The organism is Nostoc sp., assembly GCF_036916735.1.
Taxonomy (GTDB): Bacteria; Cyanobacteriota; Cyanobacteriia; order Cyanobacteriales; family Nostocaceae; genus Nostoc.
This window is the reverse complement of sequence record NZ_JBALFV010000058.1, coordinates 1-97,492: the sequence shown is the minus strand read 5'-3', so window position 1 is coordinate 97,492 and position 97,492 is coordinate 1. Positions and strand designations below refer to the sequence as shown.

At 41.5% G+C, this 97,492-nt stretch carries 72 protein-coding genes, 3 pseudogenes and 1 CRISPR repeat array; of the genes and pseudogenes, 37 read left to right on the top strand and 38 right to left on the bottom strand.

Translation table 11 applies throughout. From position 1 onward, the window contains the following. From V7L20_RS14745 to V7L20_RS14725, 5 genes are all read right to left on the bottom strand, one after another. Window positions 1–3,983 (bottom strand): nSTAND1 domain-containing NTPase (locus tag V7L20_RS14745; protein ID WP_334744798.1); only part of this gene is annotated, 3,983 nt, incomplete at its 3' end. A gap of 99 nt (window positions 3,984–4,082) precedes the next feature. Continuing rightward, the gene (locus V7L20_RS14740) at window positions 4,083–4,247 is read right to left on the bottom strand and encodes a hypothetical protein (protein WP_334744797.1); all 165 of its coding nucleotides are present in this window, start codon (window positions 4,245–4,247) and stop codon (window positions 4,083–4,085) included. A 196-nt stretch (window positions 4,248–4,443) separates the two neighbouring features. Next, entirely contained in the window at window positions 4,444–5,754 is a 1,311-nt protein-coding gene (locus tag V7L20_RS14735; protein WP_334744796.1) for a P-loop NTPase fold protein, read from the bottom strand. A gap of 202 nt (window positions 5,755–5,956) precedes the next feature. Then, a complete protein-coding gene (locus V7L20_RS14730) occupies window positions 5,957–7,312 on the bottom strand; it encodes a (Fe-S)-binding protein (protein ID WP_334744795.1) in 1,356 nt (451 codons plus the stop codon). Between the two features lie 55 nt (window positions 7,313–7,367). Further along, a complete protein-coding gene (locus V7L20_RS14725; protein WP_334744794.1) occupies window positions 7,368–8,750 on the bottom strand; it encodes an FAD-binding oxidoreductase in 1,383 nt (460 codons plus the stop codon). A gap of 222 nt (window positions 8,751–8,972) precedes the next feature. Between V7L20_RS14725 and msrB the strand changes: the two genes are divergently transcribed. Continuing rightward, the gene (gene msrB, locus V7L20_RS14720) at window positions 8,973–9,467 is read left to right on the top strand and encodes a peptide-methionine (R)-S-oxide reductase MsrB (RefSeq protein ID WP_334744793.1); all 495 of its coding nucleotides are present in this window, start codon (window positions 8,973–8,975) and stop codon (window positions 9,465–9,467) included. 663 nt (window positions 9,468–10,130) lie between these two features. On the opposite strand, the gene mreD is transcribed toward msrB, so the two are convergent. The 3 genes from mreD to V7L20_RS14705 all read right to left on the bottom strand — a co-directional run bounded on the left by mreD (window position 10,131) and on the right by V7L20_RS14705 (window position 12,680). Further along, window positions 10,131–10,748, bottom strand: a complete 618-nt coding sequence (mreD, locus tag V7L20_RS14715) for a rod shape-determining protein MreD (RefSeq protein ID WP_334744792.1) — start codon at window positions 10,746–10,748, stop codon at window positions 10,131–10,133. Between the two features lie 4 nt (window positions 10,749–10,752). Then, entirely contained in the window at window positions 10,753–11,583 is an 831-nt protein-coding gene (mreC, locus tag V7L20_RS14710; protein WP_334744791.1) for a rod shape-determining protein MreC, read from the bottom strand. 89 nt (window positions 11,584–11,672) lie between these two features. After that, window positions 11,673–12,680, bottom strand: a complete 1,008-nt coding sequence (locus V7L20_RS14705; protein ID WP_334744799.1) for a rod shape-determining protein — start codon at window positions 12,678–12,680, stop codon at window positions 11,673–11,675. 361 nt (window positions 12,681–13,041) lie between these two features. Here V7L20_RS14705 and V7L20_RS14700 point away from each other — a divergent pair, with 361 nt between their 5' ends. Further along, window positions 13,042–13,401: a single-stranded DNA-binding protein gene (locus V7L20_RS14700; RefSeq protein WP_334744790.1), complete on the top strand. Its 360-nt coding sequence runs from the start codon at window positions 13,042–13,044 to the stop codon at window positions 13,399–13,401. 121 nt (window positions 13,402–13,522) lie between these two features. Here V7L20_RS14700 and V7L20_RS14695 read toward each other — a convergent pair whose 3' ends face one another. Beyond that, window positions 13,523–14,263, bottom strand: coding sequence for an SIMPL domain-containing protein (locus V7L20_RS14695; protein ID WP_334744789.1), 741 nt, complete (start codon window positions 14,261–14,263; stop codon window positions 13,523–13,525). Window positions 14,264–14,720: 457 nt separating this feature from the next. On the opposite strand from V7L20_RS14695, the gene V7L20_RS14690 reads away from it, so the two are divergent. From V7L20_RS14690 to murI, 4 genes are all read left to right on the top strand, one after another. Further along, a complete protein-coding gene (locus V7L20_RS14690) occupies window positions 14,721–16,199 on the top strand; it encodes a cation:proton antiporter (RefSeq protein WP_334744788.1) in 1,479 nt (492 codons plus the stop codon). Window positions 16,200–17,097: 898 nt separating this feature from the next. Beyond that, the gene (locus V7L20_RS14685; protein ID WP_334744787.1) at window positions 17,098–18,975 is read left to right on the top strand and encodes an N-acetylmuramoyl-L-alanine amidase; all 1,878 of its coding nucleotides are present in this window, start codon (window positions 17,098–17,100) and stop codon (window positions 18,973–18,975) included. Window positions 18,976–19,570: 595 nt separating this feature from the next. Next, a complete protein-coding gene (locus V7L20_RS14680) occupies window positions 19,571–21,469 on the top strand; it encodes an N-acetylmuramoyl-L-alanine amidase (protein ID WP_334744786.1) in 1,899 nt (632 codons plus the stop codon). A 466-nt stretch (window positions 21,470–21,935) separates the two neighbouring features. Then, the gene (murI, locus tag V7L20_RS14675; protein ID WP_334744785.1) at window positions 21,936–22,799 is read left to right on the top strand and encodes a glutamate racemase; all 864 of its coding nucleotides are present in this window, start codon (window positions 21,936–21,938) and stop codon (window positions 22,797–22,799) included. Between the two features lie 87 nt (window positions 22,800–22,886). Here the strand turns inward: murI and V7L20_RS14670 are convergent, their stop codons facing one another. Continuing rightward, window positions 22,887–23,039 carry a hypothetical protein gene (locus V7L20_RS14670; RefSeq protein WP_334744801.1) on the bottom strand — a complete coding sequence of 51 codons (153 nt, stop codon included), beginning with the start codon at window positions 23,037–23,039 and terminating at the stop codon, window positions 22,887–22,889. 1,110 nt (window positions 23,040–24,149) lie between these two features. Here V7L20_RS14670 and sds point away from each other — a divergent pair. Beyond that, complete coding sequence (sds, locus tag V7L20_RS14665; protein WP_334744784.1) at window positions 24,150–25,121, top strand: solanesyl diphosphate synthase; 972 nt, start codon at window positions 24,150–24,152, stop codon at window positions 25,119–25,121. A gap of 303 nt (window positions 25,122–25,424) precedes the next feature. Here the strand turns inward: sds and V7L20_RS14660 are convergent, their stop codons facing one another. After that, window positions 25,425–25,898: a hypothetical protein gene (locus V7L20_RS14660; RefSeq protein ID WP_334744783.1), complete on the bottom strand. Its 474-nt coding sequence runs from the start codon at window positions 25,896–25,898 to the stop codon at window positions 25,425–25,427. A 204-nt stretch (window positions 25,899–26,102) separates the two neighbouring features. Between V7L20_RS14660 and hetZ the strand changes: the two genes are divergently transcribed. The 4 genes from hetZ (at window position 26,103) to V7L20_RS14640 (ending at window position 30,275) form a co-directional block, all read left to right on the top strand. After that, the gene (hetZ, locus tag V7L20_RS14655; protein WP_334744782.1) at window positions 26,103–27,308 is read left to right on the top strand and encodes a heterocyst differentiation protein HetZ; all 1,206 of its coding nucleotides are present in this window, start codon (window positions 26,103–26,105) and stop codon (window positions 27,306–27,308) included. After that, window positions 27,301–28,275 (top strand): PatU, encoded by a 975-nt coding sequence (locus V7L20_RS14650; RefSeq protein WP_334744781.1) that lies wholly within the window; start codon window positions 27,301–27,303, stop codon window positions 28,273–28,275. Before hetZ ends, V7L20_RS14650 begins: the two co-directional genes overlap by 8 nt. Window positions 28,276–28,750: 475 nt before the next feature. Next, entirely contained in the window at window positions 28,751–28,972 is a 222-nt protein-coding gene (locus V7L20_RS14645; protein WP_334744780.1) for a hypothetical protein, read from the top strand. Between the two features lie 199 nt (window positions 28,973–29,171). Continuing rightward, window positions 29,172–30,275: a tetratricopeptide repeat protein gene (locus V7L20_RS14640; protein ID WP_334744779.1), complete on the top strand. Its 1,104-nt coding sequence runs from the start codon at window positions 29,172–29,174 to the stop codon at window positions 30,273–30,275. Window positions 30,276–30,500: 225 nt separating this feature from the next. On the opposite strand, the gene V7L20_RS14635 is transcribed toward V7L20_RS14640, so the two are convergent. Beyond that, window positions 30,501–31,136: a phosphoribosyltransferase gene (locus tag V7L20_RS14635; RefSeq protein ID WP_334744778.1), complete on the bottom strand. Its 636-nt coding sequence runs from the start codon at window positions 31,134–31,136 to the stop codon at window positions 30,501–30,503. A 186-nt stretch (window positions 31,137–31,322) separates the two neighbouring features. On the opposite strand from V7L20_RS14635, the gene V7L20_RS14630 reads away from it, so the two are divergent. From V7L20_RS14630 to V7L20_RS14620, 3 genes are all read left to right on the top strand, one after another. Next, the gene (locus V7L20_RS14630; RefSeq protein WP_334744777.1) at window positions 31,323–32,003 is read left to right on the top strand and encodes a uracil-DNA glycosylase; all 681 of its coding nucleotides are present in this window, start codon (window positions 31,323–31,325) and stop codon (window positions 32,001–32,003) included. Between the two features lie 186 nt (window positions 32,004–32,189). Beyond that, the gene (locus V7L20_RS14625) at window positions 32,190–32,324 is read left to right on the top strand and encodes a hypothetical protein (RefSeq protein WP_334744776.1); all 135 of its coding nucleotides are present in this window, start codon (window positions 32,190–32,192) and stop codon (window positions 32,322–32,324) included. 238 nt (window positions 32,325–32,562) lie between these two features. Next, window positions 32,563–35,478: a helicase-related protein gene (locus V7L20_RS14620; protein WP_334744775.1), complete on the top strand. Its 2,916-nt coding sequence runs from the start codon at window positions 32,563–32,565 to the stop codon at window positions 35,476–35,478. Between the two features lie 273 nt (window positions 35,479–35,751). Here V7L20_RS14620 and V7L20_RS14615 read toward each other — a convergent pair whose 3' ends face one another. Together V7L20_RS14615 and V7L20_RS14610 are read right to left on the bottom strand one after the other, a co-directional pair. Then, on the bottom strand, window positions 35,752–38,058 hold the full coding sequence (locus tag V7L20_RS14615; protein WP_334744774.1) for a DUF3488 and transglutaminase-like domain-containing protein: 2,307 nt from the start codon (window positions 38,056–38,058) through the stop codon (window positions 35,752–35,754). A gap of 308 nt (window positions 38,059–38,366) precedes the next feature. Next, the gene (locus V7L20_RS14610; protein ID WP_334744773.1) at window positions 38,367–39,086 is read right to left on the bottom strand and encodes a response regulator transcription factor; all 720 of its coding nucleotides are present in this window, start codon (window positions 39,084–39,086) and stop codon (window positions 38,367–38,369) included. A gap of 1,476 nt (window positions 39,087–40,562) precedes the next feature. Between V7L20_RS14610 and V7L20_RS14605 the strand changes: the two are divergent. Next, window positions 40,563–41,012: pseudogene (locus tag V7L20_RS14605) on the top strand (rhodanese-like domain-containing protein); the annotation flags it as partial. 542 nt (window positions 41,013–41,554) lie between these two features. On the opposite strand, the gene V7L20_RS14600 reads toward V7L20_RS14605, so the two are convergent. From V7L20_RS14600 to trpB, 4 genes are all read right to left on the bottom strand, one after another. Next, window positions 41,555–42,184, bottom strand: coding sequence for a ribonuclease H-like domain-containing protein (locus V7L20_RS14600; RefSeq protein WP_334744772.1), 630 nt, complete (start codon window positions 42,182–42,184; stop codon window positions 41,555–41,557). Window positions 42,185–42,273: 89 nt separating this feature from the next. Next, entirely contained in the window at window positions 42,274–42,822 is a 549-nt protein-coding gene (locus tag V7L20_RS14595; RefSeq protein WP_334744771.1) for a CAP domain-containing protein, read from the bottom strand. Between the two features lie 349 nt (window positions 42,823–43,171). Then, on the bottom strand, window positions 43,172–44,167 hold the full coding sequence (locus tag V7L20_RS14590; protein WP_334744770.1) for a CAP domain-containing protein: 996 nt from the start codon (window positions 44,165–44,167) through the stop codon (window positions 43,172–43,174). Between the two features lie 922 nt (window positions 44,168–45,089). Further along, entirely contained in the window at window positions 45,090–46,325 is a 1,236-nt protein-coding gene (trpB, locus tag V7L20_RS14585) for a tryptophan synthase subunit beta (protein ID WP_334744769.1), read from the bottom strand. 374 nt (window positions 46,326–46,699) lie between these two features. Here trpB and V7L20_RS14580 point away from each other — a divergent pair, with 374 nt between their 5' ends. Both V7L20_RS14580 and V7L20_RS14575 read left to right on the top strand, forming a co-directional pair. After that, window positions 46,700–47,047: a translation initiation factor gene (locus tag V7L20_RS14580; RefSeq protein WP_334744768.1), complete on the top strand. Its 348-nt coding sequence runs from the start codon at window positions 46,700–46,702 to the stop codon at window positions 47,045–47,047. A 141-nt stretch (window positions 47,048–47,188) separates the two neighbouring features. Beyond that, entirely contained in the window at window positions 47,189–47,347 is a 159-nt protein-coding gene (locus tag V7L20_RS14575) for a YqaE/Pmp3 family membrane protein (protein WP_099065790.1), read from the top strand. Window positions 47,348–47,534: 187 nt separating this feature from the next. Here the strand turns inward: V7L20_RS14575 and V7L20_RS14570 are convergent, their stop codons facing one another. From V7L20_RS14570 to lpdA, 4 genes are all read right to left on the bottom strand, one after another. Further along, entirely contained in the window at window positions 47,535–48,203 is a 669-nt protein-coding gene (locus tag V7L20_RS14570; RefSeq protein WP_334744767.1) for a carbonic anhydrase, read from the bottom strand. 754 nt (window positions 48,204–48,957) lie between these two features. After that, a complete protein-coding gene (locus V7L20_RS14565) occupies window positions 48,958–49,209 on the bottom strand; it encodes a DUF5340 domain-containing protein (RefSeq protein WP_100903113.1) in 252 nt (83 codons plus the stop codon). Between the two features lie 246 nt (window positions 49,210–49,455). Beyond that, window positions 49,456–50,346, bottom strand: a complete 891-nt coding sequence (gene trpC / locus V7L20_RS14560) for an indole-3-glycerol phosphate synthase TrpC (protein WP_334744766.1) — start codon at window positions 50,344–50,346, stop codon at window positions 49,456–49,458. A gap of 90 nt (window positions 50,347–50,436) precedes the next feature. Then, the gene (gene lpdA, locus V7L20_RS14555; RefSeq protein WP_334744765.1) at window positions 50,437–51,861 is read right to left on the bottom strand and encodes a dihydrolipoyl dehydrogenase; all 1,425 of its coding nucleotides are present in this window, start codon (window positions 51,859–51,861) and stop codon (window positions 50,437–50,439) included. Between the two features lie 472 nt (window positions 51,862–52,333). On the opposite strand from lpdA, the gene V7L20_RS14550 reads away from it, so the two are divergent. From V7L20_RS14550 to V7L20_RS14535, 4 genes are all read left to right on the top strand, one after another. After that, complete coding sequence (locus V7L20_RS14550; protein WP_334744764.1) at window positions 52,334–54,109, top strand: SWIM zinc finger family protein; 1,776 nt, start codon at window positions 52,334–52,336, stop codon at window positions 54,107–54,109. Between the two features lie 683 nt (window positions 54,110–54,792). Further along, window positions 54,793–56,562: a ShlB/FhaC/HecB family hemolysin secretion/activation protein gene (locus V7L20_RS14545; protein WP_442943547.1), complete on the top strand. Its 1,770-nt coding sequence runs from the start codon at window positions 54,793–54,795 to the stop codon at window positions 56,560–56,562. A gap of 812 nt (window positions 56,563–57,374) precedes the next feature. Next, on the top strand, window positions 57,375–60,008 hold the full coding sequence (locus V7L20_RS14540) for an EAL domain-containing protein (RefSeq protein ID WP_334744762.1): 2,634 nt from the start codon (window positions 57,375–57,377) through the stop codon (window positions 60,006–60,008). Between the two features lie 160 nt (window positions 60,009–60,168). After that, a complete protein-coding gene (locus V7L20_RS14535) occupies window positions 60,169–60,318 on the top strand; it encodes a hypothetical protein (RefSeq protein ID WP_334744761.1) in 150 nt (49 codons plus the stop codon). A gap of 96 nt (window positions 60,319–60,414) precedes the next feature. On the opposite strand, the gene V7L20_RS14530 is transcribed toward V7L20_RS14535, so the two are convergent. Beyond that, a complete protein-coding gene (locus tag V7L20_RS14530; protein ID WP_334744760.1) occupies window positions 60,415–61,383 on the bottom strand; it encodes a glycosyltransferase in 969 nt (322 codons plus the stop codon). Window positions 61,384–61,695: 312 nt separating this feature from the next. Beyond that, window positions 61,696–63,036 (bottom strand): carboxyl-terminal processing protease CtpB, encoded by a 1,341-nt coding sequence (gene ctpB / locus V7L20_RS14525; RefSeq protein WP_334744759.1) that lies wholly within the window; start codon window positions 63,034–63,036, stop codon window positions 61,696–61,698. Window positions 63,037–63,345: 309 nt separating this feature from the next. Here ctpB and V7L20_RS14520 point away from each other — a divergent pair, with 309 nt between their 5' ends. Continuing rightward, a complete protein-coding gene (locus V7L20_RS14520; RefSeq protein ID WP_334744758.1) occupies window positions 63,346–64,044 on the top strand; it encodes a YdcF family protein in 699 nt (232 codons plus the stop codon). A gap of 284 nt (window positions 64,045–64,328) precedes the next feature. Here V7L20_RS14520 and V7L20_RS14515 read toward each other — a convergent pair whose 3' ends face one another. Further along, on the bottom strand, window positions 64,329–64,595 hold the full coding sequence (locus V7L20_RS14515) for a Precorrin-3B methylase (protein ID WP_334744757.1): 267 nt from the start codon (window positions 64,593–64,595) through the stop codon (window positions 64,329–64,331). A gap of 266 nt (window positions 64,596–64,861) precedes the next feature. Here V7L20_RS14515 and V7L20_RS14510 point away from each other — a divergent pair, with 266 nt between their 5' ends. From V7L20_RS14510 to V7L20_RS14500, 3 genes are all read left to right on the top strand, one after another. Further along, on the top strand, window positions 64,862–65,203 hold the full coding sequence (locus V7L20_RS14510) for a hypothetical protein (protein WP_334744756.1): 342 nt from the start codon (window positions 64,862–64,864) through the stop codon (window positions 65,201–65,203). Window positions 65,204–65,517: 314 nt separating this feature from the next. Then, on the top strand, window positions 65,518–65,697 hold the full coding sequence (locus V7L20_RS14505) for a chlorophyll a/b-binding protein (protein WP_012407782.1): 180 nt from the start codon (window positions 65,518–65,520) through the stop codon (window positions 65,695–65,697). A gap of 263 nt (window positions 65,698–65,960) precedes the next feature. After that, window positions 65,961–66,284, top strand: a complete 324-nt coding sequence (locus V7L20_RS14500) for a hypothetical protein (protein ID WP_334744755.1) — start codon at window positions 65,961–65,963, stop codon at window positions 66,282–66,284. A 303-nt stretch (window positions 66,285–66,587) separates the two neighbouring features. Continuing rightward, window positions 66,588–66,914: a CRISPR direct-repeat array (repeat unit 37 nt; unit sequence ATTGCAATCACATAAAATCCCTATTAGGGATTGAAAC). A 57-nt stretch (window positions 66,915–66,971) separates the two neighbouring features. Here V7L20_RS14500 and V7L20_RS14495 read toward each other — a convergent pair. After that, on the bottom strand, window positions 66,972–67,178 hold the full coding sequence (locus V7L20_RS14495) for a hypothetical protein (RefSeq protein WP_334744754.1): 207 nt from the start codon (window positions 67,176–67,178) through the stop codon (window positions 66,972–66,974). Window positions 67,179–67,855: 677 nt separating this feature from the next. Between V7L20_RS14495 and V7L20_RS14490 the strand changes: the two genes are divergently transcribed. The 3 genes and pseudogenes from V7L20_RS14490 to V7L20_RS14480 form a co-directional block, all read left to right on the top strand. Next, the gene (locus tag V7L20_RS14490) at window positions 67,856–69,205 is read left to right on the top strand and encodes a hypothetical protein (RefSeq protein ID WP_334744753.1); all 1,350 of its coding nucleotides are present in this window, start codon (window positions 67,856–67,858) and stop codon (window positions 69,203–69,205) included. 314 nt (window positions 69,206–69,519) lie between these two features. Further along, the gene (locus V7L20_RS14485) at window positions 69,520–71,259 is read left to right on the top strand and encodes an RluA family pseudouridine synthase (RefSeq protein ID WP_334744752.1); all 1,740 of its coding nucleotides are present in this window, start codon (window positions 69,520–69,522) and stop codon (window positions 71,257–71,259) included. A 15-nt stretch (window positions 71,260–71,274) separates the two neighbouring features. After that, window positions 71,275–71,484: pseudogene (locus V7L20_RS14480) on the top strand (DUF4915 domain-containing protein); the annotation flags it as partial. Here V7L20_RS14480 and V7L20_RS14475 read toward each other — a convergent pair. Further along, window positions 71,418–71,594 carry a hypothetical protein gene (locus V7L20_RS14475; RefSeq protein ID WP_334744751.1) on the bottom strand — a complete coding sequence of 59 codons (177 nt, stop codon included), beginning with the start codon at window positions 71,592–71,594 and terminating at the stop codon, window positions 71,418–71,420. The pseudogene V7L20_RS14480 and the gene V7L20_RS14475 overlap by 67 nt on opposite strands. Window positions 71,595–72,309: 715 nt before the next feature. Here V7L20_RS14475 and V7L20_RS14470 point away from each other — a divergent pair. Both V7L20_RS14470 and V7L20_RS14465 read left to right on the top strand, forming a co-directional pair. Further along, window positions 72,310–75,753: an FG-GAP-like repeat-containing protein gene (locus V7L20_RS14470; RefSeq protein WP_334744750.1), complete on the top strand. Its 3,444-nt coding sequence runs from the start codon at window positions 72,310–72,312 to the stop codon at window positions 75,751–75,753. A gap of 60 nt (window positions 75,754–75,813) precedes the next feature. After that, window positions 75,814–75,966: pseudogene (locus V7L20_RS14465) on the top strand (IS4 family transposase); the annotation flags it as partial. Window positions 75,967–75,981: 15 nt separating this feature from the next. Here V7L20_RS14465 and V7L20_RS14460 read toward each other — a convergent pair. Beyond that, window positions 75,982–77,481 carry a multicopper oxidase family protein gene (locus V7L20_RS14460; protein WP_334744749.1) on the bottom strand — a complete coding sequence of 500 codons (1,500 nt, stop codon included), beginning with the start codon at window positions 77,479–77,481 and terminating at the stop codon, window positions 75,982–75,984. 1,110 nt (window positions 77,482–78,591) lie between these two features. Between V7L20_RS14460 and V7L20_RS14455 the strand changes: the two genes are divergently transcribed. The 5 genes from V7L20_RS14455 (at window position 78,592) to V7L20_RS14435 (ending at window position 83,223) form a co-directional block, all read left to right on the top strand. Beyond that, the gene (locus V7L20_RS14455; protein ID WP_334744748.1) at window positions 78,592–80,409 is read left to right on the top strand and encodes a di-heme oxidoredictase family protein; all 1,818 of its coding nucleotides are present in this window, start codon (window positions 78,592–78,594) and stop codon (window positions 80,407–80,409) included. Next, on the top strand, window positions 80,410–80,943 hold the full coding sequence (locus V7L20_RS14450; RefSeq protein ID WP_334744747.1) for a hypothetical protein: 534 nt from the start codon (window positions 80,410–80,412) through the stop codon (window positions 80,941–80,943). Window positions 80,944–81,548: 605 nt separating this feature from the next. After that, a complete protein-coding gene (locus V7L20_RS14445) occupies window positions 81,549–81,758 on the top strand; it encodes an RRXRR domain-containing protein (protein WP_334744746.1) in 210 nt (69 codons plus the stop codon). Window positions 81,759–82,217: 459 nt separating this feature from the next. Continuing rightward, window positions 82,218–82,478, top strand: coding sequence for a hypothetical protein (locus tag V7L20_RS14440; RefSeq protein ID WP_334744745.1), 261 nt, complete (start codon window positions 82,218–82,220; stop codon window positions 82,476–82,478). Beyond that, window positions 82,465–83,223: a class II aldolase/adducin family protein gene (locus V7L20_RS14435; RefSeq protein WP_334744744.1), complete on the top strand. Its 759-nt coding sequence runs from the start codon at window positions 82,465–82,467 to the stop codon at window positions 83,221–83,223. Before V7L20_RS14440 ends, V7L20_RS14435 begins: the two co-directional genes overlap by 14 nt. Window positions 83,224–83,473: 250 nt before the next feature. Here V7L20_RS14435 and V7L20_RS14430 read toward each other — a convergent pair whose 3' ends face one another. Then, the gene (locus V7L20_RS14430) at window positions 83,474–84,970 is read right to left on the bottom strand and encodes a glycosyl hydrolase family 57 (protein WP_334744743.1); all 1,497 of its coding nucleotides are present in this window, start codon (window positions 84,968–84,970) and stop codon (window positions 83,474–83,476) included. A gap of 580 nt (window positions 84,971–85,550) precedes the next feature. Here V7L20_RS14430 and V7L20_RS14425 point away from each other — a divergent pair. Next, entirely contained in the window at window positions 85,551–86,675 is a 1,125-nt protein-coding gene (locus tag V7L20_RS14425) for a ScyD/ScyE family protein (protein WP_334744742.1), read from the top strand. Between the two features lie 146 nt (window positions 86,676–86,821). Here the strand turns inward: V7L20_RS14425 and V7L20_RS14420 are convergent, their stop codons facing one another. The 8 genes from V7L20_RS14420 to V7L20_RS14385 form a co-directional block, all read right to left on the bottom strand. Continuing rightward, window positions 86,822–87,643, bottom strand: a complete 822-nt coding sequence (locus tag V7L20_RS14420; RefSeq protein ID WP_334744741.1) for an SDR family NAD(P)-dependent oxidoreductase — start codon at window positions 87,641–87,643, stop codon at window positions 86,822–86,824. A gap of 1,190 nt (window positions 87,644–88,833) precedes the next feature. Then, on the bottom strand, window positions 88,834–90,978 hold the full coding sequence (locus tag V7L20_RS14415) for a peptidase domain-containing ABC transporter (protein WP_334744740.1): 2,145 nt from the start codon (window positions 90,976–90,978) through the stop codon (window positions 88,834–88,836). A gap of 224 nt (window positions 90,979–91,202) precedes the next feature. Beyond that, the gene (locus V7L20_RS14410; protein ID WP_334744739.1) at window positions 91,203–91,475 is read right to left on the bottom strand and encodes a hypothetical protein; all 273 of its coding nucleotides are present in this window, start codon (window positions 91,473–91,475) and stop codon (window positions 91,203–91,205) included. A gap of 650 nt (window positions 91,476–92,125) precedes the next feature. After that, window positions 92,126–92,371, bottom strand: coding sequence for a hypothetical protein (locus V7L20_RS14405; RefSeq protein WP_334744738.1), 246 nt, complete (start codon window positions 92,369–92,371; stop codon window positions 92,126–92,128). A gap of 67 nt (window positions 92,372–92,438) precedes the next feature. Next, window positions 92,439–92,681, bottom strand: coding sequence for a hypothetical protein (locus tag V7L20_RS14400; RefSeq protein WP_334744737.1), 243 nt, complete (start codon window positions 92,679–92,681; stop codon window positions 92,439–92,441). A 66-nt stretch (window positions 92,682–92,747) separates the two neighbouring features. Further along, the gene (locus V7L20_RS14395) at window positions 92,748–92,981 is read right to left on the bottom strand and encodes a hypothetical protein (protein WP_334744736.1); all 234 of its coding nucleotides are present in this window, start codon (window positions 92,979–92,981) and stop codon (window positions 92,748–92,750) included. 67 nt (window positions 92,982–93,048) lie between these two features. Then, a complete protein-coding gene (locus V7L20_RS14390; protein ID WP_334744735.1) occupies window positions 93,049–93,297 on the bottom strand; it encodes a hypothetical protein in 249 nt (82 codons plus the stop codon). Window positions 93,298–93,364: 67 nt separating this feature from the next. Beyond that, window positions 93,365–93,595: a hypothetical protein gene (locus V7L20_RS14385; protein WP_334744734.1), complete on the bottom strand. Its 231-nt coding sequence runs from the start codon at window positions 93,593–93,595 to the stop codon at window positions 93,365–93,367. A 954-nt stretch (window positions 93,596–94,549) separates the two neighbouring features. On the opposite strand from V7L20_RS14385, the gene V7L20_RS14380 reads away from it, so the two are divergent. Further along, on the top strand, window positions 94,550–95,884 hold the full coding sequence (locus tag V7L20_RS14380; protein WP_334744733.1) for an HlyD family efflux transporter periplasmic adaptor subunit: 1,335 nt from the start codon (window positions 94,550–94,552) through the stop codon (window positions 95,882–95,884). Between the two features lie 102 nt (window positions 95,885–95,986). On the opposite strand, the gene V7L20_RS14375 is transcribed toward V7L20_RS14380, so the two are convergent. After that, window positions 95,987–96,655 carry a hypothetical protein gene (locus tag V7L20_RS14375; protein WP_334744732.1) on the bottom strand — a complete coding sequence of 223 codons (669 nt, stop codon included), beginning with the start codon at window positions 96,653–96,655 and terminating at the stop codon, window positions 95,987–95,989. Window positions 96,656–97,492: the final 837 nt, after the last annotated feature.

Genomic DNA, 97,492 nt, shown 5'->3' with positions numbered 1-97,492 from the left:
CCGTCCGGGCTGAAACTTACACCCCTGACACTGCCTTGATGCCCTTTGAATTTGGTAAGCAGTTGCCCATTAAGCGTCCACAACCGCGCTGTGTTATCAGCTGATGCCGTGGCGATGGTTTTGCCGTCCGGGCTGAAACTTACACCCCTGACACTGCCTTGATGCCCTTTGAATTTGGTAAGCAGTCGCCTGTTTAGCGTCCACAACCGCGCTGTGTTATCAGCTGATGCCGTGGCGATGGTTTTGCCGTCCGGGCTGAAACTCACACCTCTAACATAGCCTTGATGCCCTTTGAATTTAGTGAGCAGTCGCCCGTTGAGCGTCCACAACCGCGCTGTGTTATCAGCTGATGCCGTGGCGATGGTTTTGCCGTCCGGGCTGAAACTTACACTTAAGACACTGCCTTGATGCCCTATGAATTCGGTGAGCAGTTGCCCGTTGAGCGTCCACAACCGCGCTGTGTTGTCAGCTGATGCCGTGACGATGGTTTTACTGTCCGGGCTGAAACTCACACCCCCTACATAGCTTTGATGCCCTTTGAATTTGGTGAGCAGTTGCCCGTTAAGCGTCCACAACCGCGCTGTGTTGTCATCTGATGCCGTGGCGATGGTTTTGCCGTCTGGGCTGAAACTTACACTTAAGACACTGCCTTGATGCCCTTTAAATTTGGTGAGCAGTTGCCCGTTGAACGTCCACAACTGCGCTGTGTTGTCATCTGATGCCGTGGCGATGGTTTTGCCGTCCGGGCTGAAATTTACACCCCTGACACTGCCTTGATGCCCTTTGAATTCGGTGAGCAGTTGCCCATTGAACGTCCACAACCGCGCTGTGTTGTCATCTGATGCCGTGGCGATGGTTTTGCCGTCCGGGCTGAAACTTACACCCCTGACACTGCCTTGATGCCCTTTGAATTTGGTAAGCAGTTGCCCATTAAGCGTCCACAACCGCGCTGTGTTGTCATCTGATGCCGTGGCGATGGTTTTGCCGTCCGGGCTGAAATTAACACTTAAGACACTGCCTTGATGCCCTTCGAATCGGTTAAGTTCTTTGATTTTATCGAGAATAGTATCCAAAGCAAAAATAGGGCTGATAGCTGGATATTTTTCTAAAGGGCGACCATCTTTTACGAAAGTTTTTAACTCTTTTCCACTCTGCATTGCCGCGACCAATGATTCTAACTCGGCATACTCAAACTGTTTTAAGGCATTAACACTTGCCCGTTCTAATTCGGTTCCCTTTTGTGATTCTTTTTGTGCTGTCTGTGCTATCCGTGTATCTTTATATGCTTTTGTAAGTGCTGCTTGTGCTTGACTCAAAATAGTTTGAGCCTGTTTAGCTTTAAATTCTGCTTCTTGTTGTTGTCTATTTGCCTGTTGTACTTTCTCTTCAGCAATTTTAACTTGTTTGTTAGCTGTTTGGATTTTTTCCTCTGCTCGCAAGCGTTGTTCTCGCTCTCTTGCTAGTTCTGCTAATATTTCATTGCCTTGTTGTTGACGAATGAACGCCACGAGATAATCATGCACCAGTTGATAACGGTCAGCTGGCGATTCTGGTAACAGCAATACTAACCTTGATGCCACAAAAATTTCTAACACCAAATCTAGTTTATCGGTTTCTACTGCCAAATCTGCGACTAACTCAGCACGAGTTTTCAGGGGACGAGTACCATTTTCATCTGTAAGTAAATATAAAACCAGTCGAGCAACTTGTTCATTCTCCGCACCACAATCTTGGATGACTTCTTCTAAAAACCGCTCAACTAGTTTTTCTTTTGTACCAAACTGACGATAACTATCTAAACTTGTAATTTTCTCAGTTTGCAATTGCGTCCCCACAATTTGTAGCTCAATCGGGCGTACTTCTCCCAAATAACCTGCTAAATCCCGGACTAATTCATCAATTAATGCAGGCTCTAGGTAAAAATGAGAGCGTTCTGTTAAACTCTGCACTACAGCCATAGCATCGGCTGGCAAAAAGTTACCTAAGTAATAGCGAATATTTTTATCGAGAATATTATTATTAATTGCAGTCAAATTAAACAGACGGTCTAACTCTAACAAATAATGTAAATAATCTTCACGCAAAGATAGAATTACTTTGACAAAAGGAATATCTAGACAAACTCGCAAAAACTCATAAAATTCTCGTCGTTGACGTTGGTCAGTATAAACAAAGAAAAACTCTTCAAACTGGTCAAAGATTAAAACCGTCAACAAATTCCGGTCAGCATTTCTCCGTAATTGTTCCAAAATAGCTGCTGAAGAATTAAGATTCACAGATAATTGATTACCTCTGACTTCCTCAAAAGCCTTAGCCAAACTCTGCCCCAACATTCCCACCCAATCTGTATAAACTCGCAACAAAAGGGGTAAAGCATCTCGCTCACCAATTGCTTGCTGTTGCAATGCCGGGATTAATCCACCTTGTAAAATTGAACTTTTACCTACTCCTGATTGACCATGAATTACAGTCAATTTATGCTCAGTCCCGCCAATTCTTTCTCGCAACCGCTTCACATCTTGTCCTCGTCCAGAAGCAGCAATTTCTTGAGCAATAGTTTCAGGGTTTTCTACTTGCAACTGTGCAGAATTAATTGCCTGTAGCCGTGGGTTGAGATAAGATGCACCAACAAAAGCGCGGAAGCCATACTGCTGTTCAATTTGTAGTTGTTCTTGTTTAATATTAAAAGCTTTAAGATATTCGCCTTGTTCAAAGTAGAGTGAGCGCAACCTTTCTAATATGGATATATATAATTGTGGGTTGTACTGATGATTACTTTCATTTTTCGCAACTTCTAAATTAGTAATTGCTGCTTTAAATTCACCTAAACCCTGTTGTGATTTGGCTAAAATAAACCGATACAAACCAAATTCATTTAATTGAAAATTATGTATATCAGCTAATATTTGCAATGCTTGCTCTGCAAATTGATGAGCTTCATCCCAGCGAGACTGTTCTAAAGCTACTTCTGCCAAAAAACCATAATTTTGAGCCAACTGCACCGGCGTGCCATAATTTTGATGTAGCGGCAGAGCTTTTACTACAAGGCTTTGCAACTCTGACCATACTTGTAAATGTCGCAGCACTTCACCCAGTTTAGTAATATGTTTTGCAACTAAATGTGAAAGTTGTGCTTGTTCAAAAATTTCAATAGCTTGCTCAAAGTAATTTCTAGACTCTTGCCAATAGCGTTGATTTTCTGTTTGATTTTTTTCAGATTGGCGATTATAAGCCGAAGCAATATTAACGAGTAATATACCTTGTCGTTCTAAATAATTACTTTGTCGCCACAACTCTAAACTTTGTTGATAATGTGCTAAAGCAGAATCTATCTGGTCATGTATATAATCGTTTAAACCAAGCAAATACTCTAAACTTGCTTGAAGTGCTGCTTCTAATACTTCTCCTCGACTTTGCAAATCTTGACGGGCGGTTTCTAGTTCCCGGCACATTTGGGGATTAGGCGTGATATTACCAGCAAAGATTTCGTCACTTTTTTGCTGAAGGTAGTTGATTAACTCATCAGTAGGGTTTTCAAATTCAATGATAGTTGCCCAATTTTCTAAATCAGTTGCTAATCGAATAAATTTTTGCAGAACTGAATCATTAACCCACAACAATATCGGAAAACGGAAGTTTTTTCTAAACTCCTCCCGTACTTGGTTAGCTGAAGTCAGAACTGTATCAATATCTTTAACCGACTCCAAACCAAAAATCATCAACGCAGGTGGCTTTTGATTTAAAAGTTGTTCGTGTATATTTGTGTAAAGCGTTTTGACCGATGTAGGTAAGGTAATTTCGCAGATTTGTACAGGAGTTAATTGTCGCAGGCGTTCTACCATGCGCTGACATAAATCAGCATAGTTACAGCGCAGCAAAATCAGCGAAAATTCTCCTTGAGAAAGGGTAATTGTTCGCACCAGAGTTTGCAATGAATGCTCATTGTCAAAGGCTAAATTTTCTGGCTCTTGCTGATTACTCATAACATATAGCAATCCGGTTTGATTCCTGAATTTACTTGCGTGTACACCATAGCTTATTAAAGGGGAGGGAATAGATATTCTAGTTTCCCCTTTATAATGTTATTTCGGCGTTCGCATTTGTTGATTCGGCGTTCGCATTTGTTGATTCGGCGTTCGCATTTGTTGATTCGGCGTTCGCATTTGTTGATTCGGCGTTCGCATTTGTTGATTTGGCGTTCGCATTTGTTGATTTGGCGTTCGCATTTGTTGATTTAGCGTACGCATTTATAGAACGGATAGAAAAGCCCAAAAAGCCTGCTAGATATAAATTTGCTTAACTGGGCAGACACAAGCGATCGCTAAGGCTAAAACCTTTAAAAATTATAGCTTGGCTCTTTTGTGGATAAGGTTTTTCCAACTTGTGTGTACACTGTAGCCCCTGTGGTATGCTCCCGTGCCTACACAGCGATTGATTATTTTTTTAATTGGAAGTCCCTAACCTAAATTCTTGGGCTTCAGCCAAAATCGGATTGACATCAAACCAAGAACCATCTTCATTCCGGTATTCAAATACAAACATACTGCGGAGCAAAAGTTCGTATCTTTCATGACCTCTCAAGTTTTTCTCTTGCGCCACCTTACGCAGTAATTCCCATTCATCGGGCGTAATTGCCAAAGTTAGCTCATTACGGCGTTGTTTAATCACTCTATTTACGCACTCTTGTGACAAAGGTGGGTCTTCTTGCTGAAGACAACGAAATAATAACATTAACAAGTTACGCAAATGACCGCCGCTAACTAAGCACAGCCTTTCTAAACTATCAGGACTATCAAAAACTTCACTAATCAAATGCTGGCTTTGTTCCCAACTGACACCAGGAAAAGCTCTCGCCATCACCATTTGTCGCAGCAGTGTAATTCCTTGTGAAAATTGCGAACCATCTTGTAGTTGCACAGGAACCATCGGCAAAACCTTGGGGTCTGCGCCAAAGCGATTTGTTAACCTTCCTAAAGCGTTGGAAAAAATCAACACTAAGGGAATAGTATAAACAACATGACAATTTAGCTGGTTTAATTGTTCACCGCGTTCAACAAAGAGATATTCTGGCTGGTAATGACCGGAAGGTTTCAAAGAATTATCCACTCTGTCGAGATTATCTATAATTACCACTAGTCCTTGTTTACCTTGCTGCTTAAGTTTTTCTCTAGCAGGCTTGAGCAATTCTTTGTTAATTGATTCTAAAATGCCATTGGTACGCGGTTCTAAATATTGCCGTAACTGTCCACGGAGTTTAGGACTATCTTTAGTTTTGGCAGTAATTTTGGCAATACCTACAGATAACTCTCCCCCAAGTTCTATCGGCGTTTGCAAAAATTCACCAAGTTCAGTAAACAGAGTTTGAAAGTATCCTGGTTTGAGGTTAATTTTTATTGCTTCTAGGCTTTGACTAACCTCACGAGCTACTGCCAGTAATATATCTGTAACATCAATATCAGCCATATCCAGGCTTTGGCTAGACTCGAAATAAACCGCATGAAATCCCTGCTGTTCTAACTCTGCCTTTAGCCGCAGTAATTCAGTAGACTTGCCACAGCCAATATGTCCGGTAAATAATTGACAGGTAGGTTCTTCAGGTGAAAGGCGGGTGATAGTTCGCCCTAATTCTTCAATAATCTTGGCACCACGCACTTTAGAGAAATCAATATAATACTGTCTATCCTCCGGTTTGCTCACAACCAGAGTCTTACTGGGATTGCAAGCTTGAAAAAACCTGACTAAATCTAGTTTCATCACAAATCACCCAAAATTAGGCTGACACTCTTGCCCATTTCAGTGATTATACAGACGAGAAAGCGGCTATTTCGGAAAAAGCTTTTTCAAAACAGCTGATTAAAAACTTCCAATTAAAAAAATATCTAACTTTTCTTGTGGGGTGGACATCTTGTCCGCCCTTATTTACTGGCGGGCGAGACGCCCACCCCACAATAAATGTCTACAATTTCAACTTTTCACCCCGAATCGAATAATCTAACAACTCCATCGGGTGAATAACTGAAATAGTCTTACCTTGCAAGTGCAAATACTTCGTAATTTGCAAAGTACACCCCGGATTAGCAGAAGCAATTAACTCAGCACCAGTATTCAACAAATTCTGCACTTTTTGCCGACCCAATTCTTCAGAAACTTCCGGTTGCAACATATTATAAACCCCAGCACTGCCACAACATAAAGCTGCATCTATTGGTTCTCTCAACTTCACCCCTGGAATTTGCCGCAACACCTGACGCGGTTGCACGCTAATCTTTTGTCCATGCAATAAATGACAAGCATCTTGATAAACTAAATTTAAAGGTTTATTAGTCAACGGTGAAAGTTTTGCTGTTAACCCAACAGTTGCCAAAAACTCTTGAGCATCTTTAACTTTAGCGGCAAAATCCTTCGCCTTTTCCCGATATTCTGGGTCATCTTCTAAAATATGACCGTATTCTTTCAAAGTATGACCGCAACCAGCAGCATTAATAATCACGAAATCTACATCTGTTTTGGCAAAACTATCAATCATCTGCCTTGCTAAAGCTTTCGCCTGTTCTGTTTGTCCTTGATGTTCGGGAAGCGCTGCACAACAACCTTGAGATTTCGGAATCACAACTTCACAACCATTCGCCGTTAAAACCCGCACGGTTGCTTCATTCACAGGAGAGAAAAACAGCCGTTGCACGCAACCCAAAATCACCCCGACTCGGTAGCGCTTCTCACCTTTAGCGCGAATAATGGTAGGCAAATTATCTTGAAAAGATTTGAGAGTAATTTCTGGCAGAATAGATTCCATTGCTGCCAAACGGGGCGATATTTTATTGAGTAAACCCGTAGCCCGAAATAATTTAGCAAATCCCAACTTTTGATAAACCAACAAGGGAACTAATAAAACCCGTAAAAGGTTAGGATAAGGAAACAAAGAAAATATCAGTTGACGAAATAACTTGTCTGGCAAACTGCGAGGATAATTTCGTTCAACTTGATGACGAGTTGCAGAAATTAACTTGTCATACTGCACCCCAGAAGGACAAGTACTCACACAAGCAAGACAGCCCAAACAAGAATCAAAATGTTCTACAGTTGCCGTATTTAGAGCAATGTCACCCTGATTAATTGCATCCATTAAATAGACGCGTCCTCTAGGAGAATCCATCTCCTTACCCAGCACCCGATAACTCGGACAAGTCGAGAGACAAAATCCACAATGTACACAACTATCAATTAACTTTGGGTCAGGCGGATGATTCTCATCAAACCCCTTCAAATTCTTTAAACTAGCCGTATTATTAACAGAATTTTCTGAAACTTGCATATTTCTTTTCCCCTCTCTATCTCAGCGTCCTCAGTGTCTCTGCGGTTGGTTAAAACTAAATCCCACCCACAAACCTACCAGGACTTAAAATATTCTTACTATCAAACTGTTCCTTAATACGACGCATCAACGGCAAAGCATTCCCCGTATAACCCCAAACATCTATTTGTTCTTTAACCGCCACTGGTGCTTCCAGAATTGTTAAAAAACCTCTACTCGCTTGAGTGCGTAGGCGCAGCCCGCCGTGGGCATCGCCTCCGGCGCAGCCTAGCTCATCGCGTACTTTCAAAACTTTATTTTTATCCTCTAATTGTAACAAACCCAAACCACTACTTATATGAATTAAACCCAACTCCACCTGAGTCAAAATCTCCACAGCAGCAGTAGGTAACACTCCTATTTTGCAAATGATTACAGATTCTGTGTCAGAAAAATGGATTCGTTCTTGTAATCTCTGCCATAGATTAGCCTCATCACCATCGGCAAAAATTGCCCCATCTAAACCTAACTTTTGCCCTACTTCCAAAATTCGGTTTGACTGTTCCTTAACACTCTCACTAATACTTTGAAAGCGGGCAATTAATCCCAGTCCTTCACCCAAACCTAAACTAGACACCAACTTAGTTGATAGCAAATCAGCCTGAACAGGTGTTAACGCCGAACCTCGAAGGATATCAGCCGCTTGAGATACAGCCTCTGCACTACCCGTTAGTACTACCGTCCCCGATGCCTCTGGTAGCGGATATATGCGGAAAGTTAGTTGACTAATAAAGCCTAATGTGCCGTAAGACCCAGTAAGCAATTTCATCAAGTCATATCCAGCAACATTTTTAACTACTCTTCCCCCAGCTTTAGCGATTTGTCCATCGGCACGCACAAAAGTAATACCTAGTAGCTGGTCGCGCACACTACCATAACGTTGCCGCAGAGAACCTGTATCACCTGTGGCAACAATACCACCAATGGTTGCTGACTCTGGTGCTGTGGGGTCAAGAGCGAGAAATTGCCGCGATTTTATCAAAAGTGCTTGCAAATCAGAGAACTTCATCCCAGCTTCTACTGTGACAGTCAAATCCCCAACAGCATGTTCAATCAGTTGGTTCATGCGTTCTGTACTAACTACAATATCAACGCCCTTAGCTAAACCGCCCCAGCTAAGTTTACTGCAACTACCACAGGGAAGAACACGCCAGTTGTTAGTGTGAGCTGTAGCAATAACTGTAGCTAACTGTTGTTGAGTGCGAGGATAGACGATACAACTAGGAGAATTTCCAGAAGCGTAAAGGTCTTGCAGCTTCTGATTAGAGATTGCCTGTTGAATACGTTTTTGCTGACTTAGTTCGATATTTTCCCAAAGACAAACAGCATTTTCGCCGACGATAGATGCAAAATCAGAAGCGCACACGCCTTGCGGCTTGTCGTTAGACATCGCTTTCATTTAGTTTATTTTTTTACGCCCTACATTTAATTTACTGGCTAACCTGACCAAAAAAGCGCATTACCGTTAATGTACGGTGGGTTTATTTTGTTATTTCTTAGCTAATTTTAATCAGTTTATCAGGTGTAATTCAGGGCGATCGCTGATTATAGTCATTAATGTAGGGAATTCCGTACTGGAGTTGATTGTCCAGTTAACCTCAAAATAGAAAATAATAGATATATGGACAAACGGTATTTTTTACAGGCTAGTGCAGTAATAGTCGGCACAGCATTGTTATCAAAGTATATCAATTGGGAGTCAGAAGCGATGACAACTTCTAATAGTGAATTTGAAATCACCAAACCTGAAGAAGAGTGGCAGACGATTTTAACGCCAGAACAGTTTAATGTATTGCGTAAACACGGGACTGAACGCCCTTACACCAGCCCATTGGATAAGGAATACGACAATGGGACTTATTATTGTGCTGCGTGTAAACAGCCACTGTTTACCTCTGATACCAAATTTAACAGTGGTACTGGCTGGCCTAGCTTCTTTAAGCCGATTGAAGGTGCGATCGCTACTACTGAAGATCGGTCGTTGTTTATGACCAGAACCGAAGTACATTGTAGTCGTTGTGGTAGCCATCTGGGTCATGTTTTTGATGACGGCCCTGCACCCACAGGGAAGCGCTATTGCATGAATGGGGTTTCGTTGAAGTTTACTCCTGCCTAATTTAGTTGCGTAGGTGTAGCCCGCACTTCGGCAAAGCTACTTCGACTGCGCCCTTCTCTACGAGAGGCTGCGCCTTAAGCGTAGCTATGCCGCAGGCTTTATGGCTACGCCCTTCTCTACGAGAGGCTGCGCCAACGACTACGCTCAGGACAAGCTCACGACAAGCTCACGACAGGCTCAGTGACCATTGTAGACATTGCAGGCACTAACCTAAATTATGAAATTTTGAGGCTTGACCAAGGGTGAATAAATTTTTGACAATAACTTCTCCTATTCAATCTTAATGGACGAAGTATTGTCAATTTCAATAAATGCAACTCTTGGTCTTCACTAGAGTTATTTACCTAAATCATCCTATTTATTTGGGTCTTTTTTATCCTTTTTATCTTTGGGATATTTTTTAGGTTTTTTAACTTCTTTATTACTTTTTCTTTCCTTCGATATCAGGGTTTTCCAACTAGGTTAATCAGTGAAGGCTTCTATTTTCTGCTGTTAGTAAATCAGGAGATGACTTACCGATATTCTTTTAGGGCAAAAAAGAAAGTATCAAACATAAATACCACTAACTACCATGATCCGGTGTTGTTTGATTATCGGGGTCAATCCAAAATTTAAAATCGTTCGACTGAGCGAGGTCGAAGTCCAAAATTCAAAATCGTTTGACTATTGTTCCAACAACTTTATCCGTTGCCACCAACGATTTAGTGGATAATACACTACAGGTGCCCACAGACTACTAAGAATGGCAGAGGCTAGGGCGACACGCTGGTAATATGTCCAAATATCTGTTACCTTGCGCTCATTCCCCATCAAAGTTAATTGCAACCCAAAAATAGTTTCTGCCAAAACTGCCATTACAAACACAATTACAGCAATCGAAATAAAATCTTCTTCGATAAAACGCTGCTTCTGAAGCAGAGCAGTTAAAATTCCGACTATACCTAAACTAAGGGCATGAGTAGGGTCAGGTGATGTCATTGAATCTTGAAGTAGTCCTAGAACTATCCCTGCCAATGCTCCCGCAAACACTGTGCGCTTCACACTCCAAGCTACCACCCAAATTAATAGCCAGTTAGGGGCAATTCCCAATAGTTCCATACCTGGCAAGCGGGTTGGCAATAATAGTAAACATAAGAGTACAGAACTAGCCGTCACTATCCAACCCAACAACTGACGTACACCGGGATGCCAATGAAAAAGTGGCTGGATTCGGAATTTCGATTTTCGCTGTGATGATTTTGGCTTTTTCTGCCTGCTACCAACAAATGCAGGAATCTTCATTTTTCTATGGATTTTTTTGAAGAATTGACTTAGACTTTTGCGGCACTTGATTTACCGACTTTTGGATTTCCAACTCTTGGTTTTCTAGCTTTGGATAAACAGCCACCCAATCGAGAGAGCGGATTGGCGGAAAAAGCTCGATTTTCGCTACTGAGGCGGGAAGTTTCTTTAAATCCAGCGACTTGATTCGTCCTACTGCCAAACCAGATGGAAATTTCTGACTATAAGTAGATGTGGAAACTAAATCTCCTACCTTAACATTTGGGACTTTTTCATAAAACTCCAGCACAGCTTCTGCTGAAGAATCCCCACGCAAAACGCCTTTAGCTGCTGTGCGGCTAACTGATACACCCACTTGACTTTTAAGATCGCTGATTAGCAACACGCGACTAGTATTGGGAGTTACACTCTCCACTAAACCCACTAATCCGCCTTCTGCCTTGACTATGAAGCCTTCCTGAATCCCTGCATTTGCACCACGATTCAGGGTAACTTGTTGCCACCACTGATCAGCACTACGTCCTACAACCCGCGCTGGAATTGGCCGTGATGCCAACGGCTCTTTTTCCACATAGCCTAATAAATCTTGTAGCTTTGTCTTTTGACTTTCCAAATCTACAATACGGGTTTGCAATTCCAATATCCGAGCATCCCTGAGACGTTCTTCTGGAGTTGGCCCTGACTGCAACATCTCTAACGGACGGGTAATTGCCTGGTATGTCTCAAGTACCAGTGCACCTTGAGTTTGTCGCAATATCCAAGCACTACCAACTACTAAAGCTAACAACCCGATTTGCAACCCTTTATGATCCCACCAACGCCGTATTGTAACCATATATACATTAATATATTTAAATAATTAAGTTCTATTTGAGTTCTATTTATATAAAACCCAAATAGAACTCTAGTTTGATATTTTTCCGACTACATATTGCGAGAGCTTTCAATAACTACTCTTTCCAACTGTTTAAAGTTTTCTAACACACGACCTGTTCCCAGCACAACACAGCAGAGAGGATCGGCGGCAATGTGAGTCACAATCCCCGTTTCATGGCTAATTAAGGTATCTATGCCTTTGAGCAAAGCACCACCACCGGCTAACATAATACCTCTGTCAATAATGTCTGCTGCCAGTTCTGGAGGTGTGCGTTCCAGTGTCCGCTTCACAGCTTCTATAATTACTGATAGCGGTTCCAACATACTTTCACGAATTTCTGGGGCTTTAATTGTTACAGTACGTGGAAGACCAGAAAGTAGGTGTAAGCCCCGGATTTCCATCATAGCGTCATTATCATCATTAGTAGGATAGGCAGAACCCATCCGAATCTTGATGTCTTCGGCAGTTCGCTCACCAATGACTAAGTTATGAACTTTCTTAATATACTGAAGAATCGATTCAGTAAGTTCATCCCCAGCAATGCGTACTGATTCACTAATCACTGTACCCTGAAGACTCAGCACTGCAACTTCTGTTGTACCACCACCAATATCGATGATCATGTTGCCAGTGGGTTCAGCAACCGGTAGTCCGGCACCAATGGCAGCAGCTACAGGTTCATCGATTAAATAAACTTTTCTTGCTCCTGCTTGGTGAGCTGCATCCATCACAGCTCGCCTTTCTACTCCGGTGACACCACTGGGAATACCAATGACAATCCGGGGTAAAATTAAGGATTTACCTTCATTTACACGCTCAATAAAGCTTTTGAGCATCAGCTCGGCTATATCGAAATCAGCGATTACACCATCGCGCAAAGGACGGAGGGCAATCACGTTTCCAGGTGTGCGACCGAGCATTTTTTTGGCTTCTTCTCCTACTGCCAGTGCTACCTTTTCGTTGACATCGATAGCAACTACAGAAGGCTCTTGCAGTACAATACCTTTACCAGATACATAAACGAGGGTGTTAGCAGTACCGAGGTCGATACCCATATCCCATGATGTGCGAAAGTTCCTAAAAATACCCACGCGTCTTTAAGCCCCCTATGTGCGATACTTCTTGACTACAACGGTAGAGTTGATTTGATTATGTTTATATCCTGAGTTGAGTAAACTAGACTATATTTTTATATGATTCTCAGGAATATTTACTATGTCTTACTTCTTTGTTTTTTGATATTTTATGGTTAGCTTAAAATATCCGTGTACTTTTATGTGTTTCTCCTAGTAGTATGTATAATTTTTTAAGTCAACTATATTGTTAACTGTTTAACGGATTATTTTCAAGTGTTTCACAATTCGCTATGATGAAAGTCTAAATTGCTAAGTACGCATGTACTAAAAGGTAACGCAGATGAGTATCAATGTTGTCACCCTCATTGGTCGTGTAGGCGGCGACCCAGAGATTAAGTATTTCGAGTCTGGTAGTGTTAAGTGTAGATTGACACTAGCTGTTAATCGCCGTACTAAAGAAGGCGAACATACTGACTGGTTTAATTTGGAACTATGGGGAAAAACGGCTGAGGTGGCAGGTAATTATGTACGTAAAGGCAGGCAAATTGCAGTTAAAGGTTCCTTAAAGTTTGACACATGGAGCGATCGCCAAACAGGAGCAAACCGATCCTCACCAGTTATCCACGTAGATCAACTGGATTTATTAGGCTCTAAGCGCGATTCAGAAGGGGGCGGAGATTTTTCGCCAGAGAATTTCTAATTGAGCATTGAGCATTGCACATTGGTTATTAGTCCTTTGCCCTCACAAATGACAAAGCGCAAAGTCTGAGCGGAGGTTTCCTCCGCTCAGAACTTTGTAAGAGAGGACTAATGACTAATGACTAATAACTAATTTGCAGTGTCACTGATGCTTCTACTTGCTGCTCACCACCAACGACAGGAGTGGAAGCATCAGCTACTTTGGCAGCTTCAGCTCTTAAAAACATGGGTGGTGGAGGCGCACTGGCATTATTAACTTGAATGCTCACCACTTCTTTAGATTGGAAACCCAAAGCACTGAAAACAGCATTAGCTTGCTGCTGGGCATCTTGGGTGGCTTTTTTTAATGCTTGTTTTTGAGCAGCCGCGATCGCTTCATCATTAGCAACAAAACTAATCCCATTAATTTCTGTTGCACCCGCTTTCACTGCATCATCCAATAATGTACCAGCTTTCTCGGTAGGAATGCGAAAACTTACGGTGTTATTGGCAGCATAGCCTGTAATCCTCTGCACATTATTCGTGTAGCTGTAAACTGGATTAAGTCGGATACCAGTAGTTTGTAATTTTTCAACATTTTGGCTTTTGAGGAACGCAACTACAGCCGATGACCTCCGGGCGGCTTCTTGCTGTACCTCTTGGGCTGTTTTCCCCTGAATCTCTACTCCTAAACTGACTTGGGCCAGGGTTGTAGGTATTGTTTCTACTCCGCGACCACTAACACTAAGGGTTCGCCATAATTTCTCTTTTTCTTGTGCCAATGTTGGCAGTGTAAAAGTTAAGCATAAAAACATTGTTAAAGGCAGTATTTTCCACAAGTTTCCATTGGGAAACTGAAAACCGACTAAAGCGGCTCTAGTCATAAGATTTGCACTCCTCAAAGTATCCACAGATGTTTTTAATAAAGGTATATAGCAATATTCTGGTGGCTGTTAAGAGAGTTAACAGTCACCACAAGTTTTTCACAACTCAAGTGCGATCGCTAGATACGATTTGTATGTTCTTACTTTGACACTGCCATAATCAAAAGTTGAAATGGTTACATTTTTGGAAACTAAAAAAATTACACAGTATTTTCTCAAGCTAGTTTTGAGAGTTTGTAGTACACTTTAGTGCTTAGAAAATAAGGACTGAAGTCCTGACTACAAACTTGCTTACCAATAAATTAAAATCTGTAGTCCCGGTTTGAGAAGTTTTCTGGCGGCGCTTAATTAAGTTGACAAATGACACAAATTAATTTTTGGAAGCTGCAAATAACATTTCCATAGGATGTTTTTCAGAAACGCGTCAAAATCAAAGAGAAGGATTTTCAGAGAACCCATGCATTTGTTAGATCCAATCAACTTCTCTTTTCCTCTGCTGGCTACCGCAACACAAGCCGCAGACAGTTCAATGGTAGTAGCAGCAGTCTTACTAAGCTTAGTAGTCGTTTATCTCGCCAGCAAAGTTGGTGGAGAGTTATCAAACCAAGTGGGTTTACCGCCTGTCTTAGGCGAACTTGTAGGTGGTGTGGTAGTTGGTATTTCTGTTTTCCATCTTTTGGTGTTTCCAGAAGGCGGCACAGACAGTTCTAACTCTTTGATCATGTCCTTCCTTCAAATCACTGCTGGTTTAACGCCTGAAGCGACTCCAGCCGTGTTTGCAGCGCAGTCTGAGGTCATTTCGGTTTTGGCAGAATTGGGTGTGATTATCCTGCTGTTTGAAATCGGCTTGGAATCAAACTTAAAAGATTTAATGGCAGTTGGTATCCAAGCCACCGTCGTTGCAGTAGTGGGAGTAGCAGTACCCTTTGCTGCTGGCACTGTGGGGCTGATGACTTTCTTTGGGATTGCTGCTGTACCTGCAATTTTTGCCGGGGCGGCTTTGACTGCTACTAGTATTGGGATGACTTCCAAAGTGCTGTCAGAGTTGGGGCGACTCAATTCTAAAGAAGGGCAGATTATTTTGGGTGCTGCCGTCATTGACGACGTTTTGGGAATCATCGTTTTAGCGGTAGTTGCCAGCCTAGCTAAAGACGGCGTGGTGGATGTCAGTAAAGTTATTTATTTAATTATCAGCGCCACTGGTTTTATTTTGGGAGCAATTCTACTAGGGAATGTTTTCAATAAGTCCTTTGTAGCGATCGCTGATCAACTCAAAACACGGGGTGGACTGGTGATACCAGCATTCATCTTCGCTTTTGCTATGGCATACCTTGCCGCCGTCATCCACTTAGAAGCAATTTTAGGAGCTTTTGCGGCGGGTTTAGTTCTAGAAGAGACAGATAAGCGCAAAGAACTGCAAAGGCAAGTCTGTCCTATTGCCGATATGTTAGTGCCAATTTTCTTTGTGACTGTTGGGGCAAAAACCGATTTGGGAGTTTTAAACCCAGCAATTCCCGATAATCAAGAAGGTCTAATTATGGCAACTTTCCTGATCACAGTAGCCATTCTCGGTAAAGTAATCACAGGCTTAAGCGTGTTTGGTCAACCGGAAATCAACCGTTTAGCGATCGGTGTGGGGATGATTCCCAGAGGGGAAGTTGGATTAGTGTTTGCTGGTGTCGGCGCAGCCAGTGGCGTTCTCTCGAAACCATTAGGAGCAGCAATTATCATGATGGTTATCTTGACAACCTTTTTAGCTCCTCCTTTGTTACGATTTGTATTTCCAGACCCAAAAACTGTGGATGCAGCCTCAGACCAACTGATTTTGGATGGTTCCTCTGGAACCTCGTTGGTAATTGAACCACCTCAGTCAAGAGTGCCAGCATCAAATGACAGTAGCAATTTGGAAGTAACCCCAGAATCTAGCGATCGCTAATCTTTGGGAATGGGGAACTCGCGGCCCCCCACGTTAGCGAAGCGGGGCGAAGCGGGGCGAAGCCCAGTGGAGATTAGGGGCATGGGGAATGGGAAGAAACTTGTTCAATAACTCTCCCTCATCTTCCTCATCGCCCTCATCCGCAACTTTGCAATGGAAACTTCTCTTCCTAAATTTCCGTCCCGTCTGATTGTAAAATAATCGTCTGTTTATAATTTCTACCAGCATTCGGAATGTTATTTAAGCTGTTGCGCCTACAAGTTGCACTATTTTCATTGTCAAAAAAAGCTGCAAACCTTCTCCCTTGCTCCCTGCAAGAACTGCCCCCCTGCGGTGTCAATGTGCTTGCTTAAATGCTTAACAGCTTATTTCCAGTCTCCCTTGGCTTGTGAGCCTTTATTTGAAAACTTTCCAGGTAATTGGGGAGTAAAACCCATAAATTTTGCTAGATCCTCTCAAAGGAATGGGAATTATCTATTTAGTACATTGATGGCGAAAAACAAAAAACAGTTATCAGTGAACAGTTATCAGTTATTAGTTTTCTAGCTTCCTTGAAAGTCAGAATTTCTACCTCTAAAGGTGAAAAATTTCATATGAGGATTTATACACAATATGAAACCTGGTAACTGATTTAAGCGCGTCTTTAAACCAGCTTAAAAAATCAGAAAAGGCATCAGATGTCAAGTTTAGGTAGTGACAGTGTAATGATTTGCCAATATGTTGAGATGTTGACCAGAAATAAAAAGGTACAGAGTAAGTAAATTTATTTATGGGCTTGGTAAATTTTTGACTTTTGACTTTTGACTTCCCCGTACCCCTGCGGGGAAGCAAGCTACGCGCAGCGTCCTGTAGGGAAGGGGCTGACGGCTCCCATGAACGTGAATTAGGAGAAAGGACTGTGAAATTACACTGGTTACTACCCAGCACTATTGGAACTATATTCATGCTATCGTCGCCGGTAATGGCTGCGAGACTTGAATCTTGGCGCTTTGATGCCAACCAAAACAGGCTGGAAATTAATACTGTAGGAGCAGTTCAACCCCAGGCACAACTAATTTTCAACCCAACTCGGCTGGTAATTGATTTGCCAGGAACTACATTTGGGCGTCCGCAGTTAACCCAACAGGTGGGCAGTGGAATTCGCTCGATCCGGGTTGGGCAGTTTGATGCAGAAACAACCCGTATAGTTATCGAACTGACTCCTGGTTATACTTTAGACCCCAAACGAGTGCAATTTGTTGGTACAACTGGCGATCGCTGGAGAGTGCAATTACCTAGACCAGAAGTTGATAGAGTAGCCTCTTCTCCCAGAAGTGCTTACACTGTTGTTACCCCAGACTCTGAGCCGCAACCTCGTATTTCCAGGGTTGCCACTACTCCAAGAGGGGCGACTCAAATTGAGAACTTACAAGTAACAGGCGATGGGTTGTTTATTCGCACTAATGGTGGTAATCCACCGATTCGGGTAATTCGCAGCCGCGATCGCGCTACCATCTTCATGGATATCTCTAACGCATCTTTATCACCACGTCTGGCGCAACAGAATAATATCCCTGTTAACAGACATGGTGTTAGCCGCGTCGAATTCACCCAACTACAAAGCCAACCTCCTGGCGTTCGCCTGACTTTGCGGGTAGATAAAAATAGCCCCAACTGGCAAGTAACTAATAGTAACAGTGGGGGATTAGTAGTTTTACCTAGTCCCATTGTCAGATTGCCTGGAAATAATAATTCTGACAATCAGTCACAACCACCTTCCTTTCCCACTAGACCATCTGCGGATAACTCGCCAGCAACAATTGAGGCTGTACAACTGGCTGATAATAACAGACAACTGCTAATTAGAGGTGACCAAACTTTATCTGCCACAGGAACCTGGGATAGATCCTTAGGTGTGTTCCGCATCACAATTGCTAATGCCAAGTTAGCTAAGAGAGTTACAGGCCCGACTTTTGCTCCCAATAGCCCCATTCTGCGGGTTCGCCTGCAACCCCAACAATCCAACACAGTTGTTGTTTTAGTTCAACCAGCCCCCGGAGTACAACTTGGGCAACCCCAACAAATCGGCAACCAGCTTTTGGTATCAATACAAGGTTCTCGGCGAATTGTTGCCCTCCCGGGAAGACCCCCCTTTGCTTTACCTGGACTACCACCGCCAAACCGGGGACCATTCCCAGACCCAAACAATCATAATCTCCAACCTCTAATACAACCACAACGCCGAGTTACCAATGGGCGAGTGGTAGTAATTATTGACCCAGGACATGGTGGCAAAGATTCTGGAGCGCTTGGCATTGGGGGGGCACGCGAAAAGGATGTTATCTTGCCTATTGGTAAGAGACTGGCTGAGATTTTGCAGCAACATGGTGTACAAGTAATTATGACTAGGGATTCTGACTATTTTGTTACCCTTCCGGGACGGGTGCAATTAGCAGAACGAGCTAATGCTGATGTGTTTGTTAGCATCCACGCTAATTCAGCAGGTGCAAGTCGTCCCGATGTTAATGGCTTAGAAGTCTATTATTACGATAGCGGTCTGGATCTAGCTCGCATTGTCCGCAGTAGTATTCTTCAAAGTATTAGTACTATCAAAGACAGGGGAGTGCGGCGAGCCAGATTTTATGTACTCAGAAAAAGTTCTATGCCCTCCATTCTTGTGGAAACAGGTTATATGACTGGTCGAGAGGATATGGCTAGGCTGAGAACCTCAGCTTACCAAAATCGAATGGCAGAAGCGATCGCTCGTGGCGTTCTTCAGTATCTCAAGAGAAGATAAGTGATTTAGTCAAAATTATTGAGTAAATACATCTAGTTTTTACCATTTTTATCGAATTTAGTAGTAAACAATTTAAGTATTTTTGCGGCGGGTTCGGACTAGCTTCTTTGTTATTGTCATCTGATGATTTGCAAGCCAAGCAATTTTAGATTTTGGACTTTCCTGCGGAACGCTACGCGTAGCTTGCTTCCACAAAGTGGTACGACTTCGCTCAATCGAACGATTTTGGACTTCGACTTCGCTCAATCGAACGATTTTGGATTAACCCCACCGATAAAGGAATGGGGGTTGAGAATTTTAAATTTTCGATAATGGAATTATTTCACCCCACAAGAGGTGTTAATGTATCAAAGCGTTAGTCCACCATGAACCAAAAATCTAAAAATCTAAAATTAGGAATCTAAAATCTAAAATTGACAGTCAAATAGATATAGGCTCATGGCATGGCAAAATCAAAGGAGCGTGCTATATTTTACGCCATTAGCTGTGTCTTAATAACAGCGCAAAACTCAAGTGTGCGCGGTGACGGTGTGAGGAATTACCAATATGTAGAGATGTTGACGGCTCCCATGAATGTGAATTAGGAGAAAAGACTGTGAAATTACACTGGTTACTATCCAGTACTATTGGAACTATCTTCATGCTGTCGTCGCCGGCAATGGCCGCGAGACTCCAATCTTGGCGTTTTGATACCAACCAAAATCGTCTGGAAATTAATACTTCGGGGGATGTTCAACCCAAAGCACAATTAATTTTTAACCCTACTCGTTTGGTAATTGATTTGCCAGGAACCACATTTGGGCGTCCGCAACTAACCCAACCAGTGGGCGGTGCAATTCGCGCTATCCGTGTTGGGCAGTTTGACGAAGAAACAACGCGCATAGTCGTTGAACTGACTCCTGGTTATACACTTGACCCCAAAGGAGTACAATTTGTTGGCAGAACTGGTGATCGCTGGATGGTACAATTACCCACGCCAGTAGCTGAGAATGTCCCCTCAAATACTGAGGGGCAACAAGAACAAGCTATAGCAACAGAGACTTCACCGAGAACATTTCCACCAGTGTTCTCCCAAAGAAATATTTACAACATGGTGACAGCAAACCCTCTCAATCCCCCTAAAAACGGAATGCTTGCCGCCAGAGTTACTCAAATTGAGAACTTACAAGTCACAGGCGATGGTTTTTTCATTCGCACCAATGGTGGTAATCCTCAGATTCAGCTAAATCGTAGCAACAATCAAAGGGCAGTTAACATCGATATTACTGGCGCTACTTTATCACCAAATCTAGGGCAGCGCGATTTGCCGATTAATCGCTATGGTGTCAGCCGCATTCAGTTCAGCCAACTACAAACAAGCCCATCTGTTGTTCGCATAACTTTACAGGTGGACGAAAATAGTCAAAATTGGCGAGCAACAACTAGCAGTATTGGTGGTTTTGTGGTTCTGCCCAGTCGTGGCGTTGCCCAGTTACCTGGAGATAATAGTCCACGCCCAATACCATCAACTAACACCTCACTTGCTACCATTGAATCTGTACAATTGGCTAATAATGGCACACAACTACTGATTAGAGGCGACCAAGCTTTATCTGCAACAGGAGGCTGGGATAGAACTTCTGGTCTATTCCGCATTACCATCAACAATGCTCGGTTAGCTCCCAGAGTTACAGGCCCGAATTTTAATGCTAACAGCCCTATCCTACGGGTTCGTCTGCAACCACAAGAATCCAATACTGTTGTCGTCTTGGTTCAACCAGCAGCCGGAGTACAAATTGGGGAACTCAATCAGGTTGGCGACCAGCTTTTAGCTTTAGAATTACAACGCTTTGGTAACGTCACACCTCCTACTGATTTACCTCCTTTACCATCGCCAAACCTAAGTCAATTCCCAAACCCCACAGATAATCCCCCTCCTATCTCTCAGCCACAGCCGCACCCCTCCTCAGTTCCCAGAGGGAAATTACTAGTTGTGATTGACCCAGGACATGGTGGAAAAGACTCAGGTGCCCCTGGTCTAGGTGGACTTTTAGAAAAGGACGTAATCCTGCCTATTGGTAAAAGGGTAGCAGCAATTTTAGAGCAAAATGGTGTACAGGCAGTACTCACGCGGGATGCTGACTTTTTTGTAGAACTTCAGGGACGAGTAGAAATTGCCAAGCGAGTTAATGCGACTGCCTTTGTCAGCATTCACGCTAATTCGGTTGATAATCGCCCTGATGTTAATGGGTTAGAAGTATATTATTATGATAGCGGTTATGCTCTGGCTGAAGTAGTTCGCAAAACCATCCTCCAGAACATCAGTACAATCAAAGACCGGGGAACTCGCAAAGCTAGATTTTACGTCCTCAGAAAAAGCTCTATGCCCTCGATTTTAGTAGAAACAGGCTATATGACTGGTCGAGAAGACAATCCCAGATTGGGAACACCAGAGTATCAAAATCAGATGGCAGAAGCGATCGCTCGTGGCATCCTAAAATACTTACAGCGTTAAGTAGATCGGCGTAAATAATTATTCTTGGTATAAGGCAGGGGTCAGGCTTGCCGTGACTTGTACGCTCGCTTGTCCTGAGTTTAGCCCGAGCTTGTCCTGAGCTTGTCCTCTTGGTAGTCGTAAAGCCTGCGGCATAGCTACGCTTAAGGCGCAGCCTCTGGTAGAGTTGGGCGTAGTCGTAAAGCCTGCGGCATAGCTACGCTTAGGGCGCAGCCTCTGGTAGAGTTGGGCGTAGTCGAAGTGGCGTAGCCGAATGGGGGCAGGGAGCAGGAAGAAAAAGAGTTTAAGCTTTATTTACTTTTCTTCACATAGTTTGGTTTTATTGCACCGACCTACTTAACATAGTACAAATTACTATCAAAAGGTGGTATTTAGACTTTTTAGGATCCAGAATTTAGTGGTCAAATTGTAGATTGTCTGCTAAATTCTGTATCTTAAATCCCAAAACCTAAATTAACATTTGCCTGTGTATTCATCTTCGATCTTTGAAGCGAATCTTGACAATTTTTCTGAGCAAGAACCCCAACGTGCCCCAATTGGCATCTTTGACAGTGGTGTGGGCGGACTGACAGTACTACGACAACTATATCGGCAACTCCCCAATGAATCAATTATTTACTTTGGGGATACAGCTAGACTTCCTTACGGAATTCGTTCCCAAGCAGAAATTTTACAATTCACCCGTGAAATTCTTACCTGGCTACAACAGCAGCAGGTAAAAATGGTAATTATGGCTTGTAACACGAGTTCTGCCCTAGCCTTAGAAACCGTGCGTCAGGAATTCAACATCCCCATTTTGGGAGTAATACTACCAGGTGCAAAAGCTGCCGTGCAGCAAGGAAAGCGAATTGGTGTAATTGCCACTCCCGCTACGGCTAAAAGTAATGCTTATAAGCACGCCATCCTCGAAATTGCTCCAGATGTCCAAGTCTGGCAAGTTGGATGTCCAGAGTTTGTGCCACTCGTTGAGCAAAATCGGATTCACGACCCCTACACTGCTGAAGTAGCACGAGCCTATTTAGAGCCTTTACTAAAGCAGGAAATTGACATTTTAGTTCATGGCTGTACCCATTATCCCCACCTTACACCAGTATTGCGATCGCTCCTCCCCTCTCATGTCCAACTGATTGACCCAGCTGTTCATGTCGTAGCAGCTTGTGCCCAAGAGTTAGACTTGCTAGGCTTAAAAAATACCCACCTCCCACTGCCAACTCGCTTCGCCGTTAGCGGTTCTCCTCAACAGTTTTCCCAGTCAGGAGTGCAGTGGCTAGGCTATACCCCAATGGTTGAAGAGGTTTGCTTCACTAATACCGCTATTTCCCAACTCTAATAAAAATAATTAGTCCTTAGTCCTTTAATCAAAACAAATGACCAAAGACTAAGGACGAATAATAAATGATTATTAACTATTGACTAACTATTGACTATTAACTGATATCTCTTGCTTGTGTTTTCCTTCGGTAGATGAAGGGAACCTTGTAGGAACAGTCTTTGTACCCGTTCGCTTTGCCAGTGCTAATAACAGGTAAACTGTGAACAAATATCCAGACGCTAAAATAAAAATCATCATAGGCATACTTCCGTAAATCATTGTTCTACCAGCACCTTTCTAAATGAATATAAAATTCCATAAAATTAGTAAGCTGTCGCGCCTACAAGTTGCACTATTTTCATTGTCAAAAAAAGCTGCAAACCCTTTCCCTTACTTTCTGCTCCCTGCTCCCTGCTCCTTGCCCCCTGCCTCCCTGCGGCCTCAATGTGCTTGCTTAAATGCTTAACAGCTTAGAACCCCAGCCAAGCAAGTGCATTCTTGATGGCTGTAGCTTCATAATGGTAAAACTACCTATAGAGATAAAATTCTCTATAGACTAATAATTTATTGTCTAATGCGATCTCTGGCAGACCATAGATCCCACAGCATCTAGATTGCTAAAAGGCAATCTAAAACTATGATTCTTTGCGGTCTACTTGATCTGCTTTATTTTTGATCACATTGCTGTGAAAGGAGCAATGCTTGCGCTCAACGTGCGCTGAAGACGTGTAGCGGCTTCCCATAGGGATATCGCATAGCTCCAAACCAGGAGTTTCGCGGATCGTAGCAAAAACAAAAGGAATTATTTCCTTACTTTTAAGCTACGACTATTTATTTTAGACCTACATCACCGAGCCAGTAAAATCAACTACTAGGTGAGTTACTTTTCGGGTGTTAATATCTGAAAAATTTAAAATTCCTATATTTTAGCGTAACACAATGACCTGAAATTTTGAGCCGATTCGACTGCTAAATTTCAAATTTTTTCAACAGCCACACGTCAGTCCTGAAGAAATTTAGTCCGACTCGTTCGCCTCCGGAAAAATTATCTTTATTTTGTCAATAGGCAATATTGCTTAATTTATGCAGAAACTCTGGCAAAAAGGTGTACCGGGAAACTAATTGTATAAGTTTAGCTGATATTTGTTTCCATTTATTTATAATTCAGGTTTTAAAGTAACTTAAAACATCAGCTTGCAATAATTAAGCATAATTGCTTATTGACAAATACACTATTAACCTTAAGTATCACCTATAGACTCATGAAAATGGGATTACCTTATGAAAACTTTGCGCTGGCACAGGGTTATCTTAAAATGAGTGTAGGATATGTAAACTTTCGTAACCTAAGTCAGAGTCCGCCCATCCATGACCCCAGCCACCTCCCTGTTTACCCCTGTGGAAGCAGACCTGCGACTACTAGCAGATAACCTAAAACAGCTAGTTGGACATCGCCACCCCATTCTGTTTGCAGCAGCCGAACATTTATTCGGTGCTGGGGGAAAGCGTATCAGGCCAGCAATTGTCCTGCTAATATCGCGGGCAACAATGTTAGAACAAGATATCACGCCGCGTCATCGCCGCCTAGCTGAGATTACAGAAATGATTCACACAGCTAGCTTGGTACATGACGATGTGGTAGATGAATCAGACGTGAGGCGAGGCGTTCCTACCGTTCATAGTTTGTTCGGTAATCGCATTGCCATATTAGCAGGAGATTTTCTTTTTGCCCAATCGTCCTGGTATTTAGCAAATTTGGACAATTTGGAGGTAGTGAAACTGCTCTCAGAAGTCATTATGGATTTGGCTACTGGGGAGATTCAGCAGGGACTTAATCGTTTTGATGCTAGTATCTCTATTGAAACTTACCTTCAAAAGAGTTATTATAAAACAGCTTCGTTAATTGCCAACAGTTCTAAAGCTGCTGGGTTACTCAGTGAAGTTTCGCGAGAAACTGTGGAGCATCTATATAGCTACGGTCGTCATTTTGGTATAGCATTTCAAATTGTTGACGACATTCTAGATTTCACCAGTACAACAGATACTTTGGGTAAACCAGTAGGGTCGGATCTTAAAAGTGGTAATCTGACTGCACCCGTTTTATTTGCTTTAGCCCAAAAACCATCCTTGGAAGTGCTGATTGAGAGAGAGTTTGCCCAAGAGGGGGATTTAGAGCAAGCACTAGCACTAATTCAAGATAGTCAAGGCATAGAACAGGCGCGAGAGTTAGCTGCTCACCATGCGAAGTTAGCAATTGAACATCTTGCAGTTCTCTCACCTTCAGAATCCCACCAGGCGTTGATTAAGATAGCTGAGTATACACTGAGCCGCCTTTATTAAATCAATTACCAGTTAACAGCTACAAAATGGGACTTTAGACCCCAAGCAAAACCTTCCACCTGTTCTTAGGTGGGAAAATTTTGCTTAACTATTAGCTAAAATTTGAAAAATGTTCACTGATAACTGTTTGTTATCTAATTATAGATTAGGTGGAAAATTAAACCGATCACTTGCTTCTTTAAACAACTAGAAGGTTAGTAACTGGCATTAATTTATTTTCATCAAAAACTTTTTCAAACAAATTTGAGATTTAAAATTTTGGATGTGGGATTGTATCTAAAAAATCCCACATCCAAGTTTTTTCTATGCAATATCAGGGGGTATCTGTTTAGGCGATCGCTGTTGTCGTAACTGTTTCTGCATGAGTTTTTCTAGTTCAGTTCGTTGAACTTCAACGGTATGAGTGGTCTTACCCGGCGTCTCCAAAAAAACGATGCTATCTACGGGTTCTAATGCTACCAATTGGAACAAAATATGGGTGACAGGGATAATTTTAGCTAGCATTTGAGGGTCAAGCCCAGCAGGGGAAATTAGAGAGACATCCTGTATGGTAGGAAAAGCGTAAATAACCCGCTTTTCCAATCCTGGATTAGTAAGATTGCTCAATGTAGTTAAAACCCAGCTTGACTCCGAATTTTGGAGAATATAGTACTGGGAGTGACGTAATTTTTGAGCGATCGCTCTAAGGGCAGGAGCAATTGCTGCAATTAGATTTGGTGTCATACCATCGTGGGGTGCATTGTCGATCAGCAATTGAATTTGTGCTTCTAAATCCATAATGACTTGTATACGGCTCCTGGGTAATGGTAATAACATCTATCAAAGTGTGAACAATCCCATCGAAGTTGGGAATAATAAAATCATCCACATTCTTAATGTAGGATTGGTCTGCGTTTAGCTTATACGTAAAATCAAAAAAGCCAACACCCACAGTCGTACAGGTTGTATTTAAATACTTAGGGTCTTTTGAAAACTGAGACTATGAATTCAGCCGTAACCGCAACTATTCCATCTGCAAATATTCTGGGAGAAAATTCTAAAGGCGTGGAGGTGATCTTTCAACTCCTGTCCAGGGAGTTTCAACAATCAACCAAAGCTTCGGAACAGAATTGCCACGATGTAGCAAGACGTATTACCACCGAAGTATATCGGATTTGTCATGAAAGCAAGCGTATCCAGGCTTCTGGGTCTGTAGAAAGCTCGGCGATGACCCTAGCTCGGCATCGGCTACAACAGTGTCTCAGGTACTATCAGTTGGGTTCAAATCGGGGCAGGGTAGAATTACACAGTACTTTGAGTGCAATTATTTATCGATACATTAATCCGCCTCAGAAGCAATTGAGTTATCAAGGGCGACTGACTATAATTGAAGATTTTTTACAAAGTTTTTATCTGGAGGCATTAAACGCTTTCCGGCGAGAAAATCAACTTGCTGCTACTTATCGCCCTCAGACGCTTCTAGAATTGTCCGAGTACATGGCATTTACCGAACGCTACGGCAAGCGACGCATTCCCTTACCAGGCCGTCAGCAGCAGCTAATTATCTTGCGGGCACAAACTTTTTCTCAACAGCAGCCCCCAGAAACCAGCGTAGATATAGAACAAGCTGCAGAAGGCAGCAATAGTGAAGCTGATGGTTGTTGGGAAGAACCAGCAGTGCATCAATTACGCTCCACAATGGCAACGCAAGCCGAACCCGAACCCGAAGAAGATACCTTGCGTTCCGTTGTAGTTACAGAATTAATGAATTATCTCGAAGAACGGCAACAATCTGACTGTGCTGATTACTTTTCCCTCCGCCTCCAAGATTTATCAGCACAAGAAATTGAGTCGATTTTAGGTTTAACCCCTCGTCAGAGAGATTACTTACAGCAGCGCTTCAAGTATCATTTGATTCGGTTTGCTTTATTACACCGTTGGGAATTGGTTCACGAATGGCTGGAAGCTTCTTTGCACACCAATTTGGGCTTAACTCCCCAGCAATGGCAAGTATATACAGCACAGCTGGACAATAAGCAACGGTCTTTACTAGAGTTGAAGCAACAAGGACAAGCCGATGAAAAAATCGCAAAAACTTTAGGGCTGTCAATGGCACAACTTCAAAAACGATGGTTTAAGATTCTTGAGCAAGCTTGGGAAATTCGTAACTCATTAGTGTCCGGATCAGGTGCATCTACTCATGAATAGTGACTCAGAATCCTTACAATCTCAGTATCTCGGTTGGTTATTGATAGATGATGTCAAAAATACCGAGCAATCTGTAGAATGTGAGGAAAATGACGGGGTAAAAAACCTCCACAATAAAGCTACTGCTTCAAAAAGCAGTGAGCCAAAATTGGGAGGAACGCCCCAGACCTTTCAATTGGGAGAAATTCCTACTGTGCAAGATCGTTTCCAAGCTGTCCTTAAGAATCGCTTACAAATCCAAGCCCAAGATCACCCACCTTTATTTCCTTGGGAAACACAATTAATCGAATATCCCGATTGTGTTGATGAGCCATCAATGACGCTCGTTCCTACCTGGGGATGGATGGTACAACAGTCGAAGTTGAACCTGCCGCTTCCCTTGCCAGAAAAAGTTTTCCAGCAATTGCTGGAAAAATGTCAATCAATGGTGACATCTTCAGTACCTCTGGGAGCAAAATTAGTTCAAGTGGTGGAGAACTTTTTTCCCAACGAGTCTCAAGCACTAAACGATATCGCGGGATTGGTGTTAAGAAGCACCTATCGGTCTGTAAGTGCTTTGGATATGCCCAGTATTCAGAGCGATTATTCAGATTTACAACCGCGTCAACAAATGGCTTTGTCGTTGCTGGCAGCTAAACAACTGCTGGAAAATCTGACTCTACCACTTTCAGCAGCTAGTCCAGTAGTAGAAAGAGAATGGCTAACTACTGTTGGTAATTTGAACATTAGAGTAGAGTATCATTCTGTAGGTAAATTTACGAAGTTGCTTGTTCAAGCTGAGTTACCTGTTAAAGGAACTTTGACACTTCGCAAAAGTGGCACTTTAGCAATTGCAACATCTTCGACTCCGGGATACTTAAGTGTAGAGTTAGGCTGTGAGCAACTTAACCCAACTTATACTCTAGAAGTTGAGTTTCCAGAAGTAGACGAACAGCCGCTTTTATTTGTCATTAATCCCACTGTGTAACCTTAATTGCTACCGCTAGTATGTAATGCCGAATATCTTAAGGTAACTATTGCCTAGCTGTTGCCTTAGGGCTTTTTCTGTCTCTAGATACTACTAGCAACAGGGTGCTTACTTATATATAAACGTGATTACAGGTAAGCAGTGGGTATAAACTCACCCTCTACCCCATAATTAATTTTTTGTGGGTACTTGTCAGTATACTGGGTTACTAGCAAAGCCTGAGGAACAAGTTAGTTTCTTGTGTTGTGCTAATTTCGCCTTTATTTGACCAAGCCACCAATTTTTTACAACGAATTTATTCGTTTGTGTTATTTTTTTATACAAAAAATATTGTTTGACAAACTGTAGAGGCGCAGAGAACACAGTTGGTTTGGATAAAGTACATTTTTAAACCTCACCCTCTCTCCTTGGTAAGGAGAGGGAAGTGTTTGCTGTCTTCAAATATGGGGTAAGGTTATAACTATGTTGCACCCAAGTGAGAATCGCTACCCTTAGAGCGAATTTCTACAAGAATAATATTTCGTGGTTTATTGAAAGCGACGGAAAACTCAATTCCCAAGAGTTGGGTGGACGAGGTTGTTCTCCCCGTCGCTTGGACCATAGGCGTAGTGGTGGTACGATTTTCCCCATGCCCCATGCCCAAAAACTCCATGCCACTTGCGGGATGGAGTTTTTCATCAGCTTCACAATTGGTTAGCCAAATCTAAAATCTCTTTATCTGAACAAATCGTGATGTGGTAGGGCAGTCTGTCTGGGTTTGTTGCTGATAATTTCTCAAATCTGGAATACAAAAATTTCGATAAAACTAGGTCATACTGTGCTAGCTAACCTGATGAAAGATACCTTGTGGTTTTGGGAACACTAGATTAAGCACCAGAATTAACGCGATAGGGTTGATGTCTAAAGGTGAATGGAATAACAGATCAAAAAATTCAGTAGTTCCCCTGCAATTACCCATAACATACTTGAAATCAGTGAAGCGTAATACAATTACCCATGAATTTGACTCTGGTTCACAAGCAGAAATACTACCTACACAGGAAAGTAACGACATATCGGAAGCATCCAAGCTACTACGGCAAGGAATTCGACAGCAGCAAGCTGGTGAATTAATAGCGGCTTTGAAGTCCTTACAACAATCCTTGGGACTGTTTCAGTCCGTTGGGGATTTGCAAAAACAGGCACAGGCACTTTCTTTTTTAGGATTGGTAACTTATACAGCTGGAGACTACAAAAGTGCTATCTCTTACTCCGAAAAGTGTTTGTCTTTGGTCAAGAACACCTCAGATTTCGCAATGCAAATGCAAGCACTTTCTAATTTAGGGAATGCATACCGTCACCTAAATGACCATAACAAGGCTATTGAATTTTTAGAAAAGTGTTTAAAAATAACGCAACAGCTACAAGACAAACGTAGTCAAATAGCAGCGCTGAATAATTTAGGATTGGTATATAAAGCTTCGGGCAACTTTACGCAGGCAATTGAGTATCAGCAGCAAAGTCTAAAAATTGTTCGGGAACTCAAAGATAACTGGGGCGAGGAACAGGTACTCAAGAATTTGGGTAATGCTTGGTATGCTTTGGACAATTATCCAAAAGCGATCGCTTATTATGAGCAGTGTGTAGTACTAGCACACTCCTTAAAACATGTTCGCAGTGCTTCTCAGGTGCTAAAGAATCTAGGGAATGCTTGTTATGCCTTAGGTGATTATGCTAAAGCCATCAAGTATTATGAAGAGCGGTTGCAATTAGCTAGAGAAATTCAAGACAAGCGTAGTGAGGAACAGTCTTTAGGTAATTTAGGAGTTACTTGTGAAGCTTTGGGTGACTATAACAGAGCCATTAAATATTATGAAGAACGTTTGCTTTTAGCTAAAAGTATCAAAGATCGGCGCAGTGAAGAAGAAGCTCTTGAACGTCTGAAAACTGCTTGCTATGCCTTAGGTGATTATACCAAAGCTATGCAATACCAGCAAGGAACATCTTCAAATAATTCGTAATACTCGCCTCCGGCGAGAAGCAAGCTACGTAATTCGTAATTCGTAATGACAAAAAGTCCGAAAAATCGTTAGAAAGCAAAAGAGGGAAAGGAATAATTAATAGTTAATAATAATATAAAATTACTTAGATAGGTCAGTTTCTCTCATTATCTTTTGGTGCTGGAGATATTTAAGAACTTCTAATATATCTACTTGGGGGAATTTGCCGTAAAAATTACTTACACTCTAAAAGGGTTCCGGTGTTTGCAAGACAATTGTGCGATCGCCCCACTGTTCTAACCAGGGTAGTAATGTTTGTGGCGCTACTGGAGTACATAGCCAAACTGCTGCTGGAGATAGCGTTTTGAGAGCAGTTGCCGCTACCGCTATTGTCATACCTGTAGCAATGCCATCATCAACTAAGATGAGCGTAGCATCCTCTGGATTCATCTGCAAACAAGCAGGAATTAATAGAGCCTCAAGAGATTTAGTCAGGTTTATCGCTTTATTTAAAGCTACTTCCCGCCACCGCGCATCATTTTTAAGGCGAAATAGCTTTTGATCGGCCCAAAGAACATTTCCAAAACTAGTGACTGCACCAATTGCTAACTCTGGGTTTTCTGGATAGCTAATCTTTTTTGCCACAATAATTGTCAACGGACAATTCAAAAAGCTAATCTTTTTTGCCACAATAATTGTCAACGGACAATTCAAAAGACGTGCTATTGCTGCTACTGGTACACCCTCTCTTGGCAAAGCATAAACAATTGGTACAGGCTTTACCCCAGAATCAATAGTTTGCTGAGTCAAAACATCACTAATCACTCGCGCCAATTCCTCACCTGCATGGGTGCGATCAGCCAAAAGCGGGGTATGTGACATGGTTTGCCCCACCATGTTAGGACGGTACTGCTTTTATAATGATTAAATTTTGTCTCAGATTAACTGATACAATAAGATTTGTATAAATAAATTCAGCAAAAGTCTATTTATTCTGATAAATCTCCAATTAAAGCAGCATTTAACTCAGATAAGACAGATGGTGCTGATGTCAAAATTCTAAGTTTCATGAGCAGCAAAACCCAACTCAGCCTCTTTGACGACTCAACCCTTAACCAACGAGAACTGATTCCCACAGACGCTAAAATTGCGATCGCTCCGGGAACTTATTCTGACATGACGGAGTTGGCACAGCATTGCAATAGCTGCTATCGTTGTCCATTGGCAGACACTCGGACTCATGCTGTTGTCGGACGCGGTAATCTTAAAGCCCCAATTATGGTTATAGGAGAAGCGCCTGGTCAAAATGAAGACGAAACCGGCTTACCATTTGTAGGTAGATCGGGGCAGTTGCTGGATAAAATTTTGGCATCCGTGAAACTGACTACTGAGCATGATGTATATATTGCCAATATCAATAAATGTCGCCCACCAGATAATAGAGTTCCCACTCCAACAGAAGTGGCGGCTTGTTTACCGTACTTACTAGAACAAATTCGCCTGGTTGACCCCAAAATAATCCTGTTAACAGGTGCAACTGCTGTCAAAGGCATCACTGGCGATAAGCGAGGAATTACAAAAATTCGTGGACAGTGGCTAGAGTGGGAAGGGCGTCTATGTATGCCAATTTTTCATCCTTCCTACTTGCTGCGTAACCCTTCTAAAGAAAGAGGTGCGCCGAAATGGTTGATGTGGCAGGATATCCAAGCAGTGCGGGCCAAGTTAGACGAAATTAAAAATAACATCTAATGCTTAATTTCCTCTTTTTAAGGCTTGTGATTACGAACATCTTTTCAATTTCTCGCTTCGTTGCTATCCCGCTTGGGAATAAATTCCAAAGCTAATAGCTAAAGTCCTCTCAAGAGGACTAAATACAAGATTCTAAGCGATGTAGATGACTAGACTCTGTGAAAGAAAAAATTTCAGTCCACTAAATTGCGATCACTATCTTTGATTCATGCCGTTTTAGCAGTGGCTGGATCAATTGCAGTGCTGTTAGTTGGTGTAGGTGTGTTTTACCAAGGTTTGCGTCGTTACTCCTCAGGAAATTTGATGCAGATACGAGGTTGAGTTTAATGTTGGCGACTTTTATACCAAATGCGTTATTCCAGTGCTAGACCGCGAAAATACGATTGGATAAATAGTTAGTCTGCTGGATGTTAGTCCAGGTTGAGGTAGTAGTTTGATCTGCACTTACATAGTAAACAGGACTTACGCAATTGGCATAGCGCAATCGCTAAATCATAGTACACATGTATCAAAAAAACAGATAATAGAAAGGTATTGCTGAAATTAGTAACACTCCCTCATGCCTCGCAAGTCAAAGTCAAAGTTAGCTTTGGTTTTACAGTCTAATCCTGATGGTCAACCTATTGCAGGTGTCGGCTCTGGTGTAGGATTAGAGTTTATTAAAGCCTATTTTCCAGAAGCTGAAAATACAATTCGTATTGCTAGTGCTTACTTTAGCCTGGTTGGATACAAGTTGGGTCGTAAGTATGTGGCATCGGAAGTGCAATTTCAAATCCTAGTGGGTCGGGAAGATGGAAAGCATGTCCGAGCTACTGTCATTGATGAAATTATGGCAGATTTGGGACAGTGTGATACAGATTTGTGGAGAACAGTTTTTGAATTAGTTGAACGCATGAAATCCGGACGCTTCATTATTCGAGATGCCCGCAAAATGCAAGTGCCTTTTCACTGTAAATTTTACATCTGTGATTCAAAGCTAATATGGCATGGTTCATCAAACTACAGTCGTAAAGGACTTTGCCAATCAGCAGAGCAAGTGAGTGTTAGCCACGATTCTGAGCGGATCTGTTTGTTCACAAATTGGTATGATCATGTTGCTCAAAATGCCCAAGATTTACTGGCTGAACTGATCAAAAAGTTAGAAGATTGGCTTAATCTCGCTACCCCATTCGAGGTATATCTCAAAACACTTTTTTTGCTCAATAACTTAGCTGAGTATCCTTTGTCTCTGGACGCCTATTCTCCTGTGTATTATCAGAAGGGTGTGATTGCACGTGCTCTTCGTCAAGCTAATGAGTATGGTGGTGCACTGATAATAGCTGCTACAGGATTGGGTAAAACTGTTATAGGTGCTGAAATCGCTTTGCGTTTGCAACCAATAGGCAGAACCAATCAAGTTATTTTAATTGCTCCTAGTGTAGTACGCAAGAATTGGGAACGGCAGCTTGAGAATCGCAATGTTTACTTCAAGTTTTTCAATATTGATGTGCTGTTTCGCAAGGCTTCTCAGCAATCTCACCATCAAACAGATCAGCTAGAGAGGCAACTTCAACAAGCTAATCATAATACTATCATTATTATTGATGAAGCTCACTTCTATCGGAATGAGCTTCTACGAGAGAAATCTAAGCGTGGTAAGAGTTTAGTATATGAACGTATAGTGCCAGCAATAAAAGCAGGTGCAAAGATATTTCTTCTCACTGCCACAGCCTACGGGACAGATTTCTTAAATCTCAATAGTCTGCTATATCTTCTACCTCATAGGTTTTACAATCCTAATCTATTGGATGAGCAAAGTCCTTGGAAAATTAATAATGCTGAAGAGTTTTCCCGTCTACCAATTGTGACCATTTTGGGATTACCTCATGTCTTAAAAATGGCTCGAAATAGAGGTGATATTGATACAAACGGACGAACTTTCATTCAGTTTGGTGATGAACGACGTTATCTACCAAAAAGCCTCAAGCTTTATTCGTTACGCTATCAGTTATTCTTGCAGCCTGAACTACAATCTGCTTTTGATCGTCGTTGTTTTGATCAAGCTTTTAAGTCTCCACATCAATGGTTCGATGATGATAGAATGGCTCTTCGCGAGAGTGCGATCGATACAGTCTATAACGCTTCACTAACAAGCTGGCTCAGTTCACCTATAGCAATGGCATACAGCATTGAACAAAATCTCGCTACAACAAGCTATTCAGAGCAGTTTGAGGGTGTCTCTCAACTCACTTTAAACCTATGGCAACAGTCTGCTGTTAATGTTCAGAATCAAGATTATTACTCTCTCAACATGCTTGATACACACAATCGCTCTTATAAAACACCGATGCGTATAAGCTTAGAAGAGCGTAGCAATATTCTTATGCCAATATTGGCACAGCTTAGACAGAGCAACTATATAGATGACAAGTTTCTCAAATTGCAGAAAATTATTGAGGATTGCTGCCTGGATACAAGGGGTAAAGTTATCATCTTCGTCAAGAGATATCTTACTGCCCAGTATTTATTAACTCTCTTGCAGAGAACATTTAGCGGAGCGCTTAGCATTGGTTGTACTGTTGAAACTGATGAAGATAATCCGCGATTAAAAACTGGATTACAGCGTTTTGAAGTGCTAAAACAGTTTTCGCCACGCTCTCATAATTATAAAGCCAACCGAGAGTATGACGTGCTAATTTGTACTGATGCAGATGGTGTAGGTGTTGATTTACAAGATGCTGATACAGTTGTTAATTATGATCCACCTGAAGGAGCGGATGAGCTATTTCAAAGGGCAGGTAGAGTGTTGAGAATGACCTCTAACCCAGAACGAGTAGTTCAGTTTTATACACTTGTACCGTTAATCATCGATCAAAGAGACAGCCCCTCTCGTGTACACAACGATATCTGTGAGAGATTTGATCGCATTGCTCATCGCCACAACAAATCAAAACGAATTTTGGGGTCTGGTGTCATCTCAGAAGAAGAGCACTCTGAAATAACGCTTGATAGTGATTTGGATGTGGAGCAACTTACACGAGACAATAAGTTTTTGACAGACATTGGTGGACTTGGTGCTGAGTCCATGCTGTCTCATGTAGCAGTGCTTGAACAATACCGGAGTCGTGCAGAAGAACTGCCAGAATATTTACTCAGTGCAAGGAGCTATTCTAAGCCTCAACGCCGTATCTTTGTCCTGCTTAAACATGAAGGCAAGTATTATCCTATACTTTTCAACTTGTCAAACAAGAAGCTTGAAAAGCAAGATGAACTTGCTATTCTTGACTTGATTGCTTGTATAGAATCAGAACTTTGTGCCGCAATTCAAGCTGCTGAGATTGAGAAGATAGCTAACCAAGCTGCCCGTGCTTGGTGCGATTTTGAGAATATTTCGATAGATCAGGTAAGCAAAATTTGTGGTCTTTATCTCGTACCTATTGACAAGACAGCAGAAATAAATCGGTTGCTAGATGACACTTTTAGTGATGAAGAATAAAACATGAAAATTATGAGGTTAATATATTACAGTTAATTTGGTTAAAACGTAGTTACTCATAGATTAACAAGGTTAACACTGACGTAAGTTCGACGACGAATTAAAAAACAGCTGATGCTAATAAGTATTTGCTGAGTTTACCAATCAAATTATGAAAACGTCTATACTGTCTGCACCAATTGATCTCAGTGTGATCGACGCTCTTGTAAGGTAGAGATAAACGAAAAATATATCTGTTTCATAGAGGTCTGCTACATTACAAATGGCTATAAATCAGTTTGTCCGATCACCAGTCCCCTTTTTCAAACTTTGCCATCTTTCTCGCAGTCGCTTCAAATTAGGAGCATGACCACCATAACGCCAACTAACATACGCTTGACAAATTTCATCTATTACCTCAGCAGTTGCTGGGGCATGATGCTGATATGAGACTCTAGCATACTCTAAAGGTGTTTGTGCTGGATGTTTGCCTAAACCTTTTTGGGTTGTCCATTGCAGCATTTGTTGATAAAGGCTCTCCATTGCTGGCAATTTCTTTAACCATCTTCGGTTGCGCCACTCTCGCCACTGTCGCCAACCCAGCCACCCCAAGAAAGCTGCTGTAGTTGCCAAGATTAAGCCAGTTAATACACCAAACCAACCTTGAGAGAATAAAGCTAAAAACCAAGCGATCGCTCCAATCACCCACTTAAATATTGTCTCAAATACATTATTTAACAAACCTGTCACTGGAGAAGGCAACCATCCCGCAACCCAATACCACAACTGACGCAACACACTAAAAGTCTGAGTATCTTCCACTGATGGAGGTATCAGGGGATGATTGGGAATGGGGTCAAAAGCAAACCAGCCATATTTATGAAAATATACTTCCGTCATCGCATAAGCATCAGTATTACGGACAACATATAACCCTGTAAATGGATTAAATTCTCCTGCACTAAACCCTGCTACCAACCGGGCTGGAATGCCAATGGAACGCAACATTACTGTCAGAACTGTTGAGAAGTGGTCTGGATAGCCGCCTTTATATTTAAATAAAAAAGCTTCTACTAAGTCATCTTTTTCTCCCAAATAAGGCAAATCTAAGGGATTTTGGGGCAGAGAGTAACGTTGCTTTAAATATTGAGCTAAGTAGAGAGCTTTTTCATAAGGTGAATTTAGGCTTTTAGAAGACTTTGTTACCCCTTCTTGACTGTAGTTAGCGAGAATTTCTTCGGTACGTTGTCGAACTTTTTCAGCAATTTCGGGAGGAATTTGCAGATAATGCTGTTTAATATCTCGTGGATATTTAGTAGAAGCTTCACCTAATTTAGTGCGATCGCGGTATGGTACTTCAGAAATTACTGTGTAAGTGAGTCCTTCTGATAATTCCACAGGTGATCGCAATCCATTTTCTTTATCAACTGCAATCATTGGTGTGGGAAAGTAAATCTCTTTGGGATAAGCCATCGCCGGAATTAGGTTAGGCAAATCCGCCACCACTGTATAAGTTTGTACTATCTCTTGAGTTTTACCAGTAATCAGAGGTCGGTTTAAGAAGATTTGGTAAGACCAAGGCGATCGCTTAATGGTTGTAACATCTTCATTACGGGAAACTTCCCATCCCTTACCTGTATAACGGTCAAATCCTAATACTCGCCAAAAACCCTCAGCTTGCGATCGCACCCGCATCACAACTTTAGGTTTCATCTCGCCTCGCAGGTTTTGGTTAATTTGGCTATTAAAACCGTAATAAAAGTTATTATCTACTTTACCTGGTTGACCAGCTTGATTTTGTCCCGTACCAGTGCCTTGATTATCACCTTTACCTTCGCGGACATAACCAGGATTAATGATACTACGTCCGGTGAAATTACCTTTTACTTGAATAGCAGAACTTACAGGAAAATTCCGTAACTGATAGCCAGGAAATCTAGGTAAAACAGCAAAAATTGCCAGTCCCAGACCGATAATTAGGAAAAAATTCAGAATTAAAAATTTAAAATTAAGAGTTGATGAATTTTTTTGATTGAATTTTCCTTTTTCAGTTTTTAATAGCTGCAAACCCAAGCGGGAGCGATAATCTAATACTAAAGTTGGGAGAGCGATCGCTAAAAATAATAGCAACACAGGTGCAAATGCGAAAGTCTGACTTAACGTTCCCGCCACACCCAATAAAATCAGTCCTATAACAATCGAATAGCCTAAATTTTTCCGGCGGGGTGTATCAAAGCTATGCAACACCTGGAGTTGAATTAATAACTCTGCCAAACCCAACCGTGTATCATTCAACTCTCCTACTAATCGGCCAAAGAAAGCACCTAGTGCTGCCAACATTCCGATAGCGATACAAAACTTAACTGCAACATTGGCATCGCGGCGACGATAGTAACTCCAAATCGCACCCAATACACTTAGGGGTAATGCCCAAAAACTGAATGAAGTTTCAGCAGCGATATCCGTCGCCACAATTCCTAAAACAACCAACGCTAGCACCAGTACCCGCAAGGAAATTGAATCTTCCACCTCTATCAAAGGCGATCGCTGCGGATTTACAGGGACACGCCAAAACCGATTCATCTTAGATAAGTTAAGCATTTCGAGTCTAAGTGAAAATTCCCCGGAAACAATACTGAGAACGAAACTGTTCGCCCTACTTTAAAGTATTCCCGTTAGAAGAAGCTTTCTTATCTTGCCTTGATGCATCTATGAAAGTTTAGTGCGTATTTTAAAAGTTAAAATCTAATCCTCTCAGGAGTTTCAAAAACCTGTTATCAACCTTTGCTTCCTTGTACACCAGCAAGTTATACGCTTAATCCTCAGTAAAACTGCTTAAAACAGTAATAATACTAATACTGACTTATCTGAGTCATTCTTTTTATAAACTACTCCTGAAATTAAGAAGCTCAGGAATTAGTATTTTCGTCTGGTACTTCAAACTTGTAACCATAGCCCCGGACAGTTTTAATAAACTCCGGGATGCTGGCATCGACTTCCATCTTCTTACGAAGCTGACCAATATGCACATCAACTACTCGGCCATCTCCCACGTAGTCGCAACCCCAAATTTTTTGGATTAGTTGTGGGCGACTCCAAGCCTGATTAGGATGGCTTGCCAAAAAATGTAAGATATTAAATTCCAGCGCTGTTAAAGCAAGAGGTTTATCGTTAAGTGTTACCTCCCGGCCCTCTGGGTTAATTGCTAACTGCTTAAAAATGATCCGTTGTGTTGGGGAGGGGTTGATGTAGCGTATCCGTCTTAAAAGAGCTTCAACTCTAACTTCAACTTCTGCAAGACTAAACGGTTTAGTCATGAAATCATCAGCACCTGCGCTTAAGATTTTAATTTTATCAGCCTCGTCAGTCCTACTAGTCAGTATCAGCACTAAAACATTAGTACGGCTCTGCATTTCTTGGCAAAGGTTATAACCATTAAGATCCGGCAAATTCCAATCTAGAATCACTAAGGCCGGGTTGAATTGCTCAAACAACGATAAGGCAGTCTTACCATCTGCTGCGGACTCTATTTGATATTTCCGACTTAAAAAACGATAGACCAGATTTCGCACACCGAAGTCATCATCGACAATCAGAATTTTGGGAGTAGTAGCGGGAACCATAACCATAATGCTGCCTGTTGTAGATTGGGCAATTCGCTCTTGCGCCAGTTTTGCTTTACGTGTTTCTGTTATATAGTGTATTCACGCGCGTCTCTGCTGAGTACGATCGCTACTGTAGTACTTGTTTACAATTAATCTTCCATGAAGTTTATCAAAACTTTAGCCATTGTAATGCTAAGAAATTGTATAGGTATTGATTGTATGAAGTTTATATAATTTGGGATTTTTGTTGTAAAGTCGTAAATTTGAATACTTTAAGCCCTTTCAAGGTGAGTTGTAAAATCTCTTTTCTCTTTCTGCGCCCTCAGTGTCTCTGCGATTAAAAAGTCTTTTATTTAACCGCAGAGGCATAAATCAGGAGAGCATCCTAAATGTGTAAAAACATATTTTGTCATTGCGTACTCCTTTGGAGAACCCGCAGAGTATGTAATGAAATGGAGCCAAACCACATACCCTGCGGGAATGCTACGTGAACATTCTGCTTCTCTTACGAGACGTTACCGCATTAAACGAAGCTATGCCGTACCACTTTGTGGAAGCAAGCTACGCGCAGTGTCTCATAGAGAAGGCTTTACGTTTTTGCAATGACAATCTATTATCTTGGGAAATTTGCTTGTATTGGGATGCTTTGCAGAGAAGCCAGTGCGCCCTTGCGGTTCCACGACTTGTTCGCTTTTAGCGTTAAGGCAGGGTAGCAACTGGCGCAACACACAGACAAGAGGTTAAACCAATTCGCAATTCGCACTCTTGCTATGGGACTTCCAGAGAATAAATTAATCAATTTATTTAAATAATATTCTTCTTTCTCCCTCTGCTCCCTGCCCCCGTTCGGCTACGCTACTTTGACTACGCCCCTCGGCTTTGCTCGGGCTGAACTCAGTACAAGTCACGGCAAGCCCGCCCCCCTGCCTACCAGCGATTATTTTTTTAGGAAGTCCCTATGTCCTGCTACGTTCGCAAAGTGTCTCGTAGAGAAGAAAGCAATTACGTTTTATGACGGGGATTTAGATTTAGCCATCAAAACAAGCTGCTTGATAGAAGCTGTTTACTTAAATCCCCAAACTCAGTTAAAGAAGAATTGCAAGAGGACTTTTAAAACATCCTCTAAGAACAAACCAGGAGCTTGCTCTGATATAACTGATTTGATTAGGAAAAGCTATAAGGCGTTATTGTTAGCGATCGCAGATATTGAAAAAGCACGTAACTCCTGTACTAATAACTGAATATTTTAATCTTATTCACAATTTATTTTAATAATTCAATACCACAAATAGAGTTTTAAATCTATTTAATACAATTAATATATAAATAACTTTTAATAATCTAACATGACTAATTTTGCAATGCATTAAATGGTAGAAAATATTTGAATTAGGGACTCTATCTGAAGAGATATTTTTAAGAAATTCAGCCCATAGAAAGAGTAATTAAATATATTTAGTCCGTTAAATTGCTATCAATATCGTCAAGTAAGGGATACTTATGGTTAACAATAATTTAGTCGGCGGCATCATTCCCCCACAGCCACCAATAGAAGCCCAATCTGATGTTCATACATTGAAGTCTCGTCTAGAATGGGGCGAACCAGCTTTTACAATCCTGGATGTGCGCGATCGCAACACCTTCAACGAAGGTCACATTATGGGAGCGATGCCTATGCCAATAGATGAATTGGTACAGCGTGCAGTACCTTCTTTAGATAAAAGCCGTGATATTTACGTTTACGGTGCTAATGAAGAAGAATCTGCCCAAGCCGCGCAACAACTGCGTTCTAATGGATTTGAGCATGTCTCCCAACTCAAAGGTGGTCTTGCTGCATGGAAGGCTATCGGTGGTCCAACAGAAGGCATTGTTGAATCAACAACTCCCCCAGGTGCAGATGACTACAATGTGGTAGATCGCCTAAAAAATCACCAAGAAAATCAGCCAAAGGGAGGCCCTAGCGCGACGGAAACTATTAAAAAGGGAGCCAGTAATCTCAAAGAAAACATTCAAGAGGGAGCCAGTAACCTCAAAGAAAACATTCAAGAGGGAGCCAGTAACCTCAAAGAAGGCATTCAAGAGCAAGCCAGTAATGTAAAACAAGGCATTCAAGAGCAAGCCAGTAATGTCAAACAAGGCATTCAAGAGCAAGCCAGTAATGTCAAACAAGGCATTAGTGAATCTAATACTCCTAAAGGCAATGATGATTCCAATATTGGCTCTTAAGCAAAAAATAACTTAAAAAATTAGCAATAGACCTCTTGCATAAATCAATAATGAGAACCCCACTCTACCTTTGGCTTAGATCAAAGTCTCCCCTTTTTGTTTGCGGGGACAGGTTAGGGGTAGGGTGTTAGTGAATTTTCCAAGAGGTCTAATTTTGATTTCTCATAACCAGAGAAGTTACAATTTAGAAATCAAAATATAGAATATTTTCTCTTGCAATGCTTGTACTCCAGAGCAAAAATTTTTGCAAGAGGTTTATTTTTGGATCAATGTTCAAACAAATCTTTAAACTGTAACAAATCCAAAGAAACTATTGTTGGCAGAAATTCAAAACATTCTTGAGCAATTTTCCAACGTTCCTCTCGTTTGAGCATTTCTGTTAGCTTGTGCTGCACACTAAGTAAGTAGCGTACATCATTGGCAGCATAATTAAGTTGAGCTTCAGATAAATTAGCAGCGTTACCCCAATCAGAACTTTGAGAACTTTTATCAAGTTCTACTTGTTCTAACTCTTGCACCACATCTTTAAGTCCGTGGCGATTTGTGTAAGTACGGGCTAATTTACTAGCAATTTTGGTACAAAAAACAGGTATAACCTGAATCCCCAGATTAGCTCGCAAAGTGGCAAGGTCAAAGCGAGCAAAGTGAAACACTTTTACGACATTCGCCGCTTCCAAGAGTTTTTTTAAGTTTGGCGCATCACTTTGTCCTTTGGCGATGCGGATTGCAGTCACTTTCCCGAATTCGTTGCACAATTGGACAAGACACAACCTATCGCGCTGTGGCAATAATCCCATCGTTTCTGTATCAACTGCGATCGCTGTAGATTCTAAATACTGTGCTAGGGCTGCGTCGCTGAGGTCGCGATCAATCACCTGAAAATCTTGTAATGTCATGAATTGTTCAAAAATAATAGCAGTGTCCAGCAAATATAAGTCTTGTCAGACACTACATTATTATTGTGCAAAATAATCAGAAATTAAATCTACCTAGTGCGAAAAAAAAGCTGTGTAAGGTAGACTTCGCCTTGATTATTAGTAGCAACCCCAATTCCAGTCAGGTTGTAATTTCCTTTAAGGTTCTTTAGATGTCCGGGACTCTTAATCCAACCAGTAACAGCTTCATCCACAGGGTTACTATATCCCCGATTGAAAGCTACATTTTCCGCCGCACTACTGTAGCGAATAGGGATAGCATTAACTCGGCGTTCAAATCCCTGATGGCTAAATGGTATTTTACCTTTAGCCATATTCTGACTATGAATTCTTGCCTGTCGAGTGATATTTGCATTTAGCGTCAACTTTGGCAGTCCTTTAGAAGCCCGATATCGATTAATTTCGTCAAAAACGGATTTTTCTAGCTCCGTAGTCTTAAAAGTAGGAGTCGATATTGCAACCTGACTGGAAAAAAGCGACAACAGCTTATTACGGGTGGATGTATTCGTAGAAGGATTATTTGGTATCGGAACAGTCGTTAACCCACTAGCAAGGACAAGCGCACTTAAAGCGATGCCAAAAGCAGTTTGTCGGAACATGGAGAATTGCGTAATATGTAGAGATATAAGACTTATACTTTACCCTATTGTTCCGACAATATATACCACGATACTATTAAGGATTGATGAATTTTGGCAATCTGGCTACATCCTTGTATAGGAAGTACAAAAAATTGTTTCCAATTGTCAATACTTCAATAGGTCAGCATCGTAAAATCACGGTTATTTTTGCTGATAATTTAAGATTTTTATGAATTACTAAAAAAATAATGTAGTTTCAATGACATTTGTCTATTGAATACTACATTATTCAACATTTAGCAAAAGCTTTACTAGCAGACTGAAGTCTGGGGGAATTTGAGAAAAAACTTAAATATTATCAAATTTATCAGCGAAAGAAAATTTGTGTGAAGTAGATTTCGCCTCTACTGTTACTAGCGACACCAATCCCAGTCTTTTCAAAATTACCTCTGATATTGGCAAGATGTCCTGGACTTTTGAGCCAGCCTTGAACAGCTGTCGTCGCAGGATCGTTATATCCTTGGTTGTAAGCGACATTTTCACCAGCTGAACTGTAGGGAATACCGACTGCTTTGATACGCTCTGAAAATCCCGTATGTCCAAAGGGAACTTTACCATTAGCCATATCCTGACTGTGAATCCTGGCTTGATTATCGATGGCAGAATTACGAGTCAGCTTTTTTAATCCTTGGGAAACTCTGTAGTCATTAATTTTGTTGAAAATTAACTGTTCTAGAGCAGCAATGTCAATCTTAGATGCTGCAAGTTTCAAAGTACTATTTGATACATTTGAAGATGTCGGTGTAAAAGTTGAATTTGTTACAGGAGTTTTTACAGGAGTAAGGAAAATTTGTGTGAAGTAGATTTCGCCTCTACTGTTGCTAGCGACACCAATCCCAGTGTTTTCAAAATTACCTCTGATATTGGCAAGATGTCCTGGACTTTTGAGCCAGCCTTGAACAGCTGTCGTCACAGGGTCACTATATCCATAGTTGGAAGCGACATTTTCACCAGCTGAACTGTAGGGAATACCGACTGCTTTGATACGTTCTGAAAATCCCGTATGTCCAAAGGGAACTTTACCATTAGCCATATCCTGACTGTGAATCCTGGCTTGATTATCAATGGCAGAATTACGAGTCAGCTTTTTCAATCCTTGGGAAACTCTGTAGTCATTAATTTGTTTGAAAACCGCCTCTTCTAAAGCAGCAGTATCAACGCTGGATGCTGCAAGTTTGACAGTACTATTTGATACATTTGAAGATATTGGCGTAAAAGTTGAATTTGTTACAGGAGTAGCGATCGCTGCACTACTGAGAATAATAGTGCCCAAAGCGACACTGTAGATTGTTGTTTTAATCATTTCTGAAACTAACTGAAACTCTAGCTCCAGAAAGCTTAACCAAGCTAGTATCAATCTGACAACTTGATTATAAGTCTAAATACCTCTGCTTATGGCGTTTTTTGTTCAAAAACTACCAGTAAACTTTGAATCTCATCAAATTATGAAAAAATAGTACTGTTTATAAAAAAATTTACTCTACCATTAGTATGATTATTTTATCTAACCTACTTTCCAAATTTTATTTTGTAATACATGAGAATTTTTATACTTAGTTCAAAATGGATTCAAAAATAGTTATGTATTCATAGTGTTTCTCAGTACTAATATTTAGATAAGTTTTATTATTATGAATTATGATTGAATATCAGTATATTATTTAGCAAAGTATTAATACTTAGAAAATTGGAAAATATGGATATAAATACGGCTTGGTTAAGGATAATCGTAGATAAGCTGTCGCGCCTACAAGTTGCACTATTTTCATTGTCAAAAAAAGCTGCAAACCCTCTCCCTTGCTTCCAGCAAGAACTGCCCCCCTGCGACCTCAATGTGCTTGCTTAAATGCTTAACAGCTTAATCGTAGGTTGGGTTGTAGCAAAATCCCCATAGGGGTATGAAGTGAAACCCAACAAACCATCGAAAATGTTGGGTTACCCTGTAGGATCTTGCTACGTTCTGCAAACGCCACTTGCTACCCTACGGGAACGCTAAGAGCGAACAAGTCGGGAAACCACAAGGGGGTAGTGGCTCCCCAACCTACGCAGTTTAGGGTTTTTGGCGCTAACTGAACTGTATTGGGAGATATATTCCTAAAAATGTGCATTTTCAAACTTTGCACAAAATTTTGGACTACCAACTCACGACGAGTTGGTTGCGGTAGCATAGGGTGTTGGAATTGTTGATCCTATTTATTGCTTTTTCCCAATGATTTTACGTATACTTACGCATCATTTAATAATTTGGCAACTGTTTGTACATCCTTATCGCCACGTCCAGAGCAGTTAATTACAATTCGGGGACTGTCGGTTAGTTGGGGACATAGGGTTTCGAGGTAGGCGATCGCATGGGCTGTTTCTAATGCTGGGATAATTCCCTCTAATTTCGACAATCGCTGAAATGCCGCCAAAGCTTCTGCATCCGTCACACTATAGTATTCAGCGCGACCAGTATCTTTCAAATAGCTATGTTCTGGTCCCACACCGGGATAATCTAAACCTGCACTAATTGAGTGTGCCTCAATGATTTGCCCATCCTCATCTTGCAGAAGATAGCTCATTGCTCCGTGTAATACACCAACTCGTCCTTTTGTCAAGGTAGCTGCGTGTTTTTCAGTATTGACACCTTCTCCTGCTGCCTCAATCCCAATGAACCGTATAGAAGGCTCATTTATAAACTCATAAAATAGTCCCATAGCATTGGAACCACCACCTACGCAAGCCAAGAGAATATCAGGCAATACACCCCACTTTTCTATTGCTTGGGCGCGAGTTTCTTGGCCGATTACTGCATGGAAATCACGTACCATCATCGGGTAAGGATGGGGGCCTGCTACCGAACCGAGAATGTAGTGAGTTGTTTCTACATTTGTCACCCAATCGCGGATTGCTTCAGAAGTTGCATCTTTGAGGGTTCCCGTTCCCGCTTCCACCGGACGCACTTCTGCCCCCATCAATCGCATTCTGAACACATTTAAAGCTTGGCGTTCCATATCATGAACGCCCATGTAAATTATGCATTCCAACCCAAAACGAGCGCAAACTGTAGCTGTGGCAACACCGTGTTGTCCAGCACCCGTTTCGGCAATAATCCGTTGCTTACCCATGCGTTTCGCCAGCAATACCTGACCAAGGGCATTATTAATTTTATGAGCGCCAGTATGATTTAAATCCTCGCGTTTTAAGTAAATTTGCGGCCCCGTGCGATCGGGTCGGGCATAATGAGCAGTCAGGCGTTCAGCGAAATATAGTGGTGTGACACGTCCTACATAGTCCCGTAACAACTGTTGTAGTTCTGCTTGAAAGCTAGGGTCATTGCGGTATTGCTGATAAGCTGTTTCTAGTTCAGTAAGAGCAGGCATCAGCGTTTCAGGTACATACTTACCGCCGAAGCGTCCAAAGCGACCTAGTATATCAGGAACCTGAGCAGTTGAGTTTGGAGATAAGGGAGTGGTAGTCACAGGCTGTTTTCAATGACGGGAATGACTTAATTATTATAGAAAGTCTGGGGCATATTCAGGTTATATCTAGAGACTGGAAACTAAATTCTTTATCAATACTCAATGCCCAATACTTCGACTTACCTCGACTTCGCTCAGTACAAGTCGCTTGGCACAAGTCGCGGTTCCTGAGCGTAATCGTAAAGCCTGCGGCATAGCTACGCTTAGGGTGCAGCCTAAGAAGAGAAGGGCAGTACAATTGCCCAATTCGCCATGCTCAATTACTTTGAAACCCTCGCAATGGATTTGTGATGTTAGCCTAGAAATTGATATCCCAGCAGAATGGTTGCGTAGAAGTTTCCACTGCCTTTGAAATTTTCTTAAATATTCATTTTATGTCTTCTTCAAATCCCAAATCTTCTGACAAAAGCTTTGTCTACCGCGAATTTGGCAACGACAACTTTGCCGCCACAGAAAGACCAATTCCAGAACTCCCTGCACAACAACAAAATCTCAAAGTACAAGCTTCCCGCAAAGGACGCAAAGGCAAAACTGTTACAGTGATTAGCGGTTTTCAAGCCAAACCAGAAACCTTGGCTGATTTGGTGAAGCAGTTGAAAACCCAATGCGGTACGGGTGGGACAGTTAAAGATAACGAAATTGAAATTCAGGGCGAACACAAGCAAAAAATTGTCGATATTTTGACCAAACTAGGTTACAAAGCTAAAATTAGCGGTGGCTAATCTTGAGTGCGGTTTACCGCATCTTAACCGTGACCTAGATTAAGAGAGAAAATGTTATGTTTAAAAGGTATAAATATGCTTAAGCAGTGGTGAATAATTTTGCCACCAAGCTGTTTTTTGTGAGATGAATAGGAGGTTTAAATGGATTTAGTTCGGATTTTGTGTGCAATTTTCTTGCCGCCTTTGGGAGTTTTTTTGCAAGTAGGTTTTGGTATAGATTTTTGGATTAATATAGTTTTGACACTTTTTGGTTATATTCCTGGAATTATTCATGCAGTATGGATAATTGCTAAGAAATAATTCTTCATAGGGGTAGGTTTGAGGCTCTGCATATAGTGAGAAATTGAGTCAGAGCCTCAAAGCCTCAATAATTGCATTTTCATGCAGAGTATGGAAACGCCAAAAATAAATTACCTGCAAGGTAACTACCTTAGGTAAAGCTTTAGAATCTAAATATGTGGGCTTTTGTGTGTCGATAAATACCGAATTAACTCTCATTTTTTAACATAGCATAGAGTCTAAACTCTAAAAGCAAGGGGCAGATGTGCAATTGCCATTGCACAGTTGAGACATTCAAATCTTTGATTAACCCACTCCTTATATCTAGTACCCAGCCATGAACCATAGGCGCTTTTCGCTCATAGAGTACCTGACGCATAATGGAAGTTTGGTAAATATTTTTTACTTGCGCTACAACGTTCATTTCTGCCAAACGATTCAAACGTTCTTCTCTTGTTGGCAAGGCATCAATTTCTTCTTGTTTCTGTAAATACAGTTCCCGAATCGGATTTACCCAGTTATCAAGAATTCCGATGGTTTTCCCCTCTAAAGCCGTTTTAATTCCTCCGCAATCGTAATGACCACAAACGATAATGTGTTCTACTTTAAGATGTAAAATTGCGTATTCTAAAACCGCTAAAAAGTTTATATCCGTTAAAGAAACTTGATTAGCAATATTACGATGTACAAATAACTCTCCTGGTTCTGTACGGGTGAACTTTGTTAATGCCAGACGACTATCAGAACATCCTATGTATAGAAAAGGTGGTGTTTGTCCACTAGATAATTCTTGAAAGTAAGTTGGATCTATAGCTAGTTTCTCGGCAACCCAAGCCTGATTATTTCTGAGTATTTCGTGAATACTGTTATATTTCATCTTTCATCAAATTTGAGAGAGAATCTTATAAACATTTTAGCTGATCCACAGTTTCCTATAAATCAATATAAATTTTTTTCTAGCTAAATTTTTATAAAGATGAAATTTCTTTTACGATATTAAGAGAATTCTTGTATAAATTGTAAGTGAGAACTGCTATATGTGTAACTTTATAAAAATAGCTAAATAAAGTAAAATTTTTATCAAACATAATTTAATACCATTTATTTGTGAAGCTGCGCCAAATCTCTTAATTTATTATTTCTTGGCGTACTTGGCGCTCTTGGTAAACCAGCGCTGTAGGCGGGTTTCCCACCGTAAGCGACTGGTGTTAGCGCAGCGTAAAGCCAACTCTTGGAGAGGCTTTTGCTAGCTTGCTTTCACGTTCGTGGAGCGTGCCGTAGGCAAGTGGTACGGCATGGCAACGCTATGAGCGGCGAAGGAACGTCACCCGAAGGGCGGTTCGTTCTTTATTTCTTGCACTATAGACGCATCTTCATACAAAATTGGTATAAGCGTTTAGACTGACTACCAATTCAAAATCCTCATATAGCATTTATAGATACTTTTGCAAAGCAGAGATTCTGTAAGCAGAGTCATTTTAAATCACACCTTAAACTGTGCATTTGAGTCAAGCAAGTGCAGCATAAGTTTTGAATACTGGCTCCTTTAATACACAGAGACATTTTATGATGATGGTAAGCTAAGTTAATAAAGATGCCAAATCTGAGGTTGAGATATTAAGTTATCAGCTTTAATCGGGGGCAACAACTTTGTTATCGTGATGATGATTGATTGACCAACGGTGATCGACAGTCATAGAGGAAAACTCGCAAATTTCTTCTAGGCGTTTTTGCTGCACCGCAGCTTTACGCAGAGTAATAATTAGTTGATTTACCTGATGCCGTAAATCTGGATTATCATTTACAGCTAACATAGTTTGTCTTTCTAAAAGTTGAAGTATAAGTTCGTAGTGAATAGGAGAAGGTAGAGGAATTTGCTCCATGAAGTTAACTTTTGATTTGATATTTGAGATTTTGTATTAATCAGAGTTTGGCTTTTGTAAAGAAATTGTTACATAATCAAGAATTAGTTGCTTATGGCTTTGATTTGATTAACAATGAAGATTTGGCAAAGATATGATGATATTTGATGGCAATGTGCTGCGTGTCCACGCATAGTGTACCCAATTTAGCAACTATTGTATGCAGTTAGTTGCTTTATGCTAAGAGGCGTAAGGGAGGTGTTTATTTCAGAAATTCTTTGGCAATATATGGGCGATCGCAGCGCCGGGATCTGGTTGTTTTACCAAAGATTCTCCAATGAGTACAGCCGATGCACCTGCTGTCAGCACCAAACTTAGATCATCTGGGTTGTGTAATCCTGACTCGCTGACAACAAGGATATTTTTCTCCTGCAATTGGCTACCCCTTGCAGCTAAAAGTTGGCAAGTAGTTTGCAAGTCAACAGAGAAATCTTCCAAATTGCGATTATTGATTCCGATTAAGGAGACTCCATCTAAGGCTAACACACGGTCAAGTTCTGCCAAACTATGGACTTCAACCAAGGTTGCCATTTTCAGATTGTTAGCAATTTTAAGGAAGTATTTCAAATCTTGATCGCTCAAAATAGCTGCAATCAACAAAATAGCATCTGCACCCTGAACCCGCGCCAAGTATATTTGATAAGCATAAATAACAAACTCTTTGCATAGTAGGGGCAAATCTACGGCAGCCCGAACCTTTGCTAAGTTGTCAAAACTACCTTGAAAGAACTTGACATCTGTTAGCACAGAAAGACAACTAGCGCCACCTTGCTGATAAGAAAGGGCGATCGCTACTGGGTCAAAATCTTCTCGTAAAATACCTTTGCTAGGTGAAGCTTTCTTAACTTCGGCAATTAATGCTGGCTTTGTCTTACCTTGACGCAAAGCGGCAACAAAATCACGAGTTGGCGGCACAGTCAGTACCTGCTTCCGTAATTCTTGCAAAGGAATTTTTTCCCGCATTTGGTCATATTCTACTTCTTTCTGCCAGACAATTTCCTCCAAAATATTGTTTGGCGCTGAATCAGGCACGGCAGCCTGATAACGCAATATCGATACATCAATGGCTGGATTAGGTGAACGGCGACGGATTTGCATAATGTGTCATTTGTTATTTGTCATTGGTCATTTGTCATTGGTCATTTGTCCTTGTTTATTGACAAAGGACAAATGACAGAGGATAAATGACTAAATGGCTCGTTTATAAGCTTCGTCCAGCACTTCCGAAAGTGTCGGGTGGGCGTGAACTAGATGTGCTAGATTTTGGACAGATTGACGGTTTGCGATGGCAGCTGAGGCTTCATGAATTAAGTCTGCGGCGTGCAGTCCGAAAATGTGGACGCCTAAGACTTCTCCGGTGTCTTTGCGATATATCACCTTGGCAATCCCATCGGCTTCATTTTCTGCCAATGCTTTGGAATTCCCTTTGTAGTAACTCCGACTTGTAGCGATTTCAAACCCTTCGGTTTGTCCCAAGTCCTTTGCTGCGGTTTCTGTTAAGCCCACATAGCTAACTTCTGGGTGGGTAAACGCTGCTGCGGGGATGCTGCGATAGTCTACTATTCTTTCCCTCCCAACTATGTTTTCTACCGCGATAATGCCTTGAGCAGAAGCCGCATGTGCCAACATTATCTTTCCATTAGCATCGCCAATTGCCCACAAATGCGGCACTACCTCACCAGCTGATAGCACTGCCATGCGATCGTTAACTGGGATAAAATTCCGCCGATCGACTTCCACACCCACAGACTCTAAACCGAGATTTTGCGTCGCTGGGATGCGTCCCGTAGCCACCAAGCAAGCATCTACTTCAATGACATCTACATCTTCTTTGGTTTTGAAATCTGCTAACTCAATCACCACAGGTGAACCGGGAATAACTTTTTTGGCGTATATCCCCACTTTAGTTTCAATATCGCGGGGAGTAATCAGCACCCGTTCAGCAAGTTTGGCAATATCGCGGTCAAATCCTGGCATTAACTGATCTAGGGCTTCAATCAAGGTGATTTCGCAACCTAAAGCTGAGTAAATATCAGAAAATTCTAAGCCGATGTAACCACTGCCAATAATTGCTACCCAGTTTGGTAGCGACTCCAACTTAACGCCTTGATCGCTGGTAAAGACAGTTTTTCCGTCTACTTCAATTCCTGGAGGCACAAAAGGAATTGAACCAGGGGAAAGGATGATGTCTTTGGCTGTGATAATTTTTTCGTCACCGTCTCCGGTAACAGAGACTTTTTGCGCCCCAGCGATTTTTCCCCAACCTCTGATAATATCGACTTTTAGACGTTTCAGGCTGTTGGTTAAGTCGCCTTGAATTTTCGAGACGAGATTGGTAGCATGATTAGCGATCGCTTGGCGATCAAATTCCACGCTACCAATTTGAATTCCCAGTGACTTCAGGTGGTGGGCATTACGTAACTCCCGCACACGTCCAGATGCTGCTAGTAGTGCCTTAGAAGGAATACAGCCCCGATTAACACAGGTTCCTCCTATATCAGCAGCTTCAATAATCGCTGTTTTCAAACCGCAACTTACGGCGTGTAAGGCTGCGCCATGTCCGCCTACACCAGCGCCGATAATTACTAAATCGTAATCAAATCCTTGACTCACGTTAGTTTCCCTGTGTGCTTCGCCTATTTATTCTCAACTTGACCGACAATCAGCGCAACCCTTTTAACAGTTATCAGTTATCAGTTGTCAGTTTCGTCGCTGGGTTTAAGTCCCCAACACACAATTAATTATCAGTGAACACTGGGAACTGAATTGAAATCGCTTACCATCAGCCTGATAACTGTTTCCTGAATTAACGTTTGGGTTGTGCTAACTAAAATTATGATTCATTCACTTCTGGCGAAAAGATGGATGATTTCAGTAATTATAGTCAAATCTAGATACTTATTTTTTTCTACTCCATACCCCATACTTCGGCTACGCTCCTCGGCTTTGCTCGGGCTGAACTCAGTACAAGTGCCCAATTCCTCATCCCCCATGCCCATAACTTTGAATTTCTTTACAGGGCGTTTGCTTAACACCTAAGCTGGATTTAGGATTTATCCAAAAGATTTACGCAGGCGATCGCTCGATGTCCATTCCCCAAATTAGCGAATTTACTATCCGCCGTCATGCCAACGCCAAATCTTTCCAACGGGGCGAGGCATACTATGAGGCTGGTGCTGTCAATACAGTTACCCAACGTGGCGATTTGCTTGAGGCAGATGTTGTAGGCAGTGAAGCTAAACCTTATCATGTCAACCTAAGTTTTGATAGCAGTGGATTAATCTCAGCAAACTGCACCTGTGCCTACAACTTTGACGGGTGGTGCGAACACATTGTAGCGACGATGCTTGTTTGTGCGCGTAACCCAGAAAACATTAAGCAGCGCCCCACCCTAGAACAACTACTTAATCGCCTAGATTATATCCAAACTCAAAGACTGCTGCAAGAGTTGGTAACAGAACACCCACCACTAATTGAGGCGATTGATCGCCATATAGGTTGGATAACTAATCCTGCTACCCAGCAAAAAAACACAAAGCCTGTGCTTCGCATTACTATTGATCCGGCTTTCTTTCGACGACAAGTGCGGCAGATTCTCAAGGATACCGTGCGCTACTTTGAAGAAGGGTGCGAAGAAGACCCAATTGGTGAAGAATTGCTGAGTGTAGTGGAAACTGCGGTAGATTTTAGCGAACGGGGAGAGGGTGAGAATGCGATCACTATTTTAGAAGCGATTACCTCTACCTGTGTGGAAAATTGGGATGATGTTGCAGAATACGGTGCTGAAAATGATGAACTTGTCGGGGAATTAAATAATGCCTGGTGTGAAGCAATTCTCAGTGCTGAACTCACCCCAGAAGAAAAAGTTGATATTCAAATAAATTTAGAAGCTTGGCAAGATGAGTGGAATGTTGATTTTAGCATGATTATGGAGGCTTTACGCCAAGGTTGGGATTATTCACCACTGGTGCAAGTTCTCGAAGGTAATATTACTCAAAGGGGAGCTTGGGAAGAATACGTGCCAGATTATGCGGATGATTTGGCACTAATTCGGCTAAAAATCCTCGAACGTCAGGAACGTTACCAAGAATACCTATATTTAGCAGAAGCGGAAGGACAAACCCAGCAGTATCTGACAATGCTAGGGCGTTTAGGCAGGGTAGAAGAAGCAATTGATGCTGCTCAAACCCAGATGAACTCAATGGAAGAGGCTTTTGCCCTAGCGAAAACACTAAGCTCTCAAAAGGCATTACAGCAAGCACTAAATATAGCCCAGAGTGGATTAGATTTACCGGGTAATTGTCAGTACGAATTGGGGATTTGGACAAGTGATTTGGCTATTGAGTTGGGTAATAGTGAAGCTGCTTTATTAGCAATCAAGGCAGCTTTTCAAGTGAAACCCTCCTTTGTTGACTACCAAAAGATGGCAGAATTGGCTGGAGAAAACTGGGAAAGTGTCAAAACAGACCTGCTGAGAATTATTCATAGTGTTAGTAGTGGGGGAACAGAATCAGCCAAGGTGGATATATTCTTGCATGAGGGGCTAATTGATGATGCAATTGCGATCGCTAGTGAACTCAGTTCTTATAATTCAGAATTGATTCATCGAGTCATGGATGCTGCTATCCCTCACAATCCTAGTTGGGTAATTACTAATGCTCGTCGCCGTGCCGAAAAGATTATGGATGCAGGTAAAGCCGAATACTACTACTATGCTATCGAATGGTTAAAAAAGGCACGTAAAGCCTACTTAGGATCTGGGAAGAAAGGTGATTGGTTAAGCTATCGCCAAAACTTAATGCAAACCCACGCTCGTAAACGTAAATTGATGGGAATGTTTCAGCAAAAAGGTATGGAGTAAAAATTATTGTTTGTAACCATAAATGATATACAAAATGGATTAAAGGGTTTATGTTTGTTTGCTATTGTGAGCTTGGATATCACAGACTCACAGATATATAACTAGATGCCTAAGCCAGGAAGTCACCCTCCTGACTTCCTGGCTTAGGCATCCAAGTAATCGAATGAAATGCTTATAGGTCTGGTTGTATAGCAATGCAACGGAAAAATGTTTCAAATCATGATCTTCCAGTTCTTTACAAGAAAAGCACGCCAGCTAAAGGCGGTAGCTGATGATCTGCCAATCTGACCTATCAATCCATAAGTGGGGTTGAGCGTATCTTCGTTAATTTCGAGAGGTTGTTGGCGGCGGCTGACCTTTTTTTCGGTAGCAGGAGACAATTATTGCTTTTAAGTCTGCAATAACTAGTTTATTTAGCTTTTACAGCAATTTTCATGTATTTGAACCACATCTGTCGTAAGGGCACAGCATTGCTGTGCCCCTACCGTGTGGTCTATTTACCTGAAAATAGCTGTAAATTGATTGAGATTTGCCCAAGATATCAACTTTAGTGACAAAAGATGAAGTAAGATTCACATCTGAAATAGTCTCCGAATAATCCCATAGTTTCTAACCAAAAATAGTCCAGTACGATGATTGATAAATATCCTCAAAATCTTATAGTATCCTGCTTACCACTGAGTATGCTTCTATCACTTTGGAGCATAACTTATAGTCCACTGAAAGCTCAGGCTGTTGATACTACACAATTACCAACTAGTAATTTCATCCTGTCACAACAACTCCCACCACCACAGGATGTCCAACCACAGGATGTGCAACCACCTTTACCTTCGCCAGCTCCCTCACCTGAACTACCACAACCACTCCCCCCGCCAGCAGAACTATTTCCACCCTCTGCCCCAAATCTGACACCAGAGGAACCACTCCCTGGCAATTTTCCTCAAACTATTGTTGTTGAACGGTTTGAAGTTATTGGTAGCACAGTCTTCAGTCGTGAAGAGTTAGCCAAAGCCACTGCTGAATTTACCAAACGACCGATCTCACTGACCCAAGTGTATCAAGCACGTTCTAAAATTACTGATTTATACGTCCAAAATGGTTACATTACTTCTGGTGCTTATATCCCACCTCAAACAATCCAATCTGGTGTTGTAAAAATTCAGGTGGTCGAAGGTAAATTAGAAGATATCCAGGTAACTGGAACTCGGCGGTTGAATCCGAATTATGTCCGCAGCCGACTAGCAATAGCTACATCAGCGCCTCTAAATCGGCAACGTTTACTAGAGGCACTGCAACTTTTGCAAATTAATCCTTTAATTAAAAACGTCTCTGCTGAACTCACCGCAGGATCGCGGACTGGTACGAGTCTTTTAGAAGTCAAGATCAGCGAGGCAAAAACCTTTAGTAGCCCAATAATTCTTGATAATGGGCGATCGCCTAGTGTTGGCAGTTTCCGCCGTGGATTACGATTGAATGAAGCCAATTTACTCGGATTGGGAGATAGTCTGAGTTTAGGATACACCAACACTGATGGTAGCAACTCCTTTGACGCTAGTTACACATTGCCTCTCAATCCCCGCAACGGAACTCTTAGCTTTAACTATGGCACTACGTCGAGTAATGTCATTGAACCTGCTTTCAAAATTTTAGATATCGAATCGGCATCTCGCTACTACGAGTTGACATTCCGTCAGCCTATAGTCCAAACTCCCACACAAGAATTCGCTCTTGGGTTAACAGCTTCTCGACGTGAAAGTGATATCTCGTGGATACTACAGAGACAGAACCCAGCAACTCCTCCCTCTGTACTTTCACCTGGATCTGATGGACAGGGACGCACCAGGGTATCTGCCTTGCGATTTTTTCAAGAATGGACGAATCGTAACAGCCGTGAAGTCATCGCCCTACGCTCTCAATTCAGTTTGGGTCTAGATGTGTTGAATGCCACGGTTAATCAAGATCCTCCTGATAGCCGTTTTTTTGCTTGGCAAGGGCAAGCGCAGTGGGTACGCCTTTTAGCTCCTCAAACTTTACTTTTACTTCGTTTAAATACGCAACTAGCATCCAGAGCACTTTTACCTATAGAGCAAATTGGCTTAGGTGGACAAGATAGCGTTAGGGGTTATCGTCAAGATTATTTGTTGACAGATAATGGCATTTTTGCTTCTGCGGAAGTTCAAGTACCGATTCTGCGCTTACCGCAGATAGATAGTACGTTACAGGTTGTCCCATTTGTGGATTTTGGTGCTGGCTGGAACAGTTATGGTAAAGATAACCCCGACCCCGATCATAATACTTTAGCTGCTGTTGGTCTGGGGTTGCGTTGGTCACAAGGCGATCGCTTCACCGTTCGTCTTGACTGGGGCATTCCTTTAGTATCTGTTAACTCGAATGATAGAACATTACAAGAACAGGGACTGTATTTTAGTTTATTATATAATCCTTTTTAAAATTTAAGGATTCATTCTCCTTCCCTTTCCTTCTCTACCATAGGCTGCGCCAACGGGGGTTCTTGCTCTATTAAAGCAACTGGCGTGCGATTTCAAATGCTCAGATATTTTTCTCAGTGGGATACGCCCAATTAATTTAATTTTTGTCTTGCTCTAATCTATTTCGCAAAAATCATTCCACAAAACAGAAAAATTTGACTGATTAAAAAATAAAAATCAGACCGTTATTTATTTAATTCAGAGTTTCTCCGCCAATCAGAATTAAAATCCGCAAATATACCAAGTGTTTTATTCAGTGTTTAATTTTATTCTGGGTATCCTAAGAAAGACAAGGTCAGATGATATAGACGAAGGAGGAAAGTTTATAACTTATGTATGAATAGAAAAAACAGCTAGAATTTCTACCGCAAAACTGATTCAACAATTAGCCATCTCATTCCAAAGGGTCAATTCTTAAAATAAGAGCTAGTTTGCACCCTCATAGCAATTTTGGAATTATAGACGGTGACAATTTTGATTGAGTAAATTTTCCCATAAGTGTAACCTGAAAGTCTGAAATTATGGCAATACCTTGGTGTTAGTGATATTTTGCCCCGGAAAATCCCCCCAATAAGGTGCAGATAAGCTCTTGAGAAAAGAAGGTTCTTGTTCAATAATTCTTCTCTCAAGAACAGCTTCTATTCCTGAACTGCCCCAAGAGCCTGCCTTAACCAAGAAATTCCTTAACCGAACGGTATTGAAAGGTATTGGAACTTGTGGAAGTAAGATTTTTCAGACTAAGACATAAAAATATGAGAATTTGAGGAACAGCCATGCTAGGAAACGAGCGGGAAAAAATACGCCATCTGTTGGTCATTAAAGACCTGCAAGGCCGGCGAACTGTCCCCTTGCAAGAGACTACTTATTCTCTGGGGCGGCATCCCGCAAACACTATTATCTTGTCTTCGCGGTCAGTATCAATGCAACATGCAATTTTATTGCGAGTAACTGTTCCAGATACTGATCAATATGGCTTTCAGATTATTGATGGTAACTATAAAGGGAAAGGAAGTACTAATGGCTTATTTGTCAATGGTATTAAATGCTTTTCTCATAATCTTAGAAGTGGAGATGTAATTGCCTTTGGCAGTAATCAAGCTCAAGCTAAATATTATGCTATTTCTAACATTTCAGAACAAGCATTTTCTGAATCTTTTGATGTTGAAGACTTATCTGGTTTCCTCTTAGAGCAAGGCAGTCCTGCCAATCCTTTTCAAACCTTAGTTATCGATCCCAACTTTGAACTAGCTAGTGAGTCTGCTCTAGCTCGCCTAGCATCCTTCCCTGAACTCATCCCCAATCCAATCATTGAGATGGATTTGGAGGGAAGAGTCACTTATCTTAATCCAGCCGCAGCTCTCAAGTTTCCCAAACTTAGAGAAATTGGAACAAAACACCCGATTTTAACAGGACTTTTAAGTACAAATAATCTAGAAAAAAATTCTTTTGTGCGGGAGGTGGAAGTAGGTACAGAAGTTTTTGAACAATCCGTTCTCTACCTTCCTGAAAGTGATTTAATTAGAACTTTTATTATTAGGGATATTACAGAGCAAAAACAAGCCACAGCCGAACTACGTCAGCGTGATCGCTTACTACAGGCAGTTGCAGAAGCTACCAATTATTTGCTAGGGGAAATGAATTACGAAACTGGTATTGATCTAGCTCTAGCTGTGTTAGGTGAAGCTGCTAAAGCAGATCGTGTTTATCTCTTTCAGAACCATCCCCATCCTGCTACTGGAGAAACAGCAGTCAGCTTGCAATTTGAATGGACACATCCTTCTATTGAATCTACTTACCAATATTGGCAAAATCAGCCTTATCAAGGTTCTGGATTAGCTCGTTGGTACGCTATTCTTTCTAGCGGCAAGTCGATTAGCGGACTCACCCAACAATTTCCTGTCGCCGAACAAGAATTCCTGATTCGAGATGGCATTCAATCCCTTCTTTTGGTACCTCTTTGCTTGGAGAAAGAGTTCTGGGGTTACCTTGGCTTGGCAGACTGCACTTTTGAGCGTCATTGGTCAAAGCACGAAGAATCTACTCTTTTGACGATGGCGGCCAGTATTATTGGGGCACGGCAGCGTCAGCAAGTAGAAGAAAAGATTCGCTATCAAGCCTTACATGACATGCTGACAGGGTTGCCTAATCGCCTACTATTTTATGAGCTGCTTAATAAAACTCTCCCAAATGCCACTCGCAATGGTGAAAGTTTAGCTGTAATCTTCCTCGACCTAGATCGCTTCAAGGTGATTAATGACACTTTGGGGCACACTCTGGGAGACCAATTGTTACAAAGCGTCGCTCAAAGATTACAAGACTCACTTAGAGGCGGAGACACTATAGCCCGTTGGGGAGGTGATGAGTTCACTATCTTACTCCCGCGAGTCAATGATATTAAAGAGGTAACACTGGTGGCGTATAGAATATTACAAGCATTGCAGGATGCTTTCCATCTCCAAGGGCATGAACTTTATGTGACTGCCAGCCTTGGTATTGCGTTGCTTGATCACAACAGTCCTGACGCCGAAACATTAATCCAGCACGCAGATGCTGCTTTGTACTACGCCAAGGACAAAGGGCGGAATAACTACCAATTCTATAGTGTTTCTCTGAGTGCTAAAAATCCTGAACTCCTGACTTTAGAAAAGAGCTTGCGCTATGCCCTAGAACGCAATGAATTTAAGCTGTACTATCAACCTCGTGTCAATATTACTACAAACGAAATTACTGGTATGGAGGCTCTATTGCGTTGGCAGCACCCAGAGATGGGATTGGTCGCACCCAGTGTTTTTATTCCGCTAGTCGAAGAAAGTGGATTAATTGTTTCTATTGGTGAATGGGTGCTGCGGACAGCCTGTATTCAAAATAAAATCTGGCAAGATGCAGGATTGCCACCCATAACGATCGCTGTTAATCTTTCTCTTAAGCAGTTCCGCCAACCTAAATTGATGGAGACTATAGCTACAGTTTTAGAAGAAACGGGTCTGGAGCCGCACTTTTTAGAATTAGAAATTATGGAAACCACAGCCATTGAGGATTTAGATTTTACCAGAAGGGTGTTAAAGGATCTACAGCAGATGGGTGTTTATCTCTCCATTGATGACTTTGGTACGGGTCATTCTTCGCTCTCGCGTCTACAGCTTTTGCCACTCCACAATCTGAAAATAGATAAATCTTTTATTCAATATTTGACGCAAGATGTCAAAGTAGCTCATATTATCAAGGCGATAGTTACCTTGGGACACAGCTTGGGATTGAAGTTGATAGCCGAAGGGGTAGAAAAAGAAGAGGAACTGGAATTCTTGAAATCTATTAATTGTGAGGATGTACAGGGCTATTTATTCTACCGGCCACTTTCTGTCCAGAAAGCAACAGAAATCCTCGAAAGTAAACGACCAACCCTCTAGTACCACAAGGCGGAAGTCAAAAGTCACGAATTAAAAGTCAAAAGTTTTGTATATCAAACTATTCCCTACAAAACTGACTGCTCATATTCTAGTGCCCTAATAAGCTGATGCGCGTCTAGATTGTGCATTGCAATCGTTAATATTGTCCTTTGAAATACAAATGACTAATACTTCGGCTTACCTCGGTTTACTTCGACTACGCCCTTCTCTTCTTAGGCTGCGCCCTAAGCGTAGCTATGCCGCAGGCTTTACGACTACGCCCTTCGACAAGCTCAGGACAAGCCGCTCACTACAAGTGACAAATGACTAATGACAACCCTCTCCTGAACGAGACGCTCTTGCTAGCTTGCCTCCCCAGAGGGGTACACGAGTAAATATCCAATTTTATTTGCGTAACAGCTTATTGTTACAGTCGCTCAATTATCTTGGCATTTTCTGGCAACTTGGCGTCTCGTTGCCCAGCAGCACGCGCTCTAGCAGTGAATAAACCAATGGGAGTATTTAATAAATCTACAAGTGTAGCTTTACCCGTTATCGTTTTTTTCATATCTCTTGGTATTTCCTTGACTAACCAACGTGCCAAACGATAGCCGCATTCTTTGAGTGTAATATCTCGCATTAAATCTATACCGTGCAGTTCGTGCAGATAGCGATTTGAGCGTCCATAGCGCCGCCATTGACTTCGCAGTTCTTGAAGTGTGGCACGGTGGCGGTGCCCAACGATCGCATTCGGGGCAAATTCCAAACGCCCGATGTTTTGGGCCAAAATCCGCCAGCAAATATCGGCATCGCCACCAGTGGTAAGATAGGGACGAAATAAACCCACTTTTTCTAAGGCAATGCGTCGAATTGCTAAATTAGCGGTTTGACCATAAGGACGAAAGGAATGGTTAAGGGTATGCTTTTGCGACAAAGTTTCTTGACGATCTGCGTGTTGTTCTAGCAAAGTTGTACCTGGTAGTGCCAAAATCTCACCAGCGACAATTACCACCTCTTTGTTGACAAAAGGCTGAATTAATGCGTTTAACCATTGCGGTTGTGGACGGCAATCAGCATCGGTAAAAACGATAATTTCACCTGTAGCGGCGCGAATCCCAGTATTACGAGCAGAGTATGAGCTTTGAATTTGGTTTTCACTCAAGGGGTAAATTGTAATTGGGCAATTTTCGGCAGATGTTTTAAGGATGGTGAGAGTGCGATCGCTACTATTATTGTCCACCAATAAGTACTCTACCCGGTCTTTCGGGTAGGTTTGAGACAACAGACAATTGATTAACTCTGGCAAATCCGCCTCACCGTTATAAATAGGAACAACCACCGACACCCTTGGTAAAAAACTGGTGGCGGTGGTTGCATCAAATGGCTGATGATTCATAAATCTGAAATTTTGGTTTGGGATTACTAACTAGTATTCCCAATCCAAAATCCTAGAAGGGTATATCAAGCAGTTTTCATAACTCCAAAAATCTGGATTTGGGAATACTACTATATAAACACCTGCAAACAAATCGTAAGAATTCAGAAGTCAGAATTCAGGATTCAGAATAGTTAAAGAATCAGAAGAACATTTAATCAATAAATATACTAATTATTCTGGATTATTGATAAATTCTGACCGGAGCAACAAAAACGTCTCCAGCTTTGCTCCTGACTCCTGGGTGTTAAATTCTTACAATAAATCATTCACCTAAAATTTTAGGTTATCGGCGCGGCTCATCGGTCGAGTGGGCTGATTTGCTGGCGGTTGGGCAAAGTTGTGATTTGATAAAATTGCGATCGCGCGGGCATATTGGGGATCACTCTTAGTTCCGATTAAATCTGGATTAGAAGCCAATTGCCGCTCTTGTGCCTCTGTCAAGTCTAGCTTGATATCTGGGGCAATCCCTTTATGGTTAATATCTGTTCCAGCCGGGGTATAGTAATGGGCTATGGTAACTGCCAAGCCAGAACCATCTGCGAGTTCATGAACTGACTGTACTAAGGCTTTACCAAAAGTTTGACCACCTACGACTACCGCCCGCTTATTATCCTTGAGTGCCCCTGTGAGGATTTCGCTAGCACTAGCTGAATTACCATCCACTAAGACCGCCAAAGGACGATTTGTTAAAGCAGTGCGATTAGCTTTAGTTTCTTCAGTGCCGCCTACACGGTCTACTGTCTTGACAATGCCGCCGTCATTATACCACATCCGGGCAATTTCAATGCTTGCCTGTAACAATCCGCCAGGATTTCCTCGCAAATCCAAGACATAAGAATCAACTTTCTTAGTGTTCAAATCGCGGATGGCTCGTTGCATTTGGTCTGCGGCATGAGCACTAAATTCCCGTAAACGGATATAACCAACGCGGCGAGTCCCTTCTTGTCTGAGGGTATAACGTACTGTTGGCACTTCAATACTTGCTCTTGTCAGCTTCAGTTCAAAAGGATTTTGACCCGTCCGTGCCAGCTTTAGCTTGATGGGAGTACCTGCTTTGCCGCGAATTAGTTTGGAAGCATCATCCACTTTCATTTTGAGAGTGGGTTTGCCGTCGATTGCCAAAATTTCATCGCCTGCTTTGATCCCAGCTTTCAGCGCCGGAGAATTTTCTATGGCTTCGACAACAGTGAGGCGCTGAGTTTTTTCATTCACTTCCATCCGAATACCAATACCAGAGACTTCCCCAGATGTTTGACTAGTCAGGGCTTCAAACTGTTTGGGGTCCATGAATCGAGTGTAAGGATCTCCCAACTTCTGTAAAGCTTCACGGATGGCAGCGTAAGCTTCTTCCCGAGAAGAATAGTCTTTACTCAACAGGCTTTGCCTGGTTGCTTGCCAATCTTGTTGATTAAACTTGCCATCAACATATTCATGATTCACCAGTTGCCATACTTGGTCAACTATCACTTTCGGGCTGTCTTGTAGGGCTAGAGCAGCTCGGACACCACGAGTCCAAGCGGTGCCGAACAAAGACATAGTAGCAGTAGTGGCGATCGCTCCACCAATCAAGGCTACTTGGAGCGGCGAGTAACTTTTCGCAGATTGGTTCATGTATATTAGCTGGAATAATTGTGTTATTGACAGTTTAGCAATCAGGCTTTCAAGAGACTTTTAAGTTTTTATACCCCAAACTAAGCTCTACTCCCTTCATCATTTTTATCGTTGAATGATGCCGAAAATACTGCATTCTTAACAACCATTTCTCAGTTTGCTAGCCTTCTTTGGAAGACTATACTAAATATGTGACACTTTGATAAGCGTCATTTTTGTACCTATTCATTACTTTTATTAAGATAGCACTTTGATCGCCCAATTGCAGTACTATTAGACTGCATTAAATTAGCTTTTATTACTTAAGTCATGAAACGTAAATTTACCATCAAATCGTTAGTTTCTATTAAAAAATTTTTTGTTAATCTGTGGCAATCGTTACAAAAACTAACTAGTGGATTGTACTTTGTTTTAGGCGCTTGGCTTATTTTTACCACTATAACCTTAGTTTTTGCTTCTTCGCAGCCAGTAGACGCCTTTTTTGTACTTGGTGGGAGTATTCATCGAGAAACTTATGTAGCCCAACAAGCAAAACAATACCCGCAAACGCCAATTTTAATTTCTCATGGTTCTCCAGACCCCTGTATATGGTTAATTTTTCAGGCAGAATTAGCAGGGTTACAAAACGTTTGGTTAGAAAACTGTGCGAATTCTACCTTTGAAAATTTCTATTATGGTATTCCAATTTTGCGGCGTTGGGGAGTGCATAAAGTCATGTTGATTACCTCGCCAAGCCATTTACCTAGAGCTAAATGGATGGCACAAATTCTCTTGGGCGCTCATGGTATTTGGGTAGAGACAGAGATTGTTGAGGAGTTGGGTGTTCCTGGTAATCGTGAATCTTGGGCTAAAACTGGATTAGATGTAACACGCAGCTTATTTTGGGCGATTTTTAGCCAAGTTATTCAACCGCAATGCTCAAATATAACAAGACTTGCCCAAGTAGATATGAAAGTTTGGAAGAATCGAGGTTTTCATTGTGAACACCAAGTGGGGTTGGAGAGATAACTTAGTCCTAATGTGTTCACATGCGAATTATAGTGCAATACAGTTGAGTTAAGCATTTCTTTTTTCTCTCAGTGCAACTGGCGTGGCACTGAGAGAACTTAAGAGTGAACAAGTCGGCGAACCGTAAGGGCGTACTGGCTTCTCTGCGCCTCTGTGGTAGCCTGCAGCAAGCCGATGCAGCGTCTACGTTAGAAAAATTGACCCTTCGGCTTCTCTACGAGACGCTACGCGAACGCTCAGGGTCAACAGTGAGCGAAGCCGAACTGTTGACTTTGACAAAGATACTATTTTGATTTTCGTGCCGATTTGGGTGGTGTTCGGTGTGCGCCAAAATACTTCTCACTGCGATAGCGCAGCCATACCCGCAACACTTGCGGAATCTGTTCTTTTTGTTCTTTACTCAGTGTATTGTAAAGGGATAATGCGCGATCGCGCTCACCTCTACATGCAGCATTGTTGTGAGCATCCCAATAGCTGCGGGCTACTCGAATCCGCCGACAGACTTCCTTAATTAGTGCTTCTCCTGTGAGTGGAGCGTCCTGCTTTGTCATACTCAGATGCGATAAATTCCTCATGCGATTGATCGTAGCGAATCAGACTTATTCTCACAATTACAACCCAAGCAAGTTAAACCTGTAAATTGATTTCATTAGACTTTAGACACAGACTGCACAAGTAACTTAGCAATTAAATCCTGTAAAAACATAAATTTCTTCATTCCTAAGTATGTTGATTATCCATATTGTTTCGTCTTTAAAAGAGATTGATACTCGGTAGAATAATTTATGTGTATTCATCATCTTAATTGTGGTTGTATGTGCCCGATTGGTGGGGCAGTCACACACGGGGTCATGCAGGTATCGCCATTGAGACATCCGAAGGTTGGCTCTTACATGCAGGCGATGCTTACTTTTACCGACATGAAATCGGCTCTGCTAAACGAGTTTGCCCACCTGGTTTACGTGCCTATCAGTGGTTCATGGAGGTAGACCGCAAGGCTCGACTTTATAATCAAGATAGGTTGCGTGCGTTATCGCTTGACCACAGTAGTGAAGTGCGCCTCTTTTGTAGCCATGATGCCATCGAGTTCAAAACCTTCGCTGACCAAGATAATTCGCAATTGCAGAAAGACAATTTGCGCTCAACAGCTTCCAATTAGCTCAAAAACTCAATGCATCTTAACGGAATTATGCGGTTTTTAAGGTTCTGTTCAAATGCTGAGTGGATTTGAATAAGCATTAAGATCAAGAAACAGCACAATCTTTGCTACAAGCGATGCCTGCGGCGGGCTACGCCTACGCAAAATTTCATAACGCACTTTTACTCTACAAGGTGAATGGAAATCAAAAAATGTTGAGCATATTTTCTTTAGATTTTCTTTATTCACTCAATGTTGCATTTTTTTAAACATCTGTTACATTACTTAACAGACAGTTACAACTGCTACAACACTTGAACATTGGAGTTTTACTTATGACAGGTTTTAAAAATCCTGCGCCTATTGTTTCTGAAGATCCTAATGCTGTGCGTTTTGGCTTCACTCCTCAGAGTGAAAACTGGAACGGTCGTCTTGCAATGATTGGTTTTTTATCTGCGATTTTGATTGAAGCTTTTTCTGGTCAAGGCTTACTCCATTTCTGGGGTATCCTCTAAATTGATGCTAGGGGGTAGCATAGCTGTGCTACCCTTAAGTGTCAGTCCACGCAAGTAATTCGTTTCTAATCTATCGTGGTTGTTGGAATTGGTGTCAGCCCATAGCTGTCAACTTAAGTGTCTCGAAATACATTTTGTTATTTTCCATCAATAAATTTACTTGCTCTATACCTTTTTATTTTTGGTCAAATATTAGATTTTTCCGGTTGAGCCAAAATATAAGTGAATAATTACTTTACATTGAATATGTATAGCTAAAACTCATGGAAATACCCCAACGCGTATCAGTCCGCTACAAAGACGCGTCCTTCAACAGTAATGAAATCCGTTTAAGAACTTTTCGGCTTGGGTTACAAATATGGGAAGAACAAACCAAACCTAGAAAAACAGAGCTTTATCAATTTATATCGTCTTGCTTGAAACAAGTTGACCGCCAAGATCGTTTTATGTTTTCTGTACTGTTCATAGAATTAACAGACCTTATACGTAATTCTTCGCTAGAAAGGGGAACGAAAGAGGTTTTGATTAAAACAGCTTTTAGGGAGTTTGCTTGTGCCATAACAGACTTTGAAGATGTTGCTAAGTAAGGTTAGTCAGCCAACCTCATCAAGTAGGATATTTACTAAGTAAGCAGCTTTTCCATTAGATTATTTTTTCGCTGAATGCGCGGATGGGTAGGTGTTCGGGAAGGAGTGACTACAAAAATAGCTGAATTGCCCTATATGCAAGAACTTGAGAGCGTTAGTATTTCTAAACCATCCGCGCACCTTATGGCGGCTAGTTTTCAGCCATTTGCCTCTAGCCAAATTACAACTCCTCGTGTTATGATTTTTGCATTCGCGCAACCGACCCTTGAAAACCAAATAGAGTAAGGCTTTCAGAAGCTGGCAATTGCAATCACATAAAATCCCTATTAGGGATTGAAACAAGAATCTAAAAAACTCACTGGGATATTTATCCTATTGCAATCACATAAAATCCCTATTAGGGATTGAAACGAACTAGTATTGCACGACTATCTTGGACTGGCTCTATTGCAATCACATAAAATCCCTATTAGGGATTGAAACTGGTCAAACTTCACAACACAACCCGTAATTTCACCATAATTGCAATCAGATAAAATCTTTATTAGGGATTGAAACGAATTATTAATCCTAGATTGGCTTGCAGTGCGTAAATTGCAATCATATAAAATCACTATTAGGGATTGAAACGCGATCGCATTCTATCAACAAAATCAAATCCCCACATTTGAGGTAGGGACTACAGACTTACTCTAAGTACAGCATTTCATTAATTCGTAGCGAAGTAAATTTGGCAATACTCTGCAATACCAATGCATCGGCTGACAATACCAATGCATCGGCTAACAATACCAATGCATTGGCTGACAATACTAATGCATCGGCTAACAACACTAATGCATCGGCTAACAATACCAATGCATCGGCTAACAATACCAATGCGTCCCCTTGCATTAAAAACGCTACGATTTTAGGCAAAGCTGTACTAAGCAGCTATTAATTTAAGGTCAACTAACATACTTTCGGTTGTTGCCATAGGATGAGTTTCAATTCAGAGCAGTAGCAACCCCTGTTAATGATTGTGGGTTCGTAGTCAATGAAAATCTGAATGATTAGTCACTTTTTGGCTTGATTCTGTTATTGGCAGCAATAATGGCAAAAGAAATAAACACAAACTGGGCTAATTTACCAAAAAATTGGGTCTAAAGCCTTACTCTAAAGAATTCAATCGAGTCAAAATTGCCATTTTTGCGATCGCATCAGTGTAAAAGCAGGAAGCAGAAGTTGAAGATTGCGATTGCAAAAATGGGGAAACCACAGTCTAGTGTATAGCTTGCGACACCAAACGAATTAAACGCAACCGTAGCCGCGATTCACTCAAAGGTAACTTAAACCTGCTGTTCCAGGAATTGTGTAAAATAATTCTCCTGACTTATGACTTCCCTGAAAGCGAAATTATGTTGAGCGGAGTCAAACACAGCGTCTTTAAGATTTGTGGCTGACCTATGTTAAAATCCTTGATACAAACGAAGGATTTTGAAACCTAAACTTTTAAACTTTTAGTTACCCTGAATGACTCAAGTATGGTTACACTACCGACATAGTAATCACTGTTGGTGGAATACCGAGCGATGTATAGAAATGCTAAAAGATTGACTGCTATTTTTCTGTTGGTTTTTCTGTTGATTGTTACTATCAATTTTGCAGTAATTGCTCAAGATAGTTCAGATGGGCCTTCTGTAAATTTAGCGCCTCAGCTATGTTCAGTACCTCCTGAACTGGAAACTCAACAAGTCATTGCCAACAATGGTGGTAACCAAGTTAAAATGGGCGATCGCATCAGGATAAAAGTTAAAGGATTATCAGCAGCGACCAGAAAAGCAACGGCTAATGCCACTAATTCATTTGATCCTCGACAATTAGTGTTGTACCTGGATGGCTATGAACTAGAAGATATCCACGGTGAACCAGTCATCGTCAAGGTTCAAGGTAAAGATCAAAAGACAGTTCTTGAGGATGATTGGTTAGCCTTTCGACTTGAACGTACCGACTCATCTCAAGCTGCATGGAATGGGCTTCTTGGTAGCAGATACAGTATTAACGTCATAGCGGGAGTGGGATGTCCGAAAAAACTTGCAATTCCGGTGAGCAATGGTTTCCCACCTCCTCAATTAACAATAGTTCTGTTTTCGTGGCGATTTTGGCTGTGTCTACTTCTACTTGTGGCTGTTGTATTAATGTTCATTAGGTATTGCCGAAACACTCTTCGTAGCTCTGGAATAGAAGGAGTTTACTCTGAAATAGAGGTGATTGGTGGACAGAAAGGGTTGACCACAGAAAAGGTTGATCTTAAAAAGGTTGATCTTAAAAACGAATATCGTCAAAGCCGAATTGCTCAAGTTTTTCTTGGCAGAAAAAAATTGAACAGGAACCCATTTAGTCTATCTATATCTCAACTTGCTTTTTGGACATTTCTAATTTTTGGTGCTTACCTGATTATCTACGGCATAACAGGAGACTATACCAATATTTTGAATCAGCAATCACTAATATTATTGGGAATCAATTCTGTAACTACCGTTGGTATTTCGTTAATTGATGGACAAGGGAATGAAAAGAATAAAAAAGGTAGTCAAAGCGTTTCTCAAGGTTTTTTCTACGATATATTATCGGACATTAATGGAGTTAACTTTCATCGCTTCCAAACATTTATTTGGACAGTTGCTATTGGGCTATTCTTTGTTTGGGAAGTTCTGAAAAATCTGGCAATGCCAGAATTTGATGACACACTTCTTACACTACAAGGAATCAGTGCCGCAACATATCTTGGGCTTAGAGGGCAAGAGCAGCATGGTATGATAAAAGAGCTAGAATCTACATCCAGAGAAGATAATTCATCTGAACAACCGCCATCTGAACAACCGCTTCCATCAGAACAAGCCAATCCACCAAAGAGCGATTCATCGATTCCTGCTCCCTAAATTCTAAACGTTGAATCTTTGGCTACGTACCCGCCCAATCTAGGCGATCGCACTTCCACTCGTACTATCTTGTTATCCCTCTTTTGTTACTACGAGGAGAAAAAATACTGCCTCACTTTTGAACGCTAAACAAAATAATGAATTGTGCAATATTGTGCGCTCACAAGCAAACTTTATCATTTAAACTTACTGCTTGAGAAGAGAGGTAAAAATAGGAGTTTTAGATTATTCTCTACGAAGGTAACAAAAGAGGGATTAGCAAAGACAATAATTTCTATATATCAGGATCAACTAGATTTGTAATCATACTTTGTATGGTAATTCTGTACGCACTTTCAGATTTCATCGACTGCAATTTTGCAATAAGTGGCTCCTCTCCTAGTTATTGGTACGAGGGGCGTTGTCTCCAAAGTGGCGATTGCCTAAAATTACCCCGCACCTCAATATCTGAAGCGATCGCTCACGGACTCATGCAACAACTTGCCAAAAATGACTGTTATTCTCGTGAAGGTAAGATGTATGGAATACTATTAGTTGAACTAGCTAATGGCGAACAAAAGGTACTCAAAGCCTTTTCCGGTCTTTTGAATGGTTGCAGTGTGGTTGAGGGCTGGGTTCCACCAATTCCAGGACGAGACGAAGTTGCTTTAGAGTCAGCCCGCACTTTGGCACAGTTGGACGCGATTAAACAGGAAATCCTTACTTTAAAGCAACTAACCGAACGCCAGCAGTATGAAACCCTCTTTAATGAATTTGAGCAACAATTACAAGCAATGAGCGATCGCCATCGCCATTGCAAACATCAACGACAGGAAAAACGCCAGCAAATCTGCAATACACTTACAAAAGATGCACGCACCATTGCCCTTGAACAACTCGACGAAGAGAGTCGTCAGCAGGGAATTGAGCGGCGACTACTTAAACGCCAGCAAAATGAGTTATTACAGCCCCTCCAGCAGTTAATTGCAGCAACGGATGCGCGAATTAGCGAATTGAAACAACAGCGTAAAGCATTGTCTCGTCAACTCCAAGCTCAGATGCAGGCTACCTACAGCCTGACTAATTTTTCCGGGCGATCGCTATCATTACAGCAATTGATGCCAGGAGGTTCGCCCACTGGCACAGGAGACTGTTGTGCCCCAAAACTGCTTCATTATGCGGCAACACATAATCTCAAACCACTGGCAATGGCAGAATTTTGGTGGGGTGCGTCTTCCGTAAATCAAGATAAAATCCAGGGAAAATTTTATGGAGCATGTGCCGAGCGATGCCAGCCATTGATGGGGTTTTTGCTTTCCGGGTTAAGACCTATTTCAATCCCTAATAGAGATTTTTACATGACAACTCCACTCTTACTAAAGACATTAACACATTTACCTAGACCTAATGTGTTTGAGTCCGATGAATTTCCCACAATCAAGGGAGAGATGCCGATTATTTATGAAGACGAATGGCTGATTGCTGTGAACAAACCTGCTGGATTACTTTCGGTGCCTGGTCGTTATAGCGATCGCCAAGATAGTGTCTTGAGTCGCTTACGTCATCTTTTAGCGGATGGGATGGCGCTTGCATCTGTGCATCGCCTAGATCAGGAAACTTCTGGGATTTTGTTGTTGGCACGCGATCGTCAAACCCATCGGCAAATTAGTCAGCAGTTTCAGCAACGCCAGGTTTACAAGGTTTATGAAGCGATACTTTCCGGTGTTGTGACAGTTGAGCAAGGTAAAATTGACCTGCCATTGTGGGGAGATCCTGAAAATCGTCCTTATCAAAAAGTCGATTGGCAGCACGGTAAACCCAGTTTGACACACTTCCAGGTAATTGCCAGAGAACAAGATTACACCCGTGTAGAGTTTACGCCGCTAACAGGACGCACTCATCAATTAAGGGTTCATGCAGCTGATACGCGAGGACTTGGGGTAACTATTTTAGGCGATCGCCTTTATGGATGCTGTGTAGTTACCAGTCGCTTACATCTGCACGCCAGAGAACTTCGCTTTAAGCATCCGCACTTAGAAAAAACCCTTTATTTACAAGCAATTACACCCTTTTGACGCTACAAAACTTTTTCTGGTTTAAAACTGGACGAAACTTTAGTTAGTAAAAATGCTGACCCCCGATGTGGGTTGACGGTCATAGATATAAAAACTGGAGGAGTTGTTCACTGGTTACGTCTAGAGGGAGAAGTCACCGAACTCTATGACGTGCAGTGTTACCAGTCAAATACCGACATTTGCCCTTGGGAGTTCGCACCTAACAGCATCAAACGCGAACTTTGATAGATGGTAAATGCCAGACTCATCTGCTGGGATTGTAACCAGTCGATGAAATTACGTTCGGTAACAATTTTTATAGGAAGAGAGTTTTTGGGAGTCGGTTGTGCTGTCATCAGAAAAAAGTCATTTTTGACACTGACAATCAACGTCGCTTATAATGCAATACGGTTCAGTTAAGGCTAAAACTCTTTGTCAAAGTCAGTTGTTTTAACGAACCGCAAAGGCGCAGAGAAGCCAGTGCACCCTTGCGGTTCCCCGACTTGAAGCAACTGGCGCGACACAGAGAGAAGAAAAAAATGCTTAACTGAACTGTATTGACTTATAATGTTGGGCGTTTAGTCATTAACTATACATAGCTGAAAATACAGTCAACAGTTTTACTGAAGTTGAGCGAGCATCCTAAATGTGTAAATCACTTAAACTCGCTGCTATTGCTGGCTATATGTTGTCAGGACACCTGATCGTTGTTGCTTGCTGCTGTCAGTATCTGGAAGAGCCGTGACTATATTTCTACTAGGAAAGACGGTGCATTAAAGCTACTTGATTACTAGTAATGCTGATTCTTGGGCAGATACAGCGCTTCCTGCTGTTATGAAGTACAGTTTATCCCCTCCCCGCTACCTTCTGTAACCTTTCACGACTAAGAGCGTACCTCATAATAGCGGGAACTGCTGTATCTATCGGCTCTTAAAAAACACATTTTATAACCCATTACCAGCAATGCTTTCAGAAAATTCCTCAAAATGTGTTTCTTTCATATTTCGCTAGTGGCGATCGCGACGGTCAAAGACGGAAATATAAACAAAAATTGGAGAGTGCTGAAAAACTATGAACAGTACAATAAATCGACCTAAGAAGACAAACTCCCATCAACAAGCTACACCACAAATTGCTCAAAATCTTTCTTTTTCACTCCCCACCCTGGTCTTCATTGACTCAGGAATTGAAGACTATGAGTTACTTGTTGAGGGGATCTTACCAACAGCACAGGCAATTGTCCTGTCTAAGCATAAAGATGGGATAGCCCAGATCAGCGAAGTTTTAAAATCTTGCCCCACCGCCAATATTCAGTTAATTGCTCACGGGAGTCCCGGAGGTTTGCAACTGGGCAGTAAGCAACTGAATTTAGACAACATCCACACTTACCGCCAGCAGCTACAGCAGTGGCAAGCAGCAGAAATTCTGATCTATGGGTGTGAAGTGGCAGCCTATGAAAGAGGAGAAGCTTTCATCGAGAAGCTACACCAATTCACAAGGGCAAATATCGCCGCCTCAGCCAGGAAAATTGGCAATGCCCAACATGGGGGAAGTTGGGAATTAGAAGTCAAAGTAGGGAAAATCGCTGCAAATCTAGCTTTGAAACCAGAAGTCCGAGGAACCTATCCTGGTGTGTTAGTAACCTTTAGCACCGCCACCAACTTCAGCGTCAGCACTCGTCCCATATTAGGAGCAGTGGGGGACTTCAACAAGGACGGCTATCCAGACTTGGCTGTGACAAACTTTGGCAGCAACAACGTCTCAGTGCTGCTCGGTCTAAGTACTGGCAGCTTTGCCACTGCCACCAACTTCAGCGTCGGGACTTATCCCGCATCAGTAGCAGTAGGGGACTTCAACAAGGACGGCTATCAAGACTTAGCTGTGGCAAACGAAGGCAGCAGCAATGTCTCAGTGCTGCTGGGCCTAAGTACTGGCGGCTTTGGCACCGCCACCAACTTCAGCGTTGGGATGGGTCCCTTTTCAGTAGCAGTGGGGGACTTCAACAAGGACGGCTATCCAGACTTGGCTGTGGCAAACTATTTTAGCGCCAACGTCTCAGTGCTGCTGGGTTTAAGTACTGGCGGCTTTGCCACTGCCACCAACTTCAGTGTCGGGACAAATCCCCGGTCAGTAGCAGTGGGGGACTTCAACAAGGACGGCTATCAAGACTTAGCTGTAGCAAACCAGAACAGCAACAACGTCTCAGTCCTGCTGGGTCTAAGTACTGGCGGCTTTGCCACCGCTACCAACTTCAGTGTCGGGACGGGTCCCTTTTCAGTAGCAGTGGAGGACTTGAACAAGGACGGCTATCAAGACTTAGCTGTAGCAAACCAGAACAGTAACAACGTCTCAGTCCTGCTGGGTCTAAGTACTGGCGGCTTTGCCACTGCCACCAACTTCAGTGTCGGGACGAATCCCCGTTCAGTAGCAGTGGGGGACTTCAATAAGGACGGCTATCAAGACTTAGCTGTGGCAAACCATGGCAGCAACAACGTCTCAGTGCTGCTGGGTCTAAGTACTGGCGGCTTTGGCACCGCCACCAACTTCAGCGTCGGGACGAGTCCCTTTTCAGCAACAGTGGGGGACTTCAACGGTGATGGCAAACAAGACTTGGCTGTGGCAAACGAAAGTGACAACAACGTCTCAGTGCTGCTCAATACCACCCCCCCCACAATCACCCTTGCCCCAGGCAGCAACCCCACAAAAGGCGGCCCTGACGGTAACTTTACCGTGACTTTAGACAGTGCCGCCCCAGTTGGCGGGCTAGTCGTCAACTTTAATACCAATGGTAGTACCGCCACCCAAGGTACTGACTACACCCTAGCTGCTGGCACAAATATTACCAATGTCACAGCTAATACCTTCACCATTGCCGCCGGACAGACCAGTGCTGCTTTAACAGTAAAAACTGCACCGAACAATTACACAGTCTCTAACCCGAATGAAACTGTCACACTCAACCTGGCAGCAAGCAATGACTACATTCTGGGTACAAATAACACCACGACGTTGACAGTTGCCAATCATACCGATATTGCCCCAGTGCTAACAGTCCCTGGAAATCAAACTGTCAATGAAAACACTAGCTTAAACTTGACAGGTATTAGCATCAGCGATTTTGATACAGGCACCAGTCCCGTTCAATTAACCCTCAGTGCCACCAATGGTAACCTCACCTTCAATTCCACCACTGGCCTGACCTTGACTAATGGCAGTAACGGGACTAACAACATCGCCTTCACAGGGTCATTGAGCGATTTCAACAATGACTTGAGTACCCTAGTTTATCAAGGTAATAGCTCCTTCAGTGGTAATGATACCATTACCCTTGTTGTCAACGATCTTGGGAACACAGGTACAGGTGGACCGTTAACCAATACCCAAACCATTCCCGTAATTGTTAATCCAATCACACCGACACCGAATCCAATCACACCGACACCGAATCCAATCACACCGACACCGAATCCAATCACGCCGATACCAGCCTCTTTGACAAACATCTCTGATGATGTATTTAATATTAACGGTGACAATGGCTTACAAACAATTCAAATTAGTATCACAAGTAGCAGTTCTAACTTAGTTGATGAATTGGGTGTGTATACTGTTGATGATGCTGCTGGTACAATTGGCGGTATTGCCCCTGGTGCTGCTGGTTACACCCAAGCGGCTTTGGCACGAGGACAGGTGATTCTCTCGGCTCTTGCTAATTTACCCCAAGGGTTCACCAACAGTTCTGTTAATGATTTGCTACAATTCTCATCTAATACTAACCTGAGATTTTATTTAGTCAAAAACAGTACAACGGAGAATGTATTGGCTGGAGTCACTCCAACCACTGATGTCCTATTTTCTGACCCTTCAAACCAAAAGATTACAAGCTTGGGCAATAATGCATTCTCCTTAGCTTGGAAGGATAGTTCTGGTAATAATACAACTGGAAACCCGAATCTGGATGTGAAAATTCAGCTGACAAATAATCCATTACCTCTAGGTACAGATTTGCAAGGTTCCCCACAGGGAGAACTCATTGATTTGCACAACGTTCAACAACAGGTGAACGCCACTTTTGTTGTCAATAGAGAAGCCGCTTATAACAACTATGGCGGCTTCTATCAAGTCATCAATGCCAATGGTGATATTAATGCCAATGGTACAGTTTTACATCCAGGAGACTCAGGTTATCTCCAAGCTGCCGTTGCTCAAAGAATTTTGAGCATTGACCTAACGGTCGATAACCAAGGTCAAGCAACTTACACCAGCACTTTCCAGCCTGGGGCTATCTTTGCACCTTTTCTCATTGCTGATGGGACTCCAGATGCTTTTCTCCATGGCAATTCCAATAACGCGCCTCATGTTTTCACCTCTTTCTTGGGTGCTAATACTGACAAACAAGATCACGTTCGCTTATTAGGAAATAACGTCTTTGCTTTTGAGGATCAACTAGGTGGTGGTGACAAGGATTTCAACGATCTGATTATGCGGATCACCTTCAGTACCCCAGCAACCTAAAAACAGGAGCAACGCGATTTGGTGAGGTCCAAAAAAGCGGAATTTGATATTCCAGACAGTGATGAGTTAAAAATACATCTTCTGGGGCGAAAAACTTATGTCCGTGCCCAAAAACCAGGGGAAGTTGTGCAAGAGGTTTATGGTTGGCTGTTAGGGCATTGGTCAGTAAGAGTGTTAATGTTTCAAGCCGCAACAACTGTTGGGGTTGCACCATTTTAGCGTTAATGTCTATAAAGGTGGAGCTGGAAGTGGCTTGGCTGCAACTGCCAAAGGTGAGCGTCCGCCCTGTCCCACTTCAAACTGATTCATCATATCGTGGTCTTCGTGAACCGCATTGTGGCAGTGTGAGATATATTTACCTGTATTAGGGCCAAACTTACCAATTACTCGTACAGTCTCGTTTTCCCCAACATAGAAGACATCTTTCAACCCACGCTCGTAAGGAAAAGGTAGTTTACCATTACGGTCAAGCATTAGGCAATCAATTAGATGAAGGTGGATAGGATGAAACGCAGCACTTGATGCGTGAGACAATTTCCAGATTTCAACATCGCCTAATTTAGGATTAGCATCAATTCGGGTATTATCCCAGGCTTTGCCATTGATCACCCACAGATTATTAGAACGCTGATATTTAAATTCTCTGGTTCGCACTGCTGAAGATTCTGGGATAGGCTGGATTGTACGTAACCTGGAGGGGATAGAGCTATTATCTGGTTCACGCCGCACAACATCAAAGCGCATAATTTGATTCGTACCGTCATAGTTCTTGTTGTTAGGAAGTCCGAGATTTTGCAGCACTACCTGAGAGCCGACTGGGTATTTAGAAAAATCAATAATAAATTCGTAGCGTTCTGCCATCCCCAACCGGAAATTTTTGACTTTAACTGGTGCGCTCATTAATCCGGCATCAGTGCCAATCATAGTAAAATTATCGCCGTTGCTCAAGGCAAGATTGTAAGAGCGCGAAATCGAACCATTCAAGACTCGGAAACGGTACTTACAAGTACTTACCTCCATACGTGGCCAAGGCGCACCATTGACCAAAATGACATCACCATATTGACTAATTTCACCTTGGGTATTGAAGACTAACTTGCCAGTATTAGTAAACTGCTTATCTTGGATAAACAGTGGTACGTCATATTTATCTTTGGGTAACGGTAATCCTAGCTCAAAGTCATCTTGAACAAGGTACATGCCTGCCAAACCCATATAAACATTACGTGCAGTATTATGAATGCTGTGGTCGTGATACCATAACGTAGCCGCGCGTTTGTTTGGATAGACATAATCTTTGTAGAAACCCGGTGGTGTCAAATCTTCAGCATAGCCATCGTACTGCGGTAACGATGCCATGCCATGCAAGTGAACTGATGTTGGTGTATCGACACTGTTATTGATAAAGCGAATAATTGATTGTCGCCCTTGACGTTGCTTAATTGTGGGGCCAGGAGCAATACCGTTATAACCCCATATCTGCGTTGTTAACCCAGGCAAAATATTAACCTGAGCTTTTTTCATCGTAATCTCGTAGTAATCTGTGGTGGCATTACTCCGCACTGGTTTAAGCACTGGCGGTATGGGAAGTTTGACAGTAAAACGAGTTGGCTGAGGACTACCAGCAGTAACTGCTTGTCCACGAGACAGCAAGCTTATAGGAATCACAAAAGAACCCCCTGTAAGCGCTCCTAGCTTCAGGGCTTCTCGTCTAGTTATTTTTATCACTTTAATTTCTTTATTGGTGTAGTGCGAAATTGTCCTGGATGGCTTTAGCAATCAGGAGATTTAAAAAGTTTGAGATACTAAGATTTACCTACTGTACAAACACATCAGTTTGTGCATTAAGGTAAATAGTTGTCTCAAAATTTTACAAATTATTTTTATTATTTGCATAGCATTTTTTATATAAATGTACATTTCCGTTTGTCTTTTTAATTTACAAATATATTCACAAAAAGTCAACTAATTAGTAATTCAATCGAACCCCAAAAAACTGCAATCGACTTGATTTTTGCTTTATTACTTTTATTTTTACTTTTTCTTAAATTTATAAAAAGCAACACTTGTTTACTGACTTTTTAACTAAATTAGAAAGTTTTTGCACGTTTAGTCTCAATTTTAAAGTGGATTTTTATAAGAAAACTCATCTACAAAATTTAGCCATTCAATCTCTTGATTTAGTACAGCTAATTGCTAAATAAAAGCAGTATAATTTAACATTTTTTCTTTATTTATATAGAACTATTACGTCATCTCTTACTGGATAGGATGCAATACGGTTCAGATAAGCTTTTTTCTTCCTCCCCTGCTCCCCCTGCCTCAACGGATAAATTTCTTAACTGAACCGTATTGGGATAGGATGGCGTTTGCATCTGTGCATTACTTAGATCAAAAAACATCTAGTATTTTATGGTTGGCAACGCGATCGCCAAACCCATCAGCAAATTAGCCAGCTAAAATCATCTCTTTTACCTTAAAGTTTTGTGTAGCAAAGATTACTGTTTTATTCTCTGGTGAGAGTGATTAAAGCTGTTTACGGGCGATCGCCCGTGATCGATGTCAAGAAACAGAAATGTTTCTTAGGAGAACTTAACTTCTTACTCATGCATCATTACCAAAAAGTCTATCCTCTTGTGGGTAGAATTTTTAATTTTAAGATTGTCGTAAATTATATATGTAATTACCCTTAAGGTTTAGCAAAAGCAAGGTCTGAGCATTGGTACCAATAGCTTATTCTTTTTCATGCTTAGTAGCATAGACAGGCTAAAAATTCAAATATGCGATTTGTGATTTTCAGCGTGTCTTACTCAATCTTGAATAAAGCTGAAATACATAATGCGAAGGCTTAAACTGCTGAATGTTTTGTTGATAGTGGGTTTATCACTTAGCATTTCAGTGTTCATTTCTTTTGTTTTCCCACACCAAGTTTTTGGTCAGTTTCGTACTAATATTCCCAACAATGCCACGTTACTTGGACAGCGAAAAGTCGAAGTTAGTTCAGGCTTCGTGGTTGCGCCTCCAAATCAATCCCTTCGTCCAGCAGAACGTCTCCGTCGTGATACCTATGGCGATGTGGGACTTGCTCCTCTGAAAACAACGGCTCAGTTAGCTCGATTGCTCTATCCTTCTGTTCCACAATCAGCTCGCCAGAAACTGGTGGAAGGGGCGTGGTTTTTTACTGCCCCAGAAACGGTTAGAGAAGGCGCAGGATCGCTGACTAACCAAACCCGATGCGCAGGCTGTCACCTGAATAACTTGGAGTCGGTTCCGGGTCTAGGGCTGCTCACGGGTACCTCTAACGTTAGTCGAGCTGGACGGTCAACCCCCACCAACTTCAGTTATACGTCGGGTGACACCAATAAAGGTGGTAGACCAGCTGGTGTTCGCTTAGATCCAGTTGATCCAGACGGTTATGCTAACTTGAATATCGTTAATAAGGCCGACCCAACCTTAGATGCGATCAATAATACCGGGCAAACCGCAGCCTTTACGATTTTTGGAGACTTTTCACCATCGGCTGAAGCTGTCGATCCGACGAAATCTTACGATCCTTTGGATGGTACTAAAAATCCCATCACAGGTAATGCACAGAATTTTGGTGGTTTTGTGCAGCATACACGCCCTCCAATTGCTGAACTTAAAGCTTTCGATAGCAGTATAGATTGCAAACCAGAGGCAATCCCAAGCATCGCCCAAGACCGAAACCTCGGCAGGATAGATCCTACTACAGGGCTGAGTTCAAGTGGATTTCGCCGTGGTGTCGGTGAACGCGCTGGTCCCCCCTATATCGGTCGTGGGCTGATGGAAGCTATTCCAAACCAGGATATTACCAACGCTCCTGATCCCTCTGACACTATAGGCGGCAAATCGTCTTTGAAAACTGGTATATTCCAGTGCAACGGTGATTGTGTCACAGGTAAAGTCAATGTGATTCCTCCCAATGCGCCACCTGACCAACCCAACGCTCTAATCTCTGGGGTAGGGCGTTTTGGCTTACGTGCCAATGGCGCAGAGATACTACAGTTTATTATTGGGGGCTTGCAAGGTGAGCTTGGCATTACTACCTTGGCTAACAATAATGACATCAAAGTTGCTGATCCCAAAATTGCTCCTTACAATAAAAACTGCAAAAATATAATAACCGACCCTGAGTTTCCCCTCAGCACCCCATTCAGTGAGCGCAATTTCTTGCGCTTGACGGCTCCCCCAGAATTTGGCCCCAATCTCTTGGCCGTGCTGAATTCCAAAAATCCCTCTCAACCTCGTTCTGACTACAGTCGTGCAGCCAGTGTTCAACGAGGAGCGCAGCTTTTTGGTATTGATCTCACTGCCTTTGCCAACCGGATGATCCCTGGTCGTATGCCTCGCGGAGGCGATGGTCGTAATCCCAATGCCATCAACCAGAGCGATCGCATGGTGAGTTGTGTGAGCTGCCATACTCCGGTTCAAAGAACTGGTCGGTCACCTGCTGCTGGTGATCCATCCTTGGGTAGTGATGCAGCATCCGTTGTCAACATTCTCAGTTACCGTTGGGCACCAATTTTCTCGGATCTGATTCTGCATAAAGGCCCCATCATTGATGCTGAACGGTTTGCACCAACCCCACGCGATCCAATCCTTGTGAGCCGATCCACGGTTGTCAATAGTAACTGATTGAACTTCAAGACCTACGATCTACCCCGTAACCTCACTGATGATATCTTCTCAAACCAGAAAGCAACTGCCAAGGGTGAAGAGTTCCGTACACCGCCTCTGATGGGAATTGGTAAGGTTGGCCCTCCATTTTTGCATGATGGTAGCGTCTACTTGAGTACCCTCACCCGTGACACAACACCTGCCGGTACTGTGTTTACCAATAGCGAAGTGACCAATGCACCGTTGGTTGTTCGTTCGGTAGACGATGCACTTCGTGCAGCGATTGAGCTACATGACCTGCCTGCACCCGATAACTATAAGACCTCTAAGCTGCCAGGTGGAGGATGTCCTGTTCCTCCGGGTGGCAAAGTCATCAATAAAATCGGCAATGTTGTCAACTATGGCTCATCGCCTAAAGATGTCATTTGTCCACCTTATACCAGTGCTATTTCAAATACTCATCGAAGTGAAGCACGTGAAGTTATCGGTCGTTTCCGTTCTCTGACACCTTCTGATCAACAAGCGATAATTGATTTTTTGAAAGAACTATAGTGGCTTTCTAGTATCTCTAATATCGATTGTTTGGAAATTTTACTACGGGGACGTTCTTAAGAACGTCCCTTCTTTTGATGCAGCTAATCTTGCGATCGCCGCGATCGTGTCATATTCCCCTTACTCCCATTCAGAATTATGAAAATCAACTTGCTTTTTTAATTTGTATGTGATATTTTCTGGCTATAACTTCTTAAACTGTTTTACGACCGACTTACCGTATTTAAAGAAGATAATATCTTAGCTAATAGACTTTCCAATCAAAAATATCTAACTATTGATTATGAAACCATCGCACAAGATTAAATTATTTATTCCTTAAAAATCCTTAATGAGCGTTGAACCAATTTGCAATTTGTAATTCGCACTCTTGCTACGCCCCGCTACGTTCGCAAAGCGTCTCGTAGAGAAGAGAGCAATTACGTTTTGTGACAGGGATTTAGATTTAGGCGTTCAATTAGCGCTACTTGATAGAAGCTCCTACTTAAACCCCCAAACTAGGTTAAAGACAAGAATGCTGGAGTTTATCTCTAGACTTTCATTGTGATATTTTCTTTAACAAAAGGAGAGTCCCTTAATAACTTTATTTGTAAGGAATATAATACATGACTAAAGTATTCATTCTCGATGCCAACCAACAACCATTGTATCCAGTACGCATCAGCCGTGCTAGGCTGCTATTATCACAAGGTAAAGCTACCGTATTTCAGCGATATCCCTTTACTATAATCCTGAAGGAGTCCCTTTCTCATATCAAACTTGAGCAACTTGGCTTCAAAATTCACCCTGGCATTAAAATAATTCGTAATTCCTAATGGGCTACGCTCTAAGCAAAGCTATGCCGCAGGCTTTACGTAATTCTAAATTTGTAACTACGAGTAATTAGTTAATCTTAGTCGCCTCCTAAATTGAGGAATATAGATGACAAACCACACCATCTTAGAACCATTGGCAGAAGACCAATGATTTATTGAGAGCTTAAGAGTCTAGGGAATCCAATGGTTGAAGTGGCTACACCTAACGGAACAATCAATCTTTCTGAGGGAACGAATAAAAAAGAGTTGTGAGTCTTGGGTCAGTCGAACCCCAGGTAGACCAGACGAGAGGATTAATCCTCACAATTTGGGTAGGACAGACCGTAATTGGTCTGAGGTGTTCAGAATACATTTACTCCAGAAGAGAAAATGATTAGACACAGTTACAAAACTAGTAAATCTTGGGTAGCTCTATCGTGAAAGAAATTCCGCCGAAATCTATTCCGCCTTCAAAAGCTCGTGTATAAAGCGGTTCAAGTTGGAGACAAATCACTTCAACCAGGGGATATCTACCGCCTGTTACCCCCAGATGGCGATATCCACGCCGTCAAAACTACATCACAGAGCGCATCTGTATCCATCCATATTTTGCGTAATGATACAGGTTGCATCTTGCATCACCAGTTCATCCCAGAATCTCACAGGGTCAAATTCTTTCGCTCTGGATATTCTAACGCTCCTTGTCAAGAGGAAGAGGAAAAAGAACATGCCCTACGCTAGACCACGACCCCCCATATTCGAGCGAGTTGAAGACGAACGACTACACCGCAAACAACGCTTAGCTGCTGCCTTTCGCCTGTTTGGTAAACTTGGTTTCAGCGAGGAAATCGCAGGTCATATTACAGCTCGTGACCCAGAGTTTACAGATCATGTCTGGGTCAATCCATTAGGAACATACTTCGGTCATATCCGAGTTTCTGACCTGATCTTGGTTAACAGAGAAGGTGAGGTGGTTAAAGGTGATGCTGAAGTGAATCGAGCTACTTTCGCCATCCATTCTCAGATTTATGAAGTTCGACCTGATGTAATTGCTGCGGCTCACGCCCATTCACTTTATGGTAAAGCTTGGTCTAGTTTAGGTCGTCTTCTTGACCCCTTAACTCAAGATTCCTGTGCTTTTTATGAAGACCATGCGCTATTTGATGACTTTACAGGTGTGGTTTTAGAAACTTCTGAAGGTCAGCGATTGGCGCAAGCCTTGGGGCCAAACAAAGCTATAATCCTGCGCAACCACAGCATTTTAACTGTGGGACATACGGTAGATGAAGCTGCCTTTTGGTACATTAACTTAGAGCGATCGTGCCAAGCCCAACTACTAGCAGAAGCTGCGGGTAGACCCACTACTATCAAACACGAGACAGCCCGTTTAACACAAACTCAAGTGGGGTCACATACAAGTGGGTGGTTCGGCTTCCAGCCACTTTACGATAGAATTGTGCGCGAAGAACCTGATTTGCTAAATTAGTGTTGTGTTTTTTGACACTGGGATAATAAGTAAGGTCAACTATAATTCGCTTTTTACCATTCGTAATGGGCTACGTCTTGCTAGGCTAAAGCAATTTTTCACAAAGCCAAGCATATCGATACATAAATAGGGAACAATGCGGTTTTGTGAGATGGATAAGCAGAAAAGACAGGGGAAGAGAAAATTACTCAACAATAACTTTCTTTGTTCCTCTGCCTATAAAGCAATACGTTAGTTTCCAGTCCCCAGTTCAATTTATCTGTAATAAATTTTTGCCACGTTGATAAATTTCCCGCGCATAATCAGTCCAAGCACCTTGTCCCCAATAACGAAAACAACTGGTTTGCAACAAAAGGTTATGTAAAAGAACGTTACGGTAATGAGATTGTCTGGTAACAGGTTCTGTTGAGTCAAATTGCTGTAATGGCTCAAATTTTTGATGGAATAAACTGCTTAGTTGATACATAGGTGATAACACATTTTCATATCCTTTTACCCAACTAATATGATTTGTCCACGAGGCTCCATCCAAATGAAAATTAGAGTTTATTTGCTTTAATTCTTGAATGGTATTCTCTACAGCTTCAGGTTGGCAATTGTCTGGTAAAACTCGCTCCCAAATCTGATGTTGTCCCACTGGCTGACAAGTTGGATAGTCTTCAGGTTTGCATCCAGCAGCTTCGATTAATTCTAAATATTCTGTACCACACATCCCGACTACGCCTGATTTACCTCCACCGTTATTGACCATATCCCACCAAGCTTGTTTAAAAGCGCTAGGAAATTCATTCATCATTACGCCACCATTTTCACCATCTCCAATTTGGCTAACTATTGGTGGTACAAAAACACTGCCAATTTGTTGTTTTGATAAGGTTTTTGCTTCATAATAAGGCTGCATTTGTGCAACTAATTTTGTATCCGAACCTTGGGTTTTAATTAAGGCTGTAATGCTAATTGTTTCGCCTTGAGAATTGCGGGCAATCAAACGATGTGGTAAATGTTTGTGGGTAAGAGATTGACCGCTAATTGTTTCTACAGAATGTTCTTGAACAAGTAACCAGCGATATCCGCATTCTTTCAGGGCTTTCACAAATTCAAAAAGAGCATCAGGGTGATTTGGTAGGTGCATTTCTGGGGGCGAAAATCCTTTAATTCGGGCTAATGCTTCCCAACCAAAAATTGCCGCAAAGTGATGTTGCCATGCGATAATATGCAATTTAATATCTGCTATGGGTGTGGAAGGAATAACTGCATGGCCCCACATTGTACCCAGCCACTCTACATAAGGTTGGTAGGTGCGATCGCAAGTGATGCGTTTGAGATTATCGAGAACATCACCGCGTCCCATTTGCCGCAGTCCCCACAGAAGATTACCTGAGTAATCCAACATCACACGGGGATTGCAACCTTGATTTACAAGTTCGGGGATAAAATCTCCCATGCGGCTGTAACAATATACAAAAGGATCTGCATTGTGATTATCCCCTTCATGAGGATGTTCAAACATATATTGCAGATTGCTGATCAGTGTACCACCATTTCCTGCCGGTATAGTTGGCTGGTGCATGTGTAAGGCGATCGCAAACACAGCATTTACGTCTTCTAAGCGGATGTTTGTTGTTGGTAAAAATACTGGCTGATTATGGTTAACTACAGAGAGAACCTCTGTTTCCCAACCAGATATATTTGGCAAGCCATCAATGATTTCGGGCAAAGGAGTCAGGGTTGTGGGGAAGGAAAGCATTTCTGATTGCTCCGAAACAAGGTATGTCTAATTATGCGATCCCATAGCAATTTCTGATCTACAACTTTATCTATTGATGCAAACTGTGATCGCTTTGTAGTCTTGCAATATCTGTGTAATTCAATAGTTTAGATATCCCACTTATATAAAAAATGTTTGAAACTATACAGCAATTCTATTTAATTTGTTGCTATAGGCATACAAATGTACGCCTTTACAGCCAATTCATTATGTTGCAAAGATTTTTATAAATGGTATGATACGACTCAAATAAGTTTCTAAGTTTGAATCTGTTGTCCTCTTTTAGAGAATTGGTATAAGTCTTAAAAAATTAAAAAATTTTCAAACTTTTTTGATTAGCTAATTTTGCAATAAATAGACTTTTACGGAAAGTTATAACTCAGTCTGTACAAGGATTTTAAAGGTTGGTTATATGTCTTAATTCAACATAAAAATAAGGATTTGGCACAATTGATTATGTTATAAAATTTGCCTAGACTATACACAGTAAATATTATGATTTATCAAGATAAAATTTTATATTCTATCTTTACGCAAATTTAATTTATGGAGATATCTAATGAAACTAAAGCAATTTGGAATTACATTTTTGAGTGTTTGTATTGCTACTTTTTCAGGAATAAAAGCAGCAGAAGCGGCATCATTTTCAGTAATTGCCGACGATCTTAATAGTCCACGGGGTCTAACTTTTGGCCCTGACGGCAGTCTCTATGTCACAGAGGCAGGAACAGGCAAAAGTGGAGCTTGTGTTCCTTCACCGAGCGCCGAAGGTCAATCTTTATGTTATGGCACAACTGGTGCAGTGACAAAAATTGGAAATGGTACACAAGAACGTGTACTTACAGGACTTCTTTCTTTAGCATTACCAGATGGTACTGATACTGCTGGACCTCATGATATCAAATTTGATGCTACTGGCAAACCTTATATTGCAGTTGGGTATGCTTCTAATCCCACATTTCGGGCCAGATTAGGTAACACTGACTTAGGAAAAATCATCACTGCTAATTTCAATACAAATTCCTGGACTAGTGTGGCTGATTTAGCTAATTATGAACTTGTAAATAATCCCGATGGAGGCGATCTAATTAGCAATCCCTTCTCTCTTCTTTTAGATGGAAATAAGATTGTTGCAGTTGATACTGGTGCTAATAAATTACTCAGCGTAAATACTGATGTAAGTAATTTAAAGGCGATCGCTACAATTCCCCGCCAGACATTAACTAATCCAGTTTTTTCCTCTGGTGCATCGTCATCGCCATTTGAAATCCAAGCAGTGCCCACAAATATCGCTAAAGGCCCAGATGGCGCTTATTATATTAGCCAATTAACTGGTTTTCCTTTTCCAGAAGGTAAAGCAAAAATTTACCGAGTTGGTGCTGATGATAAACCAACAGTTTATGCCGATGGCTTTACTCAACTTACTGACTTAGATTTTGATAGTCAGGGTAATTTATATGCTTTGCAATACGATAATCAGTCACTCTGGAAAGGTAATCTAGATGGTTCTGTAATTAAAATAGCCAGGGATGGAACTCGCACAACTATTCTTAATGGCAATGGATTAGAGTCTCCTACTGCTTTGACTATTGGTGCTGATGATGCTATTTACGTGACAAACCGAGGCGATGGCCCAGGACAAGGACAAGTTATCAAAATTGAGAATTCCAAGTCTAGTTCCTGAATCTACTTCTACTTTCAGCTTACTAGCATTTCTTGGCACTGTGAGCCTTACTTTTTTGCACAAGGGTAAAGCCAAAGGACTGAAGGTTTTGGAGAAGTTTGTTCAGAAGTGCTGAGTCAGCGATCGCCTTCGGTGTCTCCCCTTCTCTACGAGACGCTACGCGAAGGGATAAGTTTTTCAATCAGCCGTTGTCTTTTTGGTGCTGGTGGTGTTGCTATTCGTAAAATTAGCTCTAACAACCAAGGGGTAAGGCGTTGACACAACACGGCTAAATGACTTTGCCATCCGACTAAGATTTCTGATGAATCATTCTGCATTCCGGTGACGAGTGCTTTAGCCACTTGCTGGGGAGTCATGGGGATCACCCAGCGAAATAATTTTAAGTCGCGCACCATATCTGTGTCTGTCAGGGAAGGCAGTAATGCAATTACTCGGATATTGTGTTCAGCTAGTTCCTGGCGCAAGGCTTGGGTAAATCCTAAGATGGCAAACTTGGTTGCTGAGTATGTCGCCATCGTTGGTGCAGCTACTTTCCCCATCAGGCTCGATACATTGACAATTGTCCCTTGTCTTTGGCTGGCCATGCGTCGAGCAATCAAACTAGTGAGGTTGTACATTCCTAACAAGTTCACAGAGAGTTCTTCTTGAACTTGGGGCATTTTAGATTGCAAAAATGAGCTTTGATATGCAACTCCTGCACAATTAACCAGCAGGTGAATCTGTCCATAATTGCGCCACAGTTGGGCAACAGCGATATTTACTTCAATTGTCTGCGTCAAATCTAAGGGCACGATCGCAGTTTCAGTTCCCATTGTCTCAATTTCGTTAGCTACCTCGACTAACTTTTGGCGATCACGTGCTATCAATATCATCTGTTTGATGCCTTGTTGCGCTAATTCGAGGGCGATCGCTCGTCCAATTCCACGCGAAGCCCCTGTAATCAGAGCAACTTTACCTTGAATCTCCATTGGTTTTATCCTCCAAAATCTTAGCCTTACCAAACTCTTCTTATTCTTGACCAACACAATCAAGAGCTATTTGCTTGTCAGCACAAGGTAAGACAAATAATTAATTGCAATTGAAATCAAACTGAAACTAAGCCTTTAACAACGAGATATTTCTTGGTTAATCTGCAATCCCTCATAATTGTCTATATGAGGCAGAAATTTATCGTTTTTAACCTGTCAAAGCCTAACAGACTTGGCTGAATCCATATAGCTCATAATTTTACTTCTCCTAGATTCAGAGCGATCATCAGCATCGTTGTCATACACACGTTAGCAATTAAATCAAGCTATTGCAATATTCTTTAATCAGATTTTCTTAATACTTCTTAACGACAGGTATATATATGGAAAATATTTTATTAAATAAGTTTTTATGAATCTCTAAGTATAAATATCTTACTTTCCTGACAATTAAGCCCTGTTTTGAAAAATTGGAGTATCTCAGCCATAGCTAAGAAATAAAAAAAACATATAAATAAAATTTATATATGAAAAAGCCTGGCTTATCTGCTAGCCTGCATAATTTAATCAGTATATTTACGTATATAAGTAAAATCAAGGTTTATAATTTTAATGTTTTAAATAATAGAAGAAAGAGAGTTAAATTATTGTTTTTAATGCAAATTATTACGGTATATTTATATCCAAAAACTTTAATAAAAATAACAACTTGTTCGGCTTTAGCTTTGAGTTCATCAAAGGAATGCTTGAGACTTGCCTGGTGTCTGACAATTCATGCCATGTGGAAAAGCTAACAATTAACCTAACCCCCTTCCCGACCCAATACTGCGTAGGTTTTGAAATATTTGTAGGTTGGGGGTGAGAGTCAAACCTGGAAAGTTCGCCAAATTTAGCTTATACGTTAAGTTGACACTTATGGGCAATGCCCATTGGTGTCAACTTAAGCTAAAAATCGTTTATCTGTTGACTTCCACGCCTGACCAGAAATGAATTTCAAAGGCTTATAGCTAAAGCCCACTCAAGTGGACTGAATTGATTACTTAGTCCACTTGGTGGACTTCAGCAATCAGCCCTGAACTAAAGTTCAAGGCTGGATGTCGGTGAGTGTGACTGGATTTTTAAGCACTGAAGTGCTTACTACCAACTCATCAAGTTTAATCAAACAGACCACTAGTTAAAACTGTAAGTAATTAAGGAGTTAAAAAGTCTAAATGGTTTCCTGGTTGGGCACGCAAATCTTCTACTGTCCCCTGAATTTGCAACTTGCCTTGATTGAGCAAAACAATCCAATCAGCACGGGTAATTACTCTAGGACGGTGGCTAATCAAGATTGTGGTTTTACCTTTGCGGTGGAACAACAGTTTATCTAAAACTTGAGCTTCACTAACTGGATCAAGTCCAGCAGTTGATTCGTCTAAAATCAAGATTGGTGGATCGTTAACAATAGCTCTTGCTAAAGCTAGTCTTTGCCGTTGTCCACCAGAAATATTTGACCCAAATTCACCTAATACAGTTTGATATTTTTCAGGTAGTCTACTAATAAAATCATCTGCCTCAGCAATTTGGCAAGCCTTGACAATTTGATCAAAGGTGAGGTGAGGAGAACCTAAGCGGAAGTTTTCAATAATCGTGCGACTCCAAAAATGAGCGTCTTGAGGAACTAAAGCAACTTGTTGCCGCAAACAATCAAGAGCTAGGTCTTGCATATTATAAATTCCAAACCGAATATTGCCAGAATTAGGTGTATATAATCCGGCTATTAATTTAGCAAGAGAACTTTTTCCACAGCCGGATGTACCAATTAGGGCAACAACTTTACTACCAGGAATTGTCAAGGAAAAATCTTCCAGTAGCTCTAGCCTGCCAGCGTAGTGAAAGTTTAGGTTTTTGCAAATAATATCAGCATCACTAGGAATTTTAGCAAAGGGTTTGGTACTATCGCTGGCAGTTTCAGGTGTGGAATCGATAACTTCTGTTAAGCGTTCTGTGGCAGTTTTGGCACGCGTGAATTCATCTATAAATCCAATCACAGCACCGATTAATGCCAAAAAATTCCCATTCATCCCGTTAAATGCCAGCAGTTGACCGATGCTGAGTTCCTTACTAATAACTAGGGTGCTGCCGAAACCAATTAAACTAACGCTGCCAATAGCATAAACTAACCCAGAAAAGGTACTATTAATAATTCCAATCTGAACTGTGCGAAATGTTATGTTTGAGAGCCGACCAAATCTGTTCTGAAATTCTTCCCAAAATTGAGGAGCAGCAGCAGTACTTTTGAGTGTCAGCGCTCCTTTAAAGCTTTCAACGAGAACACCCTGGTTTTCTGCGTCTAAGACCAACATACTTCTGATTTTTTGTTGAAGTGTAGGCAAGAAAACCACCGTAGATGAACTCATGATAATAGCAACAACGACGGCAACAACGGTAAGTTTCCAGCTATAGAACACCATGAAACCTAAAGAAATCAGCCCTATAAATAATTGGCTAGGCAGACTAATAACTGCTTGAGCAACTAGCTGATTAATTTGTTGAATATCTTGTAATCTGCTAACAATTTCGCCACTGCGACGTGATTCATAGTAAGCCAGAGGCAGCCGCAAGATTGCCCTGCCAAATTCTAGAACTAGCCCTAACTCAAGCCGTTGGGCAAAATTAGCAATCAGGTTAGATTGAACTAATTGCAAACTACTTCCCACCAAATTCATCACTACAACCGCAATAATCACACCAATAAGAAGCTGGGTATCACCTCGAACTAGTACATCATCCGTTAGAATTTGAAGCAGGAAAGGAGACGTTAACGAAAGCAGACCGATAACTATAGCGCAGAGAAAAGCCTCGAATATTATGCCTCCATAAGGCAATGCCCGCCGCGCAAAGCGCCAAAGACCATTGACTTTATCATCGGGTTGAGCATAAAAGCGAACCGAATCTGGCTCTAGTAACAGCATGACTTGATCTGACCAAGCCTCCGTTAATTCATTTCTAGAAACATAACGGATGTTAAAGGCTGGGTCAGCAATTACATATTTTTTGCCTTTCTGACCATACAAAACAACCCAGTGGTAGCCTTTCCAATGAATGATTGCTGGCAGTGGTGCTTGGTTCATTCGGTCTAATATTTCTTTTGATGCCCTGACCGAACGCGCATTGAAACCAAGTGCCTCTGCTCCTCGTCTCAATCCCAACAATGTTGTTCCAAGTTGGCCAGTGCCTACCGCTTCCCGGATGCGATTTAGTGTAAAGTTACGGCGATAATGTTTGGCAACGGAAGCAAGACAAGCAGCTCCACAATCTTCTTCACTATGTTGTGCAACAACTTGGTATTTCATTTCAGACTCCAGTACCCAATAGCATCGTGAAAAAACTTAAAAAAATAGCAGGGTTTCGTCCCTGCGTGGTTAATAATTTTACCAACAGTTTAATTTTACTAAGTAACTGGGCAAAAAGAAATCAAACTATGTTATACAATGTAAAATTTATCAAATTTACTAGTAGTAAGCGGCTCCAACCGCTTACTACAAAACTTTAATTATTCAGGCTCGCTTACTTATCACTACCAATCAAATTCTAATAGAGAGGGTAGGTTTATTCCTAGACTCTTTAATAGTCCTGACACTGAACTTGTTTTTACTTTGATATTTTTCTTTTTCCAAACATTTACAGTTGATTGGACTGTTTGTTTCTTTGCTCCTTTTTTAACATTTGTGACTTTAGTAACTATATTATAAGAATTATAAGAAACCATGTGGTTTTCACCACCACACAGGGTTACTTCTTGATCTTCAGTCAGGGAGATGAACATTGGGAAGATTTGAGTGCTTTTCATAATTCTAACTTAATATCTGAGGCTAATTACAAGTTTTCAACTTGATGGGAAGATGCATTAATTGAAAGATAATGAGAGCTAACACGTACCAAAATCAAAATGGCTATATCTTTATTTGCTATTTTTTGCAAGCTAATAAATTTTGATCAATATTCCTCTTTAATCACTCTCGAATGAGAACAATTAGGGCTAAATGCCAAAAGTCAGATGTAGCTAGGGATTAAATGATTGTATATTGATACAAACCCCGAAACTAAGGCAAATAAACATAACCCTAAATCTAAAATCCTTTTAGATTTTACTCTGTAGAAAGATTAAACATGGATATGAGCAATTTCTGAAATAGCAGCGCTTAGTTCTCTACTTAATTGTTCAAGGTGAGCAGTGTCTTTAGGAAAAGTATTAATTAAGCCTATCAACAATTGCCTAATAGGAACCGTTGATAGACTTTGTTAACTTTGTTCAACAAAAGTATGCGGTAAGAATAAACGTAATGTTAAAATAACTGCGATAAGCGACAAAGCTAGTGTCTTGCCAGAAAGCAAACTACTCTGTTGGAGCAGGTTAGTTTGTTAAGACACTTTACCTGAGTAAAGACGCGGTTAATCGGGTCTTTACGTTTATTCTTTTTATTCGACTAAACCTCAGTTCTACACTGAGATCACGTTCGCAGCTGTTTGGGTCAGATCACCCTTAACGTCACCTTCGTTAACATTAGCGGCGGTTTGTGTAACGTCCAGCTTAATGTTCAGAACAAGATTGGGGAGAGGGGGCTTGGGGGTGGTGGCAGGGGGGGTGGTGGTTGCAGGGGGGGTGGCAGGCTTCTTCTTCTTCCAACCACCAGACAAACTAGCTTCTTCGGTAGCGGTTAATGTAGTGAACAATGTGCTTTGCATAATCTGAGTTTTCCCTTGATTGTTGATGTGTTTGCGTTTATTCTTTCCCTTGGACTAAACCTCAGTTCTACACTGAGATCTGGTTCACAGCTGTTTGGGTCAGGTCACCCTTAACGTCACCAGTGTTAACATTAACGGCGGTTTGTGTAATGTCCAGCTTAACCTTCAGAGTAATAGTACTGGGAGTGGGGGTGGTGGGCTTGGCAGGGGGCTTGGCAGGGGGCTTGGCGGGGGGCTTCTTCTTCCAATGACCACCAGATAAACTAGCTTCTTCGGTAGCGGTTAATGTAGTGAACAATGTGCTTTGCATAATCTGAGTTTTCCCTTGATTGTTGATGTGTTTACGTTTATTCTTTCCCTTCGACTAAACTCAGTTCTACACTTTGATCTGGTTCACAGCTGTTTGGGTCAGGTCACCCTTAACCTTACCAGTGTTAACATTAACGGCGGTTTGTGTAATGATCGCAGCCAAGTTCACAGTAATTGTAGGAGGAGCAGGGGGGGTGGCGGGGGGAGTGGTGGTAGGGGGGGTAGTGGTCTTCTTCTTATGACCACCAGACAAACTAGCTTCTTCGGTAGCGGTTAATGTAGTAAACAATGTGCTTTGCATAATCTGAGTTTTCCCTTGATTGTTGATGTGTTTACGTTTATTCTTTCTATTCGACTAAACTTCAGTTCTACACTTTGATCTGGTTCACAGCTGTTTGGGTCAGATCACCCTTAACGTAACCAGTGTTAACATTAACGGCGGTTTGTGTAATGATCGCAGCCAAGTTCACAGTAATTGTAGGAGGAGCAGGGGGGGTGGCGGGGGGAGTGGTGGCAGGGGGAGTGGTGGCAGGGGGGGTAGTGGTCTTCTTCTTATGACCACCAGACAAACTAGCTTCTTCGGTAGCGGTTAATGTAGTGAACAATGTGCTTTGCATAATCTGAGTTTTCCCTTGATTGTTGATGTGTTTACGTTTATTCTTTTTATTCGACTAAACTTCAGTTCTACACTTTGATCTGGTTCACAGCTGTTTGGGTCAGGTCACCCTTAACGTAACCAGTGTTAACATTAACGGCGATTTGTGTAACGATCGCACCCAAGTTTATAGTAATCTTAGGAGTAGCGGGGGTGGTAGGGGTAGTGGGCTTGGCTGGGGGGGTGGGCTTCTTCTTATGACCACCAGACAAACTAGCTTCTTCGGTAACGGTTAATGTAGTGAATAATGTGCTTGTCATAATCTTGGTTCTCGCTTGATTGTTGAGGTTAAAATCGCGTCACTTCAAAGTAATAAATATAAACATTTAAAGAGTATCTTTAATTACTTTTTCGTTCCGCTAAAAGTATTATACGACTCTTGCTCTAAAGGTCAAGTAACTAATTTTTTAAGAAATATGTATTACACCTCTTTTAAAAAATACTACATAGTTCTTCTTTATACAAATTTAAATAGAAAAAATTTTAATTATTAAACAATCGCACGCGTCAATATTCATATTCATATAAATATCGCGAACTAAAAGATGTATTTTTGGTAAAAATACATAAGTTAGACATATTAAGTATTAATACTGGAAAATAACGCAAATGCAGGGAATTTAAGAATACGGCTAAGTAAATATTAATATTTTTATACATAAACCACTTAAATCAGCTTATAACAAGTAAAGCTGGGATTCTGCATTTTTTAATTAAGTATATTTACGCAAAAAGCTTATTTATTGAATTTTTATATACAAATCTAATTTAAATAAATATAAATTAATTTAATATAAAACAGCGTTAATTTACTTAATTTTTTATAATTGAGAAAAAGTTATAAAAAAGTTTTAGCTATTATATCATTTTCTTTATAAAAAAGTAAAGAAAACATGAACTTTTAAATAGAAATTATAAAGATTTGATGTTCGTAATAAAATGTCTAATTGTTGTTTAAACTTAGCTGTATATAAACCTTGTATTTACATACTAACTATATACAGGTAAGGGACTTATCAGTAATAAAAGCAAAAGCTGTCGCTTTAACCCTGAAAGGCGAAAACGCCAAAATTATGAGATTTTTGGCAAAAATCTTCTTGCAATAGAAAAGAGCTTTTATTTTTTTGTATTTCCCTAAATCTTGATCGTCACGCTAACGCTAGGTAGATTTTTTTGCTAGATTATTTACGGAACCAAAATGTTTTTTAGCATTCATGCTCATTGACCCTCAACCAGACTTTCTCCGCCTAGTCCAAAACGACGAATATCTTCCCTCAGTCAGTATATGGACAAGGTTAGGAGGAATATTTTTAATTGGAAGTGTTGGCGCTGCCTTCAGCCTTGCCAGTGTATTTCAATACAACATAATAGTAAAAGCTGATGCTACTGTCCGCCCAACCGGAGAGATCCGGTTAGTGCAGGCAGCATCTGAAGGAACGGTGACAAGCATCAAAGTGAAAGAAAATCAGGTTGTGAAAAAGGGAGATACGATCGCCCTGATCGACAACTCTCAATTGCAAACTAAAAAAAGCCAACTACTCGGAACTATCGAACAGAATCAGTTACAACGAGCGCAAATTGATGCACAACTAAAAGCGTTAGAAAATCAAATGGCTGCTGAGTCTAATGCAATGAGGCAGGCGATCACATCCGCCAAAGCAGACTTGAGCCGCAACAAAAGAGATTATCAAGATCGGCAAATCACTAGTCTGGCACAAGTAAAAGAATTAGAAGCTGGTGTTGAATTAGCTAGACAGCAACTGAAGGGATATGAGCAACTGGGAAATACAGGGGCGATCGCTGATCTCGAAATTAAAGAAAAAGAACAAGCTTTTAAAGCTGCTACTGCTAGACTCGATAACGCTAAAGCTGCACTCAATCCCAGCAATGCGAATGTGGCGATCGCACAAGAACGTATTTCCCAAGAGTTGACAAAGGGTGAGTCTACTATTGCTCAATTGAACAAAGAGAAAGAAGAACTCATCAGGCGTCAAGTTGAAATCCAAAACCAAATTAGCAGCGCTCAACAAGAACTTAAACAAGTTTTTATGGAACTGCAAAAAACTGTAATTCGTACCTCTGAGGGCGGTACAATTCTCCAACTAGTATTAAGAAATACTGGACAAGTTGTCCGTGTTGGAGATGCGATCACTCAAATTGCTCCCAACGCTGCCCCTTTTGTAATTAAAGCTCGTGTTGCTTCCTCAGATATTAGCAAAGTGCAGGTGTGTAAAGTCGCACAAGTAGCAAAATGTTCACAGGGGCAAGTACAAATGCGGGTTTCTGCTTATCCGTATCCAGATTATGGCATCCTCAAAGGTGCTGTCAGAAGCATTAGTGCCGATGCCATAACATCTCAAGGTAACGGCAACATTCCAATTGCGCCTTACTATGAGGTGACAATTGAGCCAGAGAAACTTTATTTAAAAAGAAGCGATAAATCATATCCTATTAAAGCAGGGATGGAAGTTACAGCTGAAATCATTTCCAAAAAAGAAACTCTACTGACATTTATTCTGAGAAAAGCAAGACTGCTAACGGATGTGTAAATTCCTTGCTGTATTTTACGTCATTGAGAACGACCATAATAATTCAAAATTCACACATTGTTCGCCCAGCGTCTTGTAGACAAGAGAGTTACATAAGGGAATTTAAACCCAGACTGTAACTTTCTTCCTGCAGGGTAACTGAGCAAAGTCAAAGCCATCGAAACTCCCAATCAATAATTGTTTAATTTTATATTCTTCAGCCAAATTGACAAGCATATCTACCAAGGCTGTAAAAAGTTCAAAAATTTTATTAACGCAGGCAGGAGGCAGAGGGCAGTTTTTCTCCTGCCTTGCTCTATAAATGGGATTTACTTGAAAAGTTCGGTGATATAGTTCATAAATTATTTGTCTACAAATAGTTGTTAAAGAGTCGGTGAAATTTAAAAATAAGTTAAAAGCCAAGTATTTAAAATCTTTTAATAACCACATCAAATAATTCTTTTCTTCACAGATTTGTTTGTTAAAAATATATAGCGGTTCTAGTTTACTTGAGATACATCCGTAGAGGCGCGGTACTGCCGTGCCCCTAAACCTTGCGCTATCTTGTACTGTACCTAAACGGTAACCGCTATATTGAATTGGGTTAACTGTTGCTTCTTCTAAACAAACAAATTTGTTAAAATCTCCATATTTAATTACAAAAACTGCAAAATAAGCAGCAAAATATAATCTTTGTATAAAAGCAATGCTTTTATTTATTAAAAACTCAAATAAGGGTAATTGAGCAAATTTAGCTGATTTTTTTTCAATTAATGCAAACACTTTTTTCATGTTGAACTTTCACTTACAATCATTAATTGTTTACTATTGAAGTTCGTCAAGCACTAGTACAGCAGGCGGGGAAATAAATAAGCTATTAAGCATTTAAGCAAGCACATTGAGGCTACAGGGGGTAGTTCTTGCTGGAAGGAAGGGAGAAGGTTTGCAGCTTTTTTTGACAATGAAAATAGTGCAACTTGTAGGCGGGACAGCTTAAACATACCATTTAAAATGGCGTAAGAGCTTGGAATATAATCATGCATGACTTTTGAGAATTAGTTGCTATCCTGCCTTAACCCTAAGAGCTAACAAGTCGGCATCGCCACAGCGCACTGGCTTTTTTTGACTTCCACCTTGTGGTTAAACCGATTTACTTTACGTTAGGCACATAAGGTTTTATGCAGAGTCAGCCAATTGTTTACGAAAGTTCATAAAAAAATCCTGTCTGATAAGTGGACAGTGTAGGTCTGTTGACTTATCAGTTCCGGCTTATAGTTTTATGCACAGCCAGCCAATTCTTTACAAAAGTTTATAAACCGAGTTAAAGTCAGCGTTTTGTGACGAGGATTTAGACCCCAACACAAAACGTAATTGCGTAAAGCCTGCGGCATAGCTGCGCTTAGAGCGAAGCGGGGCGTAGCAAGAGTGCAAATTGGTTTAAACCTCACCCCAACCCTCTTCTTACCAAGGCTACCGTGTATACACAAGTCTTAAAATTACACCTCATACTATTTCACAAAAAATATGATCCGAATGTAGTAGCGCGGCAAGCTTAAAATATTGGGTAAAGAGGCTAGGGACGACTACCGAATGAACCCCAACAAGTACATCGTCAATCTCAGTGAAGCA

Coding starts and splice junctions, on each gene's coding strand:
- msrB (WP_334744793.1), top strand. CDS start 8,973: ATGGACAAACGGTATTTTTTACAGGCTAGTGCAGTAATAGTCGGCACA.
- V7L20_RS14700 (WP_334744790.1), top strand. CDS start 13,042: ATGAGTATCAATGTTGTCACCCTCATTGGTCGTGTAGGCGGCGACCCA.
- mreD (WP_334744792.1), bottom strand. CDS start 10,748: ATGAAGATTCCTGCATTTGTTGGTAGCAGGCAGAAAAAGCCAAAATCA.
- V7L20_RS14455 (WP_334744748.1), top strand. CDS start 78,592: ATGCGAAGGCTTAAACTGCTGAATGTTTTGTTGATAGTGGGTTTATCA.
- V7L20_RS14470 (WP_334744750.1), top strand. CDS start 72,310: ATGAACAGTACAATAAATCGACCTAAGAAGACAAACTCCCATCAACAA.
- V7L20_RS14445 (WP_334744746.1), top strand. CDS start 81,549: ATGACTAAAGTATTCATTCTCGATGCCAACCAACAACCATTGTATCCA.
- V7L20_RS14435 (WP_334744744.1), top strand. CDS start 82,465: ATGCCCTACGCTAGACCACGACCCCCCATATTCGAGCGAGTTGAAGAC.
- V7L20_RS14530 (WP_334744760.1), bottom strand. CDS start 61,383: ATGAATCATCAGCCATTTGATGCAACCACCGCCACCAGTTTTTTACCA.
- V7L20_RS14375 (WP_334744732.1), bottom strand. CDS start 96,655: ATGAAAAAAGTGTTTGCATTAATTGAAAAAAAATCAGCTAAATTTGCT.
- mreC (WP_334744791.1), bottom strand. CDS start 11,583: ATGGTTACAATACGGCGTTGGTGGGATCATAAAGGGTTGCAAATCGGG.
- V7L20_RS14570 (WP_334744767.1), bottom strand. CDS start 48,203: ATGAAATATAACAGTATTCACGAAATACTCAGAAATAATCAGGCTTGG.
- V7L20_RS14730 (WP_334744795.1), bottom strand. CDS start 7,312: ATGCAAGTTTCAGAAAATTCTGTTAATAATACGGCTAGTTTAAAGAAT.
- V7L20_RS14695 (WP_334744789.1), bottom strand. CDS start 14,263: ATGACTAGAGCCGCTTTAGTCGGTTTTCAGTTTCCCAATGGAAACTTG.
- V7L20_RS14595 (WP_334744771.1), bottom strand. CDS start 42,822: ATGTTCCGACAAACTGCTTTTGGCATCGCTTTAAGTGCGCTTGTCCTT.
- V7L20_RS14660 (WP_334744783.1), bottom strand. CDS start 25,898: ATGGATTTAGAAGCACAAATTCAATTGCTGATCGACAATGCACCCCAC.
- V7L20_RS14725 (WP_334744794.1), bottom strand. CDS start 8,750: ATGAAAGCGATGTCTAACGACAAGCCGCAAGGCGTGTGCGCTTCTGAT.
- V7L20_RS14630 (WP_334744777.1), top strand. CDS start 31,323: ATGAGCAGCAAAACCCAACTCAGCCTCTTTGACGACTCAACCCTTAAC.
- V7L20_RS14545 (WP_442943547.1), top strand. CDS start 54,793: ATGCTTCTATCACTTTGGAGCATAACTTATAGTCCACTGAAAGCTCAG.
- V7L20_RS14515 (WP_334744757.1), bottom strand. CDS start 64,595: ATGACAAAGCAGGACGCTCCACTCACAGGAGAAGCACTAATTAAGGAA.
- V7L20_RS14500 (WP_334744755.1), top strand. CDS start 65,961: ATGGAAATACCCCAACGCGTATCAGTCCGCTACAAAGACGCGTCCTTC.
- V7L20_RS14565 (WP_100903113.1), bottom strand. CDS start 49,209: ATGGAGCAAATTCCTCTACCTTCTCCTATTCACTACGAACTTATACTT.
- V7L20_RS14410 (WP_334744739.1), bottom strand. CDS start 91,475: ATGAAAAGCACTCAAATCTTCCCAATGTTCATCTCCCTGACTGAAGAT.
- V7L20_RS14650 (WP_334744781.1), top strand. CDS start 27,301: ATGAATAGTGACTCAGAATCCTTACAATCTCAGTATCTCGGTTGGTTA.
- ctpB (WP_334744759.1), bottom strand. CDS start 63,036: ATGAACCAATCTGCGAAAAGTTACTCGCCGCTCCAAGTAGCCTTGATT.
- V7L20_RS14505 (WP_012407782.1), top strand. CDS start 65,518: ATGACAGGTTTTAAAAATCCTGCGCCTATTGTTTCTGAAGATCCTAAT.
- V7L20_RS14590 (WP_334744770.1), bottom strand. CDS start 44,167: ATGATTAAAACAACAATCTACAGTGTCGCTTTGGGCACTATTATTCTC.
- V7L20_RS14385 (WP_334744734.1), bottom strand. CDS start 93,595: ATGACAAGCACATTATTCACTACATTAACCGTTACCGAAGAAGCTAGT.
- V7L20_RS14640 (WP_334744779.1), top strand. CDS start 29,172: ATGTCTAAAGGTGAATGGAATAACAGATCAAAAAATTCAGTAGTTCCC.
- V7L20_RS14620 (WP_334744775.1), top strand. CDS start 32,563: ATGCCTCGCAAGTCAAAGTCAAAGTTAGCTTTGGTTTTACAGTCTAAT.
- V7L20_RS14475 (WP_334744751.1), bottom strand. CDS start 71,594: ATGACAGCACAACCGACTCCCAAAAACTCTCTTCCTATAAAAATTGTT.
- V7L20_RS14390 (WP_334744735.1), bottom strand. CDS start 93,297: ATGCAAAGCACATTGTTCACTACATTAACCGCTACCGAAGAAGCTAGT.
- V7L20_RS14430 (WP_334744743.1), bottom strand. CDS start 84,970: ATGCTTTCCTTCCCCACAACCCTGACTCCTTTGCCCGAAATCATTGAT.
- V7L20_RS14535 (WP_334744761.1), top strand. CDS start 60,169: ATGACTAATACTTCGGCTTACCTCGGTTTACTTCGACTACGCCCTTCT.
- V7L20_RS14635 (WP_334744778.1), bottom strand. CDS start 31,136: ATGTCACATACCCCGCTTTTGGCTGATCGCACCCATGCAGGTGAGGAA.
- V7L20_RS14670 (WP_334744801.1), bottom strand. CDS start 23,039: ATGATGATTTTTATTTTAGCGTCTGGATATTTGTTCACAGTTTACCTG.
- V7L20_RS14575 (WP_099065790.1), top strand. CDS start 47,189: ATGGATTTAGTTCGGATTTTGTGTGCAATTTTCTTGCCGCCTTTGGGA.
- V7L20_RS14425 (WP_334744742.1), top strand. CDS start 85,551: ATGAAACTAAAGCAATTTGGAATTACATTTTTGAGTGTTTGTATTGCT.
- V7L20_RS14610 (WP_334744773.1), bottom strand. CDS start 39,086: ATGGTTATGGTTCCCGCTACTACTCCCAAAATTCTGATTGTCGATGAT.
- hetZ (WP_334744782.1), top strand. CDS start 26,103: ATGAATTCAGCCGTAACCGCAACTATTCCATCTGCAAATATTCTGGGA.
- V7L20_RS14490 (WP_334744753.1), top strand. CDS start 67,856: ATGTATAGAAATGCTAAAAGATTGACTGCTATTTTTCTGTTGGTTTTT.
- trpC (WP_334744766.1), bottom strand. CDS start 50,346: ATGCAAATCCGTCGCCGTTCACCTAATCCAGCCATTGATGTATCGATA.
- V7L20_RS14540 (WP_334744762.1), top strand. CDS start 57,375: ATGCTAGGAAACGAGCGGGAAAAAATACGCCATCTGTTGGTCATTAAA.
- V7L20_RS14580 (WP_334744768.1), top strand. CDS start 46,700: ATGTCTTCTTCAAATCCCAAATCTTCTGACAAAAGCTTTGTCTACCGC.
- V7L20_RS14485 (WP_334744752.1), top strand. CDS start 69,520: ATGGTAATTCTGTACGCACTTTCAGATTTCATCGACTGCAATTTTGCA.
- V7L20_RS14400 (WP_334744737.1), bottom strand. CDS start 92,681: ATGCAAAGCACATTGTTCACTACATTAACCGCTACCGAAGAAGCTAGT.
- V7L20_RS14495 (WP_334744754.1), bottom strand. CDS start 67,178: ATGCAAGGGGACGCATTGGTATTGTTAGCCGATGCATTGGTATTGTTA.
- V7L20_RS14520 (WP_334744758.1), top strand. CDS start 63,346: ATGAAACGTAAATTTACCATCAAATCGTTAGTTTCTATTAAAAAATTT.
- V7L20_RS14380 (WP_334744733.1), top strand. CDS start 94,550: ATGCTCATTGACCCTCAACCAGACTTTCTCCGCCTAGTCCAAAACGAC.
- V7L20_RS14690 (WP_334744788.1), top strand. CDS start 14,721: ATGCATTTGTTAGATCCAATCAACTTCTCTTTTCCTCTGCTGGCTACC.
- V7L20_RS14740 (WP_334744797.1), bottom strand. CDS start 4,247: ATGCGTACGCTAAATCAACAAATGCGAACGCCAAATCAACAAATGCGA.
- sds (WP_334744784.1), top strand. CDS start 24,150: ATGACCCCAGCCACCTCCCTGTTTACCCCTGTGGAAGCAGACCTGCGA.
- V7L20_RS14600 (WP_334744772.1), bottom strand. CDS start 42,184: ATGACATTACAAGATTTTCAGGTGATTGATCGCGACCTCAGCGACGCA.
- V7L20_RS14420 (WP_334744741.1), bottom strand. CDS start 87,643: ATGGAGATTCAAGGTAAAGTTGCTCTGATTACAGGGGCTTCGCGTGGA.
- V7L20_RS14415 (WP_334744740.1), bottom strand. CDS start 90,978: ATGAAATACCAAGTTGTTGCACAACATAGTGAAGAAGATTGTGGAGCT.
- V7L20_RS14735 (WP_334744796.1), bottom strand. CDS start 5,754: ATGAAACTAGATTTAGTCAGGTTTTTTCAAGCTTGCAATCCCAGTAAG.
- V7L20_RS14405 (WP_334744738.1), bottom strand. CDS start 92,371: ATGCAAAGCACATTGTTCACTACATTAACCGCTACCGAAGAAGCTAGT.
- V7L20_RS14705 (WP_334744799.1), bottom strand. CDS start 12,680: ATGGGTATCGACCTCGGTACTGCTAACACCCTCGTTTATGTATCTGGT.
- V7L20_RS14615 (WP_334744774.1), bottom strand. CDS start 38,058: ATGCTTAACTTATCTAAGATGAATCGGTTTTGGCGTGTCCCTGTAAAT.
- V7L20_RS14395 (WP_334744736.1), bottom strand. CDS start 92,981: ATGCAAAGCACATTGTTTACTACATTAACCGCTACCGAAGAAGCTAGT.
- V7L20_RS14550 (WP_334744764.1), top strand. CDS start 52,334: ATGTCCATTCCCCAAATTAGCGAATTTACTATCCGCCGTCATGCCAAC.